The 89,250-nt window shown below is 65.8% G+C and carries 76 protein-coding genes, 1 tRNA gene, 1 rRNA gene and 1 pseudogene; 27 read left to right on the top strand and 52 right to left on the bottom strand.

The window, feature by feature from the left end:
* The 3 genes and pseudogenes from BLR29_RS28130 to BLR29_RS28120 form a co-directional block, all read left to right on the top strand.
* Positions 1-781 (top strand): annotated as a pseudogene (locus BLR29_RS28130) (GntP family permease); the annotation flags it as partial.
* A 168-nt stretch (positions 782-949) separates the two neighbouring features.
* Positions 950-1,783: an aldo/keto reductase gene (locus BLR29_RS28125; protein WP_092142168.1), complete on the top strand. Its 834-nt coding sequence runs from the start codon at positions 950-952 to the stop codon at positions 1,781-1,783.
* A gap of 25 nt (positions 1,784-1,808) precedes the next feature.
* Positions 1,809-3,419, top strand: a complete 1,611-nt coding sequence (locus BLR29_RS28120; protein ID WP_092142165.1) for an MFS transporter — start codon at positions 1,809-1,811, stop codon at positions 3,417-3,419.
* 13 nt (positions 3,420-3,432) lie between these two features.
* Here the strand turns inward: BLR29_RS28120 and BLR29_RS33250 are convergent, their stop codons facing one another.
* Complete coding sequence (locus BLR29_RS33250; protein WP_369804728.1) at positions 3,433-3,975, bottom strand: hypothetical protein; 543 nt, start codon at positions 3,973-3,975, stop codon at positions 3,433-3,435.
* 182 nt (positions 3,976-4,157) lie between these two features.
* Here BLR29_RS33250 and BLR29_RS28110 point away from each other — a divergent pair, with 182 nt between their 5' ends.
* Both BLR29_RS28110 and BLR29_RS28105 read left to right on the top strand, forming a co-directional pair.
* The gene (locus tag BLR29_RS28110) at positions 4,158-4,757 is read left to right on the top strand and encodes a BPSL1445 family SYLF domain-containing lipoprotein (protein ID WP_092142162.1); all 600 of its coding nucleotides are present in this window, start codon (positions 4,158-4,160) and stop codon (positions 4,755-4,757) included.
* A gap of 167 nt (positions 4,758-4,924) precedes the next feature.
* The gene (locus BLR29_RS28105; RefSeq protein WP_092142159.1) at positions 4,925-5,881 is read left to right on the top strand and encodes a recombination-associated protein RdgC; all 957 of its coding nucleotides are present in this window, start codon (positions 4,925-4,927) and stop codon (positions 5,879-5,881) included.
* Positions 5,882-6,002: 121 nt separating this feature from the next.
* On the opposite strand, the gene BLR29_RS33175 is transcribed toward BLR29_RS28105, so the two are convergent.
* Complete coding sequence (locus tag BLR29_RS33175; protein ID WP_092142156.1) at positions 6,003-6,965, bottom strand: quinone oxidoreductase family protein; 963 nt, start codon at positions 6,963-6,965, stop codon at positions 6,003-6,005.
* A 243-nt stretch (positions 6,966-7,208) separates the two neighbouring features.
* Between BLR29_RS33175 and BLR29_RS28095 the strand changes: the two genes are divergently transcribed.
* Positions 7,209-8,165: a tripartite tricarboxylate transporter substrate binding protein gene (locus BLR29_RS28095; RefSeq protein WP_092142153.1), complete on the top strand. Its 957-nt coding sequence runs from the start codon at positions 7,209-7,211 to the stop codon at positions 8,163-8,165.
* A gap of 185 nt (positions 8,166-8,350) precedes the next feature.
* On the opposite strand, the gene BLR29_RS28090 is transcribed toward BLR29_RS28095, so the two are convergent.
* The 7 genes from BLR29_RS28090 to BLR29_RS28060 all read right to left on the bottom strand — a co-directional run bounded on the left by BLR29_RS28090 (position 8,351) and on the right by BLR29_RS28060 (position 18,628).
* Positions 8,351-9,538 carry a ribonucleotide-diphosphate reductase subunit beta gene (locus BLR29_RS28090; protein WP_092142177.1) on the bottom strand — a complete coding sequence of 396 codons (1,188 nt, stop codon included), beginning with the start codon at positions 9,536-9,538 and terminating at the stop codon, positions 8,351-8,353.
* Positions 9,539-9,608: 70 nt separating this feature from the next.
* The gene (locus BLR29_RS28085) at positions 9,609-12,542 is read right to left on the bottom strand and encodes a ribonucleoside-diphosphate reductase subunit alpha (RefSeq protein WP_092142150.1); all 2,934 of its coding nucleotides are present in this window, start codon (positions 12,540-12,542) and stop codon (positions 9,609-9,611) included.
* Positions 12,543-13,061: 519 nt separating this feature from the next.
* The gene (ampD, locus tag BLR29_RS28080; protein ID WP_092142147.1) at positions 13,062-13,655 is read right to left on the bottom strand and encodes a 1,6-anhydro-N-acetylmuramyl-L-alanine amidase AmpD; all 594 of its coding nucleotides are present in this window, start codon (positions 13,653-13,655) and stop codon (positions 13,062-13,064) included.
* Complete coding sequence (locus BLR29_RS28075; protein WP_092142144.1) at positions 13,648-15,300, bottom strand: sigma-54-dependent transcriptional regulator; 1,653 nt, start codon at positions 15,298-15,300, stop codon at positions 13,648-13,650. The genes ampD and BLR29_RS28075 overlap by 8 nt, the downstream gene beginning before the upstream one ends.
* Before the next feature lie 51 nt (positions 15,301-15,351).
* Entirely contained in the window at positions 15,352-17,367 is a 2,016-nt protein-coding gene (locus tag BLR29_RS28070) for a sensor histidine kinase (RefSeq protein WP_092142141.1), read from the bottom strand.
* Complete coding sequence (locus BLR29_RS28065; RefSeq protein WP_092142138.1) at positions 17,364-17,657, bottom strand: PP0621 family protein; 294 nt, start codon at positions 17,655-17,657, stop codon at positions 17,364-17,366. Before BLR29_RS28065 ends, BLR29_RS28070 begins: the two co-directional genes overlap by 4 nt.
* A 32-nt stretch (positions 17,658-17,689) precedes the next feature.
* Positions 17,690-18,628 carry a cytochrome C assembly family protein gene (locus tag BLR29_RS28060; RefSeq protein ID WP_092142136.1) on the bottom strand — a complete coding sequence of 313 codons (939 nt, stop codon included), beginning with the start codon at positions 18,626-18,628 and terminating at the stop codon, positions 17,690-17,692.
* Positions 18,629-18,734: 106 nt separating this feature from the next.
* Here BLR29_RS28060 and ffh point away from each other — a divergent pair, with 106 nt between their 5' ends.
* Positions 18,735-20,126 carry a signal recognition particle protein gene (gene ffh / locus BLR29_RS28055; protein ID WP_092142133.1) on the top strand — a complete coding sequence of 464 codons (1,392 nt, stop codon included), beginning with the start codon at positions 18,735-18,737 and terminating at the stop codon, positions 20,124-20,126.
* 57 nt (positions 20,127-20,183) lie between these two features.
* On the top strand, positions 20,184-20,726 hold the full coding sequence (locus BLR29_RS28050; protein WP_092142130.1) for a hypoxanthine-guanine phosphoribosyltransferase: 543 nt from the start codon (positions 20,184-20,186) through the stop codon (positions 20,724-20,726).
* 24 nt (positions 20,727-20,750) lie between these two features.
* Here BLR29_RS28050 and BLR29_RS28045 read toward each other — a convergent pair whose 3' ends face one another.
* From BLR29_RS28045 to BLR29_RS28030, 4 genes are all read right to left on the bottom strand, one after another.
* Complete coding sequence (locus BLR29_RS28045; RefSeq protein WP_092142128.1) at positions 20,751-21,380, bottom strand: LysE family translocator; 630 nt, start codon at positions 21,378-21,380, stop codon at positions 20,751-20,753.
* A 128-nt stretch (positions 21,381-21,508) separates the two neighbouring features.
* Entirely contained in the window at positions 21,509-22,495 is a 987-nt protein-coding gene (locus BLR29_RS28040) for a 2OG-Fe(II) oxygenase (protein ID WP_092142125.1), read from the bottom strand.
* A complete protein-coding gene (locus tag BLR29_RS28035) occupies positions 22,492-23,259 on the bottom strand; it encodes a lytic transglycosylase domain-containing protein (RefSeq protein WP_092142122.1) in 768 nt (255 codons plus the stop codon). The genes BLR29_RS28040 and BLR29_RS28035 overlap by 4 nt, the downstream gene beginning before the upstream one ends.
* A 5-nt stretch (positions 23,260-23,264) precedes the next feature.
* A complete protein-coding gene (locus BLR29_RS28030) occupies positions 23,265-24,986 on the bottom strand; it encodes a proline--tRNA ligase (RefSeq protein ID WP_092142119.1) in 1,722 nt (573 codons plus the stop codon).
* 185 nt (positions 24,987-25,171) lie between these two features.
* On the opposite strand from BLR29_RS28030, the gene BLR29_RS28025 reads away from it, so the two are divergent.
* Positions 25,172-25,852 (top strand): RNA pyrophosphohydrolase, encoded by a 681-nt coding sequence (locus BLR29_RS28025; protein WP_092142116.1) that lies wholly within the window; start codon positions 25,172-25,174, stop codon positions 25,850-25,852.
* Positions 25,845-26,441: a CNP1-like family protein gene (locus BLR29_RS28020; protein WP_092142113.1), complete on the top strand. Its 597-nt coding sequence runs from the start codon at positions 25,845-25,847 to the stop codon at positions 26,439-26,441. The genes BLR29_RS28025 and BLR29_RS28020 overlap by 8 nt, the downstream gene beginning before the upstream one ends.
* Positions 26,442-26,573: 132 nt before the next feature.
* On the opposite strand, the gene proB is transcribed toward BLR29_RS28020, so the two are convergent.
* The 4 genes from proB to rplU form a co-directional block, all read right to left on the bottom strand.
* Positions 26,574-27,692 (bottom strand): glutamate 5-kinase, encoded by a 1,119-nt coding sequence (gene proB / locus BLR29_RS28015; protein WP_092142110.1) that lies wholly within the window; start codon positions 27,690-27,692, stop codon positions 26,574-26,576.
* Between the two features lie 79 nt (positions 27,693-27,771).
* The gene (obgE, locus tag BLR29_RS28010; protein ID WP_092142107.1) at positions 27,772-28,869 is read right to left on the bottom strand and encodes an Obg family GTPase CgtA; all 1,098 of its coding nucleotides are present in this window, start codon (positions 28,867-28,869) and stop codon (positions 27,772-27,774) included.
* Between the two features lie 104 nt (positions 28,870-28,973).
* Entirely contained in the window at positions 28,974-29,234 is a 261-nt protein-coding gene (gene rpmA / locus BLR29_RS28005; protein WP_092142104.1) for a 50S ribosomal protein L27, read from the bottom strand.
* Positions 29,235-29,285: 51 nt separating this feature from the next.
* Entirely contained in the window at positions 29,286-29,597 is a 312-nt protein-coding gene (gene rplU, locus BLR29_RS28000; RefSeq protein ID WP_006576525.1) for a 50S ribosomal protein L21, read from the bottom strand.
* A 583-nt stretch (positions 29,598-30,180) separates the two neighbouring features.
* On the opposite strand from rplU, the gene ispB reads away from it, so the two are divergent.
* The 8 genes from ispB (at position 30,181) to BLR29_RS27960 (ending at position 37,478) form a co-directional block, all read left to right on the top strand.
* Entirely contained in the window at positions 30,181-31,110 is a 930-nt protein-coding gene (gene ispB, locus BLR29_RS27995; protein WP_092142101.1) for an octaprenyl diphosphate synthase, read from the top strand.
* Between the two features lie 27 nt (positions 31,111-31,137).
* Positions 31,138-31,214, top strand: a tRNA-Pro gene (locus BLR29_RS27990).
* 416 nt (positions 31,215-31,630) lie between these two features.
* The gene (gene pilB / locus BLR29_RS27985; RefSeq protein WP_092142098.1) at positions 31,631-33,352 is read left to right on the top strand and encodes a type IV-A pilus assembly ATPase PilB; all 1,722 of its coding nucleotides are present in this window, start codon (positions 31,631-31,633) and stop codon (positions 33,350-33,352) included.
* 30 nt (positions 33,353-33,382) lie between these two features.
* Positions 33,383-34,648: a type II secretion system F family protein gene (locus tag BLR29_RS27980; protein WP_092142095.1), complete on the top strand. Its 1,266-nt coding sequence runs from the start codon at positions 33,383-33,385 to the stop codon at positions 34,646-34,648.
* Positions 34,649-34,651: 3 nt separating this feature from the next.
* The gene (locus tag BLR29_RS27975) at positions 34,652-35,545 is read left to right on the top strand and encodes a prepilin peptidase (protein ID WP_092142092.1); all 894 of its coding nucleotides are present in this window, start codon (positions 34,652-34,654) and stop codon (positions 35,543-35,545) included.
* A gap of 77 nt (positions 35,546-35,622) precedes the next feature.
* Positions 35,623-36,258 (top strand): dephospho-CoA kinase, encoded by a 636-nt coding sequence (gene coaE / locus BLR29_RS27970; RefSeq protein WP_092142089.1) that lies wholly within the window; start codon positions 35,623-35,625, stop codon positions 36,256-36,258.
* Between the two features lie 263 nt (positions 36,259-36,521).
* Complete coding sequence (gene zapD / locus BLR29_RS27965) at positions 36,522-37,280, top strand: cell division protein ZapD (protein WP_092142086.1); 759 nt, start codon at positions 36,522-36,524, stop codon at positions 37,278-37,280.
* Between the two features lie 9 nt (positions 37,281-37,289).
* The gene (locus tag BLR29_RS27960) at positions 37,290-37,478 is read left to right on the top strand and encodes a DNA gyrase inhibitor YacG (RefSeq protein WP_092142083.1); all 189 of its coding nucleotides are present in this window, start codon (positions 37,290-37,292) and stop codon (positions 37,476-37,478) included.
* A gap of 75 nt (positions 37,479-37,553) precedes the next feature.
* On the opposite strand, the gene BLR29_RS27955 is transcribed toward BLR29_RS27960, so the two are convergent.
* From BLR29_RS27955 to BLR29_RS27930, 6 genes are all read right to left on the bottom strand, one after another.
* The gene (locus tag BLR29_RS27955; protein WP_092142080.1) at positions 37,554-39,587 is read right to left on the bottom strand and encodes an OPT family oligopeptide transporter; all 2,034 of its coding nucleotides are present in this window, start codon (positions 39,585-39,587) and stop codon (positions 37,554-37,556) included.
* 63 nt (positions 39,588-39,650) lie between these two features.
* Positions 39,651-40,088: an NUDIX domain-containing protein gene (locus BLR29_RS27950; protein WP_092142077.1), complete on the bottom strand. Its 438-nt coding sequence runs from the start codon at positions 40,086-40,088 to the stop codon at positions 39,651-39,653.
* Positions 40,085-40,987 (bottom strand): ATP-binding protein, encoded by a 903-nt coding sequence (locus BLR29_RS27945; RefSeq protein ID WP_092142075.1) that lies wholly within the window; start codon positions 40,985-40,987, stop codon positions 40,085-40,087. The genes BLR29_RS27950 and BLR29_RS27945 overlap by 4 nt, the downstream gene beginning before the upstream one ends.
* A gap of 69 nt (positions 40,988-41,056) precedes the next feature.
* A complete protein-coding gene (gene argJ, locus BLR29_RS27940; RefSeq protein WP_092142072.1) occupies positions 41,057-42,283 on the bottom strand; it encodes a bifunctional glutamate N-acetyltransferase/amino-acid acetyltransferase ArgJ in 1,227 nt (408 codons plus the stop codon).
* A gap of 100 nt (positions 42,284-42,383) precedes the next feature.
* Positions 42,384-45,176, bottom strand: a complete 2,793-nt coding sequence (gene secA, locus BLR29_RS27935; RefSeq protein ID WP_092142069.1) for a preprotein translocase subunit SecA — start codon at positions 45,174-45,176, stop codon at positions 42,384-42,386.
* 228 nt (positions 45,177-45,404) lie between these two features.
* Entirely contained in the window at positions 45,405-46,316 is a 912-nt protein-coding gene (locus tag BLR29_RS27930; protein ID WP_092142066.1) for a M23 family metallopeptidase, read from the bottom strand.
* A 103-nt stretch (positions 46,317-46,419) separates the two neighbouring features.
* Here BLR29_RS27930 and BLR29_RS27925 point away from each other — a divergent pair, with 103 nt between their 5' ends.
* Positions 46,420-46,929 carry a DciA family protein gene (locus BLR29_RS27925; protein WP_092142063.1) on the top strand — a complete coding sequence of 170 codons (510 nt, stop codon included), beginning with the start codon at positions 46,420-46,422 and terminating at the stop codon, positions 46,927-46,929.
* 108 nt (positions 46,930-47,037) lie between these two features.
* Here BLR29_RS27925 and lpxC read toward each other — a convergent pair whose 3' ends face one another.
* From lpxC to coq7, 18 genes are all read right to left on the bottom strand, one after another.
* The gene (gene lpxC, locus BLR29_RS27920) at positions 47,038-47,955 is read right to left on the bottom strand and encodes a UDP-3-O-acyl-N-acetylglucosamine deacetylase (protein ID WP_092142060.1); all 918 of its coding nucleotides are present in this window, start codon (positions 47,953-47,955) and stop codon (positions 47,038-47,040) included.
* 154 nt (positions 47,956-48,109) lie between these two features.
* Complete coding sequence (locus BLR29_RS27915) at positions 48,110-48,616, bottom strand: peroxiredoxin (RefSeq protein WP_092142058.1); 507 nt, start codon at positions 48,614-48,616, stop codon at positions 48,110-48,112.
* Positions 48,617-49,001: 385 nt separating this feature from the next.
* The gene (gene ftsZ / locus BLR29_RS27910; protein WP_092142056.1) at positions 49,002-50,192 is read right to left on the bottom strand and encodes a cell division protein FtsZ; all 1,191 of its coding nucleotides are present in this window, start codon (positions 50,190-50,192) and stop codon (positions 49,002-49,004) included.
* A gap of 164 nt (positions 50,193-50,356) precedes the next feature.
* The gene (gene ftsA / locus BLR29_RS27905) at positions 50,357-51,589 is read right to left on the bottom strand and encodes a cell division protein FtsA (protein WP_092142054.1); all 1,233 of its coding nucleotides are present in this window, start codon (positions 51,587-51,589) and stop codon (positions 50,357-50,359) included.
* Complete coding sequence (locus tag BLR29_RS27900) at positions 51,586-52,476, bottom strand: cell division protein FtsQ/DivIB (RefSeq protein WP_092142052.1); 891 nt, start codon at positions 52,474-52,476, stop codon at positions 51,586-51,588. Before BLR29_RS27900 ends, ftsA begins: the two co-directional genes overlap by 4 nt.
* Before the next feature lie 44 nt (positions 52,477-52,520).
* Positions 52,521-53,504, bottom strand: coding sequence for a D-alanine--D-alanine ligase (locus BLR29_RS27895; RefSeq protein WP_092142050.1), 984 nt, complete (start codon positions 53,502-53,504; stop codon positions 52,521-52,523).
* Positions 53,501-54,922 carry a UDP-N-acetylmuramate--L-alanine ligase gene (murC, locus tag BLR29_RS27890; RefSeq protein WP_092142048.1) on the bottom strand — a complete coding sequence of 474 codons (1,422 nt, stop codon included), beginning with the start codon at positions 54,920-54,922 and terminating at the stop codon, positions 53,501-53,503. Before murC ends, BLR29_RS27895 begins: the two co-directional genes overlap by 4 nt.
* Before the next feature lie 13 nt (positions 54,923-54,935).
* The gene (murG, locus tag BLR29_RS27885) at positions 54,936-56,006 is read right to left on the bottom strand and encodes an undecaprenyldiphospho-muramoylpentapeptide beta-N-acetylglucosaminyltransferase (RefSeq protein ID WP_092142046.1); all 1,071 of its coding nucleotides are present in this window, start codon (positions 56,004-56,006) and stop codon (positions 54,936-54,938) included.
* Positions 56,003-57,244 carry a putative lipid II flippase FtsW gene (gene ftsW / locus BLR29_RS27880; protein WP_092142044.1) on the bottom strand — a complete coding sequence of 414 codons (1,242 nt, stop codon included), beginning with the start codon at positions 57,242-57,244 and terminating at the stop codon, positions 56,003-56,005. Before ftsW ends, murG begins: the two co-directional genes overlap by 4 nt.
* Complete coding sequence (gene murD / locus BLR29_RS27875; RefSeq protein ID WP_092142042.1) at positions 57,241-58,752, bottom strand: UDP-N-acetylmuramoyl-L-alanine--D-glutamate ligase; 1,512 nt, start codon at positions 58,750-58,752, stop codon at positions 57,241-57,243. The genes ftsW and murD overlap by 4 nt, the downstream gene beginning before the upstream one ends.
* Before the next feature lie 68 nt (positions 58,753-58,820).
* Positions 58,821-59,990 carry a phospho-N-acetylmuramoyl-pentapeptide-transferase gene (gene mraY / locus BLR29_RS27870; protein ID WP_092142039.1) on the bottom strand — a complete coding sequence of 390 codons (1,170 nt, stop codon included), beginning with the start codon at positions 59,988-59,990 and terminating at the stop codon, positions 58,821-58,823.
* Between the two features lie 15 nt (positions 59,991-60,005).
* A complete protein-coding gene (gene murF / locus BLR29_RS27865) occupies positions 60,006-61,415 on the bottom strand; it encodes a UDP-N-acetylmuramoyl-tripeptide--D-alanyl-D-alanine ligase (protein WP_092142036.1) in 1,410 nt (469 codons plus the stop codon).
* On the bottom strand, positions 61,412-62,965 hold the full coding sequence (locus BLR29_RS27860; protein WP_092142033.1) for a UDP-N-acetylmuramoyl-L-alanyl-D-glutamate--2,6-diaminopimelate ligase: 1,554 nt from the start codon (positions 62,963-62,965) through the stop codon (positions 61,412-61,414). Before BLR29_RS27860 ends, murF begins: the two co-directional genes overlap by 4 nt.
* The gene (locus BLR29_RS27855) at positions 62,962-64,779 is read right to left on the bottom strand and encodes a peptidoglycan D,D-transpeptidase FtsI family protein (RefSeq protein ID WP_092142030.1); all 1,818 of its coding nucleotides are present in this window, start codon (positions 64,777-64,779) and stop codon (positions 62,962-62,964) included. The genes BLR29_RS27860 and BLR29_RS27855 overlap by 4 nt, the downstream gene beginning before the upstream one ends.
* Positions 64,776-65,096, bottom strand: coding sequence for a cell division protein FtsL (ftsL, locus tag BLR29_RS27850; protein ID WP_092142027.1), 321 nt, complete (start codon positions 65,094-65,096; stop codon positions 64,776-64,778). The genes BLR29_RS27855 and ftsL overlap by 4 nt, the downstream gene beginning before the upstream one ends.
* Complete coding sequence (gene rsmH, locus BLR29_RS27845; protein WP_092142024.1) at positions 65,093-66,076, bottom strand: 16S rRNA (cytosine(1402)-N(4))-methyltransferase RsmH; 984 nt, start codon at positions 66,074-66,076, stop codon at positions 65,093-65,095. The genes ftsL and rsmH overlap by 4 nt, the downstream gene beginning before the upstream one ends.
* Before the next feature lie 7 nt (positions 66,077-66,083).
* Complete coding sequence (mraZ, locus tag BLR29_RS27840) at positions 66,084-66,512, bottom strand: division/cell wall cluster transcriptional repressor MraZ (protein WP_092142021.1); 429 nt, start codon at positions 66,510-66,512, stop codon at positions 66,084-66,086.
* A 497-nt stretch (positions 66,513-67,009) separates the two neighbouring features.
* Entirely contained in the window at positions 67,010-67,633 is a 624-nt protein-coding gene (gene coq7 / locus BLR29_RS27835) for a 2-polyprenyl-3-methyl-6-methoxy-1,4-benzoquinone monooxygenase (protein WP_092142018.1), read from the bottom strand.
* A 336-nt stretch (positions 67,634-67,969) separates the two neighbouring features.
* Here coq7 and BLR29_RS27830 point away from each other — a divergent pair, with 336 nt between their 5' ends.
* The 4 genes from BLR29_RS27830 (at position 67,970) to BLR29_RS27815 (ending at position 71,378) form a co-directional block, all read left to right on the top strand.
* Positions 67,970-69,154 carry a porin gene (locus BLR29_RS27830; protein ID WP_092142015.1) on the top strand — a complete coding sequence of 395 codons (1,185 nt, stop codon included), beginning with the start codon at positions 67,970-67,972 and terminating at the stop codon, positions 69,152-69,154.
* Positions 69,155-69,321: 167 nt separating this feature from the next.
* Positions 69,322-70,335, top strand: coding sequence for a Bug family tripartite tricarboxylate transporter substrate binding protein (locus BLR29_RS27825; protein WP_092142012.1), 1,014 nt, complete (start codon positions 69,322-69,324; stop codon positions 70,333-70,335).
* Between the two features lie 90 nt (positions 70,336-70,425).
* Positions 70,426-70,932 carry a MarR family winged helix-turn-helix transcriptional regulator gene (locus BLR29_RS27820; protein ID WP_092142009.1) on the top strand — a complete coding sequence of 169 codons (507 nt, stop codon included), beginning with the start codon at positions 70,426-70,428 and terminating at the stop codon, positions 70,930-70,932.
* On the top strand, positions 70,929-71,378 hold the full coding sequence (locus tag BLR29_RS27815) for a hypothetical protein (protein WP_092142006.1): 450 nt from the start codon (positions 70,929-70,931) through the stop codon (positions 71,376-71,378). The genes BLR29_RS27820 and BLR29_RS27815 overlap by 4 nt, the downstream gene beginning before the upstream one ends.
* A gap of 275 nt (positions 71,379-71,653) precedes the next feature.
* On the opposite strand, the gene BLR29_RS27810 is transcribed toward BLR29_RS27815, so the two are convergent.
* The 4 genes from BLR29_RS27810 to BLR29_RS27795 form a co-directional block, all read right to left on the bottom strand.
* A complete protein-coding gene (locus BLR29_RS27810) occupies positions 71,654-73,336 on the bottom strand; it encodes a long-chain fatty acid--CoA ligase (protein WP_092142003.1) in 1,683 nt (560 codons plus the stop codon).
* Positions 73,337-73,522: 186 nt separating this feature from the next.
* A complete protein-coding gene (locus tag BLR29_RS27805; RefSeq protein WP_218132723.1) occupies positions 73,523-74,188 on the bottom strand; it encodes a TetR/AcrR family transcriptional regulator in 666 nt (221 codons plus the stop codon).
* A gap of 81 nt (positions 74,189-74,269) precedes the next feature.
* Entirely contained in the window at positions 74,270-75,406 is a 1,137-nt protein-coding gene (locus BLR29_RS27800; protein ID WP_092141997.1) for an aminopeptidase, read from the bottom strand.
* Positions 75,403-77,526, bottom strand: coding sequence for a molybdopterin-containing oxidoreductase family protein (locus BLR29_RS27795; protein ID WP_092141994.1), 2,124 nt, complete (start codon positions 77,524-77,526; stop codon positions 75,403-75,405). The genes BLR29_RS27800 and BLR29_RS27795 overlap by 4 nt, the downstream gene beginning before the upstream one ends.
* A gap of 343 nt (positions 77,527-77,869) precedes the next feature.
* Between BLR29_RS27795 and BLR29_RS27790 the strand changes: the two genes are divergently transcribed.
* Complete coding sequence (locus BLR29_RS27790; protein ID WP_092141991.1) at positions 77,870-79,066, top strand: ABC transporter substrate-binding protein; 1,197 nt, start codon at positions 77,870-77,872, stop codon at positions 79,064-79,066.
* Between the two features lie 81 nt (positions 79,067-79,147).
* Here the strand turns inward: BLR29_RS27790 and BLR29_RS27785 are convergent, their stop codons facing one another.
* The 5 genes from BLR29_RS27785 to BLR29_RS27765 all read right to left on the bottom strand — a co-directional run bounded on the left by BLR29_RS27785 (position 79,148) and on the right by BLR29_RS27765 (position 85,022).
* Positions 79,148-80,185: an ABC transporter ATP-binding protein gene (locus BLR29_RS27785; RefSeq protein ID WP_092142174.1), complete on the bottom strand. Its 1,038-nt coding sequence runs from the start codon at positions 80,183-80,185 to the stop codon at positions 79,148-79,150.
* 47 nt (positions 80,186-80,232) lie between these two features.
* Positions 80,233-81,231 (bottom strand): ABC transporter ATP-binding protein, encoded by a 999-nt coding sequence (locus BLR29_RS27780; protein WP_092141988.1) that lies wholly within the window; start codon positions 81,229-81,231, stop codon positions 80,233-80,235.
* Positions 81,232-81,247: 16 nt separating this feature from the next.
* Positions 81,248-82,177, bottom strand: coding sequence for an ABC transporter permease (locus BLR29_RS27775; protein ID WP_092141985.1), 930 nt, complete (start codon positions 82,175-82,177; stop codon positions 81,248-81,250).
* Positions 82,178-82,180: 3 nt separating this feature from the next.
* Positions 82,181-83,158 (bottom strand): ABC transporter permease, encoded by a 978-nt coding sequence (locus tag BLR29_RS27770; protein ID WP_092141982.1) that lies wholly within the window; start codon positions 83,156-83,158, stop codon positions 82,181-82,183.
* A gap of 265 nt (positions 83,159-83,423) precedes the next feature.
* A complete protein-coding gene (locus BLR29_RS27765; RefSeq protein WP_092142171.1) occupies positions 83,424-85,022 on the bottom strand; it encodes an ABC transporter substrate-binding protein in 1,599 nt (532 codons plus the stop codon).
* Positions 85,023-85,071: 49 nt separating this feature from the next.
* Here BLR29_RS27765 and BLR29_RS32170 point away from each other — a divergent pair, with 49 nt between their 5' ends.
* From BLR29_RS32170 to BLR29_RS27755, 3 genes are read left to right on the top strand one after another with little or no spacing between them, the layout of a single operon-like run.
* Positions 85,072-85,395 carry a hypothetical protein gene (locus tag BLR29_RS32170; RefSeq protein WP_143018546.1) on the top strand — a complete coding sequence of 108 codons (324 nt, stop codon included), beginning with the start codon at positions 85,072-85,074 and terminating at the stop codon, positions 85,393-85,395.
* Positions 85,392-86,585, top strand: coding sequence for a M20 aminoacylase family protein (locus tag BLR29_RS27760; RefSeq protein ID WP_092141979.1), 1,194 nt, complete (start codon positions 85,392-85,394; stop codon positions 86,583-86,585). Before BLR29_RS32170 ends, BLR29_RS27760 begins: the two co-directional genes overlap by 4 nt.
* 32 nt (positions 86,586-86,617) lie before the next feature.
* Complete coding sequence (locus tag BLR29_RS27755; protein WP_092141976.1) at positions 86,618-87,646, top strand: DUF2891 domain-containing protein; 1,029 nt, start codon at positions 86,618-86,620, stop codon at positions 87,644-87,646.
* A 22-nt stretch (positions 87,647-87,668) separates the two neighbouring features.
* Here the strand turns inward: BLR29_RS27755 and BLR29_RS27750 are convergent, their stop codons facing one another.
* Both BLR29_RS27750 and rrf read right to left on the bottom strand, forming a co-directional pair.
* Positions 87,669-88,592: a DUF3047 domain-containing protein gene (locus BLR29_RS27750; protein ID WP_255371473.1), complete on the bottom strand. Its 924-nt coding sequence runs from the start codon at positions 88,590-88,592 to the stop codon at positions 87,669-87,671.
* Positions 88,593-89,018: 426 nt separating this feature from the next.
* A 5S ribosomal RNA gene (rrf, locus tag BLR29_RS27745) occupies positions 89,019-89,132 on the bottom strand.
* Positions 89,133-89,250 lie beyond the last annotated feature (118 nt).

Here is an 89,250-nt window from a genome sequence, read left to right as displayed (position 1 = left end):
GGCCGCCGCGCGTGGCGAGGGCTACGGCACCAACCTGCTCAACGAACCCCAGCGCGTCGAGGGCGGCAAGCTGCCGCCGCCGCTGCTGGCCATCCTGCCGCTGGTGGTGGTGGGCGTGGCCAACTTCTGGCTCACGCGCATGATTCCGCTCTGGTATGGCGAGGCCAACAGCGTGTCGCTGCCGGGGCTGGCCAAGCCGGTGGAGACCAAGATCGCCAGCGTGACGGCGATCTGGGCGGTGGAGGCGGCGCTGCTGCTGGGCATCGTGGTGGTGCTGGTGACCGCGTTCGGCGCGGTGCGCTCGCGCTTTGCCGAAGGCACCAAGGGCGCCGTGGGCGGCGCGCTGCTGGCGTCGATGAACACCGCCTCGGAGTACGGCTTCGGCGGCGTGATCGCGGCGCTGCCGGGTTTCCTGGTGGTGAGCGACGCGCTGCGCAGCATCCCGAACCCGCTGGTCAACGCGGCGGTGTCGGTGAGCACGCTGGCGGGCATCACCGGCTCGGCCTCGGGTGGCATGAGCATTGCGCTGGCGGCCATGTCGGACGTCTTCATCCAGGGCGCGCAGGCCGCGCAGATCCCGCTGGAAGTGCTGCACCGCGTGGTATCGATGGCCAGCGGCGGCATGGACACGCTGCCGCACAACGGCGCGGTGATCACGCTGCTGGCCGTCACCGGCCTCACGCACCGCGAGTCCTATCGCGACATCTTCGCCATCACCGTCATCAAGACGATGGCCGTGTTCTTCGTGATCGCCGTGTTCTACCTGACCGGTATGGTCTGAGCGCCAGGACCTGAGAACCCGGGTCTGTGTGCACGATTCCCTGTGCACCCTGCCCTCGCTGCAATGCTGACCCCGCCTTGTACTTCGCGGCAATGTTCACTAGTGTGAAAGGCTGGTGTGGCCCGCGCGCCGCCCGAGACACATGAGTCATTGCACTGGAGTCGATGCATGAAATACGTCACGCTCCCCGGCGGCGAGCGCGTTCCCGCGCTTGGCATGGGCACCTGGAATATCGGCGACGCCCGTTCCACGCGCGCGGAAGAAATCGCCACGCTGCGGTTGGGGCTGGATCTCGGGGTACGTCTGATGGATACCGCCGAAATGTACGGAGAGGGTCTGGCCGAGTCGTTGATCGGCGAGGCCCTCGCAGGCCGCCGCGACGACGCATTCCTGGTCAGCAAGGTCTACCCCCACAATGCCAGCCGCAAAGGCGCTGTCGCGGCATGCGAGCGCAGCCTGCGCCGGCTGGGCACCGATCGCATCGACCTCTATTTGCTGCACTGGCGCGGCGACACGCCCTTCGAAGAGACGATGGAGGCGTTCCTGGCACTCCGGCAGGCCGGCAAGATCCGGCATTTCGGCGTCAGCAATCTGGATCTGGCCGACATGGAGGAACTCGCGGAAGTGCCCGGCGGGGATCAGGTTGCCGTGAACCAGTTGCTCTACAACCTCGGCCGTCGCGGGATGGAGTTCGACCTGTTGCCATGGCTGCGCGAGCGCAACGTGCCCGTCATGGCCTATTCGCCGATCGAGCAGGCGCGCCTGCTGCGCAACGCCAGCCTGCAACGCTTTGCGCACGCGCACGGCATGACGCCGGCACAGGCCGCGCTGGCCTGGCTGCTGAGGACTGACGACGTCATTGCCATCCCCAAGACCAGCCATCGCGATCGCTTGCGCGAGAACCTGGGTGCACTCGACGTGACGCTGACGCCCGCACAACTAGCGGAACTCGACCAGCTCTTCCCGCCGCCACACAAGGCGCATCCGCTGGCGATGCTGTGACACCGACGATGCGCCGCGGCTGACCATGTCCACCACACCGCTGGCCCAGGGCCCATGCGACGACGCGGTGCTACGCGCCGGGCCTGACGCCACGCCATGTTCGCGCCGGCAAGCGCCCTGGGTGCTGGCGGCGACGATCCTGGCATCGAGCATGGCGTTCATCGATGGCACCGTCGTCAACGTGGCGCTGCCCGCGTTGCAGCGCAACTTGGGTGCGAACCTGGCCGACGTGCAATGGGCCGTGGAATCCTACGCACTATGCCTGGCGGCATTGTTGCTGGCGGGCGGCGCCGCCGGCGACCGCTTTGGCCGGCGCCGCGTGTTTGCGACTGGCGTGGCGATCTTTGCGGCGGCATCGGTCTGGTGCGGACTGGCGCCCACCATCGGCCACCTGATCGTGGCACGCGCGGTGCAGGGCATCGGCGCGGCATTGCTGGTGCCGGGAAGCCTGGCGTTGCTGTCTGCATCGTTCGACCCGGCCTCGCGCGGGAAGGCCATCGGGACTTGGTCGGGCGCCACCGCGATGACCGCGGCGCTGGGGCCGGTGGCGGGCGGCTGGCTGATCGACCATCTGTCGTGGCGCGCGGCATTCCTGATCAATGTGCCGCTGGCGGCCGCCGTTCTCGTCATCACGTTATGGCGCGTGCCGGAGAGCCGCGCGCCGAGCCCGGGTGCGATCGACTGGACTGGCAGCGGGCTGGCCACACTGGGGCTCGGCGCCCTGGTCTACGGTCTGATCGAATTCCCGATGCTGGGAGGCCGGCATCCCTTGGTATGGGGACCAATCGCCAGCGGTCTGGCGATGCTGGCAATGTTCGTATGGCTGGAGGCAAACCCACGCCGCAACGTCAGCCCAATCCTGCCGCTGGCCTTGTTCCGCTCCGACCGCTTTGTCGGCGCGAACCTTCTGACATTCCTGCTCTATGCCGCGCTGGGCGGTGGACTCTTCTTCTTTCCCCTGAACCTCATCCAGGTACAAGGCTATTCCACGACGGCGGCGGGCGCGGCCCTGCTGCCGTTCATCCTGCTGATGTTCGTGATGTCCGGCTGGGCCGGCGGGCTGGTGGACAAGTACGGCGCGCGGCGACCGCTAGTGGCAGGCCCACTGGTGGCGGCGGTCGGCTTCGCGATGTTCGCGGTGCCAGGCATCGGCGGCAGCTATTGGCTGACCTGGTTCCCGGCGGTGCTGGTGCTGGGTCTGGGCATGTCGATCAGCGTCGCGCCGCTGACCACGACCGTCATGAATGCGGTACCGCCTGGCGCCACGGGCGCGGCATCGGGCATCAACAACGCGGCCTCGCGCGTAGCGGGGCTGCTGGCCATCGCGGTGCTGGGCATCATTCTGGTAGCGGCGTTTCAACCGGTATTGATCCGGGGCCTGGCCGCAACCGGCGCGCCGCAAGAGGTCGTGCAGGCCATCTTGGTGCAGCGCCACAAACTCGCGGCAATCGACATTCCGACGCAGGTCGACCCGACGCTGCAGGCCGCGCTGCGGCATGCCGTGGGCGAGGCCTTCGTAGCCGGATTCCGATGGGTGATGGGATTGTCCGCGCTACTCGCGGCGGCTGGCGGATTGTGTGCGTGGATCTTCGTGCACGATGACGGCAACGCGCCGGCTCCGGCGCGTCATCCGTGACGACCTGTGGGATCTAGCGCTGGTTGGCCTTGTATCGCTCGACTTCCACATAGCGCGTGAGGTAAGTACGCGCTTTCTCGCGCGTATCGGTCGTGACGCGGGCGGCAGCCTGACGGGCGCCGGCCTGACCGTGCGAGGAACTCATCTGCGCCGACAGGTAGGACTGGAAGGCGTCATGCATGACGCCAAGCTGGCCCTTGCAGGACTCCAGCGCGCTGGCGGCCACGTCCTTCGGAGCAGCCTTGCCCTTGACGCCGTCGTCGGCCTTGTCCTGCACACAATCCATGTACTTGGCACGCTCGGCCTGCCATCCGGAATTCAGCGCGGCAGTTTCCTGTTTGGATTCCGCCGATTCCATTGTCGGTTGCGAGGAACAAGCGGCCAGCAGCAGCGCTGCGACGGGCACGCTCAGCGGGCCGAGCCTTGCGGCCAACCGGCGGCTGCCGCGCGGGCGATCGATGGATGCGCTGGCGTCAGCGGAAGTCGCCGGAATGACAGATGAAAGGGAAGCGGCCGACGGGGCCGAAGCGAGAATGGGGGCGATTTTCTTTTGCATCTTCAAAAGACTCGGTCACTTAAGGCGGGTTCCGGAGCTTTTCCGGCGAATTGCAAGAAAGTATGTCTGTGCCATGTCAGAGACTCTCCCAGGCCAAGTCAGACAAAATCGCATTTGCCTATGTGCTTTGCACGCCTATGCTGTAGAGGCGGTTGCAACACACGACCATCCTGGAGGAAATAATGAAACGTCGAACCTTCCTGTCCGGCGGCGGCGCTGGGCTTGTCAGTCTCTCCGGTTTGTCCCTCGGCGTGCTGTCGCTCGCCGGATGCACCACCACGGGGCCCAGCGCAGCGACCGACAAGGCCGCCAAACGGCGCGAGATCGATGCGGGCGCCAACGATACGCTCAATCGCCTGTACACCTCGGTCAAGGGCTCCCATGACCTGGCCAACAAGGCGCGCGGCATCCTCATCTTCCCCAAGCTGCTGTCCGCCGGCTTTGTGGTGGGGGGCGAGTACGGCGATGGCGTGCTGCGCTCCGGCGGCGCCGACCGTGGATATTATCGCGCGATCTCGGGCTCCGTCGGCTGGCAGGTTGGTGCGCAATCCAAGGCCTTTGTGCTGATGTTCCTGACGCAGGACGCCTACGACAAGTTCGTCAGGAGCAATGGCTGGCAGGTTGGTGCAGATGCAACGGTGGCCTTGGCGACGATCGGTGCCAACGGCCAGCTGGACACCAACACGGCCCAGCAACCGATTGTCGGCTTCGCGCTGACCAATGCGGGCCTGATGGCGGGCCTGAGCCTGGAAGGCACGAAGATCTCGAAGCTCGATATCTGACGCGGTCACTGACGCCGCAAGCCCCGCTCTCGCCACCGAGGCAGGCGCGCATCGCCGGGACATCTGGTCCCGTGCGATGCGCGCTTTTTTTCTGTCTCCCTTTCCGGATCGCCCGCCGCTCAACCGGGATAGAATTCGTCCCTTTCCATTCTCCTGGCCGAATTCTCATGTGGTTTAAGAATCTCCAGATTCACCGTTTTTCCGCCCCGTGGACGCTCAGCGCCGAAGACGTGGAAGCTTCCCTGGCCAAGCATGCCTTCTTCCCCGGCACCAGCCTCGAGATGCAGACCCAGGGCTGGGCATCGCCGCGCGACAATGGCCAGCTGGTGCACTGCGTCAACCGCCAGATGCTGCTGGTTCTCCGCACGGAAAAGAAGTTGCTGCCCGCCACCGTGGTCAATCAGGTCACCAAGGCGCGGGCTGTGGAACTGGAAGAACAGCAGGGTTTCAAGCCCGGACGCAAGCAGTTGAAGGAGTTGAAGGAGCAGATCACTGAAGAACTGCTGCCGCGCGCCTTCAGCATCCGCCGCGACACCCGCGTGTGGATCGACCCCGTCAATGGCTGGCTGGCCATCGACGCGGCCGCCACGGCCAAGGCCGACGAAGTACGAGGCATGCTGTTCAAGGCCATCGACCCGCTGCCCGTGGTCGGCCTCCACGTCAACCAGTCGCCCGTCGCGGCGATGACGGAATGGCTCGCCACCGATACCGCCCCGGCTGGCTTCACGGTCGACCAGGAGATCGAGCTGCAATCGAGCGCCGAGACCAAGGCCACCGTCCGCTATGTGCGCCATCCGCTGGACCCGGAAGACCTGCGCCGGCACATCGCCGCCGGCAAGCGCTGCACGCGCCTGGCCATGACCTGGAACGACCGCGTGTCGTTCGTGCTGACCGACACATTGGCCGTCAAGCGCGTCGCCCCGCTGGACGTCATCAAGGAACAGGCTGATGGCACGCTGCATGATGAAGACGAGCGCTTCGATGCCGACTTTGCCCTGATGGCCGGCGAACTCGCCGCCATGCTGGGCGACCTGACGGACGCGCTCGGCGGCGAACGCAAGGCCGAGGGCGCGGCGGAAGCCCCCGCCACCGCCCTTGCCGCCGACGTACGCAAGGCCGCCTGAGACCTGTACACCCTGGACCCGCACGCGCCAGCGTGCGGGTTCTCTCCATGGCTTCCCGGGCTCTCCACCCGCTCTCCGCCCCCTCACTGGCCGCTGACTGCCCCCCTGCTCCGTCAGCCGCTCACGCCACCATCAGCACCACAGGCCGCTCCAGCAGCGTGGCGCGTCCCCAGGCCTCAGTCACATCGGCCATGCGCATCGATTCCACCTCGACGGACAGATCGCCCTCCAGCGCGTGCAGCAGGATATCTCCGACAAACGTCTCCAGATGCGCGAAGGACGGATAGTTGGCCGGACCGCTGCCCATCAGCCTGAGCCGCGAGTCTCGCAGCGCCGCGGACGGCAGCGTCAGGCTGCCCGACACCTGTTCCTCCACCGATACCAGCCGGATACCCCGATCGTCCTCGATGGGCGGACCCAGGTCTGACCGTACGAGAGCGGCCATCAGCAGCTCGACCGGATCACCCCACAGGAAGTCGACGATCACGTCGATCCCCTCCGCGGCATAGGCCGAGAATGCCTGATGCAAGGCGGCGGGCGGCATGCGCAGGTCGATCGTCGCATCGGCGCCCAGCGTGGCCAGCGCGTCCTGCCCGCGCCCCGCGGCGATGATGCGGCCCGCGCCGAGCAACCGCGCGGCCTGGACTGCCATCCGTCCCGCCGCGCCGGTGGCGCCCAGGATCAGCACGGTTTCGCCAGGCTCCAGATCCGCCTGCACGGTCAGGGGCATCCAGGCAGCCAGGGCGGGCCTGACGATGGCAGCCGCGGCTGCGTCATCGAGTCCGTCCGGCACTGGCACCGCCCATTCCGCCGGCGCGTATTCAGCCATGGCGCCGAACGGCTGGCGCGCGACCGTAAAGTAGACGCGCACGCCATCCACGGTCTCGCCCACACCATCCGTGCCGCAGATCGCCGGCAAATCGAGCGGCATGCTGTGATGGCGGCCGGCGGCCGCCGCGAGGTCCACCGGGCTGATGGCCGTGGCGCGCACGCGGACCAGCGTCTCGTGGTCGAACGGGTCGGGGTCGTCGAAGGTATCGAATCTCGGCGTGTCGCCCAGGCGGTGCAGGACTGCGGCTTGCATCGGTGAATCTCCTTGGTGGGCCTCCACCGCGCGGGTGATCGGCCGTTGAATCGTCCCCGAGGCGGATGACGGTTGCCGACCATGTTAGGAAGCGGCGGCCCGACGGTCTGTGAGACCGTTCTGAAAACGCATGTTGTCGCTGCTTTAGCACGCCAGGGCACCGGCGTGAGCAGCAACGCCGCACGACAACCCCGTAGAATCTCCCTGGGCCACCCGAGCCCGAACAAGACAGAGGAGATTCCCGTGAAGACGTTGCGCCTGTTCGCCGCCGCCCTGCTGCTCGCGGCCACTTCCGCCCATGCCGCCTATCCGGAGCGGCCCATCAAGCTGATCGTGCCATTCCCGCCGGGTCAGGCGACGGACATCTTTGCCCGTGCGCTGGCGGAGCGGCTCGGCAAGCAGCTTGGCCAGTCGGTGGTGGTGGACAATCGCGCCGGCGCGGGCGGCAACATCGGCATGGAAGTCGTCGCCAGGTCCCCGGCGGATGGCTACACGCTGGTCATGGCCGGCAGTGCGATGGCAATCAACCAGACGCTGTACAAGAAGCTCAACTACGATCCGCGCCAGGACTTTGCACCGATCTCCGGCGTGTTCTCCGTGCCGCTGGTATTCCTGGCCACGCCGGCCTCGGGCTTCACGTCATTGCACGACCTGATCGCCAAGGCGAAGACCGCGCCGGGCAAGTACAGCTACGCCAGTGCCGGCATCGGCGGCACGCAGCATCTCTCCGCGGAGATGCTCAAGGCGCAGACCGGCATCTTCCTGGTCCACATTCCGTACAAGGGCAGCGGCCCCGCCCAGGCGGATTTCCTCGGCAATCAGATTCCGCTGATGGTGGATTCCGTCACCGCCGCCATGCCATTGATCCAGTCGAAGAAAGCCGTGCCGCTGGCGGTGACAGTCGCGCAACGCGTGCCGCAGTTGCCATCGGTGCCCACCGTGCGCGAGGAAGGCGTGCCGGGCTTCGAGGCGCTGGGCTGGGCCATCCTGATGGCCCCCGCCGGCACCCCGCCGGCCATCGTCAGCCAGCTCAACGCGGAGACGGTGAAGGCACTGCAATCGCCAGAACTGCAGAAGTTCATCACGGATCGCGGCTCCGAGCCGATGCCGATGACGCCCGCCGAAACCGGCAAGTTCGTCGACAGCGAGATCCGGAAGTGGTCGACGGTGGTGAAGCGTTCCGGCGCGTCGGCGGATTGAGCCGAAACGCAACAGGGCAAGCCGGCTGGCCTGCCCTGTGCGATACAACACCGGTCGCCCGCGCAGCCGGTCCCGGTGGTTATCGGGCGGATCGGGGTGCGGATCATGCCCCGGAATGAAAAACGGACTGCCAAGGCAGTCCGTTTTCAAAGGTGGCAGCGGCACGCGATGCCGTGCCAGCCCCATCAATCCCAGCTCAGCGCCCCGCCCGTCTGATACTCGATGACACGCGTCTCGAAGAAGTTGCGTTCCTTCTTCAGGTCGATCATCTCGCTCATCCACGGGAACGGGTTTTCCTCGTTCGGGAACAGCTGGTCCAGGCCGATCTGCTGGCAACGGCGGTTGCAGATGAAGCGGAGGTAGCCCTTGAACATCGGTGCGTTCAGGCCCAGCACGCCGTGCGGCATGGTGTCCTCCGCGTAGCGGTATTCCAGGTCCACGGCCTTCTGGAACAGCTCCGTGATCTCGGCCTTGAATTCGGCCGTCCACAGGTGCGGATTCTCCAGCTTGATCTGGTTGATCAGGTCGATGCCGAAATTGCAGTGCAGCGACTCGTCGCGCAGGATGTACTGGTACTGCTCGGCAGCGCCCGTCATCTTGTTCTGGCGGCCCATCGCCAGGATCTGCGTGAAGCCCACGTAGAAGAACAGCCCTTCCATGATGCAGGCGAACACGATCAGGCTCTTCAGCAGCTTCTGGTCGTTTTCCGGCGTGCCGGTCTTGAACGACGGATCGGTCAGCGTGTCGATGAACGGGATCAGGAACTCGTCCTTGTCACGGATCGACTGCACTTCGTGATACGCGTTGAAGATCTCGGCTTCGTTCAGGCCGAGCGACTCCACGATGTACTGGTACGCGTGCGTGTGGATGGCCTCCTCGAAGGCCTGGCGCAGCAGGTACTGGCGGCATTCCGGCGCCGTGATCTGGCGGTAGGTGCCCAGCACGATGTTGTTGGCGGCCAGCGAATCGGCCGTCACGAAGAAGCCCAGGTTGCGCTTGATGATGCGGCGCTCGTCCTCGGTCAGGCCGTTCGGGTCCTTCCACAGGGCGATGTCGCGGGACATGTTGATTTCCTGCGGCATCCAGTGGTTGGCGCAGCCAGCCAGGTACTTTTCCCACGCCCACTTGTACTTGAACGGTACCAGCTGGTTGACGTCGGTGGAGCCGTTGATCACGCGCTTGTCGGCGGCGTTCACGCGGCGGGTGTCCTGCGCGGCGGCGGCGTTCGGATTGTTGCCGAGGATGCCGGACGGCTGCGTGGCCGACGGGGGCAGCGCGCCCTGCTGGTCAGCGGTGACAGGGGTGGCAGGTTGCAGCGCGGGCTGCGGGGCAGCCTGCGGCGTGGCTTGAACGTCGTCGTCCCAGCTCAGCATGTTGGTGTTCTCCGTGAATTCTTTCAGCAGCCGTTCCCGCACTGGCGGGAACGGCACATCGACTATTGGCTTACTGGCAGGCTTCGCACTCGTCGAAGCCGGCGTCGCCCGGGCGCATCGTGCAGACCGGGCCATCGGCTTCCGGCATTGCCGGGGCCGCTGCCGGGGCGGCGGACATGCCACCTTCGCTGCCCGACGACACCGCGTTCAGCGAACCGCGCGACACGGTGGACTTCTCCACGTGCGTGGCGGCCATCGTGCGCAGGTAGTACGTGGTCTTCAGGCCGCGCAGCCAGGCTTGCTTGTACGTGTCGTCCAGCTTCTTGCCCGAGGCGCCCGCCATGTAGATGTTCAGCGACTGAGCCTGGTCGATCCACTTCTGGCGGCGGCTGGCGGCTTCCACCAGCCAGCTCGGCTCCACTTCGAAGGCCGTGGCGTAGATGTCGCGCAGGTCTTGCGGAATGCGGTCGATACGGGCCAGCGAACCGTCGAAGTACTTCAGGTCGGCAACCATCACCTCGTCCCACAGGCCGCGCTCCTTCAGGTCGCGCACCAGGTAGTCATTGACCACCGTGAACTCGCCCGACAGGTTCGACTTCACGTACAGGTTCTGGAACGTGGGCTCGATGCAGGCCGACACGCCGATGATGTTCGAAATGGTCGCGGTCGGGGCGATCGCGATGCAGTTCGAATTGCGCATGCCGTGCTGCTTGATGCGGGCACGCAGGCTGCTCCAGTCCATCGACGACGACATGTCGACTTCCAGGTAGCCGCCGCGCTCTTCGGCCAGCAACTTCAGCGAGTCTTGCGGCAGGATGCCGCGATCCCACAGCGAACCCTCGTAGGTGCTGTAGCGGCCGCGCTCTTCGGCCAGTTCCGTGGAAGCCTGGTAGGCGTAGTAGCACACCGCTTCCATCGAGGTGTCGGCGAACTTCACCGCGGCATCGCTGGCGTACGGCGTGCGCAGCACGTGCAGGCAGTCCTGGAAGCCCATGATGCCCATGCCGACCGGACGGTGGCGCAGGTTGGAGTTGCGCGCCTTTTCCACCGCGTAGTAGTTGATGTCGATCACGTTGTCGAGCATGCGCATCGCGGTGCGGATGGTCTTCTGCAGCTTGGCGTGGTCGAGCACTTGCGTACCGTCGGCCTGCTTCTTCAGGTGCGCCACCAGGTTCACGGAGCCCAGGTTGCAGACGGCGATCTCGCTCTCATTGGTGTTGAGCGTGATTTCCGTGCACAGGTTGGAGCTGTGCACCACGCCCACGTGCTGCTGCGGGCTGCGGATGTTGCACGGATCCTTGAAGGTGATCCACGGGTGGCCGGTTTCGAACAGCATGCCCAGCATCTTGCGCCACAGCTGCATGGCCGGGACCTTCTTGAACAGCTTCAGCTCGCCATTGGCGGCCTTGGCCTCATAGCCCAGGTAGGCTTGTTCGAATGCGCGGCCCACCTTGTCGTGCAGGTCCGGGCAGGTAGCCGGGGAGAACAGCGTCCATTCGCCGTTTTCCATCACGCGCTTCATGAACAGGTCCGGAATCCAGTTCGCGGTGTTCATGTCGTGCGTGCGGCGACGGTCGTCACCGGTGTTCTTGCGCAGCTCCAGGAATTCCTCGATGTCCAGGTGCCACGTCTCCAGGTAGGCGCAGACCGCGCCCTTGCGCTTGCCGCCCTGGTTCACGGCCACGGCCGTGTCGTTGACCACCTTCAGGAACGGCACCACGCCTTGCGACTTGCCGTTGGTGCCCTTGATGTGCGAGCCCAGCGCGCGCACGTTGGTCCAGTCGTTGCCCAGGCCGCCGGCAAACTTCGACAGCAGCGCGTTTTCCTTCAGCGCTTCGTAGATGCCTTCCAGGTCGTCCGACACGGTGGTCAGGTAGCACGACGACAGCTGCGAGCGGCGGGTACCCGAGTTGAACAGTGTCGGCGTGGACGACATGAAGTCGAACGACGACAGCAGCTGGTAGAACTCGATCGCACGGGCTTCGCGATCCTTTTCCTCGAGCGCCAGGCCCATGGCCACGCGCATGAAGAAGGCCTGCGGCATTTCAATGCGGACTTCGTCCACGTGCAGGAAGTAGCGGTCGTACAGCGTCTGCAGGCCGAGGTAGTTGAACTGGAAGTCGCGCGAGGCATCCAGCGCGGCGCCCAGGCGGGCCAGGTCGTACGTGGCCAGCTTTTCGTCGAGCAGTTCGGCCTGGATACCGCGGGCGATGAACTTCGGGAAGTACTCGGCGTACTTCGTGGACATCTCGGCCTGCGTCACCTCGGCGCCCAGGATTTCCTTGCGGATCGTGTGCAGCAGGATACGAGCGGTGACCTGGCTGTAGGCCGGATCCTTTTCGATCAGCGTACGCGCGGCCAGGATGGCCGAATCGTAGACCTGCGTCATCGGCACGCCGTCGTACAGGTTCTTCAGCGTTTCCTTCAGGATCGGCTCGGCGCTCACGGCGTTGCCCAGTCCGCTGCAGGCGGTGTCGATCAGGTCATGCAGGGCCGCCAGGTCGAGCACACGGGTCGCGCCGTTGTCGGTCACGTTGAACGACACGCCGCCTTCCTGCACGCGGGCCACGGCCTGCGCGTTGGCCTGGGCGCGTTCCTGCGTGCGCTTCTCGCGGTACAGCACGTAGGCACGGGCCACCTCGTGTTCGCCCGAACGCATCAGCGCCAGTTCCACGTGGTCCTGCACGTCCTCGATGTGGAACGTGCCGCCGTTCGGACGGCTGCGCAGCAGCGCGCGCACGACGCTCCCGGTCAGTTGCTCCACCAGCTCACGCACGCGCGCGGAGCCGGCGCCCTGGCCACCGTTCACGGCCAGGAAGGCCTTGGTCACGGCCACGGCAATCTTGTTCGGCTCGAACGCCACCACGGCCCCATTGCGGCGAATGAGCTTGTAGTCCTGATAGTTGGCGCCCGCAGCGGCGGGGGTCTGCTGCGACGTACCGGCTGCTGCGCCGACAACGCCAGTCACGCCAGTGTTTTGTTGTTCGTTTTGGGCCGTTTGCATGAGGAAACTCCTGTTTTAACCCTTGTATTGAAGTGACAAAGTCCCTAGCAAAATGCGCTTCAGAAGACACTCGACACGGCTGGGGCCGGGGCGAGAACCAAACTGCACAGGCGTTCATTCTGCTAGGGACTCTTGCGATACCGCCGGCCATGTCGCTGCTGTGGCGCCAACGTCGCAAACTGCTGCGGCGCTGGCTTCACACCTAGGCCGGTTCCCCGGAAGCACTACTAGATATAGTGGTCACCGCGAAAAACTGGGCTAAGTATAGTGAAACGAAGATGAAAGACCAGTCTTGACAATCGCATCCGCGAGACAGTTCGCGACTGTGCGGCGGCGCCACATTCCCGCCAACCGCGCTACGGCAAGGGATCCCGGTTTCCTGTGCGCCACCGCACAAAATTTTTTAAATTTTTTAATCCAAAGTGGCCACTCGATAGGTGGCCCCGGCATGGGGTTTTCACAGGGCTGTCACGGTGTGCCTTGCCCCCATATGAGGCGTACTGCACAAAGAGGGGACGCTCAGGGACGAGGCTGGTACGGGAGTAGCGCCGGCGGCACCTGGGCGAGCCGCGCGAAGCGATTCCAGTCGAAATGCGGGCCGGGATCGGTCTTGCGGCCGGGTGCGATATCGCTGTGTCCGGCGATGGCCTGGACGGGATATGCCGTGCGGAGGGCGGCGACCAATGCGGCAACAGTGTCGTATTGTGCCAACGTGAAAGGCTGATCGTCGGCGCCCTCGATTTCGATGCCCACCGAAAAATCATTGCAGCGCTGGCGGCCGCAGAAATCCGATTGGCCCGCATGCCACGCACGTTGCGTGCACGCCACAAACTGGACGAGCGCGCCCGTGCGCGCGATCAGGAAATGCGCGGACACACGCACGTCGCGGATGGTCTCGAAGAACGGATCGCGCGTGATGTCGAGCCGGTTCTGGAAGAACGCCTCGATGTCACCGGTGCCGAACCGTCCCGGCGGAAGGCTGATGTTGTGCAGCACCACCAGGTCCACAGGCATGCCGTCGGGCCGGGCGTCAAAGTTGGGGGATGGCACGCGGCGCGCGGCCGGCACCCAGCCATCGGCGTCGGGCAGGTAGTCGCGCGGCGCATCAGCCATCGCGCCCCTCCCCTTCGGTCAGCGACTCGCTATCGTCGCTGCCATCGCGCCCCTCGCGTCCTTCGCGCTCGTCACGGATCCCGAGTTGCTGGATCCGATAGCGCAACTGGCGGAAGTTCAACCCCAGCAACGGCGCCGCGGCCGTCCGGTTGAAACCGGTCTGGCGGAGCGCGCGCAGGATCAGCTCGCGCTCCAGCGCCTCCAGCCGGGCCGGCAGGTCGATCGGGAACGTCACGTCGCGCAGCGCGTCGGCCATCGGGTCCGGCTCGGGAGCCGGCGCGCGGGCCGCTTCGGCCGGCGGCATCCCTGGCGCCGCTGGCGGCTGGGCGGCGCTGGCGACCGCGGACCAGGCCACGGCGCTGCCCCACGGATGGTAGGCGGCGGCGGCCGGCGCGCTGGCTGGCGTGCCCGGCGGCAACAGGCCGGCGCGGTCCATGCCGGCGTCCAGCGGCCCGAGATCGGCCACCGCGATTTCCTCGGCTTCCGCGAAGGCGTAGGCGCGTTCGAGCAGGTTCTCCAGCTCGCGCACGTTGCCCGGGAACGGATAGGTCGACAACCGCGCCAGCGCGGCGCCCGACAGGCGCCGGGGGTGGGCGTCGCCATAGCGCACGGCCAGGTGCTCCAGGATCGCGTGCGCCAGCACCGGAATATCCTCGGCCCGTTCGCGCAGCGTGGGCATGCGCAACTCCAGCACGTTGAGCCGGTAATACAAGTCCTGCCGGAACGCCCCGGCCGCCACCATCGCGGCCAGGTCCTTGTGGCTGGCGCACATCACGCGCACATCCACCGTGTCTTCCTTGCTCGCGCCGATCTTGCGCACGCGCCGTTCCTGCAGTGCGCGCAGCAGCTTGACCTGCATGGCCAGCGGCAGGTCCGCCACCTCGTCCAGCAGCAGCGTGCCGCCGTGGGCCGCCTGGAAGAAGCCGCCACGCTCGGCATCCGCGCCCGTGAACGCGCCTTTGACGTAGCCGAAGAACTCGGACTCCATCAGCGTCTCGGGAATCGCGCCACAGTTCACGGCCACGAACGGATGGGCGGATCGCGCGCTCACTGCGTGAATCGCGCGCGCGGCGCGTTCCTTCCCGCTGCCGGACTCGCCGCTGATCACCACGGGCGCCATGCTGCGCGCCAGCCGCGACAGCGACCGGCGCACCTCCTGCATGGGTGCCGACAAGCCCGGCAGCAGCCCGGCGGCGCGATCCGCGGCCTCGGCCGCTTCCGCCGCCTCGGCGCTGACCACGGCGCCATCGGTTGCCGCGCGCTGCTGGCGGCCCAGCGCATTCAGGATCAGGGTGCGTAGCTGGTCCAGCGAGACCGGTTTGGCGATGTAGTCGAACGCACCGGCCTTGAGCGCATCCACGGCGTTGTCGGCGCTGCCGTAGGCGGTGATCACGGCCACCGGCGTGCGTTCCGGGGACGTGGACAACTGCCGCACGATCTCGATGCCGAGCCCGTCGCCCAGCCGCATGTCGGTCAGCACCAGGCAGTAGCGGCGTTCGGCCAGCCGCAGCCGCGCCTCGGCCAGCGATCCGGCCATCACCACGTCATGGCCCATCCGCCGAAGCGAGATATCGAGCAGCTCGCGCAGGTCGGCCTCGTCGTCGATGACAAGGATCGGGTCGAGGGCGGGCGGTCTGGCGGGCATAGAGGGCGTGGGTTTCGGCGTTGCCGGAAAGGGTTGCGGGCGCTGGGCGCGCTAGGCGGCGGTCACGACGTCGGGCGTCTCGATCCGCATCGTCAGCACGAAAGCTTTGGCCGGGAGTGTATCGCGTGCGCCGCCTGCCAGCAGCCCCGTGCGTTCCAGCAACGCTTCCAGGCCGATGGCGCCGTAGCGCACCTGGGCATCGTTGGCGCCGCAGAGCTCGCGCGCCATGAACAGGCCCAGGCCAGTGCCCTGCGCATTGCTGGTGAAGAACGGCTCGAACAGGCTGCGCTGCTGGTCGCGCGTCACCTCGGCGCCGTCATTCCAGACAATCAGTTCGGCGTGATGCTGGTCCAGCGCGTGAGCCAGCATCCGGATCGAACCCGGCAGCCGGCTGCAATAGCGCCAGGCATTGTCGAGCAGGTTGCCCAGGACCTGCTGGAGCTGCGCGCCGTCGAAGATGACCGGGCGGTCCACGTCCACGATCAGCCGGATGGCGTTGGCATTGATGTCGGAACGGGCGCCGGCGCGCGAGCGCATCTCCAGCCGCCAGCGGTCCAGGATCTCGGGCAGCGCCTGGCTCAACTCGACGGCGCTGTGGCCCGTGCGCGGCCGGCGCGACAACTGCAGCACGTCCGACACCACCTGGTCCAGGCGCCGCACGTTGTCGCTGATGATGCGCAGCAGCCGCGCATCGATATTGCCCTCGCCCGCGCCGGAGTCCGCCAGCAGTTCGTTGGCCTGGCTGATCGCCGCCAGGGGATTGCGGATCTGGTGCGCCACGCTGGCCACCAGCCGGCCCATGGCCGCGAGCTTTTCCTGCTGAACCTGCTCGGCAATCCGTTCCCAGCTTTCGATGTGGACCAGCACCGTATCGCGCATCTCGCTGCGCAGCAGGGTCTCGTCCTCCGGGCTCCATGCCATCGCCTCGTTCTGGGCGATGGCCAGCCGCAGGCGCGCCGCGCCCTCGGGTGACAGGTCGTTCCAGCCGGCGGTATCCAGGGCGGCCGGCGAGGTCATGACGCCCGCCAGCGTGGAGCGCAGCCCGGCCAGGCCCGGCAGCACGAAGCGCAGCCGCAGGCGAGTGTGCAGCAGCGGGTTGCCGGCCGCCGACGGGCGCGATGGCAACGGCAGCAACTGCAGGATGCGCGGCACATCGTCCTTGCGCCGGATCCAGTCGCGCAGCATTTCCATCAGCGGTTGCAGGCGCGCAATGCGGCGCAGGTCGAACAGCACGTTGTCGCTCTCGCCCGCGCGGACCTGGCCATCGCGGAGACGCTCGTGCGGCTGCACGCCCAGCAGCACCACGGCGGCCGGGTTGGCGGCCACCACGGCCCCGTTGGCGCGCACCAGCATCACGCCGTCCTGCATGTCGTTGACCATCAGGCGGTTCACCAGTTGCTGCAACCGCAGCTCCTGCTCGCGCGCCAGCGCCAGCCGCTCCTGCGCGATCTGCCGGTTGGCGAGCATGTACATCACCAGCGCGGCGATCATGAACACCAGGCCGAACAGCCCGGACCCGAGCAGGTTGGCATCGGGTTGCCGGGCCAGCAAGGTCTGCAGGAACGGCTGGCCCATCACCACCAGCGCCGACAAGGCCGCCGTAAACAGTGCGAACAGCAGGCTCGTCAGCGCGCCCGCCTCCAGCGCGGGCAGCAGGAAGATCATCGCCATGCCTTCGCCATGGCTGCCGATCTGCCCCAGCACGGCGTAGATCGCCGTCAGCAGGAACATGTCCGTGAGGACCTGGCCGCGGACCCGCATGTGGAAATGACGCCGCCACATCGTGCCGATCAACGCCACCACCGCGATCGCGATGTAGGGCAGCACGACCGGCAGCGCCGCGGCGGTGCGGGCATTGGCGGCGACATTGACCACAGCCACGCCCGCCACCGACCGTTCCAGCGGCAGCCACGCGTAGCCGAGCAGCAGCAGCGCCACGGCCAGCCGGGTCCAGCAGAAATAGCGCAGCAGGCGCCAGTGGAATTCGGGCGGCTCGGGCTGCCGCCAGAGATCAACCAGCAGGCGCCAGCCGCTCAGGCGGGACCAGACCGATGCCCGCGGCCTCATGAGCGCGCGCCGCTATCGCCCTGGCCGCCCTGGCCTGGCACATCGGGAAGATGGCTGCGGCGGCAGTAGTGCAGGCCGTGCCAGGCGATGGCCTCGCCGCGTGGCAGGTGCACGCCGCACTGGGCGCACTGGACCATGGGCTCGCTATCGTCTGCATTGCCCGAGGCTCCCGAATTGGGCGCGGCGCGGCGCCGGGCCGTTGGCCGGTCGGCCGCCTCCCGTGCGGCGCGGCCGCGCAGCCACCAGAAAATGCCCAGCACGATAGCCAGCAGGATAAGGATTCTTGCCATGAGATGGCTCAGGGACTCAGGAGCTCAGGGGTTCAGGAAAGGCGGTGCAGCACCACTTCGATCACGAAGCGGCTGCCCACGTACGCCAGCAGCAGGATGCCGAACGACGCGATGACCCAGCGCAGCGCGGTGCGTCCGCGCCAGCCGCGGAAATGCCGGCCGATCAGGATGCCGCCGAACATCGCCCACGAGATGATCGCGAATACGGTCTTGTGGTCCACGCGGAATGCGCGCGCAAACAGCTGTTCGGAAAACAGGAAGCCGGACGCGATGGTCAGCGTCAGCAGCACGAAGCCCGCCGCGATCAAGCGGAACAGCAGCTTTTCCAGCGTCAGCAGCGGCGGCAGCAGGTCCAGCCAGCGACCGAGCCACTGGCCGGACGCCGGCTCGCCCGCCAGCGGCCGATTGAAGCCGTGCAGGCGCCGTTCGGCCAGCAGCATCAGGAACGCGTGGAACGCGGCCAGCGTGAAGAGACCGTACGCCACGTTGGCGATGATGAAGTGCAGCTTGAACAGCGGCCGTGCCGCGTAGCCCAGGATCTGCGCGCCCGGGAACGCCAGCGGGATCAGGCTCGCCAGCATCGCCACGGGGAAGACGATCAGGCCGAGCCCCGCCAGCGAAAAGAAGAAGCTCTCGATCCAGTAGATACCCACGCCCAGCCAGAGCATGGCGGAAAGGGCGAAGGCGAAGCCGAACACCATGCGGTCGGCCGGGAAGATCGTTTCGTGGAGCAGGATGCCGTGGCTGACCAGCGCCCCCAGCACCACGGCGTGCCACCAGGCAGGCTGACCTTCGCCACGGGCGCCGCCGGGCTGGGACATGAGCACCGCCGTGGCCGTGGCGCCGGGACGCCCCGGATGGCCGACCGTCGCCCCGCTGGCGGCCGCCAGCCGCGGATTGCGCGTTGCCCAGCCGTGAAAGGCCAGGCCGCAATAGAGAAGTGCCGTCAAGGCATACAGTACAATGGCCATTTGCGCAGTTTACCCTAGGGTCTGCCCCTGTGCCCTTGTCGGTGGATCGCCACCACAACGCCACGCGCGCCCCTCCCACAAGCCGAATTCCTCCCCCTTTCCTGCCATGCTGGATAACCTCACTCAACGCCTGGCGCGGGTCGTCAAGACCATGCGCGGCGAGGCCCGACTGACCGAGGCCAATACCGCCGAGATGCTGCGCGAAGTGCGCCTTGCCATGCTCGAAGCCGACGTGGCACTGCCGGTCGTGCGCGAATTCGTCGCCCGCGTCAAGGAAAAGGCGCTTGGCGAGGAAGTCGTCAGCAGCCTGACGCCGGGCCAGGCGCTGGTCGGCGTGGTGCAGCGCGAGCTGACCGCGGTCATCGGCGGCGACGAAGCCGTCAGCGGGGAAAAGTCTGCCGAGCTGAACCTGAACGTCCAGCCGCCCGCGATCATCCTGATGGCCGGCCTGCAAGGCGCCGGCAAGACCACCACGTCCGGCAAGCTGGCCAAGTGGCTGAAGGAAAACAAGAAAAAGAAGGTGCTGACGGTTTCGTGCGACGTGTACCGTCCCGCCGCTATCGCCCAGCTCAAGACCGTGTCCGAGCAGGTCGGCGCGGACTTCTTCCCGTCGCAACTGGACCAGAAGCCGGTGGACATCGCCCGCGCGGCGCTGGACTGGGCCCGCAAGCACTACCACGACGTGCTGATCGTCGATACGGCCGGCCGGCTGGGTATCGACGAGGCGATGATGCAGGAGATCGCCGCGCTGCACGCGGAACTCAAGCCCGTGGAAACGCTGTTCGTGGTCGACGCGATGCTCGGCCAGGACGCCGTGAACACCGCCAAGGCGTTCAACGACGCGCTGCCGCTGACTGGCGTGGTGCTGACCAAGCTCGATGGTGACGCCCGCGGCGGCGCCGCGTTGTCCGTGCGCCACATCACCGGCCGCCCGATCAAGTTCGTCGGCGTGGGCGAAAAGCTGGACGGGCTGGAGCCGTTCTACCCCGAACGCATGGCCCAGCGGATTCTGGGCATGGGCGACATCCTCGCGCTGGTGGAAGAGGCACAGCGTGGCGTGGACATGGATGCCGCTGAGAAGCTGGCCAAGAAGATCAAGAAGACGGGCGGCTTCGACCTGGAAGACTTCAAGGCCCAGATCGGCCAGATGAAGAAGATGGGCGGCCTGGGCAGCCTGGTGGACAAGCTGCCCGCGCAGTTCGCCCAGCAGGCGCAGGGCGCCAACATGGATCAGGCGGAAAAGCAGGTGCGCCGCATGGAAGGCATCATCAACAGCATGACGGCGGCCGAACGCGCCAAGCCGGAACTGATCAAGGCCAGCCGCAAGCGCCGCATCGCGGCGGGTGCCGGCGTGCCGGTGCAGGAGGTCAACCGCCTGCTGAACCAGTTCGACCAGATGCAAGGGATGATGAAAAAACTCAAGGGCGGCGGCATGATGAAGATGATGCGCCAGATGGGCGCGATGAAAGGCGGCATGAAGGGCCTGTTCAACCGCTGATCGTTGTTGCTACCCTTCGATATCGCTTCCCCGCAAGACAAGAACAGGACAGACATCATGATGACCGTCGAACAGGCCCGCGAACTCTGGGCCAGCTCCGAGGAAATCGTCAGCGCCCAGGAGGTGCAGGACTCGCTGGACCGCATGGCCCAGGAAATCACGGAAAAGATGGGCGATGCCTTCCCGCTCGTCCTGTCCGTGATGGGCGGCGCGGTGGTCTTTACCGGCATGCTCCTGCCCAAGCTCGAATTCCCGCTGGAGTTCGACTATATCCACCTGTCCCGCTACAACAACAAGACCGTGGGCGGCGAGATGCAATGGCGCGTGGCGCCGCGTGAATCCGTAAAGGATCGCGTGGTCCTGGTGCTGGACGACATCCTGGATGAGGGCGAGACGATGGCGGCTATCCGCCAGCGGATCATGGACATGGGCGCCAGGGAATTCCACGCGGCCGTGCTGTGCGAGAAGACGCTCACCAAACTCAAGCCGATGCACCCGGATTTCTGCGGATTCAAGGTGCCAGACCGCTATGTCTTTGGCTGCGGCATGGACGCCAAGGGCTACTGGCGCAACCTCGGCGCCATCCGCGCGCTGGTTTGAAGCGGGGCCGACGCCTTTCGGCGCTCAAACCCCGTGGGGATGGGCGCCCAGGATCGGCCAGAGCGACAGCAACAGCAACACGGCCATCGTCACGTTGAAGACGCGCAGCACACGCGGCTGCGCCAGCCAGCGGCGCAGCGCGGCGCCGAATACCGCCCACGTCGCCACGCTGGGCAGGTTGATCACGGCGAACAGGCTCGCCATCCACAGCGCATTCACCCAGATATTGCCGTCCAGCACGTAGGTGCTGCACGCGCCCACCGCCATCACCCAGGCTTTCGGATTGACCCACTGAAAGGCCGCCGCGCGCAGGAAGCTCATCGGCCGGGCCACCTCGCGATCCTGCACGCCGCCGGCGGTAGCCAGCTTCCAGGCCAGCCAGACCAGATAGGCCGTGGCCGCCACCCGGAGCAAGTTCCAGGTCCACGGCAATGCCGTGAAGACTGAACCCAGGCCCAGCCCGACCAGCGCCACCATCACGGAAAAGCCGATGCTGATGCCCAGCAGGTGCGGCACCGTGCGCGCCAGGCCAAAGTTGACGCCGGAGGCCAGCACCATGGTGTTGTTCGGGCCCGGCGTGATGGAAGAAACCAGCGCGAACGCGCAGAAGGCAAGCAGCACGCCAGAGCTGGCGGCAAATTCGGGCAGAGCCATGACGGCGCTCCGGGAGATATGGGAGTGACCAGTTTATTGAGGCCAACCAATACAGTACCGATACACTTAGGCAGAAATGTACCGGTACGGGTCTGGCGACCTCGCCGGCAATCGAACTTCCCTCCCGTTCAGGCCTTGCTGCGATAGGGTCGTTCGCGAAGCCACTTGGTGGCAATCCATTTCTCGCCGGACTCCACCGGCAGGCCCGCGTGCAGGGTGCGATCGTCCAGAGCGCCGTCCGGCATCTGGTAGCTGAAGAAGACGGCATTGCCCTTGACGGGTGCCACTTCCAGCCCCAGACGCGGAAAAGCCGTAGCGCCGCCTGCCGGCGGGCTGTTCAGGTAGATCACCAGCGTGGCGATGCGCTGGCCGCCAACGCGTAGCTGGCGCGCCTCGCCGGGACGTTGCGGGTTGAAGAAGTCGAAGTGCGGCTGATACTCGCCGCCCGGCTTGTAGTTGAGAATCTGCAGGCCCTCGCCGTGCTCGACCGGCACGCTGGTCACGGCGGCGATCCGGGCTTCGATGCGCTCGATCAGGGAATGTTCGCCAACCTGGAACATCGCACCCATGCTGGTGCGGGCGTCGATCAGGTTCTCGTCGCCGGTATCGGGATTGACCACCGGCGATCGCTGCAACCGGCCTCGCGACAGCGCGACCAGCGCGTCGCACTCGGCATCGTTGAGCAGGTTCTGCAGCAGCAGGATGCGTGGCGCTTCCAGCGCAAACAGGATCGGGATCTCGCGATCCTGATGGCGAAAGGCATTGCGGCCGGACGACGCCGATGCCTGCGCGGCAGGCGTGCCGACAGTGGCGGAGGTGGAAGCTGGCCCAGCGGTCCGGCCCAGGGCAGGCGCCGGCGCGGTCGATGGCACCTTGCCCGCCGGCTTCGGCCGGTCGAGCGCCGCAGCCACGGTTGCCCGCGCGAAGGTGGCATCGTAGCCGGAGCGCAGCATCGACAACACCAGCGACTCGGCGTTGAAGCCCTGCTCGATATGGCGCGCCAGCCAGCGGTCCAGCTCCGGCGAGGACGCCCGGTAGCCGGCCTTGCCGGTGCCTTCGGACTGCGCAGGTGTCGGCGAGAAAACCGAACGATCGGATCGGAAATCGCGCGTCATGACGGATTGGCCAGCCGCAACGGCGAGAACGGATTGCGCGCCGGGGATTCCGGCGGCAGCGCGCGGCGCGACGTCGCTGGCGCGGCGACCGCAGCCGCCGCAGCGGCGGGATCCGGATCGCCGGCAATCGTCACCGTGGATTCGGAATACTGCCAGCGCTTCCACGCCGCCAGCACGGCATTCGGATACTCGGGACGGCCCCGGCTGCCGTTGTAGCGGCCAAGCGCCAGGAAGAGATCGCCGTTCTCGCGGTCCAGGTAATGGCGCAGGATCGTACAGCCGTAGCGCAGGTTGCTTTGCAGATGGAACAGCTTGCGGACGTCACCATCGCCAATGCTGCGCACCCAGAACGGCATCACCTGCATCAGTCCGCGTGCATCGGCGGAGCTGATCGCGTATTTCCGAAACCCGCTTTCCACCTGGACCAGCCCCAGCACGAGCGACGGTTCCAGGCCGGCGCGCTTGGCCTCGTAGTAGACCGTTTCGATCAGCTCGACGCGGATCTGTGGTTCGGGGATGCGGGCTTCCAGCCGGCGGGACATCTCGCCCAGCCACTTCAGATAGCCCAGGCGTTCCCCGCCCGATGCAAACGCCGGCCGCACCGGCCGGCCGTCGGCGATCGCCGCGGCCAGGGCGCCGCGCACGGAATCGGCCAGCGCCTCTTCCTTTTGCGCGCCAGCATGGGCAGTGGCCGCCACAACAAGCAGCAGCACGCTGGCCAGCGCTGGCCAGCGGCGACGGGTCGGCAGGCCGGATGCGCGCATCGGGATCAGTTGGCCAGCAGGTTGCGGACGTGACTGACCACGTCTGCAACGGCCACCGGGGTGGCCTGCGCATCGCGACGACCCTGGTATTCCACCTTGCCTTCCTTCAGGCCACGGTCGCCCACGACCACTCGGTGCGGCACGCCGATCAGCTCCCAGTCCGCGAACATCACGCCGGGGCGCTCGCCACGGTCGTCCAGGATCACGTCGACGCCGGCGGCCTGCAGTTCCGCGTGGATACGGTCGGCTTCGGCGCGCACTGCCTCGTTGCGGTCGTAGCCCACGGGGCACACCACCACGGCAAACGGGGCAATGGCGGCAGGCCAGATGATGCCGCGCTCGTCATAGTTCTGTTCGATGGCGGCACCCAGAATCCGGGTCACGCCAATGCCGTAGCAGCCCATCTGCATCGGTTGGGTCTTGCCGTTTTCGTCAAGGAACGTGGCGCTCATCGATTCGGAATAGCGCGTGCCGAGCATGAACACGTGGCCCACCTCGATGCCACGGCAGATTTCCAGCGTGCCCTTGCCGTCCGGCGAGGCATCGCCCGCCACCACGTTGCGCAGGTCCGCCACGAGCGGCTCGGGCAGGTCGCGCCCCCAGTTCACGCCGGTGTAGTGGTAGTCGCGGTCGTTGGCGCCACAGCAGAAGTCGCTCATGTTGGCGACCGTGCGGTCCGCCACCAGCTTGACAGGCTTCTTCGGGCCGATCGGGCCCAGGTAGCCCGGGGGCGAGCCGAACGTGTCGACGATCTCGTTTTCCGTCGCAAAGCGGAAGTCGGCCAGGCCGGGCACCTTCGACGCCTTGACCTCGTTCAGTTCATGGTCACCGCGGATCAGCAGCAGCCAGATCTCGGCACCCGCCTCGGTATCCTTGGCCAGGACGATCGACTTAACGGTGCGCTCCAGCGGAATGCCGAGGAACTCGGCCACGTGCTCGCACTTGGCCTTCTCGGGTGTCGACGTCTTCTTCAGCTCCTCGCCGGGGGCGGCGCGTCCTGCCAGCAGCGGCAGGGCTTCAGCGGCCTCCATGTTGGCTGCGTAGTCCGAGGTCGGGCAGTAGACGATGGCATCCTCGCCGGTGTCGGCGATCACATGGAACTCGTGCGAGCCCGAACCGCCGATGGCCCCGTTATCCGCCGCCACGGCACGGAATTCCAGGCCGAAACGCTGGAAGATGCACACGTAGGCGTCGTACATGTTCTGGTACGAGGCTTTCAGGCCATCGGTGTCGCGGTCGAAGGAATAGGCGTCCTTCATCGTGAACTCGCGGCCGCGCATGATGCCGAAGCGCGGACGACGCTCGTCGCGGAACTTGGTCTGGATCTGATAGAAATTGACCGGCAGCTGCTTGTAGCTGCGGATGTCGCTGCGGGCGATGTCGGTCACGACCTCCTCGGAGGTCGGCTGGACGGCGAAGTCGCGCTCGTGGCGATCCTTCAGGCGCAGCAGCTCGGGGCCCATCTTGTCCCAGCGGCCGGTTTCCTGCCAGAGTTCGGCCGGCTGGATCACCGGCATGGACAGCTCCACGGCGCCGGCCCGATTCATTTCCTCGCGAACGATGTTCTCCACCTTGCGGATCACCCGCAGCCCGACCGGCATGTAGCTATAGATGCCGGCGCCCAGCTTTTTGATCATGCCGGCCCGCATCATCAGTTTGTGCGACACGATTTCCGCGTCGGCGGGGGCTTCCTTGAGGGTGGAAATGAAGAATTGCGAGGCTTTCATCCGTTGCTTTCTCGTAAGACCGGGCGCCGCCGGGCAGTACCCGGCCGCCGCGGTGCGGCATTCATTGGGCAGGACGCGCCTGAAACTGCGCTTGCCGCTCGGGGAAAACCAGCATTCCCGGCGTCAGGCCGTCTGGCGCGCTTCCTTTATAATCGTCGTAATTCTAAAGGATTCGAGGTGCAGTCATGCTCGATCGTGAAGGCTTTCGCCCGAACGTCGGCATCATCCTCATCAACGCACGTAACGAGGTTTTCTGGGGCAAGCGAATCGGCGAACACTCCTGGCAGTTTCCGCAGGGCGGCATCAAGTACGGCGAAACGCCGGAACAGGCCATGTACCGCGAGCTGCAAGAAGAAGTCGGCCTGCTTCCGGAGCACGTCAGGATCGTCGGTCGCACGCGCGACTGGTTGCGTTATGAGGTGCCGGACAAGTTCATCCGCCGCGAGATCCGCGGCCACTATAAGGGCCAGAAGCAGATCTGGTTCCTGCTGCGCATGGTCTGCCGCGATTGCGACATCCACCTGCGCGCCACGGACCATCCCGAATTCGACGCCTGGCGTTGGAGCCAGTATTGGGTCCCGCTGGACGCCGTCATCGAATTCAAGCGCGATGTCTACCAGATGGCGCTGACCGAGTTGTCGCGCTTCCTGCACCGGGGGCGCGCGCCGCTCAGCCCTTATGGTAACCACGGCAACCACGGCCACCATGCCGGGCACGACCGGCATGGGGACGCTTCGCGCGCGGAGCAGACGACCGTCGTCACGGTGACGGCCACGGCCGTGGTCACCATGCCAGTGGCCGCCCAGGACACATCTCTTGCTTCGCCGGCCAGCCCGGCAACTACCCAACGGAGTTCCGATGAATAGCTTCACCGGCCGGGGCGCTCGCGCCGGCCAGCCCGCCAGCCGCGCGCTGCGCGGTACCTGCCTGTTGCTGGCCGCCGCCTGCCTGACGCTTGCCGGCTGCAAGACCACCAGCAAGGGCATGCCCGAAGAGGAATCCCAGTGGATCAACCCGTTTGAGCCGAAGGATTTCAAGGAAGCCGAGACGCTGCTGCCCCCATTGCCCAAGGATGCGGACCTGATTCCCTTCTCGGTCAGCGGCACCGGTGACTTCCGCTTTGCCGTCGACGGCAAATCCATCGCCGTGGGCGCTGACAACGTGGTGCGCTACACCGTGGTCATCACCAGCCCGGGCGGCGGGCGCAATGTGAACTACGAGGGCATGCGCTGCGACGCTTTCGAACGCAAGCTGTACGCCACGCTGCCGCAAGGCGCCACCGAGTGGGTACCGAACCGCAGCGAGGACCGTGATACCTGGTATCGCATGGAAACCCGCGCGCGCAACGCTTACTCCGCCACGCTGGCCAAGGATTTCTTCTGCGAGGGCCGCACGGTCGCTGGCAAGCCGGCCCAGATGGCGGCGGACCTGAAGGCACACGCGCCGAGCCGCTGAACCCGGCTCGACGGAAGTCGGACCATCCAAAGCAAAACGGCGAGGCCTGCAGCCTCGCCGTTTTGCTTGGCGGCGTATCACCGGATAGCGTCCGATAGCGTCACGCCGATCGCGCCGGTAACTGTCGCACTTTCAGATCAGCACCAGGTTGTCGCGATGGATCAGTTCGGGCTCGTTCAGATGGCCCAGCACCGACTCGATCTCCGACGACGGCTTCCGGGCAATCAGCCGCGCTTCCGCGCTCGAATAGTTCGTGATGCCGCGCGCCACCTCATGTCCCGCGGGGTCGATACACGCGATCACCTCACCACGCGCGAACTCGCCCTGCACCTCCACCACACCGATCGGCAGCAGCGACTTGCCGCCACCGGTCAGTTTTTCCACCGCACCGCTGTCGATCACCACGCGGCCACGCAGCTGCAGGTGATCGGCCATCCACTGCTTGCGCGCGGTCAGTCGGCCCGTTGGCGCCAGCAATTGCGTGCCGATGGCCTCGCCCTCCGCCAGACGTCCCAGCACATCGGTCTCGCGGCCGGAGGCGATCGTGGTGTGCGCGCCGGACTTTGCCGCGCGCTTGGCGGCCAGGATCTTGGTCAGCATGCCACCGCGGCCAATGGCCGTGCCCGCGCCACCTGCCATTGCCTCCAGTTCGGGCGTGCCCGCCAGGGCTTCGTCCACGAACCTCGCGTTCGGGTCCTTGCGCGGATCGGCGGTATAGAGTCCGCGCTGGTCGGTCAGGATCACCAGCGCATCGCCTTCGATCAGGTTGGTCACCAGCGCGCCGAGCGTATCGTTGTCGCCAAACTTGATTTCGTCGGTGACGACGGTGTCGTTCTCGTTGATGATCGGCACCACGCCCAGCGAGAGCAGCGTCAGCAACGTCGAGCGGGCATTGAGATAGCGTTCGCGGTCCGCCAGGTCGGCATGCGTCAGAAGCACCTGCGCGGTGCGGATGCCGTAGCGGCCAAACTGGCTTTCATAGACCTGCGCCAGCCCCATCTGGCCCACGGCGGCTGCGGCTTGCAGCTCGTGGATTTCCTTCGGACGGCGCACCCAGCCCAGGCGTTGCATGCCCTCGGCGATGGCACCGGAGCTGACCAGCACCACTTCCTTGCCGGCGCCGCGCAGCTTGGCAATCTGGGCGGCCCAACGCGCGATGGCGTCGTGATCCAGCCCCTTCCCGTCGTTGGTGACCAGGCTGGAGCCCACCTTGACGACGATACGTTTTGCTTGGGCGATGACCGATTGCATGACGGGTATCCTGTCTCCGGGTGCCGTGTAATGCTGCTTGTTCGGGGAAAAACGTCGTGTCGGGCGCGGCAGCCGGGGGTCAGGCCCCGCCGGCTTCGGGATCCACGTTGTGAAGCCGTTCGTCCAGGCGGATATCCGGCTCGGCCAGCGCGGCGGCCTCTTCCGCCTTGATCGCGGCGAGGTGGTCCTTGATCGCGTAGATCAGCTCGCGGCAGCCTTCGCCGGTCAGGGCCGAGATATGGAACACCGGGCCCTTCCACTTGTAGCGCTTGACGAAGTCCTTCACGCGTGCGGCGCGCTCGTCATCCGGCACCACGTCGAGCTTGTTCAGCACCAGCCAACGCGGCTTGTCGTACAGCGTTTCGTCGTACTTCTTGAGTTCGTTGACGATCGCCCGCGCCTCGGCCACCGGGTCGACATTCTCGTCGAACGGGGCGATGTCCACGATATGGAGCAGCAGGCCCGTGCGCTGCAGATGGCGCAGGAACTGGTGGCCCAGGCCGGCACCTTCGGCCGCGCCTTCAATCAGGCCCGGGATGTCGGCGACGACGAACGACTGCTCGTGGTCGACGCGCACCACGCCGAGGTTCGGGTGCAGCGTCGTGAACGGATAATCCGCAACTTTCGGACGTGCGTTGGACACGTGCGAAATGAACGTCGACTTGCCGGCATTCGGCATGCCCAGCAGGCCAACGTCGGCCAGTACCTTCAGTTCGAGCCGGAGCATGCGGCGCTCGCCCGGCTTGCCGTCCACCTGCTGGCGCGGCGCGCGATTGGTACTGGACTTGAAATGCAGGTTGCCCCAACCACCCATGCCGCCTTCGGCCAGGCACACGGTCTGGCCGTGCTCGGTCAGGTCGGCGATGACCTCGCCGGTATCCATGTCGGTGATCAGCGTGCCCACCGGCATGCGCAGCGTGACGTCTTCACCGGCGGCGCCGTAGCAATCGGAGCCGCGGCCATTCTCGCCGTTGCGCGCCACGTGCTTCTTGGCGTAGCGGAAGTCGATCAGCGTATTGATATTGCGGTCGGCCTGCGCAAACACGCTGCCGCCACGGCCGCCGTCACCGCCATCGGGGCCACCGAAGGGCACAAACTTCTCGCGCCGGAACGACGCACTCCCGTTGCCGCCATTGCCGGCAATCGCTTCGATTCGGGCTTCGTCGATGAACTTCATGTTGGTCTTCCGTGTGGATCAGGCTGGCGCCATCAATACAGATAGATGCCAGAAATGAAAAAGCCCCGCAAGCTTTGCGGGGCCTTCGTGCTGCAAAGGCTGTATCAGGCCGCCGGAACGACGCTGACTTGCTGCTTCTTGGCAGGGCCTTTGACTGCGAACTGCACGTGGCCGTCCACCAGCGCGAACAGGGTGTGGTCCTTGCCGATACCCACGTTCTCACCAGCGTGCACGCGGGTGCCACGTTGACGAACGATGATGCCGCCGGCGTTGATGGCCTGGCCACCGTACACCTTCACGCCCAGACGCTTCGATTCCGAATCACGGCCGTTCCGCGTAGAGCCGCCGCCTTTTTTCTGTGCCATGTCTTAACTCCTGTTGACCTATTGCGATGCAAGCCTGTGTCCGAGCAATGCTCAGGCAACGATGGCTTCGATGCGCAGTTCGGTGTAATTCTGACGATGGCCCTGGCGCTTCTGGTAGTGCTTGCGACGGCGCATCTTGAAGATCTTCACCTTGTCGTGACGACCTTGGGAGATCACGGTAGCCTTGACGGAAGCCCCGCTCACCAGCGGCGTACCAAACTTGATTTGGTCGCCGGCGCCCACTGCGAGCACCTGGTCCAGCGTGATTTCTGCGCCAATGTCTGCCGGTATCTGTTCTACTTTAAGTTTTTCGCCAGCAGCAACCTTGTATTGCTTGCCGCCGGTTTTTACGACCGCGTACATTGTCGAACCTCTCGATGTGAATGAAACGTCGAATGCTGCCCCGGGAGTCCCCGGAGCCGGCGCCGTTTCCTGCGCCGTTTGAAAGGATCTCAGGCCGGCTGGCCGGGATCCCGCCCGTCAGTGGGTGGCGCGCATACAGGGCTGTATACGGCAAACGCAACCGAAGGAACCGGCTATTGTAAACCAGTTCCAGGAAAAGCGCAAAGAAAACAAGTAGATAGCCTGCCGGTGCGGAGGCAGCGGCGACCGGCGCACATGCCGGGGCGCGAGAGTCAGGTCAGGTCGGCCAGCAGGAACCCGGCCAGGGCGGCAAACGCCACCCACCAGGCGGTGCGGCGGACATGCCGGCGGGATGCTTGTGGCTTGTCCATGCCGCAATTATAGGTGGGCACCCACTGTCCGGGCGACTACCGCGCGACGCACGCTCACATTGCCCGGAAATCACCCCGATATCTTCCCGACCGCGCAAGCCGGCAGCCATGGGCACACCGCCATCGCATATAATCCTCCGGTTTTGCGTAACGGTGATTTCATCTTGTCCCAGTCTTCCGCCACTGCCTTGCTTGCCCCGGTCGCTGCCGACATGCGCGCCGTTGACGCCGTCATCCGTCGGCGCCTGTCGTCGGAAGTGCCGCTGATCGAGCAGATCGGCGAGTACATCATCGGGGCTGGCGGAAAGCGCCTGCGCCCGGTCATCCTGCTGCTCTCCGCCCGGGCATTCGGCTACGACGGCCATCGCCATCACGAGCTGGCCGCGGTAGTGGAATTCATCCACACCGCCACGCTGCTGCACGATGACGTGGTGGACGAATCCGAGCTTCGCCGCGGCCGCCAGACCGCCAATGCGGTGTTCGGCAATGCGGCCAGCGTGCTGGTTGGCGATTTTCTCTATTCGCGCGCATTCCAGATGATGGTGGAAGCCGGCAGCATGCGCATCATGGAAATCCTGTCCAACGCGACCAATGTGATCGCCGAGGGCGAGGTGCTGCAACTGCTGAACATGCACGACCCGGACGTCACCGTGGAGCGCTACCTGCAGGTGATCCGCTACAAGACCGCCAAGCTGTTCGAGGCTTCGGCCGAGCTTGGTGCAGTGCTTGCGGGCGCGGATCCGGCAATGGAAGAAGCCGCCGCCGAGTATGGCCGGCGCATCGGCACGGCATTCCAGCTGATCGACGACATGCTGGACTACACCGCCAGCGCGGAGCAGATGGGCAAGAATGCGGGCGACGACCTGCGCGAAGGCAAGCCGACGCTGCCGCTGCTGCACCTGCTGGAACACGGCACCGCCGAGCAGCGCGAACTTGCGCGCGAAGCCATTGTGCAAGGCGGCACGGAACACTTTGATGCGGTGTTCTCCGCGATCCACGCAAGCGGGGCGCTGGAGGTAACTTTCGCCGCTGCGCAGCGCGAAGCGGAGGCAGCGGAAAGAGCGGCAATGCAATTTCCCTCTTCCCAACTGAAGGAAACGCTGATAGACTTGTGTGCTTTCTCGCTGCAACGACAATCCTGACGTCGCAACGCAGAAAAACAAGGAAATCGGGGTGTAGCTTAGCCTGGTAGAGCGCTACGTTCGGGACGTAGAGGCCGGAGGTTCGAATCCTCTCACCCCGACCAGATTTTCGGTGTTACGCGAGTCATCGCGATGCACCCAGCAAAAAAGCCGCACAGCAATGTGCGGCTTTTTTGTTTTTCACACCCCCGTTTTTCGAGCCGCCTCCGCGCTTCCTTTCGCGCCCCCCCTCCTCCCGCCCCCTCGTTTTCCCGGCGCTCATTCCACACGACCCGCCACGCCCCGCGCCATCTTCGTCGGCCCGCATCGCGCGCGTACTCCCTCCGTCAAGAAGCGCCCCGCGCAAGTAGGGTTGCGGACCTGTCGCACAAACGCCAACGCGTACGCTGCCTCGCTTTACAAAAAGTGACCCCGGCGGCAAACTGCCCCGGTCCGGGACCCACGCCCCGCCGATCCCGCCGCAGTCAACCGCGCCGCCGTTCGATGCTTCGAACGCACGCATATCGCATCGTATTTCGCTATGACACTAGGCCTTGCGCTCGCACAGAGCCGGCGGATCGCACCAGCGCTGCTCGCCCAGCTGGAGCAATCGGCTCGGGAAAAGAAATCGCAGCTGATCGACGAGATCATCGGCAGCGGCACGATGTCCGCGCATGACGTGGCCATCTTCGCTGCCGACAAGTACCAGTTGCCCCTGCTCGACCTGTCGGAGTACAACCTCAACCGCGTGCCGCCCGCACTGGCCGGCAACCGGGAGTTCCACGCCCACCGCCTGCTGCCGCTGGGCCGGCGCGAAAACCGCCTGCTCGTGGCGCTTTCCGACCCCGCCAACCAGGCCGGCGTGGACGCCATCAAGCAGAAGTTCAACCTCCCGGTGGAAACCGTGGTGGTTGAGCACGACAAGCTGATGAAGCATGTGCGTGCCGCCGGTGAGGCACTGGGCACGATGAAGAACATCTCGCCCACGACGCCCACCGCGCAGAAGATGATCGAATACGATCCGGTGGCCGCGGCCAGCGCCCGAAAGGGGCCGGGCAACGACATCGACGATGCGCCGGTCGTGCGCTTCCTGCAGAAGCTGCTGACCGAGGCGTTCCAGCGCGGCGCATCCGACTTGCACTTCGAACCGTTCGAGTTCTTCTACCGCGTACGCTTTCGCGTGGACGGCGTGCTGCAGGAAGTCGCCCGGCCGCCGCTGGACATCCGCGACAAGGTCGCCACCCGGATCAAGGTGCTGTCGCGCCTCGACATCTCGGAAAAACGCGTGCCGCAGGATGGCCGGATGAAGTTGCTCCTCTCGCTGCCCAAGGACAAGGAAGGCAAGGAAACCGTGGAAAAGGCGATCGACTTCCGCGTCTCCACGCTGCCCACGCTGTTCGGCGAGAAGATCGTGATGCGGATTCTGGAGTCCTCGTCCGACAAGCTCGACATTGATCAGCTCGGCTATGAGCCCGAGCAGAAGGCGCTGCTGCTGGAAGTGATCAAGCGTCCGTACGGGATGGTGCTGGTGACCGGCCCGACCGGCAGCGGCAAGACGGTGTCGCTCTATACGTTCCTGAACATGCTGAATCAGGGCGACATCAATATTTCCACGGCGGAAGATCCTGCGGAAATCCAGCTGCCCGGCATCAACCAGGTCAACGTGAACGACAAGGCCGGCCTGACCTTCGCGGCAGCGCTGAAATCCTTCCTGCGGCAGGATCCGGACATCATCATGGTCGGCGAAATCCGAGACCTGGAAACCGCCGACATCTCCATCAAGGCCGCCCAGACGGGTCACCTGGTCTTGTCCACGCTGCACACCAACGATGCGCCGACCACGCTGACGCGCCTGATGAACATGGGCGTGGCGCCGTTCAACATCGCGTCGTCCGTATTGATGATCACCGCGCAGCGCCTGGCGCGCCGGCTCTGCACCTGCAAGCGTGCCGGCGATCTCTCGCGCGAAGTGCTGATGGACGCCGGTTTCAAGGAAGCCCATATCGACGGCACCTGGCAACCGTATCATCCGGTCGGCTGCGACCGTTGCAACGGCAGTGGCTACAAGGGCCGTTGCGGGATTTACCAGGTCATGCCGATCACGGAGGCGATGCAACAGATCATTCTCTCGCACGGCACCGCGCTGCAGATCGCCGAACAGGCGCGTCGCGACGGCGTGCTATCGTTGCGGGAAGCCGGCCTGCTCAAGGTCAAGCAAGGGGTCACGTCACTCGAAGAAGTGCTGGCCACCACCAATACGTAAAACAAAAGTCTTTAGTCGAGGGGTCAAATCATGGCGACGCGCGCACCAGCGGCGGGCGCCCGGACGGCAGCGCCGTCGCGGGCCAAATCAGGGCGGAAGGCGCCCACGCAGTACATCTTCGAATGGGAAGCCAAGGACCGCAAGGGCAAGTCCTTCAAGGGCGAGCAGCGGGCCGAGAGCCAGGCGGAGGTCACCGCCACACTGCGCAAGCAGGGCCTCACCGTCGTCAAGATGAAGAAGCGCAAGGCGGCGCGCGGCAAGAAGATTACCGAGAAGGACATCGCGTACTTCACCCGCCAGCTGTCGACGATGCTCAAGGCCGGTATTCCGCTGCTGCAATCGATCGACATCATCGCGCGCGGCCACGCCAATCCCAATTTCACGCAACTGCTGGCCGAGATCCGCTTCGACATCGAGTCCGGCAGCAGCATGGCCATGGCATTCCGGCGCCAGCCGAAGTACTTCGACACGCTGTACTGCAACCTGATCGATGCCGGCGAGCAAGGCGGTATCCTGGACGCGCTGCTGGAGCGGCTCTCGCTCTATATGGAAAAGAGCATCGCGCTGAAGAGCCAGATCAAGTCCGCGATGATCTATCCGATCGCCGTGCTGACCGTGGCCTTCGCCGTGACGGTGGTCCTGATGCTGTTCGTGATCCCGGCCTTCAAGGGCGTGTTCTCGAGCTTCGGCGCGGCCCTGCCCGCGCCCACGGTGTTCGTGATCAATATCTCGGACTTTTTTGTCCAGTACTGGTACCTGGTGGTTGGCCTGCCGATCGCCTCCATCATCACCTATGTCCGGGCGAGGAAATCGTCGGAGAAGGTGCAGCGCTGGCACGACAAGGCCCTGCTCAAGCTGCCGATCTTCGGCAGCCTGTTCCGGAAGGCGGTGATCGCACGCTGGACCCGCACGCTGGCAACGATGTTCGCGGCCGGCACGCCACTGGTGGAATCGATGGAGTCGGTGGCCGGCGCGGCCGGCAACTGGCTCTACTACGATGCCACGCGCGAGATCGAACAGGCCGTGCGGATCGGTACCAGCCTGACCAACGCCATGCAGGCCACGCACGTGTTCGACAACATGGTGCTGCAGATGACGCAGATCGGTGAGGAATCCGGCGCGCTGGACAACATGCTGCTCAAGGTGGCGGAGTTCTACGAGCGCGAGGTCGATGACGCCGTGGCAGCCATCTCCAGCCTGATCGAGCCGCTGATCATCGTGATCCTGGGCGTCCTGATTGGTGGCATGGTGGTGGCCATGTACCTGCCGATCTTCAAGCTCGGACAGGTGGTGTAAGGCATGCAGTCAGTCATTGGCGCCGCTGGCGCCGCAACACTGCCGGTGCTGGCGGCCCTGCCGCCGGCATTCCTGGTGGCGGTGGCCGGGCTCCTGGGCCTCGTGGTGGGCAGCTTTCTCAACGTGGTGATCCATCGCCTGCCCCGGATGATGGAGTACGACGAAGCCAATTACCTGGCCGAATTGCGTAATGAACCGCTGCCGCATCCAGGGCGCTACAACCTGATGGTGCCGCGATCGGTCTGCCCGCATTGCGGCCACCAGATCGCGGCATGGGAGAACATTCCCGTCATCAGCTATCTGTTCCTGCGCGGCAAGTGCTCGTCCTGCAAGGCGCCGATCGGCATCCGCTATCCGCTGGTCGAACTGGCGACGGCCGTGCTCAGCGCCCTGGCGATGTGGCACTTCGGCCCGACGGCTCAGGCACTGGCCGCGATCGTCATGGTCTGGGCGCTGGTCTCGCTGACGATGATCGACGCCGATACCCAACTGCTGCCGGACCAGATCACACTGCCGCTGCTGTGGCTGGGGCTGCTACTGAATCTCCAGGGCCTGTTCGCCACGCTGACCGATGCCGTGATTGGCGCGGCGGCGGGCTACCTGCTGCTGTGGAGCGTCTACTGGTTGTTCAAGCTCGTACGCGGCAAGGAAGGCATGGGCTACGGCGACTTCAAGCTGATGGGTGCCCTCGGCGCCTGGTTTGGCTGGCAGGCGCTGCCCGCGCTGGTGTTGCTGTCGTCCGTCGTCGGTGCGCTGTTCGGCCTGGGACTGCTCGTCGCGCGGCGCCAGGGCAGCGAAACGCCCTTCCCCTACGGACCATTCATCGCCGGCGCCGGCCTGATCGTCCTGTTTTTCGGCGCCGATGTGCTGCCGCTGGGACTCGTGACCGGCCACTGACAGCACGCCGACAGGCCGCCAACGATCGCAAGCTGGTATCGTTGGCGGCATTCGCCACGATTGCTCAACACCGCCCCATGCTGGAAATCGGACTCACCGGCGGCATTGGCTCCGGCAAGACCCGCGTCGCCGACTTGTTCGCCGCGCGAGGCGCCGCGCTGATCGATACCGACCTGATCGCCCACGAGATCACGGCACCCGGTGGTGCCGCCATCGCGCCACTGGTTGCCGCCTTCGGCCCCGGCTGCCTGCGCCCGGACGGCGCCATGGACCGCGACGCCATGCGCGCGCTGGTTTTCTCCGACCCAACCGCCAAGGCCACACTCGAGGGCATCACCCATCCGCTGATACGAAGTGTGACCGAGGCGCGCGCCGCAGCCATCCGCGCCGCCGGCCAGCATCCGTACCTGATTTACGTGGTGCCGCTGCTGGTGGAATCGGGCACGTGGCGCGGACGCGTCGGGCGCGTACTGGTGGTGGACTGCCACGAGGAGACGCAGATCTCACGCGTGATGGCGCGCAACGGATTCACGCGCGAGCAGGTGTTGTCGATCATGTGCCGCCAGGCGACGCGCGCAGAACGACTTGCACAGGCGGACGACGTGGTCGATAACGATGGCCCACCCGACGCGCTGCCGCCACAAGTGGCCCGGCTGGATGCGCTGTATCGCGCGCAAGGCGCCGTGCCGGTGGCACCGGGCGGGGAAGAATAGCGGCCCGCGCGGGTTGCACGGGCCCTGGGTCCATCCCGGGCAAGTCCCGCACACGTCCCGAGTACGTCGCACGGCCACGTTGCATTTGTCCTCAGCGCCCGACTCGCATAGAATGCGCTGAACATGCCGGGAAATGAGCGCTTACTGACGGCTTCCGGCCTGTGTGCCACCACCCGCGCGCGGGTGTTGCCGGCCACGGGCAGGCCCCGAACGCCCACCGGCTGAAACGACCCGCCAACCGCCGCGCCGCACGGACACCGCACTTGATCCTGTACGAATATCCTTTCAACGAACGCATCAGGACGCTCCTGCGCCTGGAAGACCTGTTCGATCGGCTGGATTATTTCCTCGTACAGGAACATCCCCAGCAGCATCACGTCGCCATCACCACGCTGTTCGAGATCATCGACGTGGCCGGCCGTGCCGACCTCAAGACGGACCTGATCAAGGAACTGGAGCGGCAACGCCAGGCGCTGTCGCCGCTGCGCGCCAATCCGCAAATCGACCAGGACGCGCTCGTCAACGTCATCACCGAGATCGAGCAGGGCATCGCCGCGCTGAACCAGACCGTGGGCAAGGCCGGCCAACTGCTGGCCGACAACGAGTGGCTCACGAGCATCCGCAGCCGCGCGATCATCCCCGGTGGCACCTGCGAATTCGACTTACCCGCCTACTATGCGTGGCAGCATCGCCCGTCCGAGGATCGCCGCTCGGACATCCTCAAGTGGGCCCGCCCGCTGACTTCGCTGCGCATGGGTGCCTCCATCGTGCTGCGCCTGCTGCGTGAGTCCGGCCAGAGCGGCAAGGTGATTGCCACGGGCGGCAGCTATCAGCAGATGCTGTCTGGAAGAAGCTATCAACTGATGCAGGTCTACCTGGATGAGTCGCTGCTCGCATTCATCCCGGAGATGAGCGCCAACAAGTACATGCTGTGGGTGCGCTTCACCCAGCAGGACGGCGACATGCGGCCGCGTTCGGTCGACGCCGATATTCCGTTCCTGCTCAAGCTCTGTAATTTCTGAAGTCCGCCGATGCCCGCCGTCGTTAAATGTCCCACCTGCGGCAAGGATGTCGCATGGGTGCCGGAAAACAAGTTCCGCCCGTTCTGTTCCGATCGCTGCAAGCAGATTGACCTGGGCGCCTGGGCGGCCGAGAAGTACGTCATCGGCGGCAAGCCCGGCGAGACGCCGCAGGATTCGCCGGAAGACGAGGAAGACTGAGGGCACCTGCCTCGCCTTCCTGCTGTCACCTTCCTGCTGTCACCTTCCTGCCTGATATCGTGTCCGACCGCCCGCCTACCGGGCGGCGAGCACGCGCTGGCAGAATCCCACGCAAACCAGCACAAAGACCGCCAGGCCCAGCCATTGCGCGGTCGTGCCGAACCCTTCGCCGACCAGCGCCAGCGGCGCCTCCTTGCCTGACAGGCCAATCACCGCGGCCAGCGCCACACCCACCAGACTCTCGCCGACAATCAGGCCGGAAGCCAGCAGCGTGCCGCGCCGTTCGGCATGCTCAACCGCCAGCTTCACGTCGTCGCCACGCGCAGCGGCACGTCGGCGCTCAGCGCGCAACAGCCACCAGGACAGCACCGCCCCCACTACGAGTGCCGAACTGATCGTCGGCGGCAGATAGATGCCAATGCCCACGGCCAGCACGGGCAACCGGGCCACGCCGCCCCGGCGGCGCAATATTTCGTCGATCGTGATCAGCACCACACCCAGCGCCACGCCGATCAGGATCATGGTCCAGTTGAGCTGGTGCGTGAAGATGCCCGTGGCGATGGCCGTCATCAGCGTGGCCTGCGGCGCGGCAAGGGCCTGGCCGGGATCCATGTCGGCTCTGGGCAGCGCGCCCGCGAAACCATAGGCGTGGTACAGCAGCTCCAGCACCGGCGGGATCACGGCCGCACCGACCGCGCAGCCGATCAGCAGGGCCACCTGCTGACGCCATGGCGTGGCGCCGACGATCCAACCCGTCTTCAGGTCCTGCAGGTTGTCATTGGAGATCGACGCCACGGCCACGACGGCCGAGGTCGTGAAGATGGCCAGTGCGATCGCGAACTTGCCGCCCTCCGGCGTGCCGAGCAGGCCGTCCAGCGTACCGATGCCCAGGATCAGCAGCGAAACCAGGATCACGGCGATGATGCCGATTCCGGAAATCGGGCTGGCGGATGATCCGACCAGGCCGGCCATATAGCCGCATGCCGCCGCCACCAGGAAGCCGAACACAAACGCGAACAGCACGGCGCAGGCCACGAGGCGCCAGCTCGCCCCCGCATCCAGCGGTGCCGGGGCAAGGAAGTGACCGAACGTGATGGCCAGCACGACCAGCAGCACCAGCGTGATGACACCGATCCAGACGGCAGGCAGATCGCGCTGCGTACGCGGTATCGGACCGCCCTCGCCCACGCCGCTGCCGCGCAGCGCACCCATCGACGCGCGAATGCCCTCCATCATCGGCTTGAACAGCGTGCCGAGTGTCCAGATCGCCGCGATGCCGATGGTGCCGGCACCAATAAAGCGTGCCTGCGTGCTCCACACCGACGTGCCAAAGCTGGCCAGCGTGGCGCCGGACGGCATCGGCGTGACGGCCGTGAGCCACGGCACGGCGATGCCCCAAGTCAGCACCAGCCCTAGCAGCATGGCCAGCCCGCCGACGATGCCGACGAGATAGCCAGCCCCGACCAGCGCAAGCGAGAATCCCATCGACAACCGCACCACCGATGCCCCCGCTGCCAGCCACGCGTTGGCGCCCTCGGCCAGCACGCGCAGACCACCCGCGGCGAAGCTGAACACGCCCGCGGCCACGCCGCCCGCCATGAGATCGGCCAGGCCGGTTGCCTGTTTCTTGCCGGCCGCATCGGCCGGGGCAGCGCTACCCACACGCAGGATTTCCGCGGCGGCCACGCCTTCGGGATACGGCAGGTCGCTCTTCACCACCATCGCATGGCGCAAAGGGATGCTGAAGATCACGCCGAGCATGCCGCCAGCGGCGCAGATCGACAGCGTCTGCCAGAACGGAAAGCCTTGCCAGTGCCCGAGCATGACCAGACCCGGCAGGATAAAGATGATCGACGACAGGGTGCCTGCAGCAGACGCCTGCGTCTGCACCATGTTGTTCTCAAGGATGTTTGCGCCGGGGAAGAGCCGCAGCACGGCCATGGAGATGACGGCGGCGGGAATCGCGGACGAGAAGGTCAGGCCGACCTTGAGTCCCAGGTAGATGTTCGAGGCAGTGAACACCACTGTGATCAGCGCGCCCAGAATGACGCCGCGTAGCGTCAGCTCGGGCAACGAAACAGCGTCATCGATGCGGTCAACACGTTGCATTGAGCCTCCAGTGTTTGTTGTTCAGGTTCTGGCGACGGGGGCGACGGGACTGCAAGTTCTGCGCTAGCGGGATTCCTCCGCCAGCCATTCCACCACTGGGATCGTCGCCGGCAGCAACGGCCCCACGGTCACGGGCACGGCCTGCCAGGAGAAGGCCTGGCCTTCGCGGCCGACGGGATCGCCGCGCCAATCCGTGACCTTGCAGAAGTAGAGCCGCACGTAGGCGTGCGGATAGTCATGTTCCAGCGTGTGCCAGCGTTCGCAGCGGGTCACGTCGAGGCCCAGTTCCTCGTGCAGCTCGCGCGCCAGCGCGGCCTCCACCGATTCGCCCGGCTCCAGCTTGCCGCCCGGAAATTCCCAGTAGCCCTCGTACGGCTTGCCGGCCGGCCGTTGCGCCAGCAGGAAGCGGCCATCGGGCTGGATCATCACGCCGACGGCCACCTCGGTTACCTTGCGTGGCTGCCCGTCGGTCGCCACAGTCGTTTCCGGCTTGGCGCTCATGCCTGGCTGCCATCCACGTCTGGCAGGAACGGCTTGCCGTGCTTGCCGCCCCAGTCGCGCGCGAACTGCCACGCCACACGGCCCGAGCGTGAACCACGCTCGAGCGCCCAGACCAGTGCATCGCCGCGCGCGGCAGCAATGTCCTCCGCGCTGCAGCCAAAGTGCGACAGCCAGTGGCCGACGATGGCCAGGTATTCGTCCTGCTTGGGCGGATAAAACGACAGCCACAGGCCGAAGCGCTCGGACAGCGAGATCTTTTCCTCGACCACCTCACCCGGATGGATTTCGCCATCGGCGGTGTGCTGGTAGGTCTCGTTGTCCTTCATGTACTCGGGCAGCAGGTGCCGGCGGTTAGACGTGGCGTAGATCAGCACATTGTCCGACTGCGCCGCCACGGACCCGTCCAGCGCCGACTTCAGCGACTTGTAGCCCGACTCGCCTTCCTCGAACGACAGGTCATCGCAGAAGATCACAAACCGCTCGGGACGCTGCGACACTTGTTCGACGATATCGCCGAGGTCGCCGAGGTCGTCCTTGTCGACTTCGACCAGACGCAGGCCATCCTTCACATAGGCATTCAGGCAGGCCTTGATCAGCGACGACTTGCCCGTACCGCGCGCGCCGGTCAGCAGCACATTGTTGGCCGGCAGACGGGCCACGAACTGACGCGTATTGGCGACGATGGCGTCCTTCTGGCGCTCGATGTTCTTCAGGTCGTCCAGGTGGATCGGCGGCAGCTGGCGAATCGGCTGGAGGTAGCCAATGTTGCCAAACAGGCTTTGCCGCTTGCGCCAGCGGAACGCTACCGCCTCCTGCCAGTCCGCGTCGGTCAGTTGCGGCGGCAGCCATTGTTCGAGTCGGGCAAGAAAGGTGTCGAGGCGGGAGGCGAGGTCAGACATGGCGAGGCGCGAAAGCGAGAGATGACAGCTGGGATGCCGGCCCGCGTGGCGGGCCGGCGGGGCAACGCATCAGGAACGATAGTCGGCGTTGATCGACACGTAGTCGTGCGAGAGGTCGCACGTCCATACCGTGGCTTCGGCATTGCCGCGGCCCAGGGCGATGCGCACCGTGATCTCGGCCTGCTTCATCACGCGCTGGCCGTCCTCTTCACGATAGTCGGGATTGCGGCCGCCGTCGCGGGCAACCCAGACATCGTCGAGCCACAGGTTCACGCGGTCCACATCCAGGTCATTCACGCCCGCGTAGCCCACCGCGGCCAGGATGCGGCCGAGGTTGGGGTCCGATGCGTAGAACGCCGTCTTCACCAGCGGCGAGTGCGCAACGGCATAGGCGATCTGGCGGCACTCGGCCACATTCTTGCCACCTTCCACGCGGATCGTCATCAGCTTGGTGGCACCTTCGCCGTCGCGGACGATCATCTGCGCCAGTTCCTGTGCCAGCGCCGTCACGGCGTCGCGCAGCGCTGCAAACGCCGGGCCGTCGGCACGGTCGACGACCGCGCCCGACTTGCCCGTGGCGATCAGCACGAAGGAGTCGTTGGTCGACGTGTCGCCATCGATGGTGATGCTGTTGAACGAATGGTCAGCGGCGTGCGAGACCAACGCCTGCAGCACCGGCTGGGCCACGGCGGCGTCCATGGCGATAAAGCCGAGCATGGTGGCCATGTTCGGGCGGATCATGCCGGCGCCCTTGCTGATACCGGACAGCGTGACGGTCTTGCCGTCGATCTGCACCGTGCGCGACGCGGCCTTCGGCTGCGTGTCGGTGGTCATGATCGATTCGGCGGCGGCCAGCCAGTTGTCGGCGCGCGCGTTGGCGATGGCGGCGGGCAGGGCCGCGGTCAGGCGATCGACCGGCAATGGCTCCAGGATCACGCCGGTCGAAAACGGCAGCACCTGGTTCGCCGCGATTCCGAGTTGTGCGGCCACGGCATCGCACGTGGCGCGCGCGGCCACCAGGCCCGGCTCGCCGGTGCCGGCGTTGGCATTGCCGGTATTCACCACCAGGGCACGGATGCCCTTGCCTGCGGCCAGGTGCTCGCGGCAGACCTGGACCGGTGCGGCGCAGAAGCGGTTCTGGGTGAAGACGCCCGCCACGGTGCTGCCTTCGGCCACCCGGACCACCAGCACATCCTTGCGGTTGGCCTTGCGAATACCGCCTTCGGCCCAGCCGAGCTCCACGCCGGCGACGGATTTGAGGTTTTCTGCCTGAGGCAGGGGCAGGTTGACGGGCATGTGCGTTTCCTCTCTGCTTTGACGAACATGCCCGCTTGCGCGGGCATGTTGCATTCGATGATGACTTCAGTCAGTGACTGTCAGGTGTCGCGGCTTGCGCTCAGCTCAGCTTGCCGTGGCACTGCTTGAACTTCTTGCCGGATCCGCACGGGCACGGATCGTTGCGGCCGACCTTGGGCATGCCGGCAAGCGCCACATCGCCGCCCATCGCTGCCATTGCCGCCGCGGCCGTGCTTCGGCGCGCCAGCGACGCGTCCTCGACCGGCTCGCCGCCTCCGGCAAACTCGTCGTGCTTGTACTGCACGTTCTCCAGGTGCGACAGGCCTTCCTCGATCTGCTCCGACGCCTGCTCCAGTTGCTCCGGCGACTGGATCTGCACGTTGAAGATCACGCGCGTGACTTCGCTCTTGATCACGTCCAGCAGACGCGCGAACAGCTCGAACGACTCGCGCTTGTATTCCTGCTTGGGATCCTTCTGTGCATAGCCGCGCAGGTGGATGCCCTGGCGCAGGTGGTCCAGCGCCGCCAGATGCTCGCGCCAGTGCGTGTCGATGCTCTGCAGCATGACCGAACGCTCGAAGCCGGCAAACGACTCGCGGCCCACCTGGCCGACCTTGGCGTCGTAGTGTTCGCGCGCCGCGGCCATGATCAGGTTCAGCAGTTCCTCGTCCTCGATGCTCTGGGCGCCCTCGATGGTCTTGGCCAGCGGCACGTCCAGGCCCCAGTCGTCGCGCAGGCGCGCTTCCAGGCCCGCGACGTCCCACTGCTCTTCCATCGTATCGGCCGGCACGTGGTCGCGGAATAGCTCCACCAGCACGCTTTCGCGCAGGTTCGCCACCATCTCGCCGACGTCCTGCGATTCCAGCACATCGTTGCGGAGCTTGTAGATCTCCTTGCGCTGGTCGTTGGCCACGTCGTCGTACTGCAGCAGTTGCTTGCGGATGTCGAAGTTGCGGCCTTCCACCTTGCGTTGCGCGGATTCGATGGAGCGGGTCACGATGCCCGCCTCGATCGGCTCGCCTTCCGGCATCTTCAGGCGTTCCATGATCGCGCGCACGCGATCGCCGGCGAAGATGCGCAGCAGCTGGTCGTCGAGCGACAGGTAGAAACGCGATGAACCCGGGTCGCCCTGGCGGCCGGCACGGCCACGCAGCTGATTGTCGATCCGGCGCGACTCATGGCGCTCGGTGCCCACGATGTGCAGGCCGCCCGCCGCCTTGACCTGATCGTGCAGCGACTGCCATTCATCCTTGAGCTGGGCGATGCGCACGGCCTTCTCGGCATCCGACAGATTCGCGTCGGCTTCGATGAAGCTCGCCTGCTTTTCCACATTGCCGCCCAGCACGATGTCGGTACCGCGACCGGCCATGTTGGTGGCAATGGTGACCATCTTGGGGCGGCCGGCCTGGGCCACGATCTCGGCCTCGCGGGCGTGCTGCTTCGCGTTCAGCACCTGGTGCGGCAGCTGTTCCTTGTTCAGCAGGTCCGACAGGTATTCGGACGTCTCGATCGACGTCGTGCCCACCAGCACCGGCTGGCCACGGTCGAAGCAGTCGCGGATGTCGCGCACCACCGCGTCGTAGCGCTCCTTGGACGTCTTGTAGATCTGGTCCTGCATGTCCTTGCGCTGGGCCTGACGGTTGGTCGGGATCACGACCACTTCCAGGCCATAGATCTCCTGGAATTCATACGCTTCCGTATCGGCCGTGCCGGTCATGCCGGCCAGCTTTTCGTACATGCGGAAGTAGTTCTGGAACGTGATCGTGGCCAGCGTCTGGTTTTCCTGCTGGACGGTCACGCCTTCCTTCGCTTCCACGGCCTGGTGCAGGCCGTCGGACCAGCGGCGGCCCGTCATCAGGCGGCCCGTGAATTCGTCGACGATCACGACCTCGTCGTTCTGCACCACATAGTGCTGGTCGCGGTGGAACAGGCTGTGCGCACGCAAGGCTGCGTACAGGTGGTGCATCAGCGTGATGTTCTGCGGCGCGTAGAGGGATTCGCCCTCGCCAATCAGGCCCTGTTCCGCCAGGATCTGCTCGGCCTTCTCGTGGCCGGCCTCGGTCAGGTAGACCTGGTGGCCCTTCTCGTCCACGAAGTAGTCGCCCGGCTTCTCCACACCCGTGCCGTCGGCCTTCTCTTCGCCGATCTGGCGCTCGAGCAGCCGGGGGATGTGGTTCATGCGCTGGTACAGGTCCGTCTGGTTCTCGGCCTGGCCGGAGATGATCAGCGGCGTGCGGGCTTCGTCGATCAGGATCGAGTCCACTTCATCGACGATGGCGTAGTTCAGCGGCCGCTGTACGCGCTGCGACGGGTCATAGACCATGTTGTCGCGCAGGTAGTCGAAACCGAACTCGTTGTTGGTGCCGTAGGTGATGTCGGCGTTGTAGGCAACCTGCTTCTCGTCGTGCGGCATCTGCGAGAGATTCACGCCCACCGACAGGCCGAGGAAGTTGTACAGGCGGCCCATCCACTCGGCATCGCGCTGTGCCAGGTAGTCGTTCACCGTCACCACGTGCACGCCCTTGCCCGTGATGGCGTTCAGGTACACCGGCAGCGTGGCGGTCAGGGTCTTGCCCTCGCCCGTACGCATTTCGGCGATCTTGTTGTCGTTCAGGACCATGCCGCCAATCAGCTGCACGTCGAAGTGACGCATCTTCATGATGCGCTTGCTGGCCTCGCGGCAGACCGCGAAGGCCTCGGGCAGCAGCGCATCGATCGATTCGCCTCCGGCGTGACGCTGACGGAACGTCTCGGTCATGCCGCGCAGCTCGTCGTCCGACAGTTTCTCGAACTTCGGCTCAAGCGCGTTGATCTGCGCCACCGTGCGGCGGTATTGTTTGATCAGCCGTTCGTTGCGGCTGCCGAAGACTTTCTTGAGAAGGCCCGTGATCATCGAGTGCTTTCACCTGCGCGCGTAGCCCGAAGCGACCCGGGGCGACGGCGCGAGGAATGGGTGGATTGGCGCGAAACGCCGAGTTTATCATGTGCCGGTGTCGTGGCCGGGGCCGCGCCGGCACCGATTCTGCGCTGGAGCAACAGCCGCCCGGACATCGGCCGGCTACCTTGCGGGTCAGGTTGGGACAATGGAGCCGACTTCAATGTTCCGCGCGGCAACAAGCGGCTACCGGATTGCCGTGCGATCGGTCGGTGCCGGCACCGCGGCCGTCAGGAAAGCGGTCGGGTTACGTGGCACACCATTCACATGCACCTCGAAGTGCAGGTGCGACCCGGTCGATCGCCCCGTGCTCCCCACCCGGGCAATCAGCTGGCCGGGCCGGACCAGATCCCCCACCTTCACCAGCGACTTCGACGCATGCGCATAGCGCGTCTTGAGCCCGTTGCCGTGGTCGATGTCGATCATGTTCCCGTATTCGTGGTGCCATTCCGCCGCAACCACGACGCCGCCGGCCGCTGCCACGATCGGCGTGCCGGGCGGCGCGACGAAGTCGACGCCATCGTGCTGGGTACGCCGGCCGGAGAACGGGTCGATACGGGCGCCGAAGCTGGAGCCATCGTAGCCTGCGGCCACAGGCATCACGCTGGGGATGCGGTGCTCACGAAGCTGGCGATCCATCAACGCCCCCTCGATCACGTCGAAATAATCCACGCGGTGATCGGCCTGCTCGCCAAGGCGTAGCAGTTCGTCGCGCAGTTCTGGCAGCGTCAGATCGCGCGAAGTCCCGGCGGGCGCCGGGCCTCCCCGGGCGGGGCGGTGACGGAAATCGAAGTCTTGCGGCGAGATGCCGGCCAGGCCGGAGACCCGCTCGCCGAGGGCATCCAGGCGGACCATCTGCGCCTGGAGCTCGCCCACGCGGGCGGCCAGCACGGCTAGGTTTTCACGCAGATAGGCGTTGTCGCGCGCCTGCCGCGAAAGCTCGGGCGCCGCGCTGGCGCGTGCCAGGAGCCAGGTCAGGCCGGACGATGCGGTCGCCACGAGAGCGCACAACAGCATGCCAAGCAGCACGGCGCGTGGCCGTGTGAGCTGGAAACGGAACACCCGCGGCTCGCGCGGATGGAGCACGATGATTTGCATGACCTTACCCCCAACGCAAAAAAGGGCCTGAACGGCCCCGGCGCGCATGCGGGCGTGGCATCCCGGCTCTCGGACGGGCGGGATTGCGCGCTAGAATGCGCGCATGCGCATGTTCACTCACCACGCTCTCCAGACCCCGGCTGCCAAGCCGCTCAACGATTGGCTGGCAAAGTCCGGGCCGGTCTCGGCGCTGATGCAGACGGCGCGTGAACTGGCGTCACTGGAAGCGGAAGTCCTGTCACTCCTGCCGCGAGGCTTGCAGGCCGGAATCGCGGTGGCCGGTGTCAAACACGACAACCGCGGCCCCCAGCCGGAAGCGACATTGCTGTTGCTGGCCGCGCATGGCGCGGCGGCCGCGCGGGTACGGCAAGTGGTGCCGACCCTACTTACCCGGCTGCAACAGCGGGGATCGCAGGTTACCGCAATCCGTGTACGGGTACAACCTGAGGTCGGGCGCGGGGACTGGGACGCCCCCCCGGTGGAGCGCAAACCTCGCGCCGCCAACATGGCCCCGGCCGGGCTGGCCAGCATGGATGCACTGGCCAGGAGCCTGCCGGAATCGCCGCTCAAGGATGCCGTGGAGATGCTGCTCGCCCACCACCGCAGCCGCTGAAGGCTCGACTGGCAAGCCGTCCGCGACACGAAAGACCCGCACCAAAGCAAGACGGCCTCCCGAAGGAGGCCGTTCTCGTTTCCGCGCCGGCGCCAGGCCGGGCGGCGATCAGGCAAATGCTGGCTGGATCTGCGGCAGGAATGCCGCGGGCGCTTCTTCGACCTTGTCGAACGTCACGAACTCATACGCTTCCTGGTCTGCCAGCAGCGCACGCAGCAGCTGATTGTTCAGGCCGTGGCCGGACTTGTTGGCAATGTACGCGCCGATCAACGGATGGCCGACCACATACAAATCGCCAATCGCGTCGAGGATCTTGTGGCGGACGAATTCGTCGCCATAGCGCAGTTCTTCGTTATTGAGCATGCGATGCTCGTCGAGCACGATCGCATTGTCCAGGCTGCCGCCGCGGGCCAGGCCCATTTCGCGCAGCGCTTCCACTTCATGCGCAAACCCGAACGTACGGGCACGAGCGATCTCGCGCACATAGCTGGTGTCGGCAAAATCGATCGAGAACGCCTGGCCGGTCTTGTCGACGGCAGGGTGGCGGAAGTCGATCGTGAACGAGAGCTTGAAGCCGAAGAACGGCTCCAGCCGGGCCAGCTTGTCGCCCTCGCGGACTTCCACGGCCTTCTTCACGCGGATGAAACGCTTGGCGGCAGGTTGTTCCTCGATGCCGGCCGACTGCAGCAGAAACACGAACGACGCCGCGCTGCCATCCATGATCGGGATTTCTTCGGCGTCGACGTCGACATAGAGATTGTCGATACCGAGGCCGGCGCATGCCGACATCAGGTGCTCGACGGTGGAAACACGCGCACCATCCTTCTGCAGCACGGACGCCAGACGGGTGTCGCCAATGGCCGAGGCGGCCACGGGGATCTCGACTGCCTCGGGCAGGTCGACGCGGGTGAACACGATGCCGGCATCGGTCGGAGCCGGTCGCAGGGTCAGCGTCACTTTGCGACCCGAGTGCAAACCGATGCCGACCGTCTTCACCAGGGATTTGATGGTGCGCTGCTTGAGCATGACAGCCTCAACTATTATAAAAAGCTATTGGGCACAAATTCTAATAACGCAATGCTACCACTGCTCTGTGTATTGCGCTGCACCACTTTGTTTCGGGGTGTTATTCAGCGCCACAAAAGCAGTTTTTTCGTCACTTTGTGCCCGATCAATCGTGTCAGGCGCGCAACGCCTGCAAGACGGATTCGGCGCTGCTGACCTTGAATTCGCCTGGAGCTTCCACGAACAGGTGCGTGACGACGCCGTCGTCGAGCACCATGGCGTAGCGCTGCGCGCGCACGCCCAGGCCGCGCTGGCTCAGGTCCTGGTCGAGACCCAGGGCCTTGGCCCACTGTGCCGCGCCATCGCCCATCATGCGGACCTTGTCGCCAGCCTTCTGCTCACGGCCCCACGCGCCCATGACAAAGGCGTCGTTGACCGAATGGCACCAGATCTCGTCGATCCCTGCCGCGCGCAGCTCGTCATGCAGCTTCACGTAGCCGGGCACATGCTTGGCGGAGCAGGTCGGCGTGAACGCGCCGGGAAGACCGAACACCACGATCTTGCGGCCCTTGACCAGCTCGGCCACGGGGAACGCATTGGGGCCCAGCGCGCAGCCCTCGGTCTCGACATCGAAGAACTCGTACAGCGTTGCGTCCGGGACGCGTTGGCCTACAGCGATCATGGAATGGTTTCCTCCGTAAAAACCCTGCCTGCATCATAGGGGCGGATCCCGCCTCAACCAAGCGGGATCGCATTCAGGTGCTCAGGAAACACCTTGCTACAAAAACGCCGCGCGGCACGTCCTGAGACGCGCCGCGCGGGCAACTGCACATCCCGCCGCGGGAAGGCGGGAAACCAGTCCGGGGAGGCGGCCGATGGCCTGCCTGTCCCGGCAACGGGATGCGGGCTGACGTACTCCAGCGCGGGCGCGCGCAGCCGGGCACGCTGACGGGTTGCGTCAGTCCGGGCGAATGCCGAGCGGATAGGGAGCGCTCAGGCGTCGCCGAAGGGACCTTGGACAACCTGCCAGGCGTGCGGCCGCCGCCGCCGCCCTGCCGGGGCCCAACTCAGTCTGCCTGCTTGCGCAGGAAGGCCGGGATGTCGTACGTGTCCACACCCTTTTCTTGCAGCGCCGCCACGTGGGCGGATGCCGATTCCCGCGAGCTGCGCCATACCGCCGGCGTGTCCAGGCCGCTGTAGTCCGGGGTCGCATGCGCCGGAGCCGCGGTCATCCCGCCCATCATCTGCACCGGGATGTTGTCCGTACCGGTCTTCAGCAGCGTCATCGGCTGCTGCTTCTTGGCCGAGCGGCCCAGGCCCGTGGCCACCACGGTCACGCGCAGCGCATCGCTCATCGAATCATCGTACACCGTACCGAAAATCACGGTCGCATCCTCCGCGGCGTAGCTGCGGATGGTGTTCATGACTTCCTTGGTTTCCGACAGCTTCAGCGAGCGGCTGGCCGTGATGTTGACCAGCACGCCACGCGCGCCGGACAGGTCCACGCCTTCCAGCAGCGGGCTGGCCACGGCCTGCTCGGCGGCCAGGCGGGCGCGATCCACGCCGGACACGGTCGCCGTGCCCATCATGGCCTTGCCCTGCTCGCCCATCACCGTCTTCACGTCTTCGAAGTCGACGTTCACCAGACCGTCCACATTGATGATTTCGGCGATGCCGGCCACGGCGTTGTGCAGCACGTCATCGGCGCACTGGAAGCACTTGTCCATCTCGGCGTCGTCGCCCATGACCTCGAACAGCTTCTCGTTGAGCACGACGATCAGCGAGTCCACCGACGACTCAAGCTCGCTCGAACCATGTTCGGCCACCTTGGCACGGCGTGCGCCTTCGAATTCGAACGGCTTGCTGACCACGCCCACGGTAAGGATGCCCATTTCCTTGGCCACCTGCGCCACGATCGGCGCGGCGCCGGTGCCCGTGCCGCCGCCCATGCCGGCAGTGATGAAGACCATGTGCGCACCACGCAGGGAATCGGCGATCTGCTCGCGAGCCTGCTCGGCGCAGTTGCGGCCGACTTCCGGCTTGGCGCCGGCGCCAAGGCCAGTGTTGCCAAGCTGCAGCACGCGCGATGCCGAGGAGCGCTTGAGCGCCTGGGCATCGGTGTTCATGCAGATGAATTCCACGCCCTGGACGCCACGGCTGATCATGTGCTGCACGGCGTTACCGCCCGCGCCGCCCACGCCCACCACCTTGATGATGGTGCCGTCCTGCATCTCCGTTTCGATCATGTCAAAGTCCATCACTGCCTCCGAGAAGAATCAGTCCCCAAACGCTGCAGCCTCCCCGCCGCAACCCTTGGTTCCTGAACAAGAAACCAACAATAAGAAACCTGCTCAACGTGCCATCGCGCGATCCGCTGACCGCGGCGCATGGCGGATATCAAGAAGCCTGACCTGCCACGGCATCAGAAGTTGCCGACAAACCATTCCTTCATGCGCGTCCACACCTGCTTGACGGAGCCACTCTGCACGGCCACCTTGCGGCCACGCATGCGTTGCACGCGGCCTTCCAGCAGCAGGCCCATCACGGTGGAGTAGCGCGGGCTCTTCACCACCTCGTGCAGGTTGCCGCGATATTCGGGCACGCCCACGCGCACGGGCTTCAGGAAAATGTCCTCGCCCAGCTCCACCATGCCCGGCATCATGGCCGTGCCGCCGGTGATCACCACGCCGGACGACAGCAGTTCCTCGTAGCCGGATTCACGCACCACCTGGTGCACCAGCGAATACAGTTCCTCGATGCGCGGCTCGATCACGGCGGCCAGCGCCTGGCGGGACAGCGTGCGCGTGCCGCGATCGCCCACACCCGGCACTTCGATCATGTCTTCCGGGTCCGCAATCGCCTGCTTGGCGATGCCGTACTGGATCTTGATGTCCTCGGCATCGGGCGTCGGCGTGCGCAGCGCCATCGCGATGTCGTTGGTGATCTGGTCCCCGGCGATGGGAATCACGGCCGTATGCCGGATCGCGCCTTCGCTGAAGATGGCGATATCGGTGGTGCCGCCACCGATATCGACCAGCACCACGCCCAGTTCCTTCTCATCTTCGGTCAGCACCGCCAGGCTCGAAGCCAGCGGCTGCAGGATCAGGTCGTGCACCTCCAGGCCACAGCGGCGCACGCACTTGACGATGTTCTGCGCCGCGCTGACCGCGCCCGTGACGATGTGGACCTTGACCTCCAGGCGGATGCCGCTCATGCCGATCGGCTCGCGCACGTCTTCCTGGCCGTCGATGATGAATTCCTGCGTGAGGATGTGCAGGATCTGCTGATCGGTAGGGATGTTGACCGCCTTGGCGGTCTCGATCACCCGGGCCACATCCGTCTGCGTGACCTCCTTGTCCTTGATCGCCACCATGCCGCTGGAGTTGAAGCTGCGGATGTGGCTGCCGGCGATGCCGGTGAAGACCTCGGCGATCTTGCAGTCCGCCATCAGCTCGGCCTCTTCGAGCGCGCGCTGGATGGACTGCACGGTGGCCTCGATATTGACCACGACCCCCTTCTTCAGACCCTTGGACTCGGACTGGCCCATCCCGATCACTTCGTAGCTGTCGTCGGGGCGCAGTTCCGCGACCACCGCCGCCACCTTCGAGGTGCCGATGTCGAGACCGACCAGTAAGTCCTTGTATTCCTTGCTCATCGGGTTTTCTCCGCGTTCTTGCTCTTGAGTCGCGTCGGATTGTTGTTGGTATTGCCGGCCGAAGCCGCCTGGGGGGTAACTGCCTTGGCCGCTGCCTTGGCTGCCGCGGCAGCCTGGGCATCGGTCAGGAATCGCACATTGGCGGCGCGGATGGAAAAGCCGTTGGGGTAGCGCAGGTCCGCGTACTCGACCTGCTTGCCCCATTGCTCCGTCACCTGCGGCCACGCCGCCACGAAGCGCTTGACCCGCGCCTCCATGGCAGCCCTGTCCTCGTCCGTCTGTTCGCGACCGAGTTCGATGACCATGCCGTTCGACAACTTCGCCCGCCATGCATAGCGGGACGACAACGCCACGGCCAGCGGCTCGACCTTCAGCGGGCGGAACCACTCGCGCATGATCTCCAGCTTCTCGACCACGTCCTCCTCGCTGTCCGGCGGCCCGTCCAGCGCCAGCAGCTGGGCATCCTCTTCGGCTTCGGCGGTGTTGGCCACGAACACCTCGCCATAGGTGTTGATCAGCCGTCCACCGTCCGTGCTGCCCCAGGTGCCAAGGGCTTCATGCTCTTCCACTTCCACCGCCAGGCCGTTCGGCCATTCGCGGCGCACGCTGGCGTGGCGCACCCACGGCACCGACTCGAACGCCTGCCGCGCCGCATTCAGGTCCAGCGTGAAGAAATTGCCCGACAGCTTGCCCAGCGCGTTGGCCCGCACGCTCGGGCCGTTGACATGCCGCAGCGGTTCGCCGCCCATCGACGTCAGGTCGACATGGGTAATGGCGAACACCGGCCGCTGGGCCAGCCACAGCAGGCCGGCAGCGAGCGCCATCAGCGCCACCAGCGCGTAGAGCGCTGAGGCGATGAGGTTGAGCAGGCGCGCGTTATGCCACATGTCGTCAGGTCGGGGCGGTCAGGCCGGTTCCGGTTATTGCTGCGTTATTCGGGCTTCCAGTGCTCGTTCGGATGCAGGTCCAGCGTGGCCTGGGCCACCACCTGCATGACAAAGTCCTCGTAGCTGATGCCCACCGCCCGCGCCGCCATCGGCACCAGCGAATGGCCGGTCATGCCCGGGGACGTATTCATTTCCAGCAGGTAAGGCTTGCCGTCGCGGGTCAGCATCACGTCTGCGCGGGCCCAGCCGCGGCATCCCAGCACCCGGAATGCCTCCACCGCCAGCGCGCGCACTTCCTGTTCCAGTGCTTCAGGCAAAGTTGAGGGGCACAGGTATTGGGTATCGTCAGTAAAGTACTTATTTTGATAGTCGTAGTTCGACTCGGGCGCGACAATCTTGATAACGGGCAGCGCTTCGGCCGTCGGACCCTCCCCCACAACGGGGCAAGTCAACTCGGCGCCGTCGATGAACGACTCGGCGATGACGTCGTTATCGAGCGCGGCAGCGCGCTCGAAAGCGGCTCGCATCTGGTCGGCGGCGGTGACCTTGGTCAGGCCGATCGACGATCCCTCGCGCGCCGGCTTGACGATCAGCGGCAGGCCCAGGTCCACGACCACGGCGGCAAAATCGGTATCCGCGTGCAGCATGGCAAAGCGCGGCGTGGGCAGGCCGTGGGTCATCCACAGCCGCTTGGTAGCCTGCTTGTCCATGGCCAGCGCGGACGGCAGCACCCCGCTGCCCGTGTAGGGCACGCCGAGCTGCTCCAGCAGGCCCTGGATCGTGCCATCCTCGCCATAGCGGCCGTGCAGCGCGATAAAGACGCGGTCGAACTTCGCGGCGGCCAGTTCCGCCACCGACTGCAGGCCCGGGTCGAACGGGTGTGCATCCACGCCGCGCGACCTCAGCGCGGCCAGCACGCCATTGCCGGAGAGCAGCGAGATCTCGCGCTCGGCCGAGCGGCCGCCCAGCAGCACGCCAACCTTGCCCAGCGATTTCGGATCGATATTGGGATGGGCGACGAAGCTCATGCCTGGCCTCCTGCCTGCTGCTGGTGCGAGACCAGTTGTCCTGGCACCCCGCCGATCGTGCCGGCGCCCATGGTCACGACCACGTCGCCGGGCCGCACGGCATTCAGGATGGCCTGAGGCATATCCTCGATCTGCTCCACAAAAACGGGTTCCACCTTGTTCGCCACGCGCAGCGCGCGGGTCATCGCGCGGCCATCGGCAGCCACGATCGGCGCTTCGCCAGCGGCATAGACCTCGGCGAGCAACAGCGCGTCGACGGTGCCGAGCACCTTGACGAAGTCCTCGAAGCAATCCCGCGTCCGTGTGTAGCGATGCGGCTGGAACGCCAGCACCAGCCGGCGGTCCGGGAACGCGCCGCGTGCCGCGGACAGCGTGGCGGCCATCTCCACCGGATGGTGGCCATAGTCGTCGACCAGCGTGAACGTACCCTTGCCATCGCTCGTCGCCACCTCGCCATAGCGCTGGAAGCGGCGGCCCACGCCGTGGAACTCCCGCAGCGCCTTGACGATGGCGGCGTCCGGCACCTCCAGTTCGGTGGCGATGGCGATGGCGGCCAGCGCGTTCTGCACGTTGTGCAAGCCCGGCAGGTTCAGCACCACGTCCAGCGGCGGCTCGGCGTGGCCGTTGAGCTGGCGCAGGACCGTGAAATGCATCTGGCCGTCCACGGCACGCGGATTGATGGCGCGCACCTGGGCATCTTCGGCAAAGCCGTAGCGCACCACCGGCTTGGACACGAACGGCAGGATCTCGCGCACGTTCGGGTCATCGACGCACAGCACGGCAATGCCATAGAACGGCAGGCGCTGGGTGAACTCCACGAACGCCTGCTTGAGCCGGGCAAAGTCATGCCCGTAGGTGTCCATATGGTCCGCGTCGATGTTGGTGATGACTTCCATCACCGGGAACAGGTTAAGGAACGACGCATCCGATTCATCCGCCTCGGCCACGATGAAATCGCCCGTGCCCAGCCGCGCGTTGGCGCCGGCCGAGTTCAGCCGTCCACCGATCACGAAGGTCGGATCGAGCCCGCCTTCGGCCAATACGGACGCCACCAGGCTGGTCGTGGTGGTCTTGCCGTGCGTGCCGGCGATGGCCACACCCTGCTTCAGGCGCATCAGTTCGGCCAGCATCACCGCGCGCGGCACCACGGGGATGCGGCGGGCGCGGGCGGCCAGCACTTCGGGGTTGTCGTTGGTGACCGCGGTGGAGACCACTACGGCGTTGGCGCCCTCGACGTTGGCGGCGTCATGGCCGTGGGCCACGCGCGCGCCGAGCGAGGCCAGGCGCCGCGTGGCGGCATTGCTGCCGACGTCGGAGCCCGAGACCTTGTAGCCCAGGTTCAGCAGGACCTCGGCGATGCCGCTCATGCCGGCGCCCCCGATGCCTACGAAGTGGATGTTCTTGACGATGTGTTTCATTGAATTCGTTGTTTCAGTCGCCCGCCATCTGGCGGCAAATCTCGGCGACGCGCCGGGTTGCCTCCGGTTTGGCCAGGCTGCGCGCAGCGCGCGCCATGTCCTTCAGTTGCGGCCGCGACAGGCTGGACAGCGTTTGAGCCAGTCCCTGCGCGGTCAGTTCGTTTTGTTGCACCAGCAACGCGGCACCCTGCTTCGACAGGAACTTCGCGTTGGTGGTCTGGTGGTCGTCCACCGCGTGCGGAAACGGTACGAACAGCGCCGCCACGCCGGCGGCCGCCACTTCGGATACCGTCATCGCGCCGGCGCGGCAGATGACCAGGTCGGCTTCGGCATAGGCCGCCGCCATGTCGTCGATGAATGGCACGGTCTCGCCGGCCACGCCCGCCGCGGCATAGTTGGCCCGCAGCGTGTCGATCTGCCTGGCGCCCGCCTGATGCTTCACGACCGGGCGCTCGCCTTCGGGCAGCAGCGCGATGGCCTTCGGCACCACGTCGTTCAGCGCCGCCGCACCCAGGCTGCCGCCCACCACCAGCACGCGCAGCGGGCCGGTGCGATCGTCGTAGCGCGACTCGGGCGCCGGCATGTGCGCCAGTTCCTCGCGCACCGGATTACCGGTCCATTCGCTATTCGGCAGCGTGTCCGGGAATGCGCAGAGCACGCGGTCGGCCACCTTGGCCAGCACCTTGTTGGCCAGGCCGGCGATCGAGTTCTGCTCGTGCAGCACCAGCGGCCGGCCAAGCAGCGACGCCATCATCCCGGCCGGGAAGGTGATATAGCCGCCCATGCCCAGCACCACGTCCGGCCGCACGCGGCGCAACGCGCCGATGCTCTGCCAGAACGCACGCAGCAGGTTCAGCGGCAGCAGCAGCTTGGTCACCAGGCCCTTGCCACGCAACCCGCCGAACTGGATGTACTCCATCGGGATGTCGTGCTTCGGCACCAGCGTGGCCTCCATGCCGGTACGGTTGCCCAGCCAGACCACGCGCCAGCCCGCGTCGCGCAACGCGTGCGCGACCGCCAGCCCCGGGAACACATGGCCCCCGGTGCCGCCAGCCATGACGAGCAGCGTGCGCGGCAAGCTCATACCTTCCCTCCGCGCATCATCACTCTGTTCTCGTAGTCAATGCGAAGCACGATGGCCAGCCCCACGCAGTTCATCAGGATCCCCGATCCGCCGTAGCTCACCAGCGGCAAGGTCAGCCCCTTGGTGGGCAGCAGGCCCAGGTTCACACCCATGTTGATGAAGGTCTGCCAGCCAATCCACACGCCAATGCCCTTGGCGACCAGCCCCGCGAACGTGCGATCGAGTTGCAATGCGGTGCGGCCGATGTTGAACGCGCGTCGGACCAGCCAGTAGAACAGGACGATCATCACCAGCACGCCGATGAAACCGAATTCCTCGCCGATCACGGCCAGGATGAAGTCGGTGTGCGCTTCCGGCAGGTAGTGCAGCTTTTCGATGCTGCCGCCCAGGCCAACCCCCGTCCATTCACCACGCCCGAACGCGATCAGCGAATGCGTGAGCTGGTAGGCCTTGCCCAGCGCGTTGCTCTCTTCCCAGGGATTCAGGTACGCGAAGATCCGCTCGCGACGCCACGGCGACGCCGTGATCAGCAGCGCGAACGCGCCCACCGCCACCCCGACCAGCCCGGCAAACAGCTTGCCGTTGATGCCCCCCAGGAACAGGATGCCCATGGCCACGGCAGCAATCACCAGGAACGCGCCCATGTCCGGCTCCAGCAGCAGCAGCATGCCCACCACAACCACGGCCACGCCCATCGGCAGGAAACCCTTGGACACCGTCTGCATCCATTCCTGCTTGCGCACCGTGTAGTTGGCGGCGTACAGCACCACGGCCAGCTTCATCAGTTCCGAGGGCTGGAAGTTCATGACGCCGAGCGGGATCCAGCGCCGCGCGCCATTCACGCCCTTGCCGACGAACGGCACCAGCACGAGCACCAGCAACACCAGCGCGAAGATGAACAGCTTCGGCGCGTACCGATCCCAGACCTTGACGGGAATCTGGAACGCCACCAGCCCGGCCGACAGCCCGATGAACAGCGCAAACGCGTGGCGCACCAGGAAGTGGCTTTCGCGATAGTTGGCGTAGCGCGGCGAATCCGGCAGCGCGATCGATGCCGAATAGACCATCACCAGGCCGAGCGCCAGCAGCACGATCGCCACCCAGAGCAGGGGCTGGTCGTACTCCATCATGCGGGAACGGGTCGGCTTGACGCCCGACACCGCGTCACGCAGGCCACCCCAGGCATTGCCGATGGTGGCGCCGATGAAACCGCTGCGCTTGGCCGGTGCGTCGCTCATGGCAGGATCCCCCGGGACAGGGCCAGTTCTTCCACCGCGCTACGGAACACTTCCGCGCGATGGACGTAGTTGCGGAACATGTCGAGACTGGCGCAGGCCGGTGACAGCAGCACGACATCGCCGGCTTCCGCCAGACTGGCCGACTTGTTGACGGCCTCTTGCAGCGTGGCGGCGTCGACCAGTTGCGTACCAGTGCCCTCCAGCGCGGCGCGCAAGGCGTCGGCATCCTTGCCGATCAGCAGCACGGCGCGTGCATACTGGGCCACTGGCGCCGCCAGGGGCGAGAAGTCCTGGCCCTTGCCTTCGCCACCGGCGATCAGGACCACGCGCTTGTCCAGCCCGGACAGCGCGGCCACGGTGGCGCCCACGTTGGTGCCCTTGCTGTCGTCGAAATACTCGACCTCATCGATCGTCGCCACCCACTCCACGCGATGCGGCTCGCCGCGATACTCGCGCAGGCCATGCAGCAGCGCGTTCAGCGGCAGGTCGATCGCACGGCACAGCGCCAGCGCGGCCATCGCATTGGTCGCGTTGTGCATGCCGCGAATATGCAAGGCATCGGCAGGCATCAGGCGCTTGTGGCGCACCGCCACGGCCTCCGCGGCTACGTCGGCACCCTTGCGGCGGCGCGGCTTGGGTTCGCCGTCGGACTCGCTGTCCGGCTCGGCCAGCACCAGCCAGGGCATGCCGCCTTCGCGCAGCACGCCATAGCTGCCCGGCATCTCCGGCAGATCCGTGCCGAACGTCACCGGCTGCGTGCCCGGGCGCGCCATGTCCATCGTCAGGCGATCATTGCGATTGAGCACCTGCACGCACGCCTTGTCCGCCGGGCCGAATACGCGCGCCTTGGACGCGGCGTAGGCTTCCATGCCGCCGTGCCAGTCCAGGTGGTCCTGGGTCACGTTGAGCACGGTGGCGGCATGCGGCGCCAGCGAGTGCGTGGTTTCCAGCTGGAAGCTGGACAGCTCCAGCACCCAGACGTCCGGCAGCGTGGCGGTGGCGATACACGCGGACAGCTTGTCCAGCGCGGACGGGCTGATGTTGCCCGCCACGGCGACGGTCTTGCCGGCACGCTCGACCAACCGCCCCGTCAGCGCGGTGGTGGTGGTCTTGCCGTTGGTGCCGGTGATCGCCAGTACGCGCGGCGCGTAGCCGGAGGTGGCTTCCAGATAGCCCAGCGCCTGGGCGAACAGTTCGATCTCGCCCCACACGGGAATGCCGCGCGCCTGGGCGACATCCAGCAGCGCCCGGGTGCCCGCTTCCAGCGGGGACAGGCCGGGGCTGATCGCCACCAGGCCGATATCGTCGAGCAGGCTGTCGGCAAACGGCGCGCCCACGAACCGGGCCGCAGGAAGCTCGGCCTGCAGCAGGGCCAGGTTGGCGGGCGCCTCGCGCGTGTCGGCCACGCGCACGCGGCAGCCGTTCAGGCCGCACCAGCGTGCCATGGCCAGCCCCGATTCGCCGAGGCCCAGTACCAGCACATGAGGTTTCTGCAACGCGCCAAACACTTCGATTTCCTGCCCTATGGTCTTGTTGATGCCTGTGTATCTATATAGAGAGCGTTCGCTCGCCCCGGTCAGCGCAGCTTCAGCGATGACAGCCCGATCAGCACCAGCAGCATGGTGATGATCCAGAACCGCACGGTGACCTGCGTTTCCTTCCATCCGCTCAGCTCGAAGTGGTGATGCAGCGGGGCCATGCGGAACAGCCGCCGGCCTTCTCCATAGCGCCGCTTGGTGAACTTGAACCAGGTCACCTGCAGCATCACCGACAGCGTTTCCACCACGAAGATGCCACCCATCACGAACAGCACGATTTCCTGCCGCACGATCACCGCGACCGTGCCGAGCGCGCCGCCCAGCGCCAGCGCGCCCACGTCGCCCATGAACACCCTGGCCGGATGCGCGTTGAACCAGAGGAACGCCAGCCCCGCGCCGGCCATCGCCGAGCAGAAGATCAGCAGCTCGCCGGCGCCCGGGATGTGCGGGAACAGCAGGTAACGGCTGTACACCGAACTGCCCATCACGTACGCGAACACGCCCAGGCCACCGCCCACCAGCACCACGGGCATGATCACCAGGCCATCCAGGCCATCGGTCAGATTCACCGCGTTGCTCGAGCCCACGATCACCAGGTAGGTCAGCACGATGAATCCGGCCACGCCCAGCGGATAGCTCACTTCCTTGAAGAAGGGCACGATCAGGTTGGTCTTGTACGGCACGTCGGCCCACATCCCACCTTCGATCCAGCTCAGGAACAGGCTCCACACCCGTTCGTTGCTGGCTTCGGCCACCGAGAAGGCCAGGTAGACCGCGGCCACCAGGCCAATCAGCGTCTGCCAGAAAAATTTCTCGCGGCTCGACATGCCGCGCGGGTCCCGGTAGACCACCTTGCGGTAGTCATCCACCCAGCCGATGGCGCCGTAGCCCAGCGTGACCAGCATCACCACCCAGATAAAGCGATTGCCCCAGTCGCACCAGAGCAGCGTGGAAATGGCGATGGAAATCAGGACCAGCACGCCACCCATGGTGGGCGTGCCGGACTTCACCAGGTGCGTCTGCGGGCCGATCGTGCGCACGGCCTGGCCGATCTTCAGTTCGGTCAGCCGGCGGATCACCCACGGGCCAAACCCGAGTCCGATCACCAGCGCGGTGAGGTTGGCCATCACCGCGCGGAAGGTCAGGTAGTTGACGACCCGCAGGAAGCTGTAATCGTTTTGCAGCCACTGGGCCAGAGCCAATAACATCGTGTGTCTTATTCGTTAGCGAGCGGAAGGTGTTGCGACAAGCGCATCCACGATCCGTTCCATGCGCATGAAGCGCGATCCCTTCACCAGCACGGCCGCCGCACCGGCCACCGCGCCCTCGTTGTCTTGCCGCAGCGCCTGCGTCAGGTCCTCGACGCTGGCGAAATGCCGCGCCGTCGAACCGTAGGCCTGCACCGCGTGCTGCGCCAGTTCACCGGTTGCCCACATCGCCTCGATGCCGCGCGTGCGCGCGTAGGCACCGATCTCGGTGTGGAAGGCCGGACCCTGGTCGCCCACCTCGCCCATGTCGCCCAGCACCAGCAGGCGCGGCGCGGCAAACCCGGCCAGCACGTCGATCGCGGCGCGCATGGAGTCCGGATTCGCGTTGTACGTATCGTCGATCACCACCGTGCCGCCCGGCGTGTGCTTGACCTGCAGGCGGCCCTTGACCGCCGTGAAGCCGGCGATGCCGGCCTGGATCGCGGCCACCTCGACACCCGCCGCCAGCGCGCAAGAGGTCGCCGCCAGCGCGTTGCGCACGTTGTGCGCACCCAGCAGTTGCAGGCGCAGGTCGAACGCCAGGCCTGGCGCGGTCACGTGCAGCACCTGCACGCCGTCATCGAGCGAAATCGTCGCGCGTACGTCGGCCGACACATCGGTGCCGAATGACAGCACACGCCGGCCGGCCGCGGCCTGACGCCAGATCGGCGCATGCTGGCCTCCGCTCTCGCCATCCACCGGGAACACCGCCACGCCATCGGCGGGCAGCGCGGCAATGGCGCTCGCGTGCTCATGGGCCACCGCCTCGACGCTGACCATGAATTCCTGATGCTCGCGCTGGGCGTTGGTGATCACGGCCACCGTCGGCTGGGCGATGCCGGCCAGATAGACCGTCTCGCCCGGGTGGTTCATGCCGAGTTCCAGCACCGCCAGCTTGTGATGCGCGCGCAGGCGCAGCACCGTCAGCGGCAGGCCGATGTCGTTGTTCAGGTTGCCGCCTGTGGCCAGGCGATCGCCCTCCCCCACCGCCGCGGCAAAGATCGCCGCGATCATTTCCTTGACCGTGGTCTTGCCGTTGCTGCCGGTCACGGCCACCGTGGGCGGCGTGAACTGGCGGCGCCAGCCGGCGCCGAGCTCGCCCAGCCCGATGCGGGTATCCGGCACGATGATGGCCGGCACATCGAGGCTGCCGATGGCCGATTCGCGGCTGATCAGCACAGCGGCCGCGCCACGCGCGACCACATCGGCCAGGAAATCGTGGGCGTCGAAACGCTCGCCCGTGAGCGCGACGAACAGGTCGCCGGGCTCGACGGTGCGGCTGTCGGTATGTACACGCGAGAATGCGCGCGCGGCATCGCCGGCGATATGGGCGCCGGCCATCCAGCCGGCGGCTTGCTGCAGAGTCGTCATCGTCTTTGGGTTCATGCCGACACCCCCCGTGCGCCCAGCGTCAGGCGCACGTGCTCGCGATCGGAGAACGGACGCTTCTTGCCCTGGATCTCCTGCGTGGCTTCGTGCCCCTTGCCGGCTACCAGCACCACATCGGCCGGAGCCGCATGCTTGATGGCATAGAGGATGGCGGCGGCGCGATCCTCGATCAGGCGGGCGCGGGCACGGTCTTTCATGCCGTCGGCGATGGCCTCGAGGATGTCGCGCGGATCTTCGCTTCGCGGGTTGTCGCTGGTCAGGACGAGGTCGTCCGCCAGACGCTCGGCCACGCCGCCCATCAGCGGGCGCTTGGTGGCATCGCGGTCACCACCGCAACCGAACACGCACCAGAGGCGGCCCTGGCGGGCCTCGGCCACGGGGCGCAGCGCGGCCAGCGTCTGCGCCAGTGCATCTGGCGTGTGGGCGTAGTCGACCACCGCCAGCGGCGCGTCGTGGCCACCGAACAGTTCCATGCGTCCATCGACCGGCGTCAGGTTGCGCAGCGCCGCGATGGCGGTATCCCATTCGACGCCCTGGGCCAGCGCCGCACCCAGCACGGCCAGCAGGTTGCTGACGTTGAAGGCGCCGATCATCGGCGTGGTCATGTCCGCCGCGCCGAAGCTGCCGTCGATGTGGAATGCGGTGCCGCTGGCCGTCGCGCGCACGTTGGTGGCGCGCAGCCATTGGCCTCGTGTGCCGCCGACTGACGCGCCGGCTTTGCCGTCGATGCCATATTCGATGATGCGCGGCGCGCTCACCGCGGCGGCGTTGGCGGCCAGCAGGCGGCGACCCATCGCGTCGTCGCGATTGATCACGGCGACGCGCAGGCCCTCCCACTGGAACAGGCGCGCCTTGGCGGCCTCGTACTCGGCCATGGTGCCGTGGTAGTCGAGGTGATCCTGCGTCAGGTTGGTCAGCGCGGCCACCGCAAAACCGGTGCCGGCCACTCGGCCCTGCTCAAGGCCGTGCGAGGACACTTCCATCGCCACGGCACGCGCGCCGGCGTTGTTCAGGTCGGCCAGGCTGGCCTGCAACTGGACGGCATCGGGGGTGGTGAAACCGGTGTGCTGGAGCGCATCCGGGAAGCCGGTGCCCAGCGTGCCGATCGTCGCGCACGGCGTGCCGGTCGCCTGCAGCAGGCGGGCCAGCCATTGCGCGCACGAGGTCTTGCCATTGGTGCCGGTGATGCCGGTCACGGTCAGGTCTCGCGCGGTGTTCTGGTGCCAGCCAGCGGCGATCGGCCCCGCCAGTTCGTGCAGGCGTGAAACCGGCAGGTGAGGCACCGCGTTGCCGTGACTCCATGCAAACCCGTCAGCCTCATAGACAATGGCCGACGCGCCCGCGGCGAGCGCCTTGTCGATATGTGGGCGACCATCGGTAGCCAGCCGGTCGTTGCCGAGCACGTAGGCGAAAAACACATCGCCCGGCTGCAGGCGGCGCGTATCGCCCGTCAGCCGCGCCGTGGCGGGGACGTGCGTACGCAGCCAGGCCAGCGCGTTGCTGGCCTGGGCGGAGATTTCGATGGGGAGCAATGGCTTGGCCGTCATGGCGTGGCGCTCCAGGGCTCGCTTTCCTGAACCTTGTCCGTCACCATCAGCTGGCGGATCGGCGAATCCGGCTGGACGTTGAGCGCGCGCAGCGCGCCGCCGGTGATCGCCGCGAAGGCCGGGCCGGCCACCGCGCCGCCGTAGTGGCTGCCGGAGGTCGGCTCGTCCACGCTGACGGCCACGATCACGCGCGGGTTGGACATCGGCGCCAGGCCGATGAACGATGCGCGGTACTTGGAGCGGTCGTAGCCGCGGCCCACGTGCTTGTAGGCCGTGCCGGTCTTGCCGCCGACGCGGTAGCCCATGACCTGCGCTTCCGGCGCGGTGCCGCCCGGCGCAGTCACGGTTTCCAGCATCCCGCGCACGTCGCGCGCCACCTGCGGCGAAAGAATGCGCTCGCCCGTCGCCGGACCGGTGGTCTTGAACATCGATACCGGGATCAGCTCGCCGTCATGGGCGAAGATCGTGTAGGCGTGAGCCACCTGGAACAGCGACACGGACAGGCCGTAGCCGTAGGACATCGTCGCCTGCTCGATCGGGCGCCAGCTCTTGAACGGCCGCACGCGGCCCGCCACGGCGCCGGGGAAGCCGATCTTCGGCGCCTGGCCCAGGCCCACGCTGGTGAACATGTCCCACATTTCCTGCGGCTTCATCAGCATGGCAATCTTGGTCGTGCCGATGTTGCTCGACTTCTGGATCACGCCGCCGACGGTCAGCGCGCCGTAGTTGTGCGTATCGGAGATCGTCGCGCCTTCGAAGTTGTACTTGCCGGTCGTGGTCACCACGGTGGACGGCGTCACGCGGCCCAGTTGCAGGGCGAGGCCGATCGTGATCGGCTTCATCATCGAGCCGGGTTCAAACGTATCGGTCAGCACGCGGTTGCGCAGCTGCTCGCCGGACAGGCGGGAGCGGTCGTTCGGGTTGTAGGTGGGCCAGTTGGCCAGCGCCAGCACCTCGCCGGTCTGGGCATCGAGCACCACCGCGCTGGCGGCCTTTGCCTTGCTCCGCTCGACCACGGCCTTGAGCTCGTTGAACGCCAGGTACTGGATCTTGGCGTCGATCGACAACTGCATGTCCTCGCCATCGCGCGGGGTCTTGAGGACACCGACGTCCTCCACCACACGGCCCAGACGATCCTTGATCACCTGCCGGGCACCGGAGCGGCCCGCCAGCACGCTCTCGCGCGCCAGTTCCACGCCTTCCTGGCCCTTGTCTTCCACATTGGTGAAGCCGACGATGTGCGCCATCGCCTCGCCTTCCGGATAGAAGCGCTTGTATTCGCGGGTCTGGTGCACGCCCTCGACCTTGAGCGCGGCGATCTTGTCGGCGGCATCGGGCAGCACCTGGCGCTTCAGGTAAACAAAGCTCTTGTCCTCGGACAGCTTGCCGCGCAGTTCCTTCTCGGACAGGTCCAGCAGCTTGGCCAGCTGGCGGATGCGCTGCGGCTCGACGTCGTTCGGCACGTCCTCCGGCACGGCCCAGATTGCCTTGACCGGCAGGCTGGTGGCCAGCACCAGGCCGTTGCGATCGAGGATCTTGCCGCGCGTGGCGGGCAGCTCCAGCGTGCGCTGGAAGCGCTTCTTGCCCTCCATCTCATAGAACTGGTTGCCCGGGCCCTGGATCCACAGCGCGCGGGCGGCCAGCGCCGCGAACGCCGCGAACATCAGGAACACCACGAACTTGGAGCGCCACATCGGCAGGCGCAGGCCCAGGACCGGGCTGGCCGAGAATTGTCCGGTGCGCGGGCGCGCGGCCTCGCCACGCGAGGTGCGGGCCGCTCGGGCACGGTTCAGGGTCGGGCGGGCCATGCTCATTTGGCGGACTCCCCCGTGGCGCCATGCTGGGCATCGGGCGGGCTCGACGGCAGGATCACGCCCTGCAGGTATTGCGTGCGACCCGCCAGCGCGGCGGACATCTTCAACTGGCTGCGGGCGGCATCGGCAATGCGCGCGCTCTTGCCGAGCGCGCTTTGCTGGTACTGCAGGCGCGACCAGTCGATATCGAGCTGCTTCTCCTCCGATTGCGCGCGCTCCAGCGCCACGAACAGCGTGCGTGCCTGGTGCTGCGCGCCGACCAGCGAGAGCGCGCAGAAAATCAGTGCAGCCAGGAGGAAGAAGGTCAGCCGGTTCATGCGGGCTGCCCTCCGGGAGCCAGCTTTTCGGCGACGCGCATGACGGCGGAACGCGCGCGCGGGTTTTCGGCAACCTCTTCGGCGCCGGGCTTGTAGCGGCCTAGCAGTTTCATTGTGGGTTGCGGCAGGTCGGCCGCGCGCAGCGGCGCGCGGCGCAGCGCCGGATCGGCATCCTGCTGCGGGCGGGCGTGCGCCTGCATGAACCGCTTGACGATGCGGTCCTCGAGCGAGTGAAAGCTGATCACCACGAGGCGGCCTCCGGCCTGCAGCAGTTCGTACGCCGCCTTCAGGCCTCTTTCGAGGTCCTCAAGCTCTTGATTGATGTGAATCCGTAGAGCCTGAAAGGTGCGGGTCGCAGGGTCCTGACCCTTCTCGCGTGTTTTGACGGCTTTCGCCACGAGCGCGGCAAGGTCTGAAGTAGTGGCGATTGCTCCGCCATCGCCGGGTTCGCGCCGGCGAGCAACAATCGCCTTTGCAATCTGTACAGCAAACCGTTCTTCCCCATAGTCTCGTATCACCCTGGCAATGTCTTGCTCGTCCGCCTGCGCCAGCCACTCGGCGGCGGTGACGCCGCGCGTGGTGTCCATGCGCATGTCCAGCGGGCCCTCGAAACGAAAGGAAAACCCCCTCGCCGCCTCGTCGATCTGGGGCGAGCTGATCCCCAGGTCGAGCAGTACGCCCGCCACGGGGCCCCGCCCGGCCAGACGTTCGGCCATGGCCCCAAAGCTCGCGTGCTCAATGGAGAAGCGGGCATCCCTGATGGTGCCCGCTTCTGCGATTGCTGCCGGATCCTTGTCGAACGCGACCAGGCTGCCGGCCGGCCCCAACCGGGCCAGCACGGCCCGGCTGTGCCCGCCCCTGCCGAACGTGCCGTCCACGTAGGCGCCGTCGGGCCGCCAGACGAGGGCGTCGACAGCCTCGTCCAGCAGCACGGTGCGATGGCGCAGGGCGGTGGTCCCCGGCGTTCCGGTAGGGGTCATGACCTCGTCAGAAAGAGAAATTCTTCAATGCTTCCGGCATGCCTTGCGCCATCGCCTGTTGTTCCTTGGCGGCGTAGGTGGCGGCATCCCAGACTTCGAAATGGCTGCCCATACCGAGCAGCATGACTTCCTTGTCGAGCATGGCGGCACTGCGCAGTTCCGGCGCGATCAGCACACGGCCCGCGCCGTCCATTTCCACGTCGGCGGCGTTGCCCAGGAAGATACGTTTCCACCAGTGGGCATCCATCGGCAATGCCGCAATGCGGCCGCGGAAGGTCTCCCATTCGGGGCGGGGAAAGAGCAACAGGCATCCATCCGGGTGCTTGGTCAGCGTCACCCGGCCCTCGGCCTGCTGTTGCAGCGCCTCGCGGTGCCTGGCCGGAATGGACATCCGGCCCTTGGCATCAAGCGACAGCGCCGATGCTCCCTGAAACAAGCTCGCCCCCCGGTTACCGCTGGCCTCGTGGCCTGGCGGCAGGTCGATCCATCCTGTCCCGCCTGCCGCGAATCATCGCAGAGCCGGGCCGCTTTTTCACACAAAAATACACTTCCTCACACTATTTCCCACTTTAGAGGAAGCGTTTTAGCGGGTCAAGGCTCGCCATCGGGCGATAAACGGGGTTTTTTTAATCAGAACAATGACTTAGCGCGCCAACTTCACGCACCACGAAAGTGAATCCCTAATGAAATGAAGATCTTATGGAGGAATGCAGAGAAACCACCTGAGAACTGCTGGGAGGGGAACTGCAGACAGCGCGAATTGAACAGAGTTCCACGCTGTGGGGAAGGATACAACGTTTTGCCAACAGGGCCGTCCGGACAAGGGCTTGCGGCAGTTTTCCACAGGGGAGCGAAGCAGTGCCACACACGCGCGTCGAAACGCAAAGGGCGACGACGCGTTCGCACGCATCGCCGCCCTTCCGGACCCTGGTCTCAGATGCGATAGGCCGTGGTGGTCATCACGCGCGACGCGGCGCGCATCAGCGCGCGCACCGGGCCGGGCAGGGGCAAGCCGCCAGCATCGCTCGCGGCATTGCCGTGGCGGATCTCGTCATCGCGCATCTGTTCGAGGATGGCGCGCGAGCGGCCGTCCGCAGCGGGCAGTTGGTCCAGATGGCCGGTGAGGTGGTGTTCCACCTGGCGCTCGGTCTCGGCGACAAACCCCAGGCTCACGCGATCACCCGTACGGCCGGCCAGCCAGCCGATCGCGAAGGCGCCGGCGTACCAGACCGGGTTGAGCAGGCTCGGGCGGGAGCCGAGTTCGTGCAGGCGCTCGGCACACCAGGCCAGGTGGTCTTCTTCTTCCCGCGCGGCGGCATCCATCTGGGCGCGCACCGGCGCGCTGCGCGCCGTCAGCTTCTGGGCCTGGTACAGCGCCTGGGCGCAGACCTCGCCCACATGGTTGATGCGCATGAGCCCGGCCACATGGCGGCGCTCTTCCGCGGTCATTTGTTCCGTGTCTGGCGCGAGCCTGTCAGCGGGGTTGTCGCGGTCGGGCCGTGTCGCGCCGGCGATGGCGCGCAGTGCCACATCGAATTCTCGAATCAGTGTGTCCATGTGTGTCTATGGAGAGGCGGGTAGCGCCTGGCGGCGTGCCCTACCAACGGGGTAAGCGCTGTCTGAAACGCGCCCTCGGGATTTCCCGCATTGTACCCGGCACACCGCGCGCGATGCCTTGCAACCACCCGCATGGCCGCGCCAGGACTGGCTCCAGGTACTCCAAAACCCTGAGTTGTGAAAACCAGACAAGACGTTTACCTCAGGGTCAACAAAATTCCGGCTTTTGCTAGAGTGATCGGCAGCTTCCTTGGAAGTTAAGCGCCGAAGATGGAGAGAGGACTCAGGAGGTTCTTCCGCGCTTCACCTAATAATTTTAAGTGGAGATAACCCAGCATGAAAAAATCGCTTCTCGCGCTTGCCGCGTTGAGCGCGTTTGCCGGCACGGCAAGCGCCCAGACAAGCGTGACGCTGTATGGCGTCGTCGACCTGCCGATTGAATATAACAACCATCTGGCTCCGGGCTTCAACACCAACCCCGCAACCTGGGCCCCGAACGGCCGCCCGCCCTCGCTGGCCGGTGGCGGCAGCCGCGTCGGCCTGCAAACCGGCGGTGGCCTGTCCGGTTCGCGTTGGGGCCTGCGTGGCACGGAAGATCTCGGTGGCGGCCTGAAGGCCCTGTTCGTACTGGAAAGCGGTTTTGGCCTCGATGACGGCAAGTCGCAGCAAGGTGGCCGTCTCTTCGGTCGTCAGGCCTATGTGGGCTTGCAGAGCGATACGGTGGGCCGCGTGACCTTTGGTCGCCAGTACACGACGATGTTCGACATGTTCGCGAACTTCTCGCCGACCGGCTACGCCACGATCTATGAACCGGTGGTGGCCCAGCTGGGCACCAACTTCCGTTCGGACAACACCGTCAAGTACACGGCCGTGGTCGGCCCCGTCACCGCCGAGGCACACTGGAGCTTCGGTACCGGCGTGGCGGCGATCGGTCCGGTGCCGCTGGCTGGCGCCGGCGCGGGCGAAACCCCGGGCAACTTCAACAACAACGCGGGCGGTGGCGCCGGCGTGCTGTACCTGAGCGGCCCGCTGGGCTTCACGGTTGCCTACGACGAATGGCGTCCGACCGTCACGATCGGCCAGCCTGGCCGTTCGCGCAAGGTCGGCGCCGCCGGCAGCTATTCGTTCGGTCCGGCCAAGGTGATGGCTGGCTATCGTTACGGCCGCACCACGGACACCAACGGGGCGGAACTGCTGCGCGACAACTACTACTGGTTCGGCGTGAACTACCAGGTCACCGCACCGCTGGGTCTGACGCTGGCGTACTACTACGACGACGTGAAGACGATGCGCGCCTCGTCGGCGTTCCTGGCCGACAACCCCAAGAACCCGTGGCAGATCAGCTTCATTGCCGACTACAACCTCTCGAAGCGCACCGACGTCTACCTGACGGCGGGCTACGTGAAGAACTCGGGCCTGAACTTCGATACGTCGGCGGTCAGCTTTGCCAACGGCTACCCGCTGGAGCAAGGCAAGACCAGCCAGGTCGGCGTGGCAGTGGGTATCCGCCACAAGTTCTGATCCGCGGCACGCACATAGATCCTTGTCTTCAAGGCGCCTTCGGGCGCCTTTTTTCTTTGGGCCGCCGGCTTGCGCGCTAAGGGTCTCACCTCATGAGGATGTGCGGCCTGAACTACTAGAATGGCCCCGAGACCGGGACATCCGGCCACCTACTCGGAGACACCCACATGCACCACCCCCGCCGACGCGCCGTCGCGATGATCCTGTCCGCCGCTCTGGGCACCCTCCTGGGGCCGCTGGCGGCCGTGACCAGCCATGCCGCAGATGCCTATCCAACCAAGCCGATCCGGCTGGTGGTGCCCTTCCCCGCGGGCGGCACCACGGACATCCTGGCGCGCGCGGTGGCCGCCGAACTGTCGAAGCTGCCAGGCTGGAACGTGGTGGTGGACAACAAACCCGGCGCAGGCGGCAACATCGGCACGGACATCGTCGCCAAGTCCACACCGGACGGCTACACGCTGCTGATGGGGACCGTCGGCACGCACGGCATCAACCAGTCGCTCTACGGCAAGCTCCCGTTCGACCCGATCAAGGACTTCGCGCCGATCACCGAAGTGGCGTCCGTGCCGAACGTGCTGGTGGTCAATCCCGCGTTTGCGCAGAAGAACGGCATCAACAGCGTCAATGATCTGATCGCCTATGCGCGCGCCAATCCGGGCAAGCTGAACATGGCATCCAGCGGCAACGGCACCTCGATCCACCTGGCCGGCGAGTTGTTCAAGACGCAAACCAAGACCTTCATGGTCCATTTCCCGTATCGCGGCAGCGGCCCGGCGCTGACGGACTTGTCCGGCGGCACGATGCAGCTGATGTTCGACAACCTGCCCTCGTCGATGCAGCTGATCAAGAGCGGCAAGCTCAAGGCGCTGGCGGTGACCAGCGCCAAGCCGTCGCCGGCCCTGCCCGACCTGCCGACGGTGGCCGCCGCCGCCAAGCTGCCGCAGTTCGAGGCCAGCTCGTGGTTCGGGCTGCTGGCGCCGGCTGGCACGCCGCATGACATCATCAACCGCATCCAGCAGGAAGTGGCCAAGAGCCTGGCCACGCCGGCCATGCGCGAACGCCTGGTGGCCCAGGGCGCCGACCCGGTCGGCAATACACCCGAGCAGTTCGCCGCCTTTATCCGTGCCGAGCACACCAAGTGGGCGAAGGTCGTGAAGGATTCCGGCGCGAAGGTGGACTAGGTCGCGCACACCAGCGCATATACTTGAGGCATCAAACGTTCAGCCGTCCCGCGTAACCACGTTGCGCGGACGGCACCGCCCTGAATCACGATGCCCACGCACCCTGCCGCGAGCGGCGCCACTGATGCCCTGCCGGTCGATCTCGAAACCCGTGCCGGCGAGACCAGCCACGAAGCCCTGCGGCTCTGGTTGCGCCTATTGACGTGCACCAATCTGGTCGAAGGCGACATCCGGTCGCGCCTGCGCCAGAACTTTGCCGTCACGCTGCCTCGGTTCGACCTGATGTCGCAGCTGGACCGTCATCCGGAAGGACTGAAGATGGGCGAGCTGTCGCGCCGGATGATGGTGACGGGCGGCAATGTGACGGGCATCACCGATCAGCTCCAGCAGGAAGGCCTGGTGACCCGCGAGGCCCTGCCGACCGATCGCCGCGCCTACCTGATCCGCCTGACACCGGCCGGCCGCGAGGCATTCTCGCGCATGGCCCGGGCGCACGAGGAGTGGATCGAGCAGCTGTTTTCAGGCCTCGCCGAGACCGACCGCCGCGCGCTGTTCCGCCTGCTCGGCCGCCTCAAGACCAGCCTGATCGCGCCATGACGCCTTCCCTCTTCCGCCTGATTCCGGCGATGGCCGCAGCCGTCATCGTCGCCGCCTGCAACACGGCGCCATCGGCGCCGCAGGTCACGCCCGTGAATGCGACGGTCAAACTCGGCCGCGTCACGGAGAAGTCGTTCCTGACGCGCGTGGATGTGACCGACACCGCGAGCTATGGCGGCTATGGCGTGGGGGTTGGTGCAGCCGGCGTGGGCGGCGGCGGAGGTGGCGGCGTGGGGATGGGTTTTTCGATCGATCTCACGCGCCTGTTCAACCGGCAGCCGCCGCAGCAGATCGACCTGTTCCAGTACAAGGTACAGGCCACCGACGGCACGGTGGCCACAGTCAACGCCCCCGCCACGCCGGGGCTGGAGCCCGGCACCTGCGTGCGTCTGGTCTATCCTGACGGCGCCGCGCAACCGCAGATGGGGCCGTCGAACGAGTGCTGATACTGCAGTCGCCGTGGTCCAACGCAAAATGGCCTCCCAACCGGGAGGCCATTTCGTTTCCGTCTAAGAGGCACTATCAAAAAGATTCTGGCGTCGTTGCGCGGCCTGGCCGTACCACTTGTACTGTCTGCGGCCGCGCCCTTGCAGGGCGCGCATGCGCTGGCAGGCGCATGCCGCTCCGCAGGCGGATCGCGTGCGATCCGAATTCCCTGCTTCGCCCTAGCCAGAACCGCTGGCGCTTCATTTTGATAGCGCCTCCAACCCGCCTCTCGGTCCTAAGCGGCCTTGCGGCTATCGCGCAGTTCGCGGCGCAGGATCTTGCCCACGTTGGTCTTGGGCAGTTCGGTACGGAATTCCACGTACTTGGGACGCTTGTAGCCGGTCAGGCGCTCCTTGCAGAACGCGATCACGTCGGCCTCGGACAGCGCCGGGTCCTTCTTGACCACGAACAGCTTCACCACCTCGCCCGAATGGGTGTCCGGCACGCCCACGGCCGCCACTTCCAGCACGCCGGGGCACTCCGCCACCACGCCCTCCACCTCGTTCGGATACACGTTGAAGCCAGACACGAGGATCATGTCCTTCTTTCGGTCGACGATCTTCGTGTAGCCACGCTCGTCCATCACGCCGATGTCGCCGGTCTTGAAGAAGCCGTCCGGCGTCATGACCTTGGCGGTCTCGTCCGGACGCATCCAGTAGCCGGCCATCACCTGCGGTCCGCGCAGGCAGATCTCGCCCGGCTGGCCCAGCGGCAGCACGTTGCCATCGTCGTCGCGGATGGAGATCTCGGTCGACGGCAGCGGCAGGCCGATCGTGCCCGAGAACGCATCCGTGTCGGTCGGATTGCAGGTGGCCGACGGCGAGGTTTCCGAGAGGCCGTAGCCCTCGATGATCGGGCAACCGGTCTTGGCCAGCCAGTTCTTGGCCACCGCCTCCTGCACCGCCATGCCGCCGCCGTTGGCCACGCGCAGGCCGGAGAAGTCGATCTTGCTGAAGTCCGGATGGTTCAGCAGCGCGTTGTACAGCGTGTTCACGGCCGGGAACATGTTGAACTTGTACTTCTGCAGTTCCTTGATGAAGCCCGGGATGTCGCGCGGGTTCGGGATCAGGATGCTCAGCCCCCCGCTGCGCATGCCCAGCAGGCAGCAGACCGTCAGCGCGAAGATGTGATACAGCGGCAGCGCGGTAATCGTGATCGGCTGGTCGATATGGGTGCCCTTGTTCAGCGCCGGCTGCATCCACGCCTCGGACTGCAGCACGTTCGACACGATATTCCGGTGCAGCAGCACGGCGCCCTTGGACACACCCGTGGTGCCGCCGGTGTATTGCAGGAAGGCGATGTCGTCCGGGCCGGTGGCCACCGGCTTCAGCTGCATCTTGCGGCCTTCCGCCAGCACGTCGTTGAAGCGCACGCAGTGCGGCAGCTCCCATGCGGGCACCATCTTCTTGACGTTGCGGACGACAAAATTGACGATCCCGCCCTTCAGCGTGCCCAGCATGTCGCCCATGCTCGCCACCACCACGTGCTTGACGGGCGTGGCGGGCAACACGGCCTGCAGCGTGGCCGCGAAGTTCTCCAGGATGACGATGGCCTCGGCGCCGCTGTCCTTCAGCTGGTGCTCCAGCTCGCGCGGCGTGTACAGCGGGTTGACGTTGACGACCACGTAGCCCGCGCGGAGCACGGCGGCGAGCACCACGGGGTACTGCAGCACGTTGGGCATCATGATGGCCACGCGCGCGCCGGGGCGCAGGCCGCGGGACTGCAGCCAGGCGGCAAAGTGCGCCGAGTACTGGTCCAGCTCGCCGTAGGTCATGGCGCGGTCCATGCAGATGAACGCACGCCGGTCAGCGTAGGTACGGAACGACTCCTCGAGCAACTGGGCGAGCGAACGGAACTGGCTGGCGTCGATTTCAGCCGGTACGCCTGCCGGATATTGTTTCAGCCACAGCTTTTCCATACCGTCTCCTGAATTTCTGAATGGTCGTTCGATTTTTGGGGAATGCTAAACGCGCGAGCCCCTGAAAGACAACACGTTAGACGAACTCCTCCACGAAGCGAATCGCAGAAATCGTGAATTATGCGTCACCCAGCGCGGTAAGCGAGGGAATACCCCTAGGGTTCCGGACGGGCCGCACGGCGGCGATCAGCTCGGCAGGACGAGCTTCATCATGTTGCTGGCCAACTCCCGCGCGAGCGTTTCGGTCTCCATGCGGCCAGGCTCGTGCCACGTGTACATGAATCCGATCACGCCGCCCATCGAATGGGCCGTCACGCGCGCGTCGCCGAAGGCAAACACGCCTGCTGCGCGCCCTTCCTCCAGCAGGCCATACAGGTCGCGATAGAAGTCGCGCGCCATGTTGTTGAGCCATGCCACGGTGTCCGGCTTCAGGTACTGGTTGTCGCGGAAGCTCAGCGCGGCCGCCATGTGGCAGCTCACGCAGCGCCGCGCCATCTCCAGCAGGCAGGCATGCAGGCGCTCGCGCACCGGTAGCGACGGGTCGGCGGTTTCCCGGATGACCGGCAGGCAGGTCTGTGCGGATTCCCGGCACAGGATGTCGAAGATCTCGTTCTTGTCCGCAAAGTAATAGTAGACCGCGGGCTTGGTCACGCCGAGGGCGCGGCAGAGATCGTTCATCGTCATGCCGGGGTAGCCCTTGGTGTAGAAGAGCTGGGCAGCGGCATCCAGGATCTGGCGGCGGCGCGCTTCCTGCCGCTCGGCCACGTGCGAACGCGCCGGTCCATCGTCGGCCAGCGTGACGGCTTCCGTGGCGCGCGGAGTGGCGCCGAGTTTCCTGGGAACATGAGGCATGGGCGCAATTTTCGCATGCGCCGCGCGCGCCACCATCGGGAAACACGTGGCTTGACGGATGCGCCCGAACGGCGTCGGTTTCTACCGCCCGGTATCGGCCTTGTCTGCCTCGGTGCGGGCCGAAAGCGGCGTCACCTCGGTGGCGGGCGGTGCCAGCCGGCGCAAGGCTGCGTCGCGATCGGCCGCAGGCAGGTCGCCGATCTTGCGCGCGGCGGCATAGAAACGGTCCCAGTCGCCGCCGGACTGCGCCAGCAGCGCGGTGAAGGCCGGCACCCATTGCTGGTAGGTGGCCACGGCAGCCAGGTGCGCGTTGGTCAGCGGCTGGTCGAACCAGCGGTCGTAGCCGCTGTAGCCGCCCCACTCCGCCCGGGTGCGCGCGTACGACTCGCGCAGTTCGGCAAAGATGCGCGCCTTGCCCTCGCGCTTGGCGTCGTCATCCAGCGGGGACCGGTACAGCGCGACGAGCTTGTCGCGCGTGGAGAGCAGCATGGCGCGGAACTGGCGCCGCCGGTTGTCGTAGATCTGATAGCTGGCGCGCGCCTCCGGCGACGCCGCATGCGCCAGCCAGCGCTCCACGCCGGCCACCTCGACGGCCGTGGCAAAGGATTCGTTGAAAGCCGTGTCGTTGCGCACGTAGACCACCTGGTGCGCCAGTTCGTGGAAGATCAGCCGCGCCAGTTCGCCTTCGGGCAGGTAGACGAAGGTGTTGAGCAGCGGATCGTCGAAATAGCCGAGCGTGGAATAGGCCGGGATGCCCGCCACGTAGGCTTCCAGCCCCTCGCGGCGCAGGCCCTCGGCGTAGTGATCGGCATCGGCCTGGGCGTAGTAGCCGCGATACGTGATGCAGCCGACAACCGGGAAGCACCACTTGCGCAGGTCCATCGACAGTTCGGGCGTGGCGAAGACGCTCCACACCACATAGGGCCGATGCAGGTTGGCGTAGCGGCGATAGCTGCCATTGTCAGGCAGCTTGAGTTCCCGCGACGCATAGTCGCGGATCTGGCGGGCCAGCGTGAGCCGCTGTGCCAGGCGCGCGTCATTCGCGCCATTTGCCGTGGCGATGGCGTCGTCGAGCGATTGCGCCTGCGCCATCACGCCCAGATGGCCACCGATCGACTGATAGTAATAGCCGAGCGTGTCGCAACCGGCCGCCAGCGCCGCCGCGACGAGCACCACCAGGGCACCCGCCACGCGCCGGCGGGCCGGCCACCGGGTCATGACGCGAGGACCTCCGCCTCGGTTGCTGCCTCCACGGGCACCGCCTCGACGTCGACCAGGCAGTCGTAGAACACGGGCGCGCGGCCCAGGTCCGTCAGCCGCTGGCTGGTCAATTCGTTGGCGTTCTTGCCATCCGGTGCCAGCTTTTTCCACCAGATCGACAAGCCGACGACCAGCCCCTGTCTTGCGCGATCGGTCACGCGAGCCCGCGCCTGCAGGCTGCCGCGGTCGTTGTAGGCACGCACCAGCGCACCGTGGACGATGCCGCGCTCGGCGGCGTCCACCGGGTGGATGTCCAGGTGCGGCTCGCCTTCGGTGGCCCGCAGGCTGTCCACGTTGACGAAGGAGCTGTTGAGGAAATTGCGCGCCGGCGGCGAGATCATCGCCAGCGGGTAGCGGGCGGCCAGGTCCGGTGCGGACGACGGCGCTTCATACGGCGGCACGTAGGCCGGCACCGGGTCCAGCCCCTCGCGCGCCATCGTGTCCGAGTAGAACTCGCACTTGCCCGACGGCGATGGAAAGCCGCCCTCGGCGAACGGGGCGGCCGGGAGATTCAGCTTCTGCCAGCCCTGCGCCTTCAGACTGTCCCAGCTGATGCCGTCGGCGCGCTTGTCCCCGCGCTGGATGGCCTGCGCGGCGATGGCTTCGTCGCTGTCGGCGAAGCACGGCTCGGTAAAGCCCATGCGCGCGGCCAGCCTGCGGAAAATCTCGGTGTTCGGCAGCGCCTGGCCCATCGGCTCGACGGCCTGGTTGTTGGCCAGGAAGTACGTGTGGCCGTAGGCCTTGTGCACATCCACGTGCTCGAGCTGCGTCGTGGCCGGCAGCAGGATGTCGGCATAGTCGGCCGTATCGGTGCGGAAGTGCTCCAGCACCACCGTGAACACGTCTTCGCGCGCGAAGCCGGCGGCCACCTTCGAGGATTCGGGCGCCACCGCCACCGGATTGCTGTTGTAGACGACCACGGCCTCGACCTTCGGCCCATGGCCCGTGGTGCCGTCGTCCAGCAGCGCATCGCCGATCGTGCTCATGTTGATGGTGCGCGGCAAGCCAGGCCAGTCCGGCAGCAGGTCGGGGCGCTGCAGCGCCGCGTTGTCGACCGGGAAGAAGCCGGACGTCGACAATTGCAGGCCGCCCGCGGCATGCCGCCAGGCGCCCACCAGCGACGGCAGGCAGGCCACGGCGCGCACGGCCTGGCCGCCGCCGTGGACGCGCTGCATGCCGTAGTTCAGGCGAATGGCCACCGGCTGGCGCTCGCGCACCGCCAGCTGACCGTAGAGGCCGGCAATCCACTCGATGTCCTCGACGGGGACGCCGCAGATCTCGGCCGCCCTGGCCGGCGGGAATGCCATCGCGCGCTCGCGCAGTGCGTCGAAGCCCACCGTGTGGCGATCGATGTAGTCCTGATCCAGCAGGCCATCGCGGATCAGCACGTGAATCATCGCCAGCGCGAAGGCGCCGTCCGTGCCCGGCATCGGCGCGATGTGGCGGTGGCATTTTTCGGCCGTCAGCGAGCGATATGGATCGATGGCCACCAGCATGGCGCCACGCCGCTTGGCTTCCTGCGCGCGCGTCCAGAAGTGCAGATTCGAGGCAATCGGGTTGCCGCCCCAGATGATCACCAGCTTCGCATCAGCCACGTGCTCCATGTCCATGCCGACACTGGCGCCATAGGTATAGCGCAGTGCGGTGGCGCCGGCACTCGCGCAAATCGTGCGGTCCAGCAGCGAGGCGCCGAGCTTGTGGAAGAACCGCGGGGCCATGCTCTCGCCCTGCACCAGGCCCATCGTGCCGGCATAGCTGTAGGGCACGATCGCTTGCGGATCGCGTGCGGCGATGGCCGACAGGCGCGTCGCCACCTCGTCGAGCGCCTCGTCCCAGGAAATCGGCGCGAACTTGCCCTCGCCTTTCCGGCCCACGCGCCGCATCGGCGTCAGCAGGCGGTCGGGGTGATAGGTCCGCTCCGTATAGCGGGACACTTTGGTGCACAGCACGCCTTGCGTGCCGGGGTGGTCTGGGTCCCCCGCCACCTTGACGGCGCGGCCGTCCTCGACGGTGACGAGCAATGCACAGGTATCGGGGCAATCGTGAGGACAGGCGGCGCGGACGATGCGGGTGGCCATGGCGGTGTCGGCAGGCGGAAGATGGGGGCGAAATACGATCGGATTCGCCCGGCAGGCGGGACCCGGGCGGCCCGCGCGGGGAGTCGACAATTCACGCCGGGGAGTCCGGCGGCGGCTTGTTTGCCGGCATGTCTGTGGCGCAACGGCCTCGCCCGGAGGTCCCGGACCGGGAGAAATTGTTTGGCTCCGATTGTATTCGATTATGATGTGCCGGCGCAGTCCGGCAAGCCGCCGGACGGTCCGGCCCCAGGCCGGAACCTCGCACCGGCGACAGACCGGGCAGAGGCGGCGTGGGGTTCCGAAGCAAAGCAACAAGAACTTTGATTTTTTGACGGGGATTCACATGGTTTTGCAATCAGGGGTCAAGCGCCGGCGCCTTGCCGGCCTGCTGATGGCGTTCGCCATCGGCGCTTGCGGCGTACCTGGCGCCGCGTTTGCCGCCAACACCACGGCTGGCGAGGTGGGCGTGACCGCCGACACCATCCTGCTGGGCCAGTCGGCCGCGCTGACCGGTTCCACCTCGGTGCTCGGCAAACAGATGAACGCCGGCGCGCGGATCTACTTCGACTACGTCAACAGCCAGGGCGGCGTGTTCGGACGCAAGATCGAACTCAAGGCGCTCGATGACATGTACGAGCCCGACGAGGCCGTCAAGAACACCCGGAAGCTGATCGAAGAGGATCGCGTCTTTGCGCTGTTCGGCTACGTGGGCACGCCGACCAGCCAGGCCGCCGTGCCGCTGGCCAACCAGGCGCGCGTGCCGTTCTTTGCGCCGTTCACGGGCGCACAATCCCTGCGCGAGCCGCGCAGCCGCTACGTGTTCCACGTGCGCGCCGGCTACGACGAGGAAACCGCCGCGATCATCCGCCAGATCCGCACCACGGGCCTGAAGCGCGTGGCCGTGGTCTACAACGACGACGCCTACGGCAAGGCCGGCATCGCCGGGATCGAGCACGCCATCAAGTCGCTGCCAGCTGACAGCGGCGTGCAACTGGTGGCGCAGGAAAGCGTGATCCGCAATACGGTGGAGATCGGCGACGCCATGCAGACGGCGATGAAGGCCAAGCCCGATGCCATCGTGCTGATCAGCGCATACCGCACTGTGGGCGCGTTCGTGAAGGAAGCGCTGCGCCGGGGCTACAGCGGCCAGTTCTACAACGTCTCCTTCGTGGGCACCCAGGCGCTGGCCAAGGAAGTCGGCCCGCAGGGCAGCGGCGTGATCATCTCGCAGGTGATGCCGCATCCGGGCAACGCCACGCTGCCGGTGGTGCGCGAATACCTGCGCCTGCTGCAGGCCACCGGCAAGCAGAACGACTTCGACTACGCCAGCATCGAGGGCTTTATCGCCGCCAAGGCATTCGTGGAAGGCCTGCGCCGCGCCGGACGCGACCTGACGCGAGACAAGTTCGTCACGGCGATGGAGAGTATGCGCAACGTCGATCTCGGCGGCTTCATCATCCAGTTTTCGCCTGACAACCACGTGGGTTCCAAGTTCGTCGAGATGACGATCATCAACTCGCGGGGCGTGGTGATTCGCTGATTCCGCACATCGCCAAAGAGAAAGGGGGCTAGCGCCCCCTTTTTTGTTGGCCCTGCAGCCCCCGGCCGGCGATGCGTGGCGCTAGGCCATGTCGTTGAGGTGACACGCCGAGAACCGCAACGGCGCGATCTCCTTCAGCACGGGTTGCTCCTCCTTGCAGCGCGGCATCGCGTGCGGGCAGCGTGGATGGAAGTGACAGCCCGTCGGTGGATGCAGCGGCGACGGAATTTCGCCACGGATCGCCACATAGGTCTTCTTGCTGACCTCTAGCTTGGGGGCCTCCGCCAGCAGCGCCTGCGTGTAGGGATGGTTGGGCGCGGCGAACACGTCTTCGGTCGGCGCGGACTCCACCACGCGCCCCAGGTACATGATGACCACGCGGTCGCTGATGTGCTTGACCACGCCCAGGTCGTGGCTGATGAACAGGTACGTCAGGTTCAGCTCTTCCCGCAGGCTCATGAACAGGTTCAGCACCTGCGCCTGGATGGACACATCCAGCGCAGCGACCGATTCATCGCAAACCAGGAATTCAGGCTTCACGGCCAGCGCACGGGCGATGCCGATCCGCGCGCGCTGCCCGCCCGAGAACTGGTGCGGGAAGCGCCGCAGCACGGTCGGGTCCATGCCCACCCGCACCAGCATGTCTTCCACATAGGCCTTCTGCGCAGCCTTTTCCACCATGCCGTGCACCACCGGCGCCTCGCCGACGATGTCGAGCACACGCAGCCGCGGATTCAGCGAGGCGTACGGGTCCTGGAAGATCATCTGGATGGCGAGTTGCTTTTCGCGCCGCTTGTCCGGCGGCAGACGGTCGAGGTCCGTGCCGCGCCACAGGCGCTCCCCTTCCGTCAGCGAATGCAGGCCCACCGCCATGCGGCCGAGTGTGGACTTGCCACAGCCGGACTCGCCGACCAGGCCGACCACCTCGCCCGTGCGGATGGACAGGTCGACGCGGTCCACGGCGTGGACGACTTCGACGCGCTGCTTTGCGCCAAACACGTTGGCGATCTTTGCGGCGACGTCGAGCGATTTGACGAAGCGCTTTGACACGCCACGCAGCTCCAGCAGCGGCGCCGGCGGTGTCGCGGTGTCGGCGGGCGTGTCCGTGGCAACGCTCATGGGATCACTGGCGGCGACGTTGGCGAGGGGATCGATCACTGGCGCACTCATGCTGCCTCCTGCTGGGCGAGGACCGGATGGAAGCAACGCAGGCTGCGGCCGTCCGGCGACAATCCCAGCGGCGGCTCGGTCTTGCAGATATCCGTGGCGTACGGGCAGCGCTCGCGGAACGAGCAGCCGCCGGGCAGGTTCAGCAGCGATGGCGTCATGCCCGGAATCTGGCGCAGCGGCGTGCCGCGCGGGTTGCGCGACGGCGCCGAGCCGATCAACCCGTGGGTGTACGGATGTTCCGGATGCTCAAGCACCTGGCGCACGTCGCCGGCTTCCACGATCTTCCCGGCGTACATCACGCAAACCTTGTCGGCCAGGCCGGCCACCACCGACAGGTCGTGCGTGATCCAGATCAGCGCCGTACCCGACTCCCGGCACAGCGTCTGCATCTCATACAAGATCTGGCCCTGGATGGTGACGTCGAGCGCCGTAGTCGGTTCGTCGGCGATGATCAGATCAGGCTTGTTGAGCAGTGCGATGGCGATGGCCACGCGCTGCCGCATGCCGCCCGAGAACTGGTGCGGGTAGGCCAGCAGGCGTTCGTCCGGCGATGGGATCCCCACGCGGGCCAGCGCATTGCGGGCACGCTCGCGCGCGGCAGCCTTGCTGACGTTATCGTGCGCGCGCACGGCCTCGATCATCTGGGTGTCAATGCGCAGGACCGGGTTCAGCGTCATCATCGGGTCCTGGAAGATCATCGCGATGCGGTTGCCGCGCACATCGCGCTGCTGCGCCGGGGTGAGCGCGCGGAGGTCGCGCGTCACGCCGTCACGGCTGGTCAGCGCAATGCGGCCATCGACGACTTTGCCGGGCGGGTCGATCAGTCCCATGATCGAATAGCCGGTCATGGATTTGCCCGAACCGGATTCGCCGACGAGGCCCATGATCTCGCCGCGCGCGACGGAGAACGATACGTCGTCGACGGCCTTGGCCACGCCGGCGCGCGTAAAGAACTGCGTCCTGAGATGTTCGACGACCAGGGTTGGCTGAGTCATGTTCGCTCCTGGTCCGTTATTGCGTTTGCAGGCGCGGGTTCAGCACATCGCGCAACTGATCCGCGACGAGGTTCATCGCCACGATGGTGAGGACCAGCGCGATGCCCGGGAAGAAACTGATCCAGTACTTGCCGGACAGCATGTATTGCTGGCCATTGGAAATCAGGGAGCCGAGGGACGGCTCCGTAACCGGCACGCCGAGCCCGAGGAAAGATAGCGTGGCCTCCAGCGTGATGGCCGAAGCCACCTGCAGCGCGGCGATCACGATCAGCGGCGGCAGGCAGTTGGGCAGCAAATGCCGGAACATGATCCGGCCCGGCGGCAGGCCAAGGCAAGTGGCCGCCTCGATGTATTCCTTGCGACGCTCCACCAGTGCCGCGCTGCGGGTGGTCCGCGCGTAGTACGCCCATTGCACGGCGACCAGCGCGATGACGATATTGCCGAGACCGGGGCGCAGGAATGCCAGCAGGATCAGCGCCAGAAGAATCGGCGGGAACGACAGCTGCAAGTCCGCCACGCGCATGATGAATGCTTCCGTGCGGCCGCCCAGGAAGCCGGCCAGCAGGCCCAGCGTGGCACCCAGCAACAACGCGATCACGGTGCTGAGCACGCCAACGCCAATACTGATGCGCAGGCCGTACATCACGGCGGAGAGGATATCGCGCCCCTGCTCGTCCGAGCCGAGGAGGAACGTCATGCCGCTGCCGGCCTGCTCTCCCGGCGCCAGGCGCGCATCAAGCACGTCGAGCGTCGCCAGGTCATAGGGGTTCTGCGGCGCGAGCCACGGCGCGAAGATCGCGATCAGGATGATGACAAGTAGCGTCACCAGCCCCAGCACCGCCAGCTTGCTTTCGAAGAACTGCCGGACAAAGCGACGGAACGGCGTCTGCTCTTTCGCGCTGGCCGCCGGCTTTGCCGCGTCTTGGGATACGGTGGTGGTACTCATGGCTCAACCCTTGTTGTCGGCAATGCGCACGCGCGGATCGAGCATGCTGTAGACGATATCGACCATCAGGTTGATCAGGATGAACAGCGTCACGATCACCATCAGGTAGGCGACGATCACCGGACGGTCCAGCAACTGGATCGAGTCGATGATGAGTTTGCCCATGCCGGGCCAAGCGAAGATCGATTCCGTGACAATGGCGAAGGCGATGATCGAACCAAACTGCAGTGCGATGACGGTGACGATCGGGATCAGGATGTTCTTAAGAACGTGCACGCCGACGATACGACTGTTGGAGAGCCCCTTGGCGCGCGCGAACTTGACGTAGTCCTGCAGCATCGCTTCCTGCGTGCCGGCGCGCGTGAGCCGGATCACCATGGCGATGTTCAGCAAGGACAGCGTGACCGCCGGCAGGATCAGATGGCGAATGCCATCCACGGTCAGGAAGGAGAGCGGGATGCCGAGCACACGGACAGTCTCGCCACGACCGTTGGACGGCAGCCAGCCCAGCTGCACGGCAAACACCATGATCAGCATCAGGCCCACCCAGAATGTGGGCAGCGAAAAGCCGAGGATCGATACCGTCATGATCGACTTGCCCGCGACGCCGTTCGGCCGCAGGCCGGCCCACAGACCGAGCGGGATGCCGAGCACGATGGCCAGCGTGATCGCGCACACGGCCAGCTCCATCGTCGCCGGCATGCGTTCGAAGATCAGCTTGAGCGCCGGCGTGCCATGCGCGAACGATGTGCCGAGATTGCCGTGGAGCGCGTTCTGCAGAAAGATCCAGTACTGCTCCCAGAGCGGCTTGTCGAGGCCGAGGGCGGCAATGGTGCGCTTGATGTCTTCCTGGTCCGCCTGCGGGCTGATCAGGATGTCGACGGGGTTGCCGATGGCGAAGACGCCAAGAAAGACGAGCAGCGACATGACCAGGAGCACAACCACGCTCTGCATCAGACGCCGGATGATGAAGACCAGCATGTTCGAGACACTTTCCTTTCGCCGGCGCCCGCTACTGGCAGCCAGCGTGTTCGCGACCCACGGTGGGTAACGTGGGTTAAGAGGTGCTATCAAAAAGATTCTGGCGTCGTTGCCGTGGTCCCGCTAGCGCTTCCTTTTGATAGCACCCCTAAGTCGCCCCGGCCGCCTCGGCAATCGTGCCGGGCCGGGGCCGCGATCATACCGGAGCCGGTTGCCGGCAGCAGTCCCGGTGAGGACTGCCGCCGGTCCGGCTTCCGCCGCCAGCTTACTGCGGCTTGAAGTTGTGCGCGTAGGTGCGTTCGTCGGTACGCGGCACGTACGTGATGCCCTTCTGCGTGGCCCACGTGGTCACTTGCTGGTGGATCGGGATGATGCCGCCGTCGTTGATGGCAATGGCGGTCGCTTCCTGCAGCAGCTTGGAGCGCTCGTTGTCATCCACGGTGGACAGCGCCTTCTCCAGCACCACGTCCATCTTGGGGTTGCAGTATTCGCCCCAGTTGGTCGTGCCGAAGCCCTTCTTGGAATCTTCGCATGCCAGCAGCGCACGCAGCGGCGAACTCACCTCGCCCGTCTGGGCGCCCCAGCCGAGCAGGCCGAACGACCACTCGTGCTTGATGCCCTTGGACGAGTACGTTGCCATCGGCATGCCTTCCACCTTGGTCGCGATACCGATGCGCGTCAGGTTCTGGGCGATGGTCTGGGCGATCTTCTCGTCGTTGACGTACCGGTTGTTCGGCGTGTGCAGCGTCACGCCAAAGCCGTTCGGGTAGCCGGCGTCGGCAAGCAGTTTCTTGGCGCCCTCGGGGTCGTACTTCACCGTCTTCAGCGCCGGGTTGTAGCCGAACAGCGTAGGCGGCACCAGGTTGTTGGTCGGCTCGGACAGGCCCTCCATCAGACGGTCCTTGATGCCCTGGCGGTTGATGGCCATGCTGATGGCACTGCGCACGCGCGCGTCCTTCAGCGGATTCTTGTCCATCGGCTGGCCGTCCTTGGTGGTGACGAACGGCGACTTGTCACGCTTGGCATCGAAGTACAGGTAGATCACGCGGTGCGAGATCTTGGAGAAGAACGACAGCTTCGGGTCCTGGCGTACCTTGGGCAGGTCAGGCGTCGGCACGTTCTCGATGGCCTGCACATCGCCCGAGAGCAGCGCCGCCAGGCGCGTGGCCGGGTTCGGGATGAAGCGCAGCGTCACTTTGTCCCAGGCGGGCTTCGGCCCCCAGTAGTCGGGGTTCCGCACAAGCTCTACCCGGTCGTCGCGCGCATAGCTGACGAACTTGAACGGGCCGGTACCGACCATGCCCTTGCCCTGCGCGAAGTCGTCGGAAGTCAGGCCCTGCGTGGCCTTCTTCTGCACGACGAAGATTGACGTCAGGTCGTTCAGCATCAGCGGATACGGCTGATTGGTCGTGAGCTGGATCGTGTACTTGTCGATGACCTTCTTGTTGATGATCGCCTTTGTGTAGACGTCGAACTTGCCGGGGCTGTTCAGAATCGTGGAAGGGCGATCCAGCGACCAGGCCACGTCCTCCGTGGTCAGTTCGGAACCGTCGTGGAACTTCACGCCCTTGCGGATCTTGAATTCCCAGGTCAGGTTGTTGACGAGTTTCCAGGACTCGGCCAGGCCCGGAATGATGCGGCTGTCCGGGTCGAGCTTCACCAATGTATCGAACATGTGCTCGGACACATTGATGTTGGAAAACAGGTTATAGAAATGCGGATCCATTGAGGTCGGCGGCGAGCTCATGGCGATCTTGAGATCTACCGCCTGAGCGGGCCCGGCCAGGCCGAGGCCGATGGCGCCTGTCAGCAGAACGGCGCCAACCGTCTTGCCGATTGCCGTCTTGACGTTGCGAAGGGACATCGCGCGATTCTCCCTGTGGGATGTCTTGAAATGACGATAAGGATCGGCCATGGCTGCCGTCAATGAGAATCGCCGCATTTTGGTGCGGCAGTTCTGCATGACGGACGACACGCGGCCGGCCGGGCACTTCAAGCATGAACTGTTCCAGCAGTGGAGGGGCTCCGCCATGCGGGGAAACCCACCCGGGATCGGCGCGCTGGCCCATGCTGCGCTGCGCCACGTATCGATATGCGATCGGCGGCGGATGCGTGCCGGCAGGTCGCCGTCGGCGCGCCGCAATGCACGAAAACGTGACGACAGGTGCATGCTTTGGCGCTTTGCTGACAGGCATCGTATGATCTGGGGTATTCCATCGCCCGGTACGGCATCATGAAACTCATCCCCGAAATCCTCCAGGCGCAAGCCGAAATCCGCACGATCCGACGCGACATCCACGCCCACCCAGAGCTCTGCTTCCAGGAGCAGCGCACGGCGGACCTGGTGGCGAAGAGCCTGGAATCATGGGGCATCGAGGTACATCGCGGCCTGGGCACCACGGGCCTGGTCGGCGTCATTCGCAATGGCAACAGCGGCAAGTCGATCGGCCTGCGCGCCGACATGGATGCCCTGCCGCTGCAGGAAGCCAATACGTTCGGCCATCGTTCGCAGCATGACGGCAAGATGCACGCGTGCGGCCATGACGGACACACGGCGATGCTGCTTGGCGCGGCACGCTATCTGGCCGAGCATCGCAACTTTGACGGTACGGTTCACCTGATTTTCCAGCCCGCCGAGGAAGGCGGCGGCGGCGCGCGGGAAATGATCAAGGACGGCCTGTTCGAGCGCTTTCCGTGTGACGCCGTGTTCGGCATGCACAACTGGCCGGGCATGCCGGTGGGAGCGTTCGGCACCACGGCGGGCCCGCTGATGGCGTCGAGCAACGAGTTCAAGATTGTGATCCACGGCAAGGGCGCGCACGCTGCCATGCCGCACAACGGCTTCGACCCGGTGTTCACGGGCGCTCAGATCGTGTCGGCGCTGCAAGGCATCATCACGCGAAACAAGCGCCCGATCGATACCGCCGTGATCTCCGTGACACAGTTCCACGCCGGAGATGCGACCAATATCGTGCCGGACCAGGCGTGGATTGGCGGGACGGTACGAACATTCACCGTGCCGGTGCTGGACATGATCGAGCGGCGCATGGAGGAAGTCTCACGCGCCGTGGCTTCGGCGTTCGATTGCACGATCGATTTCGAATTCCACCGCAACTATCCGCCAACGATCAACAGCACCGCCGAGGCCGAGTTTGCCGTGGGTGTGGCCGGCGAACTGGTGGGGCCCGCCAACGTCGACGCCAATGTCGAGCCGACCATGGGTGCGGAGGATTTTTCGTTCATGCTGCAGGAGAAGCCGGGCTGCTACCTCTTCATCGGCAATGGCGAAGGTACGCACCGCGAGGCGGGTCATGGCATGGGCCCGTGCATGCTGCACAACCCAAGCTACGACTTCAACGACGAGCTTCTGCCAGTGGGCTCGACGTTCTTCGTCAAGTTGGTGGAAAAGTGGCTGGCTCCGGCCTGACATTCAGAAAGCTCTGACAGGAAAACGGGGCGATGACGCATACGCTGCTGGACGATGCAACGGCGGAAGGCTTTGCCAGGGTGGCGCTCGAGAATATCGTGCGCCGGTATCCGTACAAGGTAGACCACCTGATGACCAGCTCCGAGGACATCGGCGAGCCTGCGGCAGTACACCCGGTTTTCTACGGCAGCTACGACTGGCATTCATCCGTGCATATGCACTGGCTGCTGGTGCGGCTGCTGGCATTGCGCCCGGGGCTAGACGTCGCGCCTCGCATTCGGGAGGCGCTTGAAATCCAGTTTCGCCCCGAGTCCATTGCAGTGGAGCTTGAGTATTTCGAACGCCCGGGTTCGCGCACCTTCGAGCGGCCTTATGGCTGGGCGTGGATGTTGCGGCTGCAGGCGGAATTGAATGCGCTGGGCGCGACCGATCCGCAAGCCGCGCGATGGGCCACCGCCTGCGCGCCGCTGTCCGGTCATTTGGCGCAGCGGTTGATCGACTACATCGATATCGCCGACTTTCCTGTCCGCACCGGAACACACTTCAACAGCGCTTTCGCGCTGGTCATGGCGCTGATCTATGCGAAGGCAGACCAACACGTTGCGTTGCGCAAGGCGATCGTCCGCCGTGCACATCGTTGGTTCGGGCACGATCAGCGCTACCCTGCACGGTACGAACCCGGCGGTGACGAATTCCTCTCCGGCGGACTGATCGAGGCCGTGTTGATGCGGCAGGTCATGGACGACTGCGGATTCGGTGACTGGTGGGAGATGTTTTCGCCTGGCCAGGCGGAACTCGCGACCTGGCTGACGCCGGTGGTCGTGGCGGATCGCACGGATCCGAAGATGTCGCATCTTGACGGGCTGAATCTTTCGCGCGCATGGTGCTGGCGACTGCTGGGCCCTGCCCTGCCGTCGCCGCTACAGTCGCTGGCTGTCCGAGCGTGGTCGGATCACCTCGAGGCGTCACTGCCGCAGGCTGTTGGGGGTCACTATGTCGCCACGCACTGGCTGGCGTCGTTTGCGCTACTGGCGCTGGAAGACAGCGCCGTCATAGCCTAGTTCGTCGCAGAGTTGTGCTCGTTCAGTCGAGGGCGATGTCGCCGTACCAGCTTTCGGCGCGACTCTTCGTGTTGTCGGTATCGGTCATGATGCCGACGGCCACAACCTTGCCCGGATCGGCACCAAATGCCTGCCGATAGTCGGCGCGCAGATCGCGCTCATGGCAACGCCACTCGTTGGTATGGCGCGTGCCCGAATCGACAACGATCATCCTCACGCGGTCAGTGTGCGGATTATTCACGACACTGCCTTCCGGTCGACGTCCGCCCCAGATATACATCAGCGTCGCGTAGGGCATTTCGCGACCGGTTGTGATCCTGGCCATCTCATACATCAGCTGGTCACGGAGGGGCAACGTGCTGCGATCCCCCTCAAATGCCACAAAGATGCGCAGCGGCGCGTCTTCACGCTGGCCCATGCCGTTGTCCGCGCTACGAATGATGTCCCGCGTCTTCCACATCCAGCGCAGCGTGCCCGCATCGCGCTGGGCGAGTGGAACGTACAAGCCGGAAGCGGAACTGTCGGCCTGGGCATGCAAGACCAGACGCTGATCAACCTCTGTCAGCGAGTACTGCGTCGGGAGCTTGTTCCGATTGACCGTCCAGGGCTGCCAGCCCGCGGGTAGCCGCGATGCGCCCTCGGATGTCGAGAACAGCGGTAGATGGGAAAGCGCCGGCGCCGCGGTGACAGTAGGGTCTGCCTCCGCTTCGGCATCGCCGCCGGCGTCCTGCTCGGGTCGACCAAGGAGATTCGCGATTTCCAGTGGATCCGCTGCTGCGCTTCCTCTGGCAGTCATCATGCCGGCTTTTGTGCCAAACGTCTTGCAATCCACATTGGAGACTACCGCCATCTTCGCCGACTCTGCGGGTGGGCTCCCTGCTGTCGACGCACATCCCGCAAGCAACAGCATGCCTGCAACGCCAGCCAGCGCTGGCAGAAACTTCATGGCCAACACCATGTAACCCCCTGAACCCCGAATCTCGTCACGTTCGTCGAATCCCAACATTCCTGCTTCTGGGCCCTTCGGCGCCGCGGCGTTGCTGTTGCAGACTGCTTCGCGCCAATTCAGGGCGCTTGGGAGGAACATATCAGATGCATTTCTGCGCAGGAATGCTCCGCTACCCTGAATACAACAGCAGCGACATTGCTGCGGTTTCAGCGATTGGGACTAACGGCAGGGAAGACGTGAACTGAAGACTGCTTGAATGGCAGCTTGAATAGGGCAGAGAGCATGGGAATGCTCTCAGAGAGAGTTACATCGATTGGCACGCGCCCGCGTGGGCGTTACCGACATGCAAGCGTAATAACGCGGGAACTGCGGCCACAAAGCAAAACCCCCAGCTTTTGAGGGCTGGGGGTTCTGGGTATAAGAGCCTGGCGATGACCTACTTTCACACGGGTAGTCCGCACTATCATCGGCGCAAAGTCGTTTCACGGTCCTGTTCGGGATGGGAAGGGGTGGTTCCGACTCGCTATGGTCACCAGGCATGAGGGGTTGCCGGGCTGAGCAGGACTCAGCGCGGCGAATAGGGGTGTAGTAAAGATTGGGTTGTGCTTGCAGCAGCGTGGCACAAGGCGGCGAACCGCTATACCAGGCAAGACAC

This window comes from Cupriavidus sp. YR651 (genome assembly GCF_900101625.1).
Lineage (GTDB): Bacteria > Pseudomonadota > Gammaproteobacteria > Burkholderiales > Burkholderiaceae > Cupriavidus.
The sequence above is the reverse complement of the archived record's forward strand: the minus strand, read 5'-3'. Positions and strand labels throughout refer to the sequence as shown.

Excerpts from the sequence above, each read along its gene's own strand:
- BLR29_RS27900 (WP_092142052.1), bottom strand. The coding sequence starts at position 52,476 with ATGTGGCATAACGCGCGCCTGCTCAACCTCATCGCCTCAGCGCTCTAC.
- BLR29_RS28035 (WP_092142122.1), bottom strand. The coding sequence starts at position 23,259 with ATGCGCGCATCCGGCCTGCCGACCCGTCGCCGCTGGCCAGCGCTGGCC.
- BLR29_RS28075 (WP_092142144.1), bottom strand. The coding sequence starts at position 15,300 with ATGCCCGCCAGACCGCCCGCCCTCGACCCGATCCTTGTCATCGACGAC.
- BLR29_RS27830 (WP_092142015.1), top strand. The coding sequence starts at position 67,970 with ATGAAAAAATCGCTTCTCGCGCTTGCCGCGTTGAGCGCGTTTGCCGGC.
- BLR29_RS27980 (WP_092142095.1), top strand. The coding sequence starts at position 33,383 with ATGGCGACGCGCGCACCAGCGGCGGGCGCCCGGACGGCAGCGCCGTCG.
- obgE (WP_092142107.1), bottom strand. The coding sequence starts at position 28,869 with ATGAAGTTCATCGACGAAGCCCGAATCGAAGCGATTGCCGGCAATGGC.
- BLR29_RS27765 (WP_092142171.1), bottom strand. The coding sequence starts at position 85,022 with ATGTCCCTTCGCAACGTCAAGACGGCAATCGGCAAGACGGTTGGCGCC.
- ftsW (WP_092142044.1), bottom strand. The coding sequence starts at position 57,244 with ATGAGCGACGCACCGGCCAAGCGCAGCGGTTTCATCGGCGCCACCATC.
- BLR29_RS27800 (WP_092141997.1), bottom strand. The coding sequence starts at position 75,406 with ATGACCCGGTGGCCGGCCCGCCGGCGCGTGGCGGGTGCCCTGGTGGTG.
- BLR29_RS27795 (WP_092141994.1), bottom strand. The coding sequence starts at position 77,526 with ATGGCCACCCGCATCGTCCGCGCCGCCTGTCCTCACGATTGCCCCGAT.
- argJ (WP_092142072.1), bottom strand. The coding sequence starts at position 42,283 with ATGCCCGTCAACCTGCCCCTGCCTCAGGCAGAAAACCTCAAATCCGTC.
- BLR29_RS28025 (WP_092142116.1), top strand. The coding sequence starts at position 25,172 with ATGCTCGATCGTGAAGGCTTTCGCCCGAACGTCGGCATCATCCTCATC.
- lpxC (WP_092142060.1), bottom strand. The coding sequence starts at position 47,955 with ATGCTCAAGCAGCGCACCATCAAATCCCTGGTGAAGACGGTCGGCATC.
- BLR29_RS28070 (WP_092142141.1), bottom strand. The coding sequence starts at position 17,367 with ATGAGGCCGCGGGCATCGGTCTGGTCCCGCCTGAGCGGCTGGCGCCTG.
- ampD (WP_092142147.1), bottom strand. The coding sequence starts at position 13,655 with ATGGCTGATGCGCCGCGCGACTACCTGCCCGACGCCGATGGCTGGGTG.
- ftsA (WP_092142054.1), bottom strand. The coding sequence starts at position 51,589 with ATGAGCAAGGAATACAAGGACTTACTGGTCGGTCTCGACATCGGCACC.
- BLR29_RS28085 (WP_092142150.1), bottom strand. The coding sequence starts at position 12,542 with ATGCAAACGGCCCAAAACGAACAACAAAACACTGGCGTGACTGGCGTT.
- ffh (WP_092142133.1), top strand. The coding sequence starts at position 18,735 with ATGCTGGATAACCTCACTCAACGCCTGGCGCGGGTCGTCAAGACCATG.
- rplU (WP_006576525.1), bottom strand. The coding sequence starts at position 29,597 with ATGTACGCGGTCGTAAAAACCGGCGGCAAGCAATACAAGGTTGCTGCT.
- ftsL (WP_092142027.1), bottom strand. The coding sequence starts at position 65,096 with ATGAACCGGCTGACCTTCTTCCTCCTGGCTGCACTGATTTTCTGCGCG.
- BLR29_RS28050 (WP_092142130.1), top strand. The coding sequence starts at position 20,184 with ATGATGACCGTCGAACAGGCCCGCGAACTCTGGGCCAGCTCCGAGGAA.
- BLR29_RS28090 (WP_092142177.1), bottom strand. The coding sequence starts at position 9,538 with ATGCTGAGCTGGGACGACGACGTTCAAGCCACGCCGCAGGCTGCCCCG.
- BLR29_RS27815 (WP_092142006.1), top strand. The coding sequence starts at position 70,929 with ATGACGCCTTCCCTCTTCCGCCTGATTCCGGCGATGGCCGCAGCCGTC.
- BLR29_RS32170 (WP_143018546.1), top strand. The coding sequence starts at position 85,072 with ATGGCTGCCGTCAATGAGAATCGCCGCATTTTGGTGCGGCAGTTCTGC.
- BLR29_RS28030 (WP_092142119.1), bottom strand. The coding sequence starts at position 24,986 with ATGAAAGCCTCGCAATTCTTCATTTCCACCCTCAAGGAAGCCCCCGCC.
- coq7 (WP_092142018.1), bottom strand. The coding sequence starts at position 67,633 with ATGGACACACTGATTCGAGAATTCGATGTGGCACTGCGCGCCATCGCC.
- BLR29_RS33250 (WP_369804728.1), bottom strand. The coding sequence starts at position 3,975 with ATGCAAAAGAAAATCGCCCCCATTCTCGCTTCGGCCCCGTCGGCCGCT.
- BLR29_RS27775 (WP_092141985.1), bottom strand. The coding sequence starts at position 82,177 with ATGAGTACCACCACCGTATCCCAAGACGCGGCAAAGCCGGCGGCCAGC.
- BLR29_RS27930 (WP_092142066.1), bottom strand. The coding sequence starts at position 46,316 with ATGCAAATCATCGTGCTCCATCCGCGCGAGCCGCGGGTGTTCCGTTTC.
- ispB (WP_092142101.1), top strand. The coding sequence starts at position 30,181 with ATGCGCGCCGTTGACGCCGTCATCCGTCGGCGCCTGTCGTCGGAAGTG.
- ftsZ (WP_092142056.1), bottom strand. The coding sequence starts at position 50,192 with ATGGACTTTGACATGATCGAAACGGAGATGCAGGACGGCACCATCATC.
- BLR29_RS33175 (WP_092142156.1), bottom strand. The coding sequence starts at position 6,965 with ATGCAAGCCGCAGTCCTGCACCGCCTGGGCGACACGCCGAGATTCGAT.
- mraY (WP_092142039.1), bottom strand. The coding sequence starts at position 59,990 with ATGTTATTGGCTCTGGCCCAGTGGCTGCAAAACGATTACAGCTTCCTG.
- BLR29_RS27760 (WP_092141979.1), top strand. The coding sequence starts at position 85,392 with ATGAAACTCATCCCCGAAATCCTCCAGGCGCAAGCCGAAATCCGCACG.
- BLR29_RS27975 (WP_092142092.1), top strand. The coding sequence starts at position 34,652 with ATGCAGTCAGTCATTGGCGCCGCTGGCGCCGCAACACTGCCGGTGCTG.
- BLR29_RS28020 (WP_092142113.1), top strand. The coding sequence starts at position 25,845 with ATGAATAGCTTCACCGGCCGGGGCGCTCGCGCCGGCCAGCCCGCCAGC.
- BLR29_RS27950 (WP_092142077.1), bottom strand. The coding sequence starts at position 40,088 with ATGAGCGCCAAGCCGGAAACGACTGTGGCGACCGACGGGCAGCCACGC.
- BLR29_RS28045 (WP_092142128.1), bottom strand. The coding sequence starts at position 21,380 with ATGGCTCTGCCCGAATTTGCCGCCAGCTCTGGCGTGCTGCTTGCCTTC.
- BLR29_RS27755 (WP_092141976.1), top strand. The coding sequence starts at position 86,618 with ATGACGCATACGCTGCTGGACGATGCAACGGCGGAAGGCTTTGCCAGG.
- BLR29_RS28125 (WP_092142168.1), top strand. The coding sequence starts at position 950 with ATGAAATACGTCACGCTCCCCGGCGGCGAGCGCGTTCCCGCGCTTGGC.
- BLR29_RS27960 (WP_092142083.1), top strand. The coding sequence starts at position 37,290 with ATGCCCGCCGTCGTTAAATGTCCCACCTGCGGCAAGGATGTCGCATGG.
- BLR29_RS27955 (WP_092142080.1), bottom strand. The coding sequence starts at position 39,587 with ATGCAACGTGTTGACCGCATCGATGACGCTGTTTCGTTGCCCGAGCTG.
- BLR29_RS27770 (WP_092141982.1), bottom strand. The coding sequence starts at position 83,158 with ATGCTGGTCTTCATCATCCGGCGTCTGATGCAGAGCGTGGTTGTGCTC.
- rpmA (WP_092142104.1), bottom strand. The coding sequence starts at position 29,234 with ATGGCACAGAAAAAAGGCGGCGGCTCTACGCGGAACGGCCGTGATTCG.
- BLR29_RS27750 (WP_255371473.1), bottom strand. The coding sequence starts at position 88,592 with ATGAAGTTTCTGCCAGCGCTGGCTGGCGTTGCAGGCATGCTGTTGCTT.
- rsmH (WP_092142024.1), bottom strand. The coding sequence starts at position 66,076 with ATGACCCCTACCGGAACGCCGGGGACCACCGCCCTGCGCCATCGCACC.
- BLR29_RS28120 (WP_092142165.1), top strand. The coding sequence starts at position 1,809 with ATGTCCACCACACCGCTGGCCCAGGGCCCATGCGACGACGCGGTGCTA.
- BLR29_RS28060 (WP_092142136.1), bottom strand. The coding sequence starts at position 18,628 with ATGGCCATTGTACTGTATGCCTTGACGGCACTTCTCTATTGCGGCCTG.
- BLR29_RS28040 (WP_092142125.1), bottom strand. The coding sequence starts at position 22,495 with ATGACGCGCGATTTCCGATCCGATCGTTCGGTTTTCTCGCCGACACCT.
- BLR29_RS27825 (WP_092142012.1), top strand. The coding sequence starts at position 69,322 with ATGCACCACCCCCGCCGACGCGCCGTCGCGATGATCCTGTCCGCCGCT.
- BLR29_RS27785 (WP_092142174.1), bottom strand. The coding sequence starts at position 80,185 with ATGAGCGTTGCCACGGACACGCCCGCCGACACCGCGACACCGCCGGCG.
- BLR29_RS27820 (WP_092142009.1), top strand. The coding sequence starts at position 70,426 with ATGCCCACGCACCCTGCCGCGAGCGGCGCCACTGATGCCCTGCCGGTC.
- BLR29_RS27780 (WP_092141988.1), bottom strand. The coding sequence starts at position 81,231 with ATGACTCAGCCAACCCTGGTCGTCGAACATCTCAGGACGCAGTTCTTT.
- BLR29_RS27925 (WP_092142063.1), top strand. The coding sequence starts at position 46,420 with ATGCGCATGTTCACTCACCACGCTCTCCAGACCCCGGCTGCCAAGCCG.
- murC (WP_092142048.1), bottom strand. The coding sequence starts at position 54,922 with ATGAAACACATCGTCAAGAACATCCACTTCGTAGGCATCGGGGGCGCC.
- murG (WP_092142046.1), bottom strand. The coding sequence starts at position 56,006 with ATGAGCTTGCCGCGCACGCTGCTCGTCATGGCTGGCGGCACCGGGGGC.
- secA (WP_092142069.1), bottom strand. The coding sequence starts at position 45,176 with ATGATCACGGGCCTTCTCAAGAAAGTCTTCGGCAGCCGCAACGAACGG.
- BLR29_RS27790 (WP_092141991.1), top strand. The coding sequence starts at position 77,870 with ATGGTTTTGCAATCAGGGGTCAAGCGCCGGCGCCTTGCCGGCCTGCTG.
- BLR29_RS27915 (WP_092142058.1), bottom strand. The coding sequence starts at position 48,616 with ATGATCGCTGTAGGCCAACGCGTCCCGGACGCAACGCTGTACGAGTTC.
- BLR29_RS27805 (WP_218132723.1), bottom strand. The coding sequence starts at position 74,188 with ATGCCTCATGTTCCCAGGAAACTCGGCGCCACTCCGCGCGCCACGGAA.
- BLR29_RS27860 (WP_092142033.1), bottom strand. The coding sequence starts at position 62,965 with ATGACGGCCAAGCCATTGCTCCCCATCGAAATCTCCGCCCAGGCCAGC.
- BLR29_RS27895 (WP_092142050.1), bottom strand. The coding sequence starts at position 53,504 with ATGAGCTTCGTCGCCCATCCCAATATCGATCCGAAATCGCTGGGCAAG.
- proB (WP_092142110.1), bottom strand. The coding sequence starts at position 27,692 with ATGCAATCGGTCATCGCCCAAGCAAAACGTATCGTCGTCAAGGTGGGC.
- BLR29_RS27810 (WP_092142003.1), bottom strand. The coding sequence starts at position 73,336 with ATGGAAAAGCTGTGGCTGAAACAATATCCGGCAGGCGTACCGGCTGAA.
- BLR29_RS27855 (WP_092142030.1), bottom strand. The coding sequence starts at position 64,779 with ATGAGCATGGCCCGCCCGACCCTGAACCGTGCCCGAGCGGCCCGCACC.
- pilB (WP_092142098.1), top strand. The coding sequence starts at position 31,631 with ATGACACTAGGCCTTGCGCTCGCACAGAGCCGGCGGATCGCACCAGCG.
- BLR29_RS28065 (WP_092142138.1), bottom strand. The coding sequence starts at position 17,657 with ATGGCAAGAATCCTTATCCTGCTGGCTATCGTGCTGGGCATTTTCTGG.
- BLR29_RS28105 (WP_092142159.1), top strand. The coding sequence starts at position 4,925 with ATGTGGTTTAAGAATCTCCAGATTCACCGTTTTTCCGCCCCGTGGACG.
- murF (WP_092142036.1), bottom strand. The coding sequence starts at position 61,415 with ATGAACCCAAAGACGATGACGACTCTGCAGCAAGCCGCCGGCTGGATG.
- coaE (WP_092142089.1), top strand. The coding sequence starts at position 35,623 with ATGCTGGAAATCGGACTCACCGGCGGCATTGGCTCCGGCAAGACCCGC.
- BLR29_RS27945 (WP_092142075.1), bottom strand. The coding sequence starts at position 40,987 with ATGTCTGACCTCGCCTCCCGCCTCGACACCTTTCTTGCCCGACTCGAA.
- BLR29_RS28110 (WP_092142162.1), top strand. The coding sequence starts at position 4,158 with ATGAAACGTCGAACCTTCCTGTCCGGCGGCGGCGCTGGGCTTGTCAGT.